General features: G+C 63.3%; 104 protein-coding genes, 2 tRNA genes and 1 other RNA gene (1 of these 107 cut by a window edge). 45 read left to right on the top strand and 62 right to left on the bottom strand.

The annotated features are described in order from the left end of the window. Window positions 1–347: the end of an argininosuccinate lyase gene (argH, locus tag AABB87_RS07750; protein ID WP_341970708.1), read on the top strand. Its footprint begins 1,075 nt before the window's first position; the window shows 347 of its 1,422 coding nt (coding positions 1,076–1,422); its start codon lies off the left edge, out of view; its stop codon occupies window positions 345–347. A gap of 133 nt (window positions 348–480) precedes the next feature. Beyond that, window positions 481–966 carry a hemerythrin domain-containing protein gene (locus AABB87_RS07745; RefSeq protein ID WP_341970707.1) on the top strand — a complete coding sequence of 162 codons (486 nt, stop codon included), beginning with the start codon at window positions 481–483 and terminating at the stop codon, window positions 964–966. A 5-nt stretch (window positions 967–971) separates the two neighbouring features. Here the strand turns inward: AABB87_RS07745 and AABB87_RS07740 are convergent, their stop codons facing one another. Then, complete coding sequence (locus AABB87_RS07740; RefSeq protein ID WP_341970706.1) at window positions 972–1,775, bottom strand: hypothetical protein; 804 nt, start codon at window positions 1,773–1,775, stop codon at window positions 972–974. 508 nt (window positions 1,776–2,283) lie between these two features. Then, a complete protein-coding gene (locus AABB87_RS07735; RefSeq protein WP_341970705.1) occupies window positions 2,284–3,681 on the bottom strand; it encodes a methyl-accepting chemotaxis protein in 1,398 nt (465 codons plus the stop codon). A 206-nt stretch (window positions 3,682–3,887) separates the two neighbouring features. Between AABB87_RS07735 and dinB the strand changes: the two genes are divergently transcribed. Together dinB and AABB87_RS07725 are read left to right on the top strand one after the other, a co-directional pair. Further along, on the top strand, window positions 3,888–5,141 hold the full coding sequence (dinB, locus tag AABB87_RS07730) for a DNA polymerase IV (protein WP_341970704.1): 1,254 nt from the start codon (window positions 3,888–3,890) through the stop codon (window positions 5,139–5,141). A 32-nt stretch (window positions 5,142–5,173) separates the two neighbouring features. After that, complete coding sequence (locus tag AABB87_RS07725) at window positions 5,174–6,325, top strand: alpha-hydroxy acid oxidase (protein WP_341970703.1); 1,152 nt, start codon at window positions 5,174–5,176, stop codon at window positions 6,323–6,325. A gap of 57 nt (window positions 6,326–6,382) precedes the next feature. On the opposite strand, the gene AABB87_RS07720 is transcribed toward AABB87_RS07725, so the two are convergent. The 4 genes from AABB87_RS07720 to AABB87_RS07705 all read right to left on the bottom strand — a co-directional run bounded on the left by AABB87_RS07720 (window position 6,383) and on the right by AABB87_RS07705 (window position 11,214). Beyond that, window positions 6,383–6,955: a GNAT family N-acetyltransferase gene (locus tag AABB87_RS07720; protein ID WP_341970702.1), complete on the bottom strand. Its 573-nt coding sequence runs from the start codon at window positions 6,953–6,955 to the stop codon at window positions 6,383–6,385. Between the two features lie 23 nt (window positions 6,956–6,978). Further along, entirely contained in the window at window positions 6,979–7,356 is a 378-nt protein-coding gene (locus tag AABB87_RS07715) for a VOC family protein (RefSeq protein WP_341970701.1), read from the bottom strand. 138 nt (window positions 7,357–7,494) lie between these two features. Continuing rightward, a complete protein-coding gene (locus AABB87_RS07710) occupies window positions 7,495–9,693 on the bottom strand; it encodes a S46 family peptidase (protein ID WP_341970700.1) in 2,199 nt (732 codons plus the stop codon). A gap of 207 nt (window positions 9,694–9,900) precedes the next feature. Further along, window positions 9,901–11,214 carry a glutamate carboxypeptidase gene (locus AABB87_RS07705; protein WP_341970699.1) on the bottom strand — a complete coding sequence of 438 codons (1,314 nt, stop codon included), beginning with the start codon at window positions 11,212–11,214 and terminating at the stop codon, window positions 9,901–9,903. A 243-nt stretch (window positions 11,215–11,457) separates the two neighbouring features. Here AABB87_RS07705 and AABB87_RS07700 point away from each other — a divergent pair, with 243 nt between their 5' ends. Together AABB87_RS07700 and AABB87_RS07695 are read left to right on the top strand one after the other, a co-directional pair. Beyond that, window positions 11,458–13,014 (top strand): methyl-accepting chemotaxis protein, encoded by a 1,557-nt coding sequence (locus tag AABB87_RS07700; protein ID WP_341970698.1) that lies wholly within the window; start codon window positions 11,458–11,460, stop codon window positions 13,012–13,014. Window positions 13,015–13,207: 193 nt separating this feature from the next. Further along, a complete protein-coding gene (locus AABB87_RS07695) occupies window positions 13,208–13,471 on the top strand; it encodes a hypothetical protein (RefSeq protein ID WP_341970697.1) in 264 nt (87 codons plus the stop codon). A gap of 109 nt (window positions 13,472–13,580) precedes the next feature. Here the strand turns inward: AABB87_RS07695 and AABB87_RS07690 are convergent, their stop codons facing one another. The 7 genes from AABB87_RS07690 to AABB87_RS07660 form a co-directional block, all read right to left on the bottom strand. Continuing rightward, window positions 13,581–13,934, bottom strand: coding sequence for a hypothetical protein (locus AABB87_RS07690; RefSeq protein ID WP_341970696.1), 354 nt, complete (start codon window positions 13,932–13,934; stop codon window positions 13,581–13,583). A 98-nt stretch (window positions 13,935–14,032) separates the two neighbouring features. Continuing rightward, the gene (dcd, locus tag AABB87_RS07685; protein WP_058719162.1) at window positions 14,033–14,602 is read right to left on the bottom strand and encodes a dCTP deaminase; all 570 of its coding nucleotides are present in this window, start codon (window positions 14,600–14,602) and stop codon (window positions 14,033–14,035) included. A gap of 58 nt (window positions 14,603–14,660) precedes the next feature. Beyond that, window positions 14,661–16,229 (bottom strand): ABC transporter substrate-binding protein, encoded by a 1,569-nt coding sequence (locus tag AABB87_RS07680; RefSeq protein ID WP_341970695.1) that lies wholly within the window; start codon window positions 16,227–16,229, stop codon window positions 14,661–14,663. Between the two features lie 128 nt (window positions 16,230–16,357). Beyond that, a complete protein-coding gene (locus tag AABB87_RS07675; protein WP_341970694.1) occupies window positions 16,358–19,423 on the bottom strand; it encodes an efflux RND transporter permease subunit in 3,066 nt (1,021 codons plus the stop codon). 7 nt (window positions 19,424–19,430) lie between these two features. After that, window positions 19,431–20,669: an efflux RND transporter periplasmic adaptor subunit gene (locus AABB87_RS07670; protein WP_341970693.1), complete on the bottom strand. Its 1,239-nt coding sequence runs from the start codon at window positions 20,667–20,669 to the stop codon at window positions 19,431–19,433. Window positions 20,670–20,822: 153 nt separating this feature from the next. Further along, on the bottom strand, window positions 20,823–21,308 hold the full coding sequence (gene rnhA / locus AABB87_RS07665; RefSeq protein ID WP_341970692.1) for a ribonuclease HI: 486 nt from the start codon (window positions 21,306–21,308) through the stop codon (window positions 20,823–20,825). After that, on the bottom strand, window positions 21,305–22,078 hold the full coding sequence (locus AABB87_RS07660) for a class I SAM-dependent methyltransferase (RefSeq protein ID WP_341970691.1): 774 nt from the start codon (window positions 22,076–22,078) through the stop codon (window positions 21,305–21,307). The genes rnhA and AABB87_RS07660 overlap by 4 nt, the downstream gene beginning before the upstream one ends. A gap of 26 nt (window positions 22,079–22,104) precedes the next feature. Here AABB87_RS07660 and gloB point away from each other — a divergent pair, with 26 nt between their 5' ends. Beyond that, window positions 22,105–22,923 (top strand): hydroxyacylglutathione hydrolase, encoded by an 819-nt coding sequence (gene gloB / locus AABB87_RS07655; protein ID WP_341970690.1) that lies wholly within the window; start codon window positions 22,105–22,107, stop codon window positions 22,921–22,923. Continuing rightward, window positions 22,920–24,557, top strand: a complete 1,638-nt coding sequence (locus AABB87_RS07650; protein WP_341970689.1) for a transglycosylase SLT domain-containing protein — start codon at window positions 22,920–22,922, stop codon at window positions 24,555–24,557. The genes gloB and AABB87_RS07650 overlap by 4 nt, the downstream gene beginning before the upstream one ends. A 59-nt stretch (window positions 24,558–24,616) precedes the next feature. On the opposite strand, the gene AABB87_RS07645 is transcribed toward AABB87_RS07650, so the two are convergent. The 4 genes from AABB87_RS07645 to dnaX form a co-directional block, all read right to left on the bottom strand. Next, entirely contained in the window at window positions 24,617–25,009 is a 393-nt protein-coding gene (locus tag AABB87_RS07645; RefSeq protein ID WP_341970688.1) for an MAPEG family protein, read from the bottom strand. A gap of 65 nt (window positions 25,010–25,074) precedes the next feature. Continuing rightward, window positions 25,075–25,656 (bottom strand): recombination mediator RecR, encoded by a 582-nt coding sequence (recR, locus tag AABB87_RS07640; RefSeq protein ID WP_341970687.1) that lies wholly within the window; start codon window positions 25,654–25,656, stop codon window positions 25,075–25,077. A gap of 139 nt (window positions 25,657–25,795) precedes the next feature. After that, entirely contained in the window at window positions 25,796–26,122 is a 327-nt protein-coding gene (locus AABB87_RS07635; protein ID WP_058722097.1) for a YbaB/EbfC family nucleoid-associated protein, read from the bottom strand. Between the two features lie 52 nt (window positions 26,123–26,174). Next, window positions 26,175–28,445, bottom strand: a complete 2,271-nt coding sequence (dnaX, locus tag AABB87_RS07630; protein ID WP_341970686.1) for a DNA polymerase III subunit gamma/tau — start codon at window positions 28,443–28,445, stop codon at window positions 26,175–26,177. A 44-nt stretch (window positions 28,446–28,489) separates the two neighbouring features. Between dnaX and AABB87_RS07625 the strand changes: the two genes are divergently transcribed. Next, a complete protein-coding gene (locus AABB87_RS07625; protein WP_058719153.1) occupies window positions 28,490–29,626 on the top strand; it encodes an AIR synthase-related protein in 1,137 nt (378 codons plus the stop codon). 55 nt (window positions 29,627–29,681) lie between these two features. Then, window positions 29,682–29,778: signal recognition particle sRNA small type (gene ffs, locus AABB87_RS07620), an RNA gene on the top strand. A 259-nt stretch (window positions 29,779–30,037) separates the two neighbouring features. Here the strand turns inward: ffs and AABB87_RS07615 are convergent. The 16 genes from AABB87_RS07615 to AABB87_RS07540 all read right to left on the bottom strand — a co-directional run bounded on the left by AABB87_RS07615 (window position 30,038) and on the right by AABB87_RS07540 (window position 42,511). Further along, entirely contained in the window at window positions 30,038–30,472 is a 435-nt protein-coding gene (locus tag AABB87_RS07615; protein WP_341970685.1) for a rhodanese-like domain-containing protein, read from the bottom strand. Between the two features lie 60 nt (window positions 30,473–30,532). Next, window positions 30,533–30,608, bottom strand: a tRNA-Lys gene (locus tag AABB87_RS07610). 91 nt (window positions 30,609–30,699) lie between these two features. Continuing rightward, window positions 30,700–30,775: transfer RNA gene (locus AABB87_RS07605), tRNA-Lys, on the bottom strand. A gap of 53 nt (window positions 30,776–30,828) precedes the next feature. Next, window positions 30,829–31,650 (bottom strand): tRNA threonylcarbamoyladenosine dehydratase, encoded by an 822-nt coding sequence (locus AABB87_RS07600; RefSeq protein ID WP_341970684.1) that lies wholly within the window; start codon window positions 31,648–31,650, stop codon window positions 30,829–30,831. A gap of 85 nt (window positions 31,651–31,735) precedes the next feature. After that, entirely contained in the window at window positions 31,736–32,518 is a 783-nt protein-coding gene (gene ybgF / locus AABB87_RS07595; RefSeq protein ID WP_341970683.1) for a tol-pal system protein YbgF, read from the bottom strand. A gap of 1 nt (window position 32,519) precedes the next feature. After that, window positions 32,520–33,062, bottom strand: a complete 543-nt coding sequence (gene pal, locus AABB87_RS07590; protein WP_341970682.1) for a peptidoglycan-associated lipoprotein Pal — start codon at window positions 33,060–33,062, stop codon at window positions 32,520–32,522. Between the two features lie 96 nt (window positions 33,063–33,158). Further along, a complete protein-coding gene (tolB, locus tag AABB87_RS07585; RefSeq protein WP_445944844.1) occupies window positions 33,159–34,475 on the bottom strand; it encodes a Tol-Pal system beta propeller repeat protein TolB in 1,317 nt (438 codons plus the stop codon). 361 nt (window positions 34,476–34,836) lie between these two features. Beyond that, window positions 34,837–36,327, bottom strand: coding sequence for a ribonuclease G (gene rng / locus AABB87_RS07580; protein WP_341970680.1), 1,491 nt, complete (start codon window positions 36,325–36,327; stop codon window positions 34,837–34,839). A 75-nt stretch (window positions 36,328–36,402) separates the two neighbouring features. After that, window positions 36,403–37,008, bottom strand: coding sequence for a Maf family protein (locus AABB87_RS07575; RefSeq protein WP_341970679.1), 606 nt, complete (start codon window positions 37,006–37,008; stop codon window positions 36,403–36,405). 19 nt (window positions 37,009–37,027) lie between these two features. After that, the gene (gene rlmH / locus AABB87_RS07570; RefSeq protein WP_341970678.1) at window positions 37,028–37,495 is read right to left on the bottom strand and encodes a 23S rRNA (pseudouridine(1915)-N(3))-methyltransferase RlmH; all 468 of its coding nucleotides are present in this window, start codon (window positions 37,493–37,495) and stop codon (window positions 37,028–37,030) included. A 15-nt stretch (window positions 37,496–37,510) separates the two neighbouring features. Further along, a complete protein-coding gene (gene rsfS / locus AABB87_RS07565) occupies window positions 37,511–38,317 on the bottom strand; it encodes a ribosome silencing factor (protein WP_341970677.1) in 807 nt (268 codons plus the stop codon). A gap of 7 nt (window positions 38,318–38,324) precedes the next feature. Beyond that, window positions 38,325–38,933 (bottom strand): nicotinate-nucleotide adenylyltransferase, encoded by a 609-nt coding sequence (gene nadD / locus AABB87_RS07560; RefSeq protein WP_445944843.1) that lies wholly within the window; start codon window positions 38,931–38,933, stop codon window positions 38,325–38,327. Continuing rightward, the gene (gene hemF / locus AABB87_RS07555; protein ID WP_341970957.1) at window positions 38,930–39,865 is read right to left on the bottom strand and encodes an oxygen-dependent coproporphyrinogen oxidase; all 936 of its coding nucleotides are present in this window, start codon (window positions 39,863–39,865) and stop codon (window positions 38,930–38,932) included. Before hemF ends, nadD begins: the two co-directional genes overlap by 4 nt. 2 nt (window positions 39,866–39,867) lie before the next feature. Then, window positions 39,868–40,512: a 1-acyl-sn-glycerol-3-phosphate acyltransferase gene (locus AABB87_RS07550; RefSeq protein ID WP_341970675.1), complete on the bottom strand. Its 645-nt coding sequence runs from the start codon at window positions 40,510–40,512 to the stop codon at window positions 39,868–39,870. Further along, window positions 40,509–41,789: a phosphoribosylamine--glycine ligase gene (purD, locus tag AABB87_RS07545; protein WP_341970674.1), complete on the bottom strand. Its 1,281-nt coding sequence runs from the start codon at window positions 41,787–41,789 to the stop codon at window positions 40,509–40,511. The genes AABB87_RS07550 and purD overlap by 4 nt, the downstream gene beginning before the upstream one ends. Beyond that, window positions 41,786–42,511: a YebC/PmpR family DNA-binding transcriptional regulator gene (locus AABB87_RS07540; protein ID WP_058719140.1), complete on the bottom strand. Its 726-nt coding sequence runs from the start codon at window positions 42,509–42,511 to the stop codon at window positions 41,786–41,788. Before AABB87_RS07540 ends, purD begins: the two co-directional genes overlap by 4 nt. 87 nt (window positions 42,512–42,598) lie before the next feature. Here AABB87_RS07540 and AABB87_RS07535 point away from each other — a divergent pair, with 87 nt between their 5' ends. From AABB87_RS07535 to AABB87_RS07510, 6 genes are all read left to right on the top strand, one after another. Beyond that, a complete protein-coding gene (locus tag AABB87_RS07535) occupies window positions 42,599–44,137 on the top strand; it encodes a helicase HerA-like domain-containing protein (RefSeq protein ID WP_341970673.1) in 1,539 nt (512 codons plus the stop codon). A gap of 131 nt (window positions 44,138–44,268) precedes the next feature. Continuing rightward, a complete protein-coding gene (locus AABB87_RS07530) occupies window positions 44,269–44,832 on the top strand; it encodes a DUF6622 family protein (RefSeq protein ID WP_341970672.1) in 564 nt (187 codons plus the stop codon). A gap of 118 nt (window positions 44,833–44,950) precedes the next feature. Next, window positions 44,951–46,066, top strand: a complete 1,116-nt coding sequence (locus AABB87_RS07525) for a sensor histidine kinase (protein WP_341970671.1) — start codon at window positions 44,951–44,953, stop codon at window positions 46,064–46,066. 43 nt (window positions 46,067–46,109) lie between these two features. Continuing rightward, the gene (locus AABB87_RS07520) at window positions 46,110–46,952 is read left to right on the top strand and encodes a LytR/AlgR family response regulator transcription factor (protein WP_341970670.1); all 843 of its coding nucleotides are present in this window, start codon (window positions 46,110–46,112) and stop codon (window positions 46,950–46,952) included. A gap of 64 nt (window positions 46,953–47,016) precedes the next feature. Beyond that, complete coding sequence (locus AABB87_RS07515) at window positions 47,017–47,823, top strand: MipA/OmpV family protein (RefSeq protein ID WP_341970669.1); 807 nt, start codon at window positions 47,017–47,019, stop codon at window positions 47,821–47,823. A gap of 152 nt (window positions 47,824–47,975) precedes the next feature. Further along, window positions 47,976–49,778, top strand: coding sequence for a glutamine--tRNA ligase/YqeY domain fusion protein (locus tag AABB87_RS07510; protein WP_341970668.1), 1,803 nt, complete (start codon window positions 47,976–47,978; stop codon window positions 49,776–49,778). 112 nt (window positions 49,779–49,890) lie between these two features. Here AABB87_RS07510 and AABB87_RS07505 read toward each other — a convergent pair whose 3' ends face one another. Both AABB87_RS07505 and dbpA read right to left on the bottom strand, forming a co-directional pair. Then, window positions 49,891–50,109, bottom strand: coding sequence for a hypothetical protein (locus AABB87_RS07505; RefSeq protein ID WP_341970667.1), 219 nt, complete (start codon window positions 50,107–50,109; stop codon window positions 49,891–49,893). 203 nt (window positions 50,110–50,312) lie between these two features. Continuing rightward, window positions 50,313–51,731, bottom strand: a complete 1,419-nt coding sequence (gene dbpA, locus AABB87_RS07500; RefSeq protein WP_341970666.1) for an ATP-dependent RNA helicase DbpA — start codon at window positions 51,729–51,731, stop codon at window positions 50,313–50,315. Between the two features lie 222 nt (window positions 51,732–51,953). Between dbpA and AABB87_RS07495 the strand changes: the two genes are divergently transcribed. Beyond that, complete coding sequence (locus tag AABB87_RS07495; RefSeq protein ID WP_341970665.1) at window positions 51,954–53,720, top strand: sensor histidine kinase; 1,767 nt, start codon at window positions 51,954–51,956, stop codon at window positions 53,718–53,720. A 55-nt stretch (window positions 53,721–53,775) separates the two neighbouring features. On the opposite strand, the gene AABB87_RS07490 is transcribed toward AABB87_RS07495, so the two are convergent. The 5 genes from AABB87_RS07490 to AABB87_RS23055 form a co-directional block, all read right to left on the bottom strand. Next, complete coding sequence (locus AABB87_RS07490) at window positions 53,776–54,162, bottom strand: translation initiation factor Sui1 (protein ID WP_058719130.1); 387 nt, start codon at window positions 54,160–54,162, stop codon at window positions 53,776–53,778. Next, complete coding sequence (locus AABB87_RS07485; protein ID WP_341970664.1) at window positions 54,159–55,172, bottom strand: tRNA dihydrouridine synthase; 1,014 nt, start codon at window positions 55,170–55,172, stop codon at window positions 54,159–54,161. The genes AABB87_RS07490 and AABB87_RS07485 overlap by 4 nt, the downstream gene beginning before the upstream one ends. Next, entirely contained in the window at window positions 55,169–55,675 is a 507-nt protein-coding gene (locus tag AABB87_RS07480) for a M48 family metallopeptidase (protein WP_341970956.1), read from the bottom strand. The genes AABB87_RS07485 and AABB87_RS07480 overlap by 4 nt, the downstream gene beginning before the upstream one ends. Beyond that, the gene (locus AABB87_RS07475) at window positions 55,675–57,597 is read right to left on the bottom strand and encodes a M3 family metallopeptidase (protein WP_341970663.1); all 1,923 of its coding nucleotides are present in this window, start codon (window positions 57,595–57,597) and stop codon (window positions 55,675–55,677) included. Before AABB87_RS07475 ends, AABB87_RS07480 begins: the two co-directional genes overlap by 1 nt. Before the next feature lie 161 nt (window positions 57,598–57,758). Further along, window positions 57,759–59,522: a LuxR C-terminal-related transcriptional regulator gene (locus AABB87_RS23055; protein ID WP_445944842.1), complete on the bottom strand. Its 1,764-nt coding sequence runs from the start codon at window positions 59,520–59,522 to the stop codon at window positions 57,759–57,761. Between the two features lie 366 nt (window positions 59,523–59,888). Between AABB87_RS23055 and AABB87_RS07465 the strand changes: the two genes are divergently transcribed. From AABB87_RS07465 to AABB87_RS07455, 3 genes are all read left to right on the top strand, one after another. Next, window positions 59,889–60,479: a 1-acyl-sn-glycerol-3-phosphate acyltransferase gene (locus AABB87_RS07465; RefSeq protein WP_058719128.1), complete on the top strand. Its 591-nt coding sequence runs from the start codon at window positions 59,889–59,891 to the stop codon at window positions 60,477–60,479. Further along, window positions 60,476–60,772, top strand: a complete 297-nt coding sequence (locus AABB87_RS07460; RefSeq protein ID WP_341970662.1) for a VF530 family protein — start codon at window positions 60,476–60,478, stop codon at window positions 60,770–60,772. Before AABB87_RS07465 ends, AABB87_RS07460 begins: the two co-directional genes overlap by 4 nt. 94 nt (window positions 60,773–60,866) lie before the next feature. After that, entirely contained in the window at window positions 60,867–62,399 is a 1,533-nt protein-coding gene (locus AABB87_RS07455; protein ID WP_341970661.1) for a BCCT family transporter, read from the top strand. A gap of 63 nt (window positions 62,400–62,462) precedes the next feature. Here AABB87_RS07455 and minE read toward each other — a convergent pair whose 3' ends face one another. From minE to minC, 3 genes are all read right to left on the bottom strand, one after another. Then, entirely contained in the window at window positions 62,463–62,723 is a 261-nt protein-coding gene (minE, locus tag AABB87_RS07450; protein WP_058719125.1) for a cell division topological specificity factor MinE, read from the bottom strand. 12 nt (window positions 62,724–62,735) lie between these two features. Continuing rightward, entirely contained in the window at window positions 62,736–63,551 is an 816-nt protein-coding gene (gene minD / locus AABB87_RS07445) for a septum site-determining protein MinD (RefSeq protein WP_295075955.1), read from the bottom strand. Window positions 63,552–63,644: 93 nt separating this feature from the next. Further along, on the bottom strand, window positions 63,645–64,454 hold the full coding sequence (gene minC, locus AABB87_RS07440; RefSeq protein WP_341970955.1) for a septum site-determining protein MinC: 810 nt from the start codon (window positions 64,452–64,454) through the stop codon (window positions 63,645–63,647). 669 nt (window positions 64,455–65,123) lie between these two features. On the opposite strand from minC, the gene AABB87_RS07435 reads away from it, so the two are divergent. From AABB87_RS07435 to AABB87_RS07415, 5 genes are all read left to right on the top strand, one after another. After that, window positions 65,124–65,312 (top strand): hypothetical protein, encoded by a 189-nt coding sequence (locus tag AABB87_RS07435; protein WP_341970660.1) that lies wholly within the window; start codon window positions 65,124–65,126, stop codon window positions 65,310–65,312. A 168-nt stretch (window positions 65,313–65,480) separates the two neighbouring features. Next, a complete protein-coding gene (gene metG / locus AABB87_RS07430) occupies window positions 65,481–67,526 on the top strand; it encodes a methionine--tRNA ligase (protein WP_341970659.1) in 2,046 nt (681 codons plus the stop codon). Between the two features lie 113 nt (window positions 67,527–67,639). After that, window positions 67,640–69,337: a SulP family inorganic anion transporter gene (locus AABB87_RS07425; RefSeq protein ID WP_341970658.1), complete on the top strand. Its 1,698-nt coding sequence runs from the start codon at window positions 67,640–67,642 to the stop codon at window positions 69,335–69,337. Window positions 69,338–69,369: 32 nt separating this feature from the next. Further along, window positions 69,370–69,573, top strand: a complete 204-nt coding sequence (locus tag AABB87_RS07420) for a DUF3460 family protein (protein WP_058719120.1) — start codon at window positions 69,370–69,372, stop codon at window positions 69,571–69,573. Window positions 69,574–69,675: 102 nt separating this feature from the next. Then, entirely contained in the window at window positions 69,676–70,473 is a 798-nt protein-coding gene (locus AABB87_RS07415; RefSeq protein WP_082680294.1) for a segregation and condensation protein A, read from the top strand. Between the two features lie 96 nt (window positions 70,474–70,569). On the opposite strand, the gene AABB87_RS07410 is transcribed toward AABB87_RS07415, so the two are convergent. From AABB87_RS07410 to AABB87_RS07400, 3 genes are all read right to left on the bottom strand, one after another. Then, window positions 70,570–71,322: a response regulator transcription factor gene (locus AABB87_RS07410; RefSeq protein WP_341970657.1), complete on the bottom strand. Its 753-nt coding sequence runs from the start codon at window positions 71,320–71,322 to the stop codon at window positions 70,570–70,572. A 110-nt stretch (window positions 71,323–71,432) separates the two neighbouring features. Further along, a complete protein-coding gene (locus AABB87_RS07405) occupies window positions 71,433–71,888 on the bottom strand; it encodes a MaoC family dehydratase (protein ID WP_341970656.1) in 456 nt (151 codons plus the stop codon). Further along, the gene (locus tag AABB87_RS07400) at window positions 71,881–72,522 is read right to left on the bottom strand and encodes a ParA family protein (protein ID WP_058722091.1); all 642 of its coding nucleotides are present in this window, start codon (window positions 72,520–72,522) and stop codon (window positions 71,881–71,883) included. The genes AABB87_RS07405 and AABB87_RS07400 overlap by 8 nt, the downstream gene beginning before the upstream one ends. 187 nt (window positions 72,523–72,709) lie before the next feature. Between AABB87_RS07400 and kefF the strand changes: the two genes are divergently transcribed. From kefF to AABB87_RS07385, 3 genes are all read left to right on the top strand, one after another. Then, a complete protein-coding gene (gene kefF / locus AABB87_RS07395; RefSeq protein WP_341970655.1) occupies window positions 72,710–73,339 on the top strand; it encodes a glutathione-regulated potassium-efflux system oxidoreductase KefF in 630 nt (209 codons plus the stop codon). Then, complete coding sequence (kefC, locus tag AABB87_RS07390; RefSeq protein WP_341970654.1) at window positions 73,336–75,156, top strand: glutathione-regulated potassium-efflux system protein KefC; 1,821 nt, start codon at window positions 73,336–73,338, stop codon at window positions 75,154–75,156. Before kefF ends, kefC begins: the two co-directional genes overlap by 4 nt. Before the next feature lie 164 nt (window positions 75,157–75,320). Beyond that, a complete protein-coding gene (locus AABB87_RS07385; protein ID WP_341970653.1) occupies window positions 75,321–75,752 on the top strand; it encodes a DUF1841 family protein in 432 nt (143 codons plus the stop codon). A gap of 151 nt (window positions 75,753–75,903) precedes the next feature. Here AABB87_RS07385 and AABB87_RS07380 read toward each other — a convergent pair whose 3' ends face one another. From AABB87_RS07380 to flgA, 3 genes are all read right to left on the bottom strand, one after another. Continuing rightward, window positions 75,904–76,305, bottom strand: a complete 402-nt coding sequence (locus AABB87_RS07380; protein ID WP_058719115.1) for a hypothetical protein — start codon at window positions 76,303–76,305, stop codon at window positions 75,904–75,906. A gap of 120 nt (window positions 76,306–76,425) precedes the next feature. Further along, on the bottom strand, window positions 76,426–76,755 hold the full coding sequence (gene flgM, locus AABB87_RS07375) for a flagellar biosynthesis anti-sigma factor FlgM (protein WP_341970652.1): 330 nt from the start codon (window positions 76,753–76,755) through the stop codon (window positions 76,426–76,428). 124 nt (window positions 76,756–76,879) lie between these two features. Continuing rightward, window positions 76,880–77,614: a flagellar basal body P-ring formation chaperone FlgA gene (flgA, locus tag AABB87_RS07370; RefSeq protein WP_341970651.1), complete on the bottom strand. Its 735-nt coding sequence runs from the start codon at window positions 77,612–77,614 to the stop codon at window positions 76,880–76,882. A 186-nt stretch (window positions 77,615–77,800) separates the two neighbouring features. Here flgA and flgB point away from each other — a divergent pair, with 186 nt between their 5' ends. The 14 genes from flgB (at window position 77,801) to AABB87_RS07300 (ending at window position 94,023) form a co-directional block, all read left to right on the top strand. Then, entirely contained in the window at window positions 77,801–78,214 is a 414-nt protein-coding gene (gene flgB / locus AABB87_RS07365; RefSeq protein ID WP_341970650.1) for a flagellar basal body rod protein FlgB, read from the top strand. Between the two features lie 28 nt (window positions 78,215–78,242). Next, the gene (flgC, locus tag AABB87_RS07360; RefSeq protein WP_341970649.1) at window positions 78,243–78,656 is read left to right on the top strand and encodes a flagellar basal body rod protein FlgC; all 414 of its coding nucleotides are present in this window, start codon (window positions 78,243–78,245) and stop codon (window positions 78,654–78,656) included. Between the two features lie 34 nt (window positions 78,657–78,690). Continuing rightward, window positions 78,691–79,353, top strand: coding sequence for a flagellar hook assembly protein FlgD (locus AABB87_RS07355; RefSeq protein WP_341970648.1), 663 nt, complete (start codon window positions 78,691–78,693; stop codon window positions 79,351–79,353). Window positions 79,354–79,391: 38 nt separating this feature from the next. Next, window positions 79,392–80,702, top strand: a complete 1,311-nt coding sequence (gene flgE / locus AABB87_RS07350) for a flagellar hook protein FlgE (protein WP_341970647.1) — start codon at window positions 79,392–79,394, stop codon at window positions 80,700–80,702. 26 nt (window positions 80,703–80,728) lie between these two features. Then, window positions 80,729–81,454 (top strand): flagellar basal-body rod protein FlgF, encoded by a 726-nt coding sequence (gene flgF, locus AABB87_RS07345; protein WP_341970646.1) that lies wholly within the window; start codon window positions 80,729–80,731, stop codon window positions 81,452–81,454. A gap of 12 nt (window positions 81,455–81,466) precedes the next feature. Continuing rightward, on the top strand, window positions 81,467–82,249 hold the full coding sequence (gene flgG, locus AABB87_RS07340; protein ID WP_058719108.1) for a flagellar basal-body rod protein FlgG: 783 nt from the start codon (window positions 81,467–81,469) through the stop codon (window positions 82,247–82,249). An 8-nt stretch (window positions 82,250–82,257) separates the two neighbouring features. Continuing rightward, on the top strand, window positions 82,258–82,935 hold the full coding sequence (locus AABB87_RS07335; RefSeq protein ID WP_341970645.1) for a flagellar basal body L-ring protein FlgH: 678 nt from the start codon (window positions 82,258–82,260) through the stop codon (window positions 82,933–82,935). A 45-nt stretch (window positions 82,936–82,980) separates the two neighbouring features. Further along, window positions 82,981–84,099: a flagellar basal body P-ring protein FlgI gene (locus tag AABB87_RS07330; RefSeq protein ID WP_341970644.1), complete on the top strand. Its 1,119-nt coding sequence runs from the start codon at window positions 82,981–82,983 to the stop codon at window positions 84,097–84,099. A 1-nt stretch (window position 84,100) separates the two neighbouring features. Beyond that, window positions 84,101–84,970: a flagellar assembly peptidoglycan hydrolase FlgJ gene (gene flgJ / locus AABB87_RS07325; protein ID WP_341970643.1), complete on the top strand. Its 870-nt coding sequence runs from the start codon at window positions 84,101–84,103 to the stop codon at window positions 84,968–84,970. Window positions 84,971–84,992: 22 nt separating this feature from the next. Further along, window positions 84,993–86,984, top strand: coding sequence for a flagellar hook-associated protein FlgK (gene flgK, locus AABB87_RS07320; protein WP_341970642.1), 1,992 nt, complete (start codon window positions 84,993–84,995; stop codon window positions 86,982–86,984). Between the two features lie 84 nt (window positions 86,985–87,068). Further along, window positions 87,069–88,298 (top strand): flagellar hook-associated protein FlgL, encoded by a 1,230-nt coding sequence (gene flgL / locus AABB87_RS07315; protein ID WP_341970641.1) that lies wholly within the window; start codon window positions 87,069–87,071, stop codon window positions 88,296–88,298. A gap of 119 nt (window positions 88,299–88,417) precedes the next feature. Further along, complete coding sequence (locus tag AABB87_RS07310; RefSeq protein WP_058719102.1) at window positions 88,418–89,596, top strand: EAL and HDOD domain-containing protein; 1,179 nt, start codon at window positions 88,418–88,420, stop codon at window positions 89,594–89,596. A gap of 62 nt (window positions 89,597–89,658) precedes the next feature. Then, entirely contained in the window at window positions 89,659–93,210 is a 3,552-nt protein-coding gene (locus tag AABB87_RS07305; protein ID WP_341970640.1) for a PAS domain S-box protein, read from the top strand. Window positions 93,211–93,411: 201 nt separating this feature from the next. Further along, entirely contained in the window at window positions 93,412–94,023 is a 612-nt protein-coding gene (locus AABB87_RS07300; protein WP_341970639.1) for a response regulator, read from the top strand. Window positions 94,024–94,099: 76 nt separating this feature from the next. Here the strand turns inward: AABB87_RS07300 and AABB87_RS07295 are convergent, their stop codons facing one another. Then, window positions 94,100–95,398, bottom strand: coding sequence for a sensor histidine kinase (locus AABB87_RS07295; protein WP_341970638.1), 1,299 nt, complete (start codon window positions 95,396–95,398; stop codon window positions 94,100–94,102). Window positions 95,399–95,832: 434 nt separating this feature from the next. Here AABB87_RS07295 and AABB87_RS07290 point away from each other — a divergent pair, with 434 nt between their 5' ends. The 3 genes from AABB87_RS07290 to AABB87_RS07280 are packed head-to-tail and all read left to right on the top strand — an operon-like array spanning window position 95,833 to window position 100,418. Next, window positions 95,833–96,255, top strand: coding sequence for an Hpt domain-containing protein (locus tag AABB87_RS07290; protein ID WP_341970637.1), 423 nt, complete (start codon window positions 95,833–95,835; stop codon window positions 96,253–96,255). After that, a complete protein-coding gene (locus AABB87_RS07285; protein WP_341970636.1) occupies window positions 96,252–98,507 on the top strand; it encodes a putative bifunctional diguanylate cyclase/phosphodiesterase in 2,256 nt (751 codons plus the stop codon). Before AABB87_RS07290 ends, AABB87_RS07285 begins: the two co-directional genes overlap by 4 nt. Window positions 98,508–98,537: 30 nt before the next feature. Continuing rightward, window positions 98,538–100,418 (top strand): GGDEF domain-containing protein, encoded by a 1,881-nt coding sequence (locus AABB87_RS07280; RefSeq protein WP_341970635.1) that lies wholly within the window; start codon window positions 98,538–98,540, stop codon window positions 100,416–100,418. A 107-nt stretch (window positions 100,419–100,525) separates the two neighbouring features. On the opposite strand, the gene AABB87_RS07275 is transcribed toward AABB87_RS07280, so the two are convergent. The 12 genes from AABB87_RS07275 to AABB87_RS07220 form a co-directional block, all read right to left on the bottom strand. Beyond that, a complete protein-coding gene (locus AABB87_RS07275; protein ID WP_341970634.1) occupies window positions 100,526–101,833 on the bottom strand; it encodes a methyl-accepting chemotaxis protein in 1,308 nt (435 codons plus the stop codon). 168 nt (window positions 101,834–102,001) lie between these two features. Further along, window positions 102,002–102,715, bottom strand: coding sequence for an RNA polymerase sigma factor FliA (locus tag AABB87_RS07270; RefSeq protein WP_058722086.1), 714 nt, complete (start codon window positions 102,713–102,715; stop codon window positions 102,002–102,004). 18 nt (window positions 102,716–102,733) lie between these two features. Next, entirely contained in the window at window positions 102,734–103,573 is an 840-nt protein-coding gene (locus AABB87_RS07265) for a MinD/ParA family ATP-binding protein (protein ID WP_341970633.1), read from the bottom strand. A gap of 36 nt (window positions 103,574–103,609) precedes the next feature. Then, window positions 103,610–105,316, bottom strand: coding sequence for a flagellar biosynthesis protein FlhF (gene flhF, locus AABB87_RS07260; protein ID WP_341970632.1), 1,707 nt, complete (start codon window positions 105,314–105,316; stop codon window positions 103,610–103,612). Window positions 105,317–105,395: 79 nt separating this feature from the next. Further along, window positions 105,396–107,492: a flagellar biosynthesis protein FlhA gene (gene flhA / locus AABB87_RS07255; RefSeq protein ID WP_341970631.1), complete on the bottom strand. Its 2,097-nt coding sequence runs from the start codon at window positions 107,490–107,492 to the stop codon at window positions 105,396–105,398. Then, entirely contained in the window at window positions 107,489–108,679 is a 1,191-nt protein-coding gene (flhB, locus tag AABB87_RS07250) for a flagellar biosynthesis protein FlhB (RefSeq protein WP_341970630.1), read from the bottom strand. Before flhB ends, flhA begins: the two co-directional genes overlap by 4 nt. Before the next feature lie 229 nt (window positions 108,680–108,908). Continuing rightward, window positions 108,909–109,550: a protein phosphatase CheZ gene (locus tag AABB87_RS07245; RefSeq protein WP_445944841.1), complete on the bottom strand. Its 642-nt coding sequence runs from the start codon at window positions 109,548–109,550 to the stop codon at window positions 108,909–108,911. Window positions 109,551–109,564: 14 nt separating this feature from the next. Further along, window positions 109,565–109,945 carry a chemotaxis response regulator CheY gene (gene cheY / locus AABB87_RS07240; RefSeq protein ID WP_442952164.1) on the bottom strand — a complete coding sequence of 127 codons (381 nt, stop codon included), beginning with the start codon at window positions 109,943–109,945 and terminating at the stop codon, window positions 109,565–109,567. A gap of 39 nt (window positions 109,946–109,984) precedes the next feature. Next, the gene (gene motB / locus AABB87_RS07235; protein ID WP_341970629.1) at window positions 109,985–110,950 is read right to left on the bottom strand and encodes a flagellar motor protein MotB; all 966 of its coding nucleotides are present in this window, start codon (window positions 110,948–110,950) and stop codon (window positions 109,985–109,987) included. Between the two features lie 68 nt (window positions 110,951–111,018). After that, entirely contained in the window at window positions 111,019–111,876 is an 858-nt protein-coding gene (motA, locus tag AABB87_RS07230) for a flagellar motor stator protein MotA (RefSeq protein WP_341970628.1), read from the bottom strand. A gap of 111 nt (window positions 111,877–111,987) precedes the next feature. Continuing rightward, window positions 111,988–112,716: a class I SAM-dependent methyltransferase gene (locus AABB87_RS07225; protein ID WP_341970627.1), complete on the bottom strand. Its 729-nt coding sequence runs from the start codon at window positions 112,714–112,716 to the stop codon at window positions 111,988–111,990. Between the two features lie 28 nt (window positions 112,717–112,744). Then, on the bottom strand, window positions 112,745–112,921 hold a 177-nt coding region (locus AABB87_RS07220; protein WP_341970953.1), incomplete at its 5' end, for a FlhC family transcriptional regulator.

The following is a 112,921-nucleotide window of genomic DNA, read 5'->3' as shown; positions in this document are numbered from 1 at the left end:
AAATGGCCGCTGGCATCACCGTCAAGCCCGAAGCGATGGAGCGCGCAGCCTTGAAGGGTTATGCCACCGCCACCGACCTGGCCGACTATTTGGTCAAGAAGGGCCTGGCCTTCCGTGACGCGCATGAGATCGTGGCCCACGCGGTGAAGACCGCCATCGCCCGCGGCCTGGACCTGAGCGCCCTGCCCCTGGACGAACTGCAGAAGTTTGATGCGCGCATTGGCGAGGATGTGTTCGAAGTGCTGAGCCTGCGCGGCTCGCTGAACGCCCGCAACATCCTGGGTGGCACCGCGCCCGCCCAGGTGCGCGCCCAAGTCGCGCGCCACCGCGCCCGCCTGGCCGGCTAAACACGCGACCGTTTCGTTTAGGCTTGAGCCGGGGTACACGCCCAGGCTTGGGCCTAGTCGCCCTCTTGTCCGCCCTCTTGTCTTGATCCAGCGCAAGCGCCAAACCTCGCCGCCTGCGCTAAGCTGCCCGACCATGAGTACCCTCACCTGGACCGACGACCTGGCTCTGCAGCATCCGCAGATTGACCAGACCCATCAAGAATTCGTGGAACTGCTGAACCGCTGGGGTGACGCGGTGAGCACTGGCGATGAGGCAAGGATCTTGCCGCTCTACCAAGAGCTGCTCGCCCATACCGAGGCCCATTTCGGCATGGAAGAAGGCTGGATGGCCGCCACCGGCTTCGCCCCCGACAACTGCCACACCAAGCAACACACGATGGTGCTGGATGTGATGCGCCAAGTGCTGGTGCATGCCCAGGCGCATGGCGACTTCGAGCCCATGGGCAATCTCGTGCCAGAACTGGTCAAGTGGTTCCCTGCCCACGCCGAGATGATGGACGCGGCGCTGATTTTCCACATGAATCAAGTTGGCTTTGACGCGGCCACCGGCCAGCTCGCCAAGCCACTGGCCTCCGAAGCGACAAGCATCAGCTCTTGCGGCAGCAATAGCTGCGGCTGAAGCAATCAAGGCCGGCCGCTGGCCGGGTTTCTGTAGGGGCGCAAGCCCTCGGGATAGGCCAGTGATTCAATCACCGGCCGCCACTCAGGGTCGACGCGCAACTCAAGCACGCAACGCCGCAAAAAGGCATTCAACTCGACTTGAGAGCGGTCGCTCATCAAACGGCGCTCCACCGTGAGGCGCGGCTTGGCGGCGACGTAAAGCCAGCTGTCTAGGTCAGGAATTTGCTCGCGGAAATAGGGCAGCGCTGCGGCCTGCACAAAAGTCACATCGATGCGGCCGAGTTGCAGCTTGCGCAGATTGGCTTCGCCGCCAACCCCGTCCTCGCGGCGGATCCGACCTACGGCGATGGCAGCGTCCATATCCGGCAATTGCCGGCCCCGAATGGCGCCGAACACCAGGCCGTCAAATGAGCTGACATCAACAAAGTCCACCGGCTTGTCGCGCCGGGACACGACCCAGACCGCGTCGCGCAAGAGCGGCTCGCTCCACCAGTACTTCTGCATCGTCGGGTCGAGCATAAAGTCTGGCCCCACCCAGGCCACCACGCCCAACCAGCCCGGGCGTGACAGCACATCCCGGTCCAGGCGCGCGCGCGGGATGTCTTTCGCCACAAACTGGTAGCGGCCACCAGACTTACGGCTCAGCCAGCCGGCCAGCTTGTGGCTCAGATTGCCGGCCAAGGCGGGGCTGTATGGCGGGTCGGTGTAATAGCTGTAGAGCGGCACCAACTGGGCCGCTGCCGCAGCCTGCGCCATCAGCACGCCCGGCCAGAGAGCCGCCAGCGCCATGGTCAATTGAAGGCCCATGCGGCGGCGGCCGCAACATTGAGCGCTACCTGAGCGCAAGCCCCAAGTCTTGGCCATGGTTCTGTCAGTTCCTATCCAGCGGGGTACGACGAGGCAGCATAGCAACTCGAACCTTGCGGCGAGCAATAAAGCCATTTGGCAGCAGCGGGCTCTGATCATGCCCATGGTCGCTACGAACGCGACGCAGCAATGCGCAAAAAAGAAAAGTCGAGCTCACAGCCCATTCAGGCTTGCGACAGCTCGACTTGCCTACCCTTCGCTTGCAGCGGTGATGCCCGATTGATTGGACAAGACCGCCAGCCTCCAAACTAACAAACTCTCCGTCCGCTGGGCGCCAGTCAGTTCAGAGCCGACTGTTGCGCCTCGCTTGCGTGATGCCGCCGGGCTTGAGGCCCAGTCTTGCTACGCAGCCCTCGTTGGCTTGGCACGAGCTTATAGCCACGTCCGCTTTCGCGCCACCTGTCAAACCTGACAGATGACGTAAGGGCAGCTCGCCGGCAGCCTGCCTTCAGTGCCTGGCCATCTTGAAAGCCGACACGGCCTCGCCCAGCACTGCAGCATGGTCGCGCAGGCTTTGCGCGGCGGCGGCAGACTCCTCCACCAGCGCGGCGTTCTGTTGCGTCATCTGATCCAACTCATTGACCGAGGCGGTGACTTGGACGATGCCTTGGCTCTGCTCGGCGGCCGAGGTGGAGATCTCGCCGATGATGTCACTGACCTGCTTCACCGAGGCGACGATATCGCCCATGGTCTGGCCGGCATCGTTGACCAGGCGCGAGCCGTCTTCCACCCGCGCCATGCTGTTACCGATCAAGCCCTTGATTTCACGGGCGGCCTCGGCGCTGCGCTGCGCCAGGCTGCGCACCTCGCCGGCCACCACCGCAAAGCCTCGCCCTTGCTCGCCGGCACGGGCTGCTTCAACGGCGGCATTCAGGGCCAAGATATTGGTCTGGAAGGCAATGCCGTCGATGACGCCAATGATGTCGCCGATCTTGCGCGAGCTGGTATTGATGTCGTCCATGGTGCTGACCACCTGGCTCACCACATCGCCGCCACGTTGCGCCACCGCGGCCGCTGAATGGGCCAACTGACTCGCGGTGCGAGCCGATTCTGCGCTCTGGCTGACCGTGCGTGTCAGCTGCTCCATGGAACTAGCAGCGCGCTGCAGATTGCTGGCGGCTTGCTCCGTTCGGGTGGAAAGGTCCAGGCTGCCGGAGGCGATTTCATCGGCCGCGGTGCGGATCGAATCGGTGCTGCCGCGCACCGAGGCCATGGCATCTTCAACCGCGCCGAGTGCGTCCAACATGCGCAGCGTCGTCGGTGCCTTGCTTTGCGTCTGGATGGCGGCAAAGTCCACCTTGCCGTCTTCGGTGCGCAGGCGCTGGGCAATCGTGTTGAGCTCCTCGCCGACCGCAAAGTCACGCCGCGCACCGGCGGCCAGCACCAGCAGCACGCCAGACTCGGCGACCACAAAGGCGGCGTGCTCCAGCACGATGCCCAAGCCCGGCTTGGTGAAGCAGATCGGGCCCCAAGCCCATTGCTGGAAATAGTTGAAGCTCAGGTGATGCAAGGCGACCGTCACCGCTGCCACCAAAATCGGCACCGGGCTTCGGTAGACGGCCGTGACAGCCAGAAAGGCGAAGACGCTGAAGTGCGCCTCAGTGCGCCCCGCCGCCACCTGTATCATCAAGGCCACCATGGCCATGCCCAGGAAGGGCAAGCCCAGCTGGGAGCCAGTCCCGCCGCCGGACATCCAGGCGATAGCCACCGAAACCGCCATCAGCAGCAAACCTATGCCCAAGGCCAGGCCAAAATTGCCGTAGGCTGCCCCATAGCCCAGGCAACCCAGTAGCAGCAGCAAGATGGCACTCAGCAGGACGCGATCATTGGTTCGTATGGCATTCATTCGTAGGGCTCCAGAAAAGACTGCTCTTTGCACATCAAGAACAGCTGACGCACGCGTGCACGCACGCAAGGGTTACATGCGAGTTTCGGCGGCCAAGCAAGAGCAAGAGCCGTGAAGAAACCCCGGTTTTACCGATTTGTTCGAGGCCACGCGGGTCTGAGGAAGGCTGCGGCCCGCGCGGAATTGCCGCGCGACAATGGATGTCGATGAGCAGCCCGCCCCTCTCAAAACCTGACGGCCCAGCCCCTCTGCCCGAGCGCCTGATCGCGCATCTGGACATGGACGCCTTCTACGCCTCGGTGGAGTTGCTGCGCTACCCCGAGCTCAAAGGCCAGGCGGTGGTGATTGGCGGGCGCCGCGCCCATGCCCCAGTGGATCTGCCCGACGGCACACGCCGCTATGCCCGCTTGCGCGACTACACCGGCCGCGGCGTCGTCACCACCAGCACCTATGCGGCGCGTGACCTGGGCGTTTTCTCCGGCATGGGCTTGATGAAAGCGGCCCTGCGCGCGCCCGACGCCATCCTCTTGCCGACCGACTTTGATGCCTACCGCCACTACTCGCGCCTGTTCAAACAGGCCGTGGCCGAGGTGGCGCCGGTGATTGAAGACAGGGGGATTGACGAGATTTACATCGACCTCAGCGAAGTGGCCGGCGTGCGCGAGGCCGTGGGTCACGACCCGCAAGGCGGCCTGCGCGCGGTGGCGCGTGAAATCAAAAATTCAGTGCTGCGCGCCACCGGGCTGACCTGCTCGATCGGCATCACGCCCAATAAGCTGCTGTCCAAAATCGCGTCCGAGATGGACAAGCCCGATGGCATCACGCTTTTGATGGCGGATGAAATCGAGGCCCGCATCTGGCCGCTGGGCGTGCGCAAGGTCAATGGCATCGGCCCCAAGGCGGGCGCCAAGCTGCTGGCCCTGGGACTGGAGACGGTGGGCGATGTGGCGGCCGCCGCGCCTGCGCTGCTGATCGAGCATTTCGGCAAGAGCTTTGGCGCCTGGCTGCATGAGGCCTCGCACGGGCGCGACCAACGCGCGGTGGTCACCCACAGCGAGCCGGTCAGCATCAGCCGTGAAACCACCTTCGAGCGTGACCTCCACGCCGTGCACGACCGGGCCGAACTGGGCGCCATCTTCACCCGCTTGTGTGAGCAGTTAGCGTCTGACCTGACGCGCAAGAACTACCTCGGCCGCACCGTCGGCATCAAGCTGCGCTTTGAAGGTTTTCACACCGTCACCCGTGACCTCACGCTGGATGCCCCCACCCAGGACGCCCAAGCCATACGCCGTGCCGCCGGTGCCTGCCTCAAGCGCGTGCCGCTGGACAAGCGCATACGCTTGCTCGGCGTGCGCATGGGCAGCTTGAGCCGCCCCGGGGAAGCCCTGAGCCGCAAACGCGGCAAACTGGTCGCTGCGGGGCTTAGCATCCCAGTGGCCGAGAATCTCAGCTTGTTTTAACCGCGGCCCCAACGCTAAAAAACCCACGCCCCATGCCCACCATCACCTGCATCGAAGACCTGCGCGCCTTGGCCGAAAAGCGCGTGCCCCGCATGTTCTACGACTACGCCGATTCCGGCAGCTGGACCGAAGGCACTTACCGCGCCAATAGCTCGGACTTCGCGCCAATCCAGTTCCGCCAGCGGGTCGCCGTGAACATGGAAAACCGCAGCCTGGCCACGCAGATGGTGGGCGTGGACACCAAGATGCCGGTGGCCATTGCGCCCACCGGCTTGACCGGCATGCAGCATGCGGACGGTGAGATGCTGGCGGCGATGGCGGCCAAGAAGTTCGGCATCCCCTTCACGCTCTCGACCATGAGCATCTGCTCGATCGAGGACATTGCCGCCCACACCCAAGCCCCTTTTTGGTTCCAGCTCTACATGATGCGCGACCGTGACGCCATGGTGCGCATGATCGAACGCGCCCGCGCCGCACGTTGCAGCGCCCTGGTGCTGACGCTGGATTTGCAAGTGATCGGCCAGCGCCACAAAGACCTGAAAAACGGCCTCAGCGCGCCGCCGCGCCCGACCCTGCGCAACATCCTCAACCTGCTGACCAAGCCCCGCTGGTGCCTGGGCATGGCGGGCACGCGCCGCCACACTTTTGGCAATCTGGTCGGCCATGTCAAAGGCGTCAGCGATATGAGTTCGCTGGCGGCCTGGACCAATGAGCAGTTCGACCCGCGCCTGAGCTGGGCCGATGTGGAGTGGGTCAAAAAGCAATGGGGCGGCAAGCTCATCCTCAAGGGCATCATGGATGTGGAGGATGCCCGGCTGGCGGCGCAAAGCGGCGCCGATGCCATCATCGTCAGCAACCATGGCGGCCGGCAGCTGGACGGTGCTGAGTCCAGCATCCATGCCCTGCCCCGCATCGTGGCGGCCGTGGGCGATCAGATCGAAGTGCATATGGACAGCGGCATCCGCAGCGGCCAGGACGTGCTCAAGGCCTGGGCCCTGGGTGCCCGCGGCACTTACATCGGCCGCGCTTTTCTCTACGGCCTGGGCGCCATGGGTGAAGCCGGCGTGACCAAGGCGCTGGAGATCATCCACAAGGAATTGGACGTCAGCATGGCGTTTTGCGGCCACACGCAGATTCAATCCGTCGGGCGCGATATCTTGGTGCCGGGCAGCTTCAAGCTCTGAGAGCGGGCGGGCAGCAAAGCTCAGCCCGCCACGGCCGCCTCGGCTGCCACTCCCGATTCAAGGCGCCGGCTGGCTGGGCGCCTCGTAGGCATAAAGCATCAACTCGCGGGCGCCCTCGGCGCTATCGCCCAGCGGGTGGGGCATGGTTTTCTCATAGCGCAGCCCCAGCTTTTCCAGCAGCTTGATCGAGCTTTGATTGCCCGGGCGCACGGTGGCGAGCACGCGCCGCAAGCCTAGCCGCGTGCGCGCCAGGTCCAGCACCGCCGCGGCGGCCTCGAAGGCATAGCCCTGGCCCCAGAACTCGGGCAAAAAGGCAAAGCCGATGTCCACATCCTCCAGATAGGGCCGCTGGGCCAGGCCGCAAATACCGACCGGGGCGACCGGGCCGACCGGTCCCGCCTGGTCATTGAGCTCCACGACGTAAAAGCCAAAGCCCAGGCGGCTCACCATCTCCACTGGGCCGTTCAAGATATAGCGCTGCGCATCGGCCAAGGTCTTGACGCCACGGTCGCCGATGAAGCGCAGCCATGAGGGCTCATTCAGCAGGCGCAGCATGAAGGCGGCGTCGTCCACCGTCATGTGGCGCAAGCGCAGGCGCTCGGTCGTCAGAACGATCACGGCCTCAGTCATCAGCGGGGGAACTTGCGGGCCGCTCATTCGGTCGGCAAATGACAGACAGCCTCGACGTTATGCCCGTCCGGCCCGATCACGAAGGCGCCGTAATAGTGCGGGTGATAAATCTCCCGGATGCCGGGCGCGCCATTGTCTTTGGCGCCGGCTTGCAAGGCGGCCTCGTAAAAAGCCCGCACCTGGGCGCGGTTCTCCGCTGCAAAAGCGATGTGCTGGGGCGCGGCCACCGCGCCGCTCTCTCCATGGCCAAACCAGAACTGCGGCCGGCCAGCGCGGCCAAATCCCGCCCAGCCCTTCACTTCCAGCACCAGGCTGATGTTCAGCGGCGCCAAGGCTTGGGCAAAGAACTGCTTGGCGGCGGCATAGTCGCTGACGGGAATACCAATGTGGTCAAGAATCATGTGCGGCGGTCCTGACGCAGGAAAAAAGGACAAAGAAAAAAGGGCTGCCTGCATTGTGCAAACAGCCCACTCTTGAGCAAACCCCTACAAGCTGGGGTCAGGCAGTTCGCGAAGCTTGATCCGCGCTGCCTTGCTGGCTTACTTCACACCCATTTCGCCCAGCAGGCGCTGGGCCTTGTCGACCACCTTCATCTGCCACAGCATGTAGCGGGCATCCAGGCAGATGCTGCGCGACTTCTTGGCGTCGAAGTCCCAGCTGTCGATGACGCTGTCCAGCGTGCCGTCGAACAGCAGGCCAACCAGCTCGGCGCGGTCATTCAAGACCGGCGAGCCGGAGTTGCCACCGGTGGTGTCCAGCGTGGCCAGGAAGTTGACCGGCACTGAGTCCAGCGCCGCGACGCCGTAGTTGTCAAACTTGCGTGCTTGAATAGCGGCCAGCTGTTCGGCCGGCGCATTGAACTCGCCCTCGCCCTTGTGCTTGGCGGGAATGCCGCGCAAGGTGGTGAAGGCATGCCAATCGCCACCGTCCACCGCGCCCTTGCGGCCCTCGACCTTGCCGAAAGCCACGCGCAGCGTGCTGTTGGCGTCGGGGTAAACGGCTTCGCCCTTGCTGGCCTTGAAGGCGATCAGGGCCTTCATGGTGCTGCCGTAAGCTTGGTTGATCTGGCCAGCGATTTCCTTGTCGCGGTTTTCGCGCGCTTCGTCATCGGCATGCAGGGCCACGGCGGCCTTGATGAAGGCGTCGTCGCTGGCTTTGAAGCCGGCCACATCGCTCTTCAACCAAGCCATGCGCTCGGCCTTGTTGGCCAGCTTGCTACCGGCGTAAACCACAGCCAGGCGGGCCTTGACGGCGGCCTCATCCATGCCGGCTTGCAGGCCCAGGGCGGCCAGCATCGGCGCGTTCAATTGCGCAGCGGGCTGGGCCAGGTACTTGGCCAGGAAGTGGGCGGTCAAACGCTTGTCGACTTGCTCGTCGTAACGCTTGTCCAGCGCCTCCATGCCTTGGCTCAGGCGGCGCTGGTCGCGGGCTTGGAAACCGGGCTTGCGCTCAGCATCGGCCTTGGCTTGCTGGTGGGCGTTTTCCAGCAGGGTGCGGGCGGTGCCCAGCAGACGCGGGGCGCTCAGGTCCAGCAAGATCTCAGCACGGGCAATGGCTTGGCGTTGGGCCAGCAGGCTTTCCACCTTGGCGATATCGGCGCCGTAGAGCTTGTTGCGGCCGGCGTCGGCGCTGATCCACTGCTTCAACTCGGCAAAAGCCTGGCTCTTGCGGGCCAGGATGTCGCTGCCCTCGTAGCTGGCTTGCTGGCCTTGCAGGTTCTTGAAGTAATTGCCCAGGCCGGCCACGCGGTCGGCCATGGCGATTTCGGCTTCGCGGCGACCGGCGGTTTCCTGCTTGATCAGGGCCAGCTGCTCACCCATCAGCTTGATGCGAGTGGGCTGCTCCCAGCCGAAGGCGAAGTCCACCTCGGCAGGCAGGCGGTGGCGGTTGGTGCGGCCGGGGTAGCCGGTGACCATGACGAAGTCGCCTTCATTCAGCGGCTTGGAGGCCAGCTTAAGGAAATGCTTGGACTCGTAGGGCTTGTTGGCGGCGTTGAAATCAGCCGGCTTGCCGTCCGGGCCCACATAGGCACGGTAGAAGCTGTAGTCGCCGGTGTGGCGTGGCCACATCCAGTTGTCGGTGTCGCCACCGAACAGGCCCACGCCCAGTGCAGGCGCATGCACCAGGCGCACGTCGCGGATTTCCATCTGCTTGATCAGCTGGTACTGCAGGCCGCCGTAGAAGCTGGCGACTTGGCAGCGATGGCCGGCGTCTTGCTCGCAAGCCGCGGTCAAGGACTTCTGCTTGGCTTCGATGGCATCAACGCGGGCCTTGCCGCTCAAACCTTGCGTCTTGGCGTCCAGCACCTTGTCGCTGACATCGCTGACGGCCACGGTCACATAGACACGGCTGCCAGGCGCGGCCGGCAGCTCATCGCTCAGGGACGCGGCCAGGAAACCGTTCTTCAGCAGGTCTCGCTGGGGCGTTGAGTTGTACTGGATGCTGCCGTAGGCGCAGTGGTGGTTCGTCACCACCAGGCCTTGCGGCGACACAAAGGAAGCGGTGCAGCCACCCAGGCTGATCACGGCGCCCATGGGGAACTCGGTCAGCTGGGTCAGCTTGGCCGGGTCCAGTTGCAGGCCGGCGGCCTTCAGATCTTTAGAGATTTGGGGCAATTGCTGGGGCATCCACATGCCCTCACCCGCTTGTGCGGAGGCCACCAGACCCAAGCTCAGGGCCAGGCTCTGGGCTAGCACAGCGCCGCCAGGCAAACCGTAGGAATTCTTCTTTTGTTTCATGCGCGTTGTGTTTCTCAGGCTAGGTTCAACAACAAAAACCGCGAAGCCTACAGGCTTGCCACGGCATTGCCGAAAGACATGGGGGAAAAATATTTGCAGCGCCGGGCGGCAACGCTGCGTGTCACAGGCTGGGCTGTAGGTTCAGTGGATCAAAAGCTGGCTCCGCCCACATGGACCCGGAAGGGTCTCCTGGGGCCGAACAAGCATTCAGGGCTGCGCTGGTACCTCGCCGCGCGAGAAGGCCATCACCATGCCCGCGGCCAGGTACAGGCGGGGCACGATGGAGCTGATCAGCACATACTCCGCGTCGCTGGTGTGGGCGCCGGCGCCGCGCAAACCAAAGCGCTCCACCACCGGGCCACGGGCGCGTAACCCAGCGAATGCAGCGTCCGTGCCGCCGCCGGCTGCAACAGCATCGACGCGCAGCTGCAAGCCAAGTTCGGCATAGACGCGCCGGGCATGTTCGGCGAAGGCCTGCGACACGGGTGTGACCTCCAGGGGCGGACGGCGGCGCTCAAACTTCAGTTCAACCCGCGCCTCGGGCAACAGCCGGTTCTGGATGCGCTGCTGCAGCTTTTGCTCCAGCGCGTCGTAGTCCTGCACCCGCAGCACCCGCACATCGGCCTCGGCCGTGGCCAGGGGCGGGATCATATTGCGCACGATGCCGGCCTTGGCCATGGTCCAGTTGAGCTTGACACCCGTCAGCGGGTCGGACAAATCACGCATCTGCAGCACTTGATGCGACAACTCGTACAAGGCATTGACACCAAAATGCGGCGCACCGCCCGCATGGGTGGCGCGGCCATGCACCGTCAGGTTCACCGAGGCAATGCCGGCAGTGGCCAGCGACAGATGATCGGCGGTGGCGCCCGAGCCTTCGAAAGACATCACCGCATCATGCTCGGCGCCCAAACGGGTCAAGATGGCGCGAGAGCCGGGCGAGGAGATTTCTTCATCCGCATTGAAGAGCACGGTGATCTGGCCGTAGTCCTCAAACTTCAGCGACTTGAGCACCGCCAGCAAATGAAGAATAGTGGCTAGGCCTTGCTTGTCGTCGGCAATGCCCAGGCCGTAAGCCCGGTCTTCGCGAATACCGAAAGGCTGGCGCGCCAACATGCCGGCCGGGTAGACGGTGTCCATATGCGCGATCAGCAAGATCTTCTTGCTGCCCTTGCCGCGGAATACGGCTTTGACATGCTGACCCAGCTCTTCCGGCGTGTCTTCCATGCGGTAGACCTCGCTGGGGGCCAGCAGTTCTACCTCGCCGCCGAGGGCGCGCAAGCGCTCCGCCAACACAGCCGCCAATTGCTTGAGCCCCGCGAGCTCACGGCTGCCGGTCTCGATATTGACGAACTGCTCCAAGCTTTTGAGTAAAGGCGCTTGCTCCCGCTGGGCCGCGGCCAGCAGCTGCGCCTGGGGTGCCGTACCGGCGGCCCAGGCCGAACCCAGCAGCATCGGAGCGCAAAGCGCAAGAGCGGACAAGACAGACGTAAAACGCGGGGTCCGCTGGGCAGTGGGCATGGCTAGGCTTTCGCTTGAAGGCTATGGGAGCGGGCGATTTTAGGTGGGCAGCACGGCAACGCTGGCCGCGAGAAATCCAGAAATGATCCAGAAAAGACGAAGGACAAGCCGGCTTCGCACTGGCCGTGAAATACCAAGCAAAGCAAGGACTTATGACCGTATATTTTTCGCGTTACGCGGCATACTCATTGACAGAAAGTTGGCGCCGGGCCACCGGCAGCACTCAGCTCAAGGAGACACCGCATGACGATCCGTCGACAACTGCTCCTGGCCTTTGGCGCGCTCGCCGGGCTCTGCCTTCTGGTCGCACTGCTGGCTGTCACCGCCCTGGGGCAGTCCAACGAGGCCTTCGTCAGCTTTGCAGAGGGCAGCAATCAGCGCTCTCAGCTGCTGAGCCGGCTGGGCGGGGCGATGAAAGACCGCGCCATTGCCACCCAAAACCTCTTGCTGGCCAATAGCCCGGCCGAACGCGAACAGCAGGCCGCTGCGGCCAGCGCCGCGCACAAGGAAGTACAGGAGTTACTGGGCCGCTTTAACAGCGCCGTTGCCGCCGCCAGCGATATGGATGAGGCCGCCAAGCAAGCCGCCAGCGAAGCCAAGCAGCTCGAGCAAAGCTATGCCCCGATCGCGCTGAACATCATCAATATGGGTCTCACCGGTGACCGTGACGAGGCTACTACCCGCATGAATGCCGAGGGCATTCCCTTGCTGGTCAAGATGAACAAGCTGCTGCGCCATGACACCGAGCTGGCCGAGCAAGATGCCCAGCACAAAGCCCAGGCGGCGCAGGCCAGCATGTGGCGCTGGCGCTTAGGCCTGATGCTGGTCTCGGCCCTGGCCTTGTTCGCCTCGCTGGCTGTGGCGGGCATGATCATCCGCAACCTGCACCGCGCTCTGGGCGCCGAGCCGGTGGCACTGCGGCGCGCCGTGGGCCGGGTGGCGAATGGCGACCTCAGCGATATTGAGGGCGGCGAGACTGCCCGCCCAGGCAGCGTGCTGGCCTCGGTGGTCACCATGCAGGCCAGCCTGGTGGCGCTGATCTCGCATGTGCGTGATGCCGCCAACCAGATCGCCACCGCCTCCTCCGAGATCGCCGTGGGCAGCTTGGATTTATCCAACCGCACCGAGAGCCAGGCCGCTTCGCTGGAAGAAACCTCGGCCACCATGGCCACGCTGAGCGACACGGTGCGGCTGAACGCCCAGAGCGCCGAGCAGGCCAATCACCTGGCCCGCGGCGCCTCCGAGATTGCCGTCGAAGGCGGCAAGATCTTCGGCCAGGTGGTGGACACCATGAAGGCCATCAATAGCAGCTCGCACCGCATCGAAGACATCATCTCGGTGATCGACGGCATCGCCTTCCAGACCAATATCCTGGCGCTGAATGCCGCCGTCGAAGCAGCCCGGGCGGGCGAGCAAGGCAAGGGCTTTGCGGTGGTGGCCTCCGAGGTGCGTAGCCTGGCCCAGCGCGCCGCCAATGCCGCCAAGGAAATCCATGCCCAGATCGCCACCAGCGTGCAGCAGGTGGAAGACGGCACCAGCCTGGTGGACCAGGCCGGCGTCACCATGGGTCGGGTGCTGGGGGCGATTCAGCAGGTGAGCGAAATCGTCAACACCATCAGCTCAGCCAGCAAGGAGCAAAGCCAGGGCGTCTCGCAGATCGGCGAGACGGTGACCCAACTGGACCAAGCCACCCAGCAAAACGCCGCCCTGGTGGAAGAAAGCGCCGCCGCCGCCGAAAGCCTGCAGCAGCAAGCCCGCGCCATGATTGAAGTGGTGGCCACCTTCAAGCTCCAGCACTGAAATCAAGCCCATGGGCCATGATTGAAGTCGCGGCCACCGTCAAGCTCCAGCGCTGAAGTCAAGCCCAAGCACCCAAAATAAATATCCCAAAAAGGGCTAGCAACTCACCCTCAAATGGCGGATAAAGAGGCTGACGCGAAACTGACAAGAATCAGCTTCACGCCGCCTTCCAAACTGGCTGTGCGAGGTGGGTATGACTCTGCTGCAACTGACCCAAATCAAGCGCTGGCTGCTGCTGCATCAAGCCCGCCACCCGGTAGAGCTTTACGCCTGGGACTTGGTGCTGACGGCCTGGCTGATGGGATGGATGGCGCTGCCGGTGCTGCTGCTTCTGGACGACTGGCCCCTGCTCCCCTTGTGCCTGATCGGCTATGTGCTGCCAAACGGCTACGCCAGTTGGCGCCGCGGCCTGCATCGCAGAGGTCGCCTGCGCTGCGATTGGCTGACAGCGCTCTGAGGGCAGCTTGGCTCGCCGCCAAGTCCAGAAACGACAAAGCCCTCGAAGATCGAGGGCTCAGTTGCGAAAGCGCAAGCTTGAGCTTGCCGGCGCGCAAGGGTTCAGCGCCTCAATGCACCAAGCCAATCCAGGCACCAGCCTGCTGATAGCTATTGAACAAGTGCATCGCCAAATCACGCAAAACCGGGTTGGCGCTGCCGTGGCCTTGGGCCAAGCGCTCGCAGGCGTACAGGCGGTCGTACATCATGCGAGTGGCTTGCGCGTTCATACCGTCGGCAGCCATCAGGGCCTGGAAGCGCTGCAAATCGGCCGGGTCGGCAGGGCCGACGACGGGCATGCACAAATCGAGCATCTGATGCTGCGGGCGCAGGGACGGATCCACCGCCACGGCCACGCCGTCCAAGGCATACAGCGGCAAAGCGTTGTGCTGTTGTTCAGGGATGAGGTGCAGCGGAATGATCATGAGGCGGCCTCGGCAGAGAAGCGTGGAATGGCCTCATGATGCCGGGCTCGCGCCAAACTTAAATCGCAAAAAGCCGGTGATTCACCGGCTGATTCCATTCAAGTTTTCGGCAAGGTCACGCCGGTCTGGCCCTGGTACTTGCCGCCGCGGTCTTTGTAGCTGGTCTCGCAGACCTCGTCGCTCTCGAAGAACAGCACTTGCGCGCAGCCTTCGCCAGCGTAAATCTTGGCCGGCAGCGGCGTGGTGTTGCTGAACTCCAGCGTCACATAGCCTTCCCACTCGGGCTCGAAGGGGGTGACGTTGACGATGATGCCGCAGCGCGCATAGGTGCTCTTGCCCAAGCAAATGGTCAGCACATTGCGTGGGATGCGGAAGTACTCCATCGTGCGCGCCAAGGCAAAGCTATTGGGCGGGATGATGCAGTGGTCGCCCTCCATATCGACAAAGCTTTTTTCGTCGAAGTTCTTGGGGTCGACCACGCTGCTGTAGACATTGGTGAAGACCTTGAACTCGGGCGCGCAGCGGATGTCATAGCCATAGCTGGAGGTGCCGTAGCTGACGATCTTCTCGCCGGCGGCGTTGGCGCGGATCTGGCCGGGCTCGAAGGGCTCGATCATGCCGTGCTGCTCGGCCATGCGGCGTATCCATTTGTCGCTCTTGATGCTCATCGGGGGCTTCTCTCTGGTCTGCTGTGCTGGCGCGGATTTTACGGGCAGGCCGCGGGCCTCAGCGAAGGGTCACGCCATCAAAGCGGATGGTGCCGTCCACACCGAGTTTGAAGCCCACCACGTTCTTGCGCAGAGCCACACTCATGGCCCCATTGGCAATCGGACTCCAGGGCAGCTGCTTCATCGCGATCTGCTGGCCCTTGGCGTAGAGCTTTTTGCGCTCAGTCACATCCAGGGTCTGCTTGGCCGCAGCAATGGTGGCGTCGTAATCTTTGTCGCAGAAGAAGCTGGCGCTCGCCGCGCCGCAACTCAGTTGTCCAGCCGTGCCGGCGGGTTCGGCCTCGCCGTTCCAACCCAGCAAGGCGGTGTCATGCTCGCCGGCATCGATGCGTTTGAGGTATTCGCCCCACTCGTAGGTGACGATCTTGGCCTGCACGCCCACCTTGGCCCAGTCGCTTTGAATCATCTGCGCCATCAGCTGGGCATTGGGGTTGTAAAAGCGTTGCACCGGCATGGCCCAGAGCGTGATGCTCAGTTCTTTGACCCCGGCTTTTTGCAGCAGCGCCCGCGCCTGCTCCGGCGCATAGGGCTGCGCCTTGAGCGAGCCGTCATGCGCCCAATTGATCATGGGCAACACTGAATCGGCCACCACCCCACCCTTGCCGAACACCGTTTTGATGATGGCCGGCTTGTCGATGGCCATGTCCAGGGCCTGGCGCACGGCCAGTTTGTCGAGCGGTGGCTTCTTCAGATTGAAAGCCAGAAAGCCAATATTCATGCCAGGGGCGGACTGAATGGTGACGCCGGGGTCTTGCTGCAACTCGGCCAGATCCACCGAGCCGGTGATGGGCGCGATATCGCACTCATTGCGCTTGAGCCGCTGGGTTCTGACGTTACGGTCCACGGTGATGGCGTAGACCAGGTTGTCGCTCAGCGGCACATCCTTCAGAAAGTAGCTGGGATTGCGGCTGTAGCGAATCACGCTATCAGGCTGAAAGCTCTTGAACACAAAGGGGCCGGTGCCCACCGGCTGGGTGGCGATCTGGCCGGGCTTGCCGCTGCGCAGCAGCTGGGCCGCATATTCGGCCGACTGGATGCTGGCAAAGGGATAGGTCAAGCTCCCCAGAAAGGAGGCATCCACGCCGCTGAGCTTGATCTGCACCTCGTCCTCGGCCAGCTTGTCGACGCTGAGGATCAGCTTGTCCCAGCCCAGCGAGGGCACATAGGGCGAGATGGTGGGATAGGCCTTCTGGTAACTGCTCTTGGGGTCCAGCAAGCGCGCGAAGGTGAACAGCACATCGTCGGCATTGAAGTCACGCGTCGGCTTGAACCAGGCCGTGGAGTGGAACTTCACGCCCTGGCGCAGCTTGAAGCGGTAGGTCTTGCCGTCCGGGCTGATGCTCCAGCTCTCGGCCAGCGAGGGCAGGATCTTGTCGCTGGCCAAATCGCTATCCACCAGGCCCGAGTAGATGGGCAAGGTGGCGATGTGATCGACGCCTGAGTCCGTGTTGGCCGGGTCAAAAGTCTTGGGGCTGCCTTGCGCGCAAAAGCGCAAGGTGCCAGGCGCGGCCTGGGCCGTCTTGGCTGACATCACCGTGCCCGCCAGCCCAGCCAGCACAACAGCCATGGCAAGAAGCAAAGGGGACGAGCGGCGGCAAGCGAGTTTCACGGCAGATTCCCGAAGTGGCAGGCGCTGCATATTCGCATGCGCCGCCAGCGCTGGCCCCGCCGTGAATACCCTTGATTCAGCGGCGCTTAGTCCACGCCCTCCACCGCCGGCGTCATGATGGCGCCGGGTGTGCTCTTGCGCGCAAACAAGCTGTACATGGTGGGCACAACAAACAGCGTGAGCAAGGTGCCCAAACTCATGCCGCCCACAATGACCCAGCCGATTTGCTGGCGGCTCTCAGCCCCCGCACCGCTGGCCAGCGCCAAAGGCAAGGCACCCAGCACCATGGCGCCGGTAGTCATCAAAATGGGGCGCAGGCGCAGGGCCGAGGCTTCCACCACCGCCTCCATCACCGAGCGGCCTTGCTGGCGCAGCTGATTGCTGAACTCGACGATCAAGATGCCATGCTTGGTGATCAGGCCCACCAGCGTGATCAAGCCGATTTGCGAATAGACATTGAGCGTGCCGCCCGACCACTTCAGCGCCAGCAGCGCGCCCACCATGGACAGCGGCACCGACAGCATGATGACGAAGGGATCGATGAAGCTCTCAAACTGCGCCGCCAGCACCAGAAAGATGAAGAGCAGCGCCAGCACAAACACCAGGCCCAGCGCGCCGCTGCTGCTCTTGAACTCGCGCGACACGCCGTTCAACTCGGTGGCATAGCCCAAGGGCAAGAGCTTCTTGGCCGTGGCATCCATGAAAGCCAGGCCCTCGCCGAGCGAATAGCCCGGTGCCAGATTGGCGGTGAAGGCGACCGAGCGGCGTTGGTTGAAGTGGTTCAACTCGCGCGGGCTGACCGCCTCGCGCACCTTGACCAGGCTGCTCAGCGGCACCATCACATCGCCACGGCCGCGCACAAACAAGCGCTCAATCTGCTCGGGCGTGGCGCGGCCGGCGGCCTCGGTTTGCACCATCACATCGTATTGATCGGCGCCGCGCTTGTAGCGCGTGACCGCGCGGCTGCCCAACATGGTCTCGACCGTGCGCGCAATCGCGTCCACCGACACGCCCAGATCGGCCGCACGCTCGCGATCCACATCCATGAACAGCTCGGGCTTATTCAGGCGCAGGTCGTTGTCGGGCTGGATCAAGCCCGGGTTCTTGGCCATCTCGGCCATGAAACTTTGCGTCAGCGTGGCCAGGTTCGCATAGCTGTCGCTCGTGACCACCACAAAGTTGATCGGCCGCTCACGGAAGCCCTGGCCCAAGCTGGCAGGCGTGATGGGGAAGGCTTGCACGCCCGGCAGCATGCTCACTTGCGGCAGCATGCTGCGAGCAATCTCTTGCGTGCTGCGCGTGCGGTCGCCCCAATCCACGGTGCGCAGAATGGCCGTGCCTGAGTTCACCGTGGCGCCGCCCGCAAAGAGAAACACGCGGTCGAATTCAGGATAGCTGGCGGCGATGCGGTCCACCGCGTCCAGATAGCGGGCGGTGAATTCCATGGTCGCGCCATCCGGCCCGGTGACAGGCATGAAGACCACGCCACGGTCTTCCACCGGGGCCAGCTCGGACTTGGCTGTGCTGAACAAATACCAGCTGCCCGCGCCCGACACCAACATCAAAGCCACCACCGCCCTGCGCACGCCTAAGGCCCGGCGCAAAGCCCGGGCATAGCTATCGCTGATGGCCACCAGCACACGCTCCATGCCCTGGTCAAACCGTGTTGGTTTGGGGTTATGGCGCAGCAGCTTGCTGCACATCATGGGCGTGAGCGTCAGCGCCACAAAGCCCGACACCACCACGGCACCGGCCAAGGTCAGCGCGAACTCGACGAACAGCCGCCCGGTGCGGCCGGGCGTGAAAGCCAGGGGCGCGAACACCGCGGCCAGGGTCATGGTCATGGCCAGCACGGCGAAGGCGATCTCTTTCGCGCCTTTGAGTGCAGCCTGAAAAGGCTCCAAGCCCTCTTCGATGTGACGGAAGATGTTTTCCAGCACCACGATGGCATCGTCCACCACCAGGCCGATGGCCAGCACCAAGGCCAACAAGGTCAGGGTGTTGACGGTGAAACCGGCGGCGGCCATCAGCGCAAAGCTGCCGATCAAGCTGATCGGAATCGTCACCAAGGGGATGATGGAGGCGCGCAAGGTGCGCAGGAATACAAACACCACCAAGGCCACCAGCACCACCGCTTCGGCGATGGTGTGATAGACCGACTTGATCGAACGGTCGATGAAGATGGAGTTGTCATTGGCCAGTTGCACCTTGATGCTGTCCGGCAAATCGAGCTGCAATTTGGGCAGCATCTCGCGCACCCCGGCCGAGACCTCCAGCGGGTTCGCTGTCGCCTGGCGCACCACGCCCAGGCTGACCGCTGGTACACCGTTCAGGCGCACCCGCGAGCGCTCGCTGGCCGCAGCCTCCTCGATCCGCGCCACATCCTTCAAGCGCACCGGCGCACCGCTGCTTTGCTTGACGATGACTTCGGCGAACTCGGCCACCGTGTTGATGTCGGTGCGCGCCGTCACACTGAATTCGCGCTGCTGGCTCTCGATGCGGCCGGCCGGCACTTCCAGGTTCTGGCGGCGCAGAGCGTCTTCCACATCCTGCACGGTCAGCTTGTAGGCGGCCAGGCGGTCGGCATCGAGCCAGATGCGCATGGCGTATTTGCGGTCGCCGCCGGTCTGCACATCGGCCACGCCGGTGATGGTTTGCAAGCGCGGCTTGACAACGCGCTCCACCAAATCGGTGATCTGCAGCGGGTTCAGCGTTTCGCTGGAAAACGCAATCCAGATGGTGGGCTGCGCATCGGCTTCCACCTTGGCCACCACCGGCTCATCGGCCGCATCAGGCAAGCGCCCGCGCACCCGGGCAACCCGGTCGCGCACATCGGCGGCGGCCACATCGGGGTTCTTCTCGAGCTTGAAGCGCGCGGTGATCTGGCTGTTTTCGGTGCGCGAGCTGGAGGTGAGGATCTCCACCCCGTCGATGCCGGCGATGGAGTCTTCCAGCGGCTTGGTGATCTGCCCTTCGATTACCTCACTCGATGCGCCCACCAAGCGGGTGCTGACCGTCACCACCGGCTCGTCGATGCGCGGGTACTCGCGCAGCGACAAGCGGCCAAAGGACACCAGCCCCACCAGCAAGAGCAGCAGCGACATCACCGTCGCGAAGACGGGGCGGCGGATGGAGAGTTCAGAGATCTTCATGCGCGGCTCACTTGCTGGCTGCGCTGGCGGGTGGCTTGGCAGCAGCGCTGCCCGAGGCTGCCGCAGCAGAAGCTTGGCTCGCCCCGCGGGCCTTGCCCTGCTTGTCCACATCCACCACGGTCAAGGCCTGACCCTCACCCTTGAGCAATTTGCTCTGCCCGGCCGTCACCACCCGGTCGCCGGCTTGCACGCCTTCAAGCAATTCCACCTTGCCGGGCATACGCAGGCCCAGCTTGGCTTCGATGCGCTGGGCCTTGAAGCCACCTGCGCCATCGGACACCAGCTTGATGATGTACTGCTTGCCGCCCTGAGGCACCAAGGCCTCTTCCGGCACCAGCAAGGCGTTTTGATGTTTGGAGAACTCCACCCGCACGCGTGCAAACAGGCCGCTGCGCAATTCGGCATGGGCGCCGGCCAGCTTGGCGCGCACCAGCAGGCTGCGGCCATTGGCCTCCAGCGTGGTGTCCAGCGCTTCGACCAAGGCGGTAAACGTGCGGCCCGGCAAGGCATCCAGGCTCAAGCCCACGGCTTGGCCGAGTTTGAGTTGCGGCACAAAACGCTCGGGCAGGCGGAAGTCCACCCACATGGTGGAGGCGTCTTCCACCGCGATCAAATCGCTGCCATCTTTGACGTAATCGCCCAGATTGACGGCACGAATGCCCGCCACGCCATCAAAAGGCGCGCGCACCTGCATGCGGCCCAGTTGGGCGCGGCTCAGGGCGACTTGCGCCTCGGCCACTTGCAAGGTCGCCAAGGCCTGATCCACCACGCTGGCACTGACAAAGCTTTGCGCCAGCAACTCGCGGTTACGGGCCAGATTGGTTCGCGCGATGCTGGCTTGCGCCTCGGCTTGCTGCAGCTGCGCGGCTTGCAGGCTGTCGTCCAACTGCACCAGCACCTGGCCCTGGCGCACCCGCTGACCATCCACAAAGCCCAGCTTGGTGATGCGACCACTGACCTCAGGCTTGAGCGTCACCGACTGGCGCGCCCGCAGCGTACCCACGGCTTGCGCGTCCACCGACAAGTCCAGCGCCTCGACCCGGCCAGCTTCGACCGCGATGGCGCTAGCGGCACCCTTTTTCTGCGCGGCCCCGCCATTGGCGTCCGGCTTGCCATTGGCACCGCCCAGCGCGCTTGGCGCCCCGTTCTGCCAAAAATAGGCGCCACCCGCCAAAAGCACCAGCGCGAGCACGGCAACGGGTTTGACCCAGGACTTTGGCTTCATATTCTTTTCGTTCAGCGTCATGCGTGAGGTTCTCCGAGCGCGGACTCTACGGGCTTTGGCAGGGAATGGCAGCCAACAGGGGCATGAAAGACCGGATGCTGGCCATGAATGGCGGTGATGGCACAGTCTCAGCCAGGCGCGGCTGAGATCAATCAGCCAGCATCGACGATTGAATTAACGCCCAGCGAGGCTCACACCCCGATTGGCCAGACCGTCGGCGCGTTCATTGCCCGGGTCGCCGGCATGACCTTTGACCCAGCGCCACTCGACTTGATGCAGCTTGCGCAAGGCGTCCAGGCGCTGCCAGAGGTCGGCGTTCTTGACCGGCTTGTTGTCGGCCGTCTTCCAGCCACGGCGCTGCCAGCCCGAGATCCATTCGGTCATGCCTTTGCGCACATATTCGCTGTCGGTGAACACGGTGACCTGGCAGGTCCGCTTGAGCGAGGCGAGCGCCTCGATCACGGCCGTCAACTCCATGCGGTTATTGGTGGTGTTGGCTTCGCCGCCGAACAGCTCTTTCTCATGCCCACCGGCACTCAGCCAAGCGCCCCAGCCGCCAGGGCCGGGGTTGCCTTTGCAAGCACCGTCGGTGTAGATCACAACCACGGGCTTGGGCATGGCGGGCGCTGCGGCGCCGGGGGTACTAGGAGCTTGATTCATGGATTCTCGAAAATGGACTTCTTGTGATGCTGCCTGGCCACCACCGGCGCGGCCGCGACCCGGTGCTGCTTTTTGCGTTGACGCTCCAGCCCGACCAAGCGCATGCCGCGCACCCGCTTGACCGCCACCAGAAAATAAACCGCGCCCAACACCGGCCACCAGCGTGAGCCTATGCCCTCCACCCAGGACCAGCGTTGCAGCCAGCGCGTGCTGCGCAAAGGCGGCGCGTAAGCACCAAACTGCGCGGCATCAACCTCAAAATTCAGCAAGCGCAACCAGTCGCGCAAGCGCCAGTAGCCGATGAACTCACCCTCCTGGGGCAAGAACATGGGGCCTTGGCCCGGCAGCACGGAGCCGAGATTCTGCCTCAGCCCCCACAAGCTGGCCGGATTCAAACCCGAAATCAAGAGCCGCCCTTCGGGCCGCAAGACCCGCTCGGCCTCACGCAGCGCCTGGTGCGGGTCATGCGCAAGCTCAAGCGCGTGCGGCAGCAATAGCAAGTCCAGGCTATTGCTGTCAAAAGGCAGTGCATCGAAGTCGCAAAGCAGCGTCGCTTGTGCGCACTGCGGGCCGTCGCTGGCCAACCAGCGGTGCGGCATGCGGTTGCTGCGCAGACCGGCCAATTCGGGCAGGCCCAGCTGCAGCGCGTGAAAGCCAAAAATATCGGCCACAGCCTCATCGAAGCGCGACTGCTCCCAGCTCAGCAGATACTGGCCGGGAGGGGTCTGTAACCAGTCGGTCAACTCTATAATCGAATCTTCGCGTGTCATGGATCTCGCCGCATGAACAAGGCAGTATGGAATTAGTTGCAGGCCGCCCATTCACTGGCACGGTTGTGGCGATCAAAGCCTTCAGCGACAACTACATCTGGATGCTTCACGACGGCCAACAAGCCATCGTCGTCGATCCGGGTGACGCGAGCCCGGTTCTGCAAGCCTTGTCGGCCCTTTCCCTGCGTCTGGCAGGCATTCTAGTGACGCACCACCACGGCGATCATGTGGGCGGGATTGAAGCTTTGCGCCCGCATCTGCACGGCCCCGTTTACGGCCCCGCCAGCGAAGTGATTCCTCAGCCTTGCATTGGCCTGCACGGTGGCGATACCGTGGACTTGCTGGGTTTGCGCTTTCAGGTCATCGACGTGCCCGGCCACACCGCCGGCCACATCGCCTACTTCCTGGAACACGCCGCCGATGCGGACGCCCCCGCGCTGTTCTGCGGCGACACCTTGTTCTCGGCCGGCTGCGGCCGCCTGTTCGAAGGCACGGCGGCGCAGATGCACGCCTCTTTGCAATCGCTGGCCGCCCTGCCCGCCGCCACCCGGGTGTTCTGCACCCACGAATACACCTTGTCGAATCTGCGCTTCGCCCGCGCGGTGGAACCCGCCAATCAGGCCCTGGCCGAGCATGAAGCCTGGGCCATCGCCCAGCGCGAGCAAGACTTATCCACCCTGCCCTCCAGCTTGGCGCTGGAGCTGCAGATCAACCCATTCCTGCGCTGCAGCGAGCCCGCCGTGATTGCCGCGGCCGCCAGCATCCATCCATCGGTGACGCCCGCTGAACTCAGGCCCGACACCACTTTCGCCCGTTTGCGGGCATGGAAGAACGAATTCCGATGACCAAAAACAGCCACCCAAGCTCTGCCACCCTGCCCCTAGTGGCGCTGATCAGCCTGCTCTTGAGCGCCTGCGCCAGCACCAGCACCGACACAGCGGGCAATGGCGCCACCACCCCCAGTGATCGCCATCTGCAAGCGCGTACCTGGAGCCCCTCCAGCAGCACCAGCGCCAAGACCGGCCTGCCGGCAGCCGCCAACAGCGAGGCCGCTGGCGCTTTGCTGGAAGACAGCCTGAACCCCGGCATGGTGATCGATCTGGACGCCCTGCAGGCCCGCGAAGACTTGTGGGTGCGGGTGCGCAGCGGTTTCGCCATGCCTGAGCTGGACAACGATCTCGTGCGCAAGGCCGAGAACTACTACAGCAGCCGGCCCGACTACGTGGCCCGCATGACCGAGCGCGGCAGCCGCTATATGTTCCACATCATCGAAGAAGTGGAAAAGCGCGGCATGCCCACCGAGTTGGCCCTGCTGCCCTTCATCGAGAGCGCCTTCAACCCGCAAGCCATGTCCACCGCCAAGGCCTCGGGCATGTGGCAGTTCGTGCCGGCCACCGGCCGTGACTTCGACCTCAAGCAAAACATCTTCCGCGATGACCGCCGCGATGTGCTGGCCAGCACCCGCGCCGCGCTGGACTACTTAAGCCGCCTGAACAAGAAGTTCGGCGGCGACTGGCAACTCGCGCTGGCCGCCTACAACTGGGGCCAGGGCAATGTGCAGCGCGCCATCGAGCGCAATCAAAAAGCCGGCCTGCCGACCGACTACGACAACCTGCGCATGCCCGATGAAACGCGCTACTACATCCCCAAGCTGCAGGCGGTCAAGAACATCGTCTTGAACCCGCAGAAGTTCGCCCTGACCCTGCCGCCCATGGCCAACCACCCCTATTTCCTGAGCGTCAATATTGACCGCGATATGGACTTGGCCGTGGCTGCCCGCCTGGCCGGCATGAGCGTGGATGAGTTCAAACAATTCAACCCGCAGATGAACAAGCCGGTGATGCTGGCGGCCAAGACCACGCAAGTGCTCTTGCCCTACGACAACGCGAGCGCCTTCGCGGTCAATCTGGCCGCCCACCGCGGCCCGCTGGCCAGTTGGACGGCCTGGGTCGTGCCGCGCACGATGAAGTCGGCCGAGGCCGCGCGCCAGGTCGGCATGGCCGAGTCGGAACTGCTGGACGTCAACAAGATCCCGCCTCGCATGCTGGTCAAACAGGGTTCCACCTTGCTGGTGCCGCGCTCCGCGCAGCGCCAAGAGGATGTGTCTGAACACCTGGCCGATAACGCCAGCCTGGCCCTGGCCCCCGATGTGCCGCCGCTGCAAAAGCGCAGCCTCAAGGCCGGCAAAGCCGACACCGTGGCCTCGCTGGCGGCCCGCTACAACATCAGCGCCTCGCAGGTCGCGCAGTGGAATAAGGTGGATGCCAAAGCGCGCTTCAAGCCCGGCCAGACCGTGGTGATCTACACCGCCACAGGTCGCAGCAGCGAGAAGCTCGCGCAGCAAAAACCGGCCAAGAGCCGCAATGTGCAAACCGCCAGCAAGGCCAGCAGCAAGCCCGCTCGCAGCAACGCCAAGCCCAACGGCCGCTCCATCACCGCCTCGGCCGACACCGGCTTTCGCCAAGTCTCACATCGCTGAACTTGCCGGCCCGGCGATTGCGCTGCAGTCCCGGGCCGCCGCTTGTTTCAGGCTTTGATTCAGGCGATGAAGAACAGGGCAACGCTGCATGCCAGGCCTGCGCCCCACACCAGCGAGCGCAGCGTGGCCAGATTGGCAACGTAAAGGCCGATATAGACCACACGCGCTGCCACAAAGCCCAGCGCCAGGTTGTTCACCAACTCTTGCGGTGCATGCATTTGCTGGGCCACCAGCACGCCAGCAATGAATAGAGGCAAGGCCTCAAAGCTATTGGCCTGGGCGGCATTGGCGCGCGCCTGCCAACCGCTTTGCTTGGCCAACCAGGCACGCGGGTTGTTGTTGTCGTAGCCGTCACTGCGGCCCATGCGCGAAAAGCCCTTGGCCTTGGCCAGCAAGGCGCAAACGATGGGCAGCAAACAGGCGATCAGGATGGCGGTGTTGGCGAGGGTCATGTCGGCTCTTCAGATGGAGGGAAGGAATGACGCCTTGAAATGGCGCCCGGATTGAAGGCGGCGCCCTAACGGCGATCCACCAGGGCATGGGCGATGGTGCCCAGGTCCACATATTCCAGCTCGCTGCCCACCGGCACACCGCGCGCCAGGCGCGTGGCACGAATGCCGCGTGAACGCAGCGCCTCGGCCAACACATGGGCCGTGGCTTCGCCCTCAGCCGTGAAGCTGGTGGCCAAAATGACTTCGGTAACGCCGGCCTCCGCCGCACGCGCCAGCAACTCCGCCGCGCCGATCTGGCGCACGCCCACGCCGTCCAGCGGGCTGACACGGCCCAGCAAGACGAAGTAATAGCCTTTGTAGGAATTGCTGCGCTCCAGCGCTGCCTGATCGGCCGGCGATTCGACCACGCACAGCAAGCTGGCGTCGCGACCGGTATCGGCGCAGATATTGCACAGCGCCGTTTCACTGAAGGTGTGGCAGCGCTGGCAGTGGCCGATTTGCTCGGCCGCCGCCTGCAAGGCCAAAGCCATGCTGCGCGCACCATCGCGGTCATGCTGCAGCAGGTGGTAAGCCATGCGCTGGGCCGACTTCTGGCCCACGCCGGGCAGGCGCTTGAGCGCCTCGATCAGCTGATCAAGAACCGTCATGCGCGCCGCAACACCGCAGCGCGCTCGCAAGCACTTGCGAAGAGCCCGGTGCAACCGAAACTAGCGTCGTGGCGGCGTGGCCACGCAAGCAAGTACGCCCCATTGGCGGGGCGGCGCAGAGCGCATGAAGGCAAGGTCATCAGAAGGGGAACTTCATGCCCGGAGGCATAGGCATGCCGGCGGTCAGCTTGCCCATCTTTTGGGCGCTGACTTCTTCGGCACGGCGCACCGCATCGTTGAAAGCGGCGGCCACCAAGTCTTCCAGCATGTCTTTGTCGTCCGCCAGCAGGCTGGGGTCGATGGTGACGCGCTTGACGTCATTCTTGCAAGTCATCAAGACCTTGACCAAGCCGGCGCCGGACTGACCTTCCACCTCAACAAAAGCCAGCTCCTCCTGCGCCTTCTTAAGGTTGTCTTGCATGGCCTGGGCTTGTTTCATCAAGCCGGCGAGTTGACCCTTCATCATTTTCAATACTCCTCTAAATTCAAAAAATATGGCTCAGCAACACCCGAGGGTGTCAGTGCGCCTTGATTGAGCCCGGCACGATGCGTGCGGTCTTGAACTGAGCTAGCAACTGCTGGGCCAGCGGGTCTTTGATGACGATTTGCTCCACCGCACGCTGCTTGGCCTGGGCGGCAGCCGCATCGCGCAAGGCGGGCGAATCATGGGCCTGACCGGCCTCCATCTCGATTTGCACGCTTTGCTGCAGGCCGGCTTCCAGCGCGGCTTGCAATTTGTCGCGCAGCGCGGGTTGGCGCAGCGATTCTCGCTCGACCCGCAGGCGCCAGATCTGCATTTCACCCTGCTGCTCGAAACCCACGCACTCCGAGCGCACGGCCAGTTCACGCGTGAGGGCGGTCAAGCCCAGCGGGCGGATCAGCTCAGCCCAGCGCTCGCCCAGCGCCGTGGGCCGCAAGGGCACGTCCGCGCCTGCGGTTGACAGATAAGCATTGCGCTCGGCCGAAGAAGGCCGGACACGATCGCTGGGCGACCAGTCTTCGCCTGCAGCCTGAGCTTCGCCGTCATCATTCAAGTCCGAAGGGCCGTAGGGCCGGCTTCCGCCGCCTTCATCGTCAGCCGCCGGCGCGGCATCCAACCAGGGCGGCACATCATCCTCGGGCTCAGGCTCGGGTTTGTGCACCACCGGACGCGGACGCAGGCGTGCGCTGTGGCTGGCGTCCGCCTCGGGCGCTCGGGCGCGAAAGGCGGGCGCAGCTGGGGCTGAGGCTGAGGGCTGCTCGGGCGCCGAGACCGCAGCAGGAGCTACAGGCGCAGTAGAAGCAATAGGCGCTGCCGAGGCAATGAACGGCGGCGCAGCCGGCTCAGCCGCTTGCAAGCCGGCCGCCATCGCAACCGGCGGCAGTGCCGCTGCGGATGAGAGCGCAGTCGAAGGTGTTGGTGCCGGTTCTGAAGCAGGCTCTGGTTCGGGTTCTGGCTCAGCCTCTGGCGACGCGGCGGCAGGGGCGGTCGCGGACGTCGCGGCTGCTTGCAGCGGTGCCGCCTGCACGGACTGTGCCGACGCGTCAGCGCGTGGCGCCGGGGCATGGGCAGCGGCCGCTGAATTGCCTGCAAACGAAGCTGCGGGCGCAGCCGTTGTCGCGGCAGCTGATGCCGCAATCGGCCGAGCCACCGGACGCGCCACTGGCTTCACAAGCGACTGACCACCTGCACCAGAAGCACCCGAACCTCCCGCAGGGCGGAAGCTGAGCATGCGCAGCAAGACCATCAGCATGCCGGCATATTCGTCCGGTGCGAGGGCCAGCTCTTGTCGGCCATGCAAGGCCATGCTGTACATCAGCTGAATTTCATCGGCCGGCAGCATGGCCGACAGTCGCATGGCTTCGGCGGTATCAGGGTCGGATTCGATCAAGGCACCAGGTGCGGCCTGAGCCACAGCCATTTGCTGCAACAAGCCCGCCAAGTCCTCCAGCGTGCCGGCCGCAGACAAACCCAGGCTGCGCAGACCATCGGCCTGCGCCACCACGGCGGCGCCGTCAGCCGCAATCAAGGCGTCCAGAATCGCCACCACATGGCCGCGATCCACCGTGCCCAACATCTGGCGCACGCCCTCTTCCACCAAGCTGCCTGCACCAAAGGCAATCGCCTGATCGGTCAGCGACAGTGCATCGCGCATCGAACCGCGCGCGGCGCGGGAAATCAAGCGCAAAGAGCCCGCATCGGCCGCCACATTCTCGGCCTGCAAGACTTGCGTGAGATGACTCAGCACCGTCTGCGGCGCCATCGGCCGCAGATTGAACTGCAAGCAGCGCGACAGCACGGTGACCGGCACTTTTTGCGGGTCGGTGGTGGCGAGCACAAATTTCAAATAGTCCGGCGGCTCCTCCAGCGTCTTCAACATCGCATTGAAGGCGGTGTTCGAGAGCATGTGAACTTCGTCGATCATGTAGACCTTGAAGCGACCCATCACCGGCTTGTAGACCGACTGATCGAGCAGCTGCGAGATCTCCTCGACACCGCGATTGGAGGCCGCATCCAGCTCAACATAATCCACAAAGCGGCCGGCATCGATGTCACGGCAAGCGTCGCAAACGCCGCAAGGCGTGGCGGTGATGCCGCCCTGACCATCCGGCCCGGTGCAATTGAGGCTCTTGGCAAGGATGCGCGAGACCGTGGTCTTGCCCACGCCCCGCGTGCCGGTGAACAGATAGGCGTGATGCAGACGCTGCTGCGTCAATGCATTGGCCAAGGCCTGCACCACATGCTCCTGACCCACCAACTCTTCAAAGCTGTGGGGACGGTACTTTCGCGCGAGAACCTGGTAACTCATGCGCTGGATTCTAAAGGCTCGGACCTGACCGATAATCCAACCCCATGAGCACGCACGCCCCCTCCTCCCCCTCCTCCGCGAATGACACCCTCAGCTACGAACAAGCCGGTGTCAATTACGACCTGATCGACCCGCTGAAGATCAGCGCCCAACGCGCCGCTGCGGCCACCGGAGCCCATCTGGCCGGCCATGGTTTCAGCGAGGTGCTGGCCTCGCGCGGTGAGTCGGCCTATGTGGTTGACGTCGGCCCCTTCTACATCGCCTCTATCGTCGAGTGCCTGGGCACCAAGACCTTGGTGGCTGACGAAATGCGTCAGCTGACCGGCAAGAGCTATTACGACGGCATCGCCCAAGACACCATCGCCATGGCCGTCAACGACCTGATCACGGTCGGCGCCACACCTCTGGTTGTGCAAGCCTACTGGGCCGCCGGCGGCTCCGACTGGTTCGGCGACAAGCAGCGCGCCCAAAGCCTGGTGGAAGGCTGGAAGCGCGCCTGCGACGTTTGCCAAGTGGCTTGGGGCGGCGGCGAAACGCCCGCTCTAGCAGGCATCGTCGAAGCCGGTCGCATCGACCTGGCAGCCTCGTGCACCGGCTTGATCAACCCCAAGGAGCGCCTGTCGGTGGGTGACAAGCTGGGCGCCGGCGACGCCATCGTGCTGCTTGCCTCCAGCGGCATCCACGCCAACGGCCTGAGCTTGGCTCGCAAGCTGGTGGAGCGCCTGCCCCAAGGCTATCTGACCGAAATCGAACCCGGCCTGAGCTATGGCGATGCCCTGCTGGCGCCCACAACGCTTTACTCGCCGGTCACTGAGGCCCTGTTCAAGGCTGGCATCCAGCCCCATTACTGCGCCAACATCACCGGCCACGGCTGGCGCAAGCTGCTGCGCCACCAAGGCAAGTTCACCTACCGCATTCACACCGTGCCGCCCGTCACGCCGGTGCTGAAGTTCATGCAAGAACACGCCAAGCAGGACGACCGCGAGGCCTATTCCACGCTGAATATGGGTGCGGGCTTCGCCATCTTCGTGCCCGCAGCGGACGCTGCTCGCACGGTTGAAATTTCCAAGGCCTGTGGCATTGATGCCTGGGTGGCGGGCCAGCTGGAAGAAGGCGAAAAACAGCTGCTGATCGAGCCGCTGAACATTCGCTTCAGCGACGACGATTTGCAACTTCGCTGAAATGAACTAAGGCAATTGGCCGAGGCCGCCCTGCGCCTCGGCTACAATGTTCCTTGACGGGCCTCCTCGCATGGAAGCGCGGCCAACCGGGTCAGATGGGGAACCAAGCAGCCCTAACCGTTGTGACCAGTGCCGGGGCAAGGCTCGTCAACCCCACTTTCCCATACCCTCCCGATGGGACCAGCAGCGACTCAGCTGCTGCAACTTGGCGACATCTTTTGCGATGAATCGCCGGTGGACATTGATCTACCCCATCCAAATAGCCCCACATTACTTGCGATGCGCCAACACGGCACAGCCAGCAAGCATTCGCCAATCGGCCGCTTGGCAATTTTCCTGCCAGCCCGCACCTCGCCATCAAGCGAACCATCAAGCCCGGCACCTCAACAAAGGGGCAGGCACGGCACCGCGCTAGTTTCGGGGGCTTTCTGATGCCGCAGCCGGCTTCAATCGCTCGCGCGCCTCCCCCAAGCCGCCGTAATTCTCAAGCCTCGAATAACCGAGTTGCTTGAGTGATTCCAGAGCAATGGCAGAACGCCGCCCGGATCGGCAATACAAGACAATCTTGTCGTCCTTGGCAATATTGGACTTTGAAATCTCTTTGGCGATTTCACCGTGCTCGATATTGAGCGCACCGCTGACATGGCCCTCGGCATACTCCGCTGGGCTTCGCACATCAATAACAACATCCTTCGCCTGCGCGACAAGCGCACTGAATACAAGCGAAGCCAGCAGGACGATCTTTTTCTTAGGGCCAAGCCTCAGGCAGGACAAAGAACCAGAGCCGAACTTTAAGAGTAGAACGGCAGTAAGAGAAGAAGATGCGAAACCCAGACTCAAAATCAAATGCGCAATGAAAAAAGCACCGAGTGCTTACGCATTCGGTGCTTTGTCCATTCTTAATTTTGGTGGGCCCTGAGTGACTCGAACACTCGACCTACGGATTAAGAGTCCGCTGCTCTACCAACTGAGCTAAGAGCCCTACATTCGAATTCGTTAATTCCTTAACGTTTTCGAGCTTCACATTCTAGCATGAATTTTTTAGTATTACATACTAATTTCACACTAAATTCTGGTGGGTCGTGCGGGACTCGAACCTGCGACCTACGGATTAAAAGTCCGCTGCTCTACCAACTGAGCTAACGACCCGAACCTTGCGAAGCCTATGATTCTAATACCGAATTCATGTCGAGTGCAAGAACTTATTCAAAATTTCTTTCAAGAATCTTTTTGACCAGCTCAGCGGCCGCCGCCATGCCGAAGCTGGCGGTCACCATCACGCTGGAACCGTAGCCATGGCAGTTGAGGCTGCCGTCCACATCGCAGGCCTCGCCCTCCTCTTGCTGCGGCAGATGCACGGCCTCACGCGAGAACACGCAGGACACGCCAAGCTTGCCCTTGCGGGGCGCGGCGTATTGCTGACGCAAGCGCTGGCGCAGTGATGCAGACAAGGGGCAATGCGTCACATCCGCTAGGTCAGCCACGCTCAACAAGCTCGGCTCACGCTTACCACCAGCCGCGCCAACAGTCACATAGGGCAAGCCTTGGCTTCGCGCCCAGGCAGCCATCACCGCTTTGGCGCGCACTTGGTCACAAGCGTCGATGACGCCATCCAAACCAGCCGCCTCACCCAAGAGCCCGGGCCAGTTCGCTTCATCAACAAACTCCTCGATCACCCGCACTTGGCAGCCGGGATGAATATCGGCCACACGCAGGCGCAAGGCCTCGGCCTTGGCCATGCCAACGGTGCTTCCCAGCGCTTGCACCTGGCGATTGATATTGGACTCAGCCACCTGATCCAAGTCGATCAGCGTCAGCGAGGCAACACCGGAGCGCGCCAAGGCCTCCACCGCCCATGAACCCACGCCACCCAAGCCCACCACGACCACGTTCGCATTGCGAAGCCGGGTATAGGCCGAAGCGCCATAGAGCCGGCGCAAGCCGCCGAAGCGGCGTTCCGCGTCGGCGGCATCAAGAGGATCCTGGTCCAGGCTGGCGGCGGTCATCACATGAGATTCAAGCATGGCTGGATTTTAGTGGCGCACAAAAGAAAGGGCCCTGCATGCAGGGCCCTTGAAAGCATTTTTGACGCTGGCGAGCAGCGCTTGATCAACGCAGAGAAGCCATGCGCTCCTTGGCAGCCTTGGCAGCCTCGCTACCGGGATAGGCCTTGATCAGGTCCTCCAGGCTGCGGCGGGCTGCCTTGGCGTCCTTCAGCTCGATCTGGCAGTTCGCCAGAGCCAACAAGGCTTCAGCGGCACGCGGATGCTCGGGGTTACCGGAGATGAAGGCCTTGAAGGTGGCAATCGCCTCTTTGTAGTCGCGCTTGCCATACAGGGCATTGCCCAGCCAGAAACGCACCGAATCGCTGTAGCCGCTGGCCGGGAAGCGCTTGCCGAAGCTGGCGAAGGCGTTGGCAGCCTCGGCGAAATCGCCGCGTCGCACCAAGCCCATGGCCGCGTCGTACTGGCGGCGCTCTTCCGGATCGACCTGAAACTCGCGGCCATCCAGGCTGACCTTTTGCGGCTCCAGCGGTTTCAAGCGCGAGTCCAGGGCCTGCGCCTGGTCGTTCAGCTTGCGCTGCGTTTCCGACAGGTCACGCGCCAGCTGTTCGTTCTGGCCGCGCAGCTTGGCAATCTCGCTGCGCAAGACATCGATCTGCGCATTCAGATCCAGCACGCTGCGCCGCAGAGGCTCCACCTGGTTTTGCAACTGGGTGTTCATCTGACGCTGCGCATCCTCGCTCTGCTGAGCACGGGTACGCAACTCGATGATGGCCTTGCGAGCATCCTCGTCTTCAAACAAGCCGGCATTGGCCGGCAAGCTCAGCGAGCAAGCCGCCGCCAGCGCCAGCATCAATGCCAATGACCCGCGCGAACGCAGCAAGCTCATTTCACTTGTCCTTCAGCTCAACGCGGCGATTCTTCGCCCATGCGGCTTCGTCGTGGCCGGCGTCAGCAGCACGCTCTTTGCCGAAGCTGACGGCTTCAACCTGGTTGGCATTCACGCCCAGCAGAGTCAGCGACTTGGCCACGGCCTCGGCGCGCTTCTGGCCCAGGGCCAGGTTGTACTCACGGCCGCCGCGCTCGTCGGTGTGACCTTCCAGGTTCAAAGCCAGCTTGCGGTCGTTGTTCAGGCGCTTGGCGTGCGCGTCGATCAGGCCGCGGTTGTCTTCCTTGACGGTGTAGCTGTCAAAGTCGAAATACACCACACGTTGATTGGCCACGGCAGCGGTCAGCTGGGCGCCCAGGTCCACGGTCTTCACGGTGGACTCAGCCATGGGCTGGGTGTTGGCTGTATTGCTAGTGGCAGCCGTAACGGGGCGGGTCTCGACGGGTGCCGGCTCATCCAGCTTGACGGCGGAACCGCAGCCAACCAGCGCAGCGGCGGCCAGCAGAGACAGGGCATAGCGACTCAGATTCGCGTTCAGTTTCATTGAAAACACTCCTTTTTATATTCGCAAGCAATTGCGGTCAGTGATTAAGCGCCCCAAACAGGGCTGAAAAAAATGGAACAGGTGATGGATGCACCATCAACGCGTGAACGGACCCCACACAGGCTCGCGCACATCGGCCAAGCTGGAAATCAGCTTGGCCTTGATTTTGCCGTCGAGCGTGCTGGTCATCAGCACATCGCGACCGGCCGCGCGGGTCGCGTAAACCAGCAAGCGGCCGTTGGGTGAGAAGCTGGGGCTCTCATCATCATTGCTGTCGCTGATCTGCTGCACCACGCCGCTAGCCAGATCCATCACGCAAAGGCGGAACGCACCGCCACCCAAACGAGTGATATAGGCCATACTGCGGCCGTCCGGGCTGATGGCGGGGCTGATGTTATAGGCACCGCTGAAGGTCACGCGCTCGGCGCCACCACCGGCCAAGGCCATGCGGTAGATCTGCGGGCTGCCACCACGGTCACTGACGAAGTAGAGCGAGCGGCCATCGGGCGAGAACGCTGCCTCGGTGTCGATGGCCGAGCTTTGCGTCAGGCGACGCAAACCACCGCCGTCGCGATTCATGATGAAGAGTTGTGAGCCGCCCTCGCGCGACAGCGTCAGCACCACCTGCTGACCATCGGGCGAAAAAGTCGGCGCGCTATTGCTGCCACGGAAGTCGGCCAGGACGCGGCGCTTGCCGGTGGACAAGTCTTGAATCCAGACCACGGCCTTGCGAGCCTCGAAGGACACATAAGCCAACTCGCGGCCTGACGGTGACCAGGCCGGTGAGATGATGGGGTCAGGGCTTGCCAAGGCCACTTGGCCACCCTCGCCGTCCGAATCGGTGATGCGCAAGGCGTAGCGGCCGCCGGCCTTGGTGACATAAGCCATGCGGGTGGCGAAGACGCCGCGCTCACCGGTCAGCTTTTGGTAAATGGTGTCGGCAATGCGGTGCGCAGCTAGGCGCACGTCTTCGGGCGTCACCGCATGGGCTTCGCTAGCTATATCCTGGCCCTTGACCACATCCCACAACTTAAAACGCAGGTCGATGCGGCCATCCGCCAAACGGTTGGCCGAGCCGGCCGCCAAGGCGTCCGCATTGCGGCCACGCCATTCGCTCCAGGCGGGCGAGGATGTCTCCGACAGGCCTGCAGGCGCATCAATGATGCGGAACTGGCCACTGCGCTCTAGGTCGGCGCGAATGATGGCCGCCACGGCTTGGCCGCTGCGAGACTCATCGCGGAATTCAGGCAGGGCAATCGGGATTTGGCTGCCGCCAACGCCGGAAATATCGACGCGGAACTGAGCTTGCGCAGGCCGGGCAAAGGTCGCCAATGAAAGCGCTGCGGTACTCGCCAAGCCGCCCAAAGCGGCGCGCCGTGACAAGAAGAAATTTTGAGGAGAACGGAATGTCATGCAGGGATGTTTGCGGGGCCAGGTGAACAATCCGGTTCAAACCACCGGCGGCGACAACACTCGCTATTCTGCACCAGCATGGCAAACACACAGCTTTCGCTTGTATCAGCCTGTGGCCGAGTCGTGTGGCCAGCCCCAGCCCATGCGGCCAGCCTCAACGCTCACCATTATCGCCCCCGTGCGGAAACCAAAGTTACGGGCTTGGTGCCGAATATGTAGGCGCTTTGTACCTAAGCCCAAAAGATGCCGACCAGCGGCAGAGTTTGGAGGACTCGGTTTGTCACCTCGACCGCATCCAGCAACGGCCTGCCTGCCCGGGAAGCGCGGACGGACGGACGGACGCGCGGACGCGCGGCCAACACTACATCAGCACGATGTCGTAATGCTCGGTCTGGTTCGAGGGCTCGGCCGTCAGAGAGATCGGCTTGCCGATGAAGTCCGACAAACCCGCCAGATGCTGGCTCTCTTCATCCAGCAGCATCTCCACCACGTTCGCCGCTGCCACGATGCGGAACTCCTTGGGCGAGAACTGGCGTGCCTCGCGCAGGATCTCGCGCATGATGTCGTAGCAGACGGTGCGGGCTGTTTTGACCTGTCCTCGACCTTCGCAAGTCGGGCAAGGCTCACACAGCATGCGTGACAGCGATTCCCGCGTGCGCTTACGCGTCATCTCTACCAAGCCCAGCTGGGTGAAGCCGCCCAAGGTGACCTTGGTGCGGTCCTTGGCCAACTGCTTGCGGAATTCACTCAGCACGGCTGATTTGTGCTCGTCCCGCGTCATGTCGATGAAGTCGACAATGATGATGCCGCCCAGATTGCGCAGGCGCAGTTGACGCGCGATGGTGCCGGCAGCTTCCAAATTGGTCTTGAAAATGGTGTCGTCAAAATTGCGCGCACCGACGAAGCCACCGGTATTGACGTCAATGGTGGTCATGGCCTCGGTCTGATCAAAGATCAGATAGCCGCCCGACTTCAAGTCCACCCGCCGCGCCATCGCCCGGCCAATCTCGGCATCGATATTGTTGAGGTCGAAGATCGGCCGCTCGCCGCGGTAATGCTCCAGCTTGGCGGTGGCCGCCGGCATGAAGGTTTCGCCAAAACCATGCAAGACATCGAACTGCAGCTTGGAGTCGATGCGGATGGAACCGGTGTGCTCGTTGACCAAATCGCGCAGTACCCGCTCCACCAAGCTCAGGTCTTGATGCAGCAAGCTGGCCGGGGGCGAATTGAAGGCCTTTTCACGGATGCGGCTCCAGGCCCGGCGCAGATAGGCAATGTCGGCACCCAGCTCTTCGTCACTGGCGTCTTCGGCATTGGTGCGCAGAATGAAGCCACCGCCGCCGCCGTCTTCGGGCTTGCCCACCAAGGCCTGCACCCGGCTGCGCAAGGCTTCACGCGCCTCGGGCGAGCCAATCTTTTGCGAGATGCCGATGTGATCGTCCTGCGGCAAAAACACCAGCATGCGACCGGCGATGCTGATTTGCGACGACAGGCGCGCGCCCTTGGTGCCGATGGGGTCCTTGATGACCTGCACGGTCAAGGTCTGACCCTCGAACAAGAGCCGCTCAATCGGCGTGGCCACACCCGCTTCGGCATGGTGATTGCTGCGGTGCTGGCCGGTGGCGCCGGCCACGTAGAGATCGGCCACGTGCAAAAACGCGGCTCGCTCCAGGCCGATGTCAATGAAGGCGGACTGCATGCCGGGCAAAACCCGCGCCACTTTGCCGAGGTAGACATTGCCCACCAGGCCGCGCTCCAGGGTGCGCTCGACATGAAGCTCCTGCACCGCGCCGTTTTCGACCACGGCAACGCGGGTCTCCTGGGGCGTCCAGTTGATCAGAATATCTTCCATGGGCTCTCGAACCTTGAATGCTGTCGTTTGCCCGGCGTCCATGCGATGCGCGGGCAGACGACAAAATTCACTTCATCAAAAATGCAAACAGAATTGCTTGAGCAACTGTGCCGTCTCGAACAGCGGCAAGCCCATGATGCCTGAATAGCTGCCCTCGATGCGAGAAATCCAGGCTGCGGCCTGACTTTGAATCGCGTAAGCACCGGCTTTGCCAAAAGGCTCACCGCTGGCCACATAGCGGCGCAATTGCTCGGAGCCGACCTCGGCAAAGTCCACCGTCGACACGCTCAGGCCAGCCGCCTGCTGCGTCGGCAAGCCCACGGCCACGGCAGTGATGACGCGGTGACGCCGCCCAGCCAGCAGCTCCAGGGTTTGCAAGGCCTCATCGGCGTCCAGCGGCTTGCCCAGGATTTGCCTATCCAGCGCCACCGTCGTGTCCGAGCACAACACCGGCGCCAGCGGCAAGCCGCGTGCTTCCCGGCGCGCCAGCGCCGCCGCCAGCTTGGCCTGCGTCACCCGGGCCACATAGGCCTCGGGGTCTTCGTCAGGCAGCACCAATTCCAGCGCTTCGGCGTCTTCCTCGGGGCCGGGCAGCAGCAGCTCGTAGCGCACACCCAGCTGCTCAAGCAACTGGCGGCGGCGCGGGCTTTGCGATGCCAGGTAGATGAATTCAAACGACATGGCGTGCGCTGACCTTTTCTTATTCGCGGTGATAGGGGTGGCCGGTCATCACCGTCCAGGCCCGGTACAAGCCTTCGGCCAGCAAGACGCGGGCAAAGGCATGGGGCAAGGTCAGGTCAGACAGGCGCAGGGTTTCATCGGCCGAGGCTTTGAGGGCGGGCGCCAGCCCGTCCGGGCCGCCGATGATCAAGGCCACATCGCGGCCATCACCCATCCACAGCTTCATGCGCTCGGCCAGCTGCATGCTGGTGCGGCGCTCGCCGCGTTCATCCAGGATGACGCGGCGCACGCCCTTGGGCAGGGCGGCCTCAATGCGGGCAGCTTCGGCAGTCATCAACTGCTCCGCCGTTTTGCTGCCACGCGTCTCGGCTTTCACCGCTTTCAACTCCAGGCGCATCTCGGGTGGGAAGCGCTTGGCGAAGTCCTCATACGCACTATCGGCCCAGGCCGGCTGACGCTGGCCCACGGCCACCAAATACAAACGCATGAGCTAGACCGTCGATCAGCCGCGCGGCGCTGCCTTCTTGGCTGCCGGCTTCTTGACTGCAGCAGCCTTGGTGGCGGCGGGCTTCTTGGCGGCAGCGGCCTTCACGGCGGGCTTGGCGGCTGCCTTCACAGCCGTTTTGGCTGCAGGCTTGGCGGTCGACTTCGCGGCAGGACGCTTCACCGCTGCCGTTTTGGCGGAAGCGGACTTGACGGCAGCCTTCTTGGTAGCGGGCTTGGGCGCGCCGACCTTGATGACCTTGTCCACCGGGGTCTTGACGCCCACGGTGCGAGTCACACCCTTCTTGGCCACGACCTTCTTGGCCGCAGGCTTGGCTTCAGACGCCGCCGTCTTCTTGGCAGCAGGCTTCTTGACCGGCAATTTCACCGGGCCCTTGAGTGCTTCTTCCTTGGCGCTGGCGCGGACCTTCTTCTTAGGCGCGGCTTCGTCGTCGGAGGCCTTGACCAGCTTGGTCTCGCCATCGTTCAACTTCATGCTGACCAGCTTGCCGCCCCAGATTTCTTCCAGGTGGTAGTAGTCACGGATGGCCGGCTGCATCACGTGCACAACGGCAGCGCCGCAGTCCACGATGATCCATTCGCCATTCTCTTCGCCCTCGCAGCGCAGCACTTGCATGCCGCGTTCCTTGACGGTCACGCGCACGCTGGAGGCCAAGGCCTTGGTCTGGCGATTGCTGGTGCCCGAGGCGATGATGACGCGCTCGAACAGCGGCGACAGGTGCTCGGTGTTGAAGACCAGAATGTTCTGGGCCTTCACATCTTCCAAACCATCGACGATGGCGCGTTGCAACTTACGAATGTCCATTCAGGTATTACTCACTGTAGAGACGGTGCTGGGCAATATACCCCGCGACCGCATTGCCCACCAAGGGGCGGATGTCCTCAGCGCGGGCAGCCATCTCGCGCACTTGGGTTGATGAAATGCACAACTCTGGCATCGCCAGCTTGTGAACTTTTTGCAGCAATGCTGGCTCCTCTGCCAGCATCTCGGCCGAAGCCTGAATTTCTTGACCCGCACGTGCAGCCACCGCCACCGTCACCAGGCCCACCAAGGCGCGCCATTCGCGCCAGGTGTGCAAGCGCGCGAACTGGTCCTGGCCAATCACCAGGAACAACTCATCACCCGGATGCGCCGCCAGCCGCCCGCGCACGGTGTCGATGGTGAAGCTGGCGCCGTCACGCACCAACTCACTGTCGTCCACCGCAAAACGCGGCTCGCCCGCTACCATCAGCTCCACCATGGCTCGCCGGTGTTCGGGCGAGGCCAGGCCGCGCCCGGTTTTCTGCCAGGGCCGCCCGGCGGGCAGCCACAGCAGCTGGTCAAGCTGCAACTGATCCAGCGCGCAATGCGCCAGGCTCAGATGCGCGAGATGAACAGGATCAAAACTGCCACCGAACAAGCCCGTCCGTGTGGCACTCACAACCATAAATGGGTGGCCGGTTCATGCGCCCAGTCGCGCGGCCGCAGGAAGTCGCTATACAGCTTGGACTCTTGCGTGCCGTCTTCGGGCGCCCACTGATAACGCCATTTCACCACGGGTGGCATGGACATCAGAATCGACTCGGTGCGCCCGCCCGATTGCAGGCCGAACAAAGTGCCGCGGTCAAACACCAGATTGAACTCGACATAGCGGCCCCGGCGGTAGGCCTGGAAGTCGCGCTCGCGCTCGGTGTAGGCCAAGCCCTGGCGGCGCTCAACGATGGGCAGATAGGCCGGCACAAAGGCATCACCCACATCGCGCAGCATGGCAAAGGCGGCGTCAAAACCGCCCTCTGCGTAGTCATCAAAAAAGATGCCGCCAATGCCGCGCGGCTCATTGCGATGCTTCAAGAAGAAGTACTCATCACACCAGGTCTTGAAGCGCGGATAGAGCTCCTCGCCATGGGGCTTGAGTGCTTGCTCGCACACGCGGTGGAAGTGTTGGGCATCGCGCTCGAAGCCGTAATACGGCGTCAAGTCCATGCCGCCGCCGAACCACACCACCGGCGGCGCATCCGCCGGCAAGGCCGCAAACATGCGCACATTCATATGCACCGTAGGCACAAAAGGATTGTGCGGATGGATCACCAGCGACACACCCATGGCCTCAAACGGTGCACCCGCCAGCTCCGGCCGATGCTGGGTGGCCGAAGGCGGCAAGACCCGACCCCGCACATGCGAGAAATTGACGCCACCGCGCTCAATCACCGCGCCACCTTCGATCAGGCGCGACAAGCCATCGCCTTCCAGGCGGCCGCCGGGCTCGCGTGTCCAGCCGTCACTGATGAAGTCGCCGCCATCGGCTTTTTGCAAGGCCGCGACGATGTTCGCCTGCAGATCAAGCAGGTACTCGCGCACGAGTTGGGTGTTCATCGTCATGATTTCATCCTTATCGGACTGGCCAGCGCCGGATTAAAGCCGTGCTGGGCGCTGAAAGTCTGCGCCATCAGCGCGAGGTCGGTGGCCGGATCGCCACCCGGCAGCATGAACTGCCGCAGGCAAATGGTTTTGCTGGCGTAGTCGAAATAAGCCAAGCCTGCCGGCACCTGGGCCTGTAGCGCCACCTGATAGGCGCCGGAGCGCCAGCCCTTGGCCAGCGAGCGCGTGCCCTCGGGCGCCATCGCCAGCCAGTACATCTCGCCGCGAGCCTGCGCCGCCAGCATGTCTTGCACGGTGTCGCTCACCAGGCCTTGCGGGCTGTCGCGCCGCACCGCCACACCACCCAGCCAGCGCACCCAGGCGCCGAACAGGGGCAGGCGGAACAAACTGTCCTTGGCCCAGAAACGCAGCTGCAATCCCAAGGCCCATTTGGCCAGAATACCGACCACGAAATCCCAGTTCGAGGTGTGCGGATAGACCAGAATCACGCCCTGTTTGCTCGGCAAGCCGTCAAATTCCAGGCGCCAGCCGGCCAGGCGCAGCAGGCACTGCGCCCAGAGGCTGCCCTGCAAACGCAGTTGCTGGGGGCTGTCGGCCGCCGCGAACAAGCGCGGCTGGGGCAGAGCGTCGCGTCCGCTCAACGTTTCACCGCGCGGTGTCCGATGTCCTGGCGGTACTGCTTGCCTTCGAACTGGATATTGACCAGCGACTCATAAGCCAAGGCCTGCGCCTTGCGCACCGACTCGCCCAGGGCGGTCACGCACAAGACCCGCCCGCCCGAGGTGCGCAGTTGACCGTCCACCTCAGCGGTACCGGCGTGGAAGACCATATGGTCTTCGGCATCGGCCGGCAGGCCGGTGATGGCATCACCCTTGCGCGGTGACAGCGGATAGCCGCCGGCCGCCATCACCACGCCCAAGGCGACGCGGCGATCCCATTGCAGCTCGACTTGATCCAGCGTTCCATCCGTGGCGTGCAGCAGCACTTCCAGCAGATCACTCTTGAGCCGCATCATGATGGGCTGCGTCTCGGGGTCGCCCATGCGGGTATTGAACTCCACCGTGCGCGGCTGACCTTGCGCATCGATCATCAGGCCGGCGTAGAGGAAGCCGGTGAAGGGAATACCGTCACGCGCCATGCCTTGGATGGTGGGCATGATGATTTCATGCATGGCCTTGGCGTGCACATTGGGCGTGACCACCGCGGCGGGCGAGTAAGCGCCCATGCCGCCGGTGTTCGGGCCTTCGTCGCCGTCCAGCAAGCGCTTGTGATCCTGGCTGGTGGCCAGGGACACCACATTCTTGCCGTCGCACAAGACGATGAAGCTGGCTTCCTCGCCTTGCAGGAATTGCTCGATCACAACCCGCGCACCACCTTCGTTGTGCACCACGCCCAGCTTGTTGTCGGCCAGGATCCAGTCGATCGCCTCATGCGCCTCGGCCAGGGTCATGGCCACAACCACGCCCTTGCCGGCTGCCAGGCCGTCGGCCTTGATGACGATGGGCGCGCCCTTGGCGTCAACATAAGCATGGGCCGCGGCCACATCGCTGAAGACCTCGTACTCGGCCGTCGGGATGGCGTGGCGCTTCATAAAGTCTTTGGCGAAGGCCTTGGACGACTCCAGCTGCGCGGCCGCCTTGGTGGGGCCAAAAATGCGCAAGCCACGGGCGCGGAACTCGTCCACCACGCCGGCTGCCAGATAGGCCTCGGGGCCGACCACGGTCAGCGCGATCTTGTTCTCAGTCGCGAAATCGGCCAGCGCCTTCACATCGGTGATGGGCACGTTCTTGAGACGCGGGTCACGCGCCGTGCCGCCGTTGCCGGGGGCCACAAACACCTGGCTGACCCGTTCGGCTTGCGCCAGCTTCCATGCCAGCGCATGTTCGCGCCCGCCATTACCCAGAACCAGAACCTTCATTCGTTGATGCTCGCATTGTGGAAAACGTCTTGCACGTCATCCAGGTCTTCCAGCACGTCGAGCAGCTTTTGCATGCGCGTCGCGTCCTCACCCGTCAGCTCGATGGTGTTCTCGGCTCGCATGGTGACACCGGCGATTTCCGCCGTCAGCCCTGCTGCCTCGAGCGCGTCCTTGACCGCTTCGAATTCAAACGGGGCGGTCAGCACCTCGATGGCGCCGTCGTCGTCGGTGATCACATCCTCGGCGCCGGCTTCCAGCGCCACTTCCATGATCTTGTCCTCATCGCTGCCGGGCGCAAACACCAGTTGGCCGCAATGCTTGAACTGGAAGGACACCGAACCGTCGGTGCCCAGATTGCCACCATGCTTGCTGAAGGCATGACGCACTTCGGCCACGGTGCGAACCTTGTTGTCCGTCATCGTGTCGATGATGATGGCTGCACCACCGATGCCATAGCCTTCGTAGCGGTTTTCTTCGTAGTTCACGCCATCGAGATTGCCGGAGGCCTTGTCGATGTTGTACTTGATGCGATCGGCGGGCATATTGGCGCCCTTGGCCTTGTCCACTGCCAAACGCAGACGCGGGTTGTCCTTGATATCAGGTCCACCGTGGCGTGCCGCCACCGTGATTTCGCGAATGATGCGAGTCCAGATCTTGCCGCGCTTCTCGTCTTGCCGGCCCTTGCGATGCTGAATATTGGCCCATTTGGAATGACCCGCCATATGGCTCCTGCTCCTGCTGCAGAGGCACAAAGGCCCTGCACTTTAGTTGGTTAGACTGCGATTTTAGCTTTGCGCGACGCACCCACCATGTCCGACCCGATTCTGCTGGCCCGCCACGCCACCGTTGAGTGCTTTTTGCTGCCCGCCCTGGCCAACCGCCACGGCCTGATCACCGGCGCCACCGGCACCGGCAAAACCATCAGCCTGCAGACCCTGGCGGAGAGCTTCAGCCGCCTGGGCGTGCCGGTTTTCATGGCCGACGTGAAGGGCGACCTGACCGGCATCTCGCAGACCGGCGCGCCCTCCGCCAAGCTCTTGGCCACGCTGAAAGAGCGCGGCATCGAGCCCCCGACACCGTTGGCCTGTCCCACCACCTTGTGGGATGTGTTTGGCGAGCAGGGCCATCCGGTGCGCGCCACTGTGTCCGACATGGGCCCGCTGCTGCTGGCCCGAATGCTGGACCTGAACGAGACCCAGCAAGGCGTCTTGCAAATGGTGTTCAAGATCGCCGACGACAACGGCTTGCTGCTGCTGGACCTCAAAGACCTGCGCGCCATGCTGCAGTATGTGGGCGACAACGCCAGCCAGTTCACCACCCAGTACGGCAATGTCTCGGCCGCCAGCGTTGGCGCCATTCAGCGCGGCCTGCTGCAGATCGAAACCCAGGGTGGCGACAAATTCTTCGGCGAGCCCATGCTCAATATTGCCGACTTCATGCAGACCGAGCGCAGTGCGGGTGTGATCAACATCCTTGCCGCCGACAAGTTGATGAACGCGCCGCGCCTCTACGCCACCTTTTTGCTGTGGATGCTGAGCGAGCTGTTCGAGCAATTGCCCGAGGTGGGCGACCTGGACAAGCCCAAGCTGGTGTTCTTCTTCGACGAAGCCCATCTGCTGTTCAAGGATGCACCCGCCGCCCTGGTCGAGCGCATTGAGCTGGTCGTGCGCCTGGTCCGCTCCAAGGGCGTGGGCGTCTATTTCGTGACCCAAAACCCGCTGGACATTCCCGACACCGTGCTGGGCCAGCTGGGCAACCGCGTCCAGCACACCCTGCGCGCCTTCACCCCGCGTGACCAAAAAGCCGTCAAGGCGGCGGCCGAAACCATGCGACCCAACCCGGGTCTGGATGTAGCAGCCGCCATCACCGAGCTGGGCGTGGGCGAAGCCCTGGTCAGCCTGCTGGATGAGAAAGGCCGGCCCAGCGTGACCGAGCGGGTGTTTGTGCTGCCACCGGGCAGCCAGATCGGCCCGATCAGCGCCGAGCAGCGCCTGCAGCTGATTCAAGGCTCGCTGGTAGCCGGGGTCTACGAAAAGATGGTGGACCGGGAATCGGCCTTCGAAAAGCTCAAGGGCCGGGTGGATGGCAAGGGCGGCGCGGCCGGCCAAGCAACAGCGCCCGGCGCCCCCGGCACCGCGGCACCCGGCGCCGCAGAAGACGAGGGCTGGCTGGGTGGCTTGAAAGACGTCCTATTCGGCAGCACCGGCCCGCGCGGCGGCAGGCATGAGGGCTTGGCCCAGGCGGCCGCCAAATCGGCCATCCGCTCGATGAGTTCCACGGCGGGGCGCGAGATCATTCGCGGTGTGCTGGGCAGCATTCTGGGTGGTGGCGGTAGCCGTCGCCGCTGAAGGTTGGCGCCCGCTCGCAGCACTTCGCGCCCGCTGAGCGCGCACTGTCGCAAGCGCCTGGTCGGGTGAGCCTCGCTTTCGCATGATGGCGGCACTCACCACTACACAAGCCAACACCAGGCCACGCCATCATGCAAGCATTCAGCACCATCGCCAGTCACGTCCCCGTCTGGGTTTGGACCCTCCTGGCCCTCTTGCTGGCCCTGGGCCTGCGCCAGAGCCGCGACCAGTACCTGCCGCGCGGCCGACTGGTGCTGCTGCCCCTGATCTGGCTGGCTTATGGCCTTTGGGGCGTGCGCAGCAGTTTCGGCCATGAGTTTGCGCTGATGCTGGCCTGGGCCTTAGGCCTGGTGCTGGGCATGCAGCTGATGCGACTGTCTGGCCTTGCTAGCCTTGTAGCAGGCAGCCATTTCGACGCCCAGCGTGGCCACTACTTTGTGCCTGGCAGCTGGCTGCCGATGGTCTTGATGCTGGCCCTGTTCGGTGCCAAGTTCGCCTTGGGCATGAGCCTGGCCATGCACCCGGAGCTGGCGCAAGAAGCCAACGTGGCACTGAGCTTCAGCGCCTTGTTCGGCGCCTTGTCGGGGGCCTTGCTCGGGCGCTCACGTACCATCCTGCGCTCATCCTCCACCGCATCCACAGCCACAAACTCAGCAATCGCAGCAAGCCCACAGGGTCAGGTCTTGCCGGCATAAATTGCCATCAGTTGCCATCACTTGCCATGCCCTTTCACACGCCCTTTCACACGCCACATCTCCTGAGTGCACTGACCCAACTTTCCGGCCACGGTGCCCAGCGCCAGCCCACGCCGCTATGAGCTGGGCCGGCATCGCCATCCCCGCCGACCTGCTCGGCCGCGCCTTGCGCCAGGCCAGGCTGGTGCTGATCATTGCCCTGGTCGCGGCTGGCCTCGTCAGCATGATGTGGCGCCAGCCCTTTTTGCTGTCCTTCATCTTTTGCCTGTGCATCTCAATTTCTTGCTCGGCGCTGATTCAGTCCTTGAGCGCCGGCGCCACTTACCTCATCAACCGCTTGCGGCCAGAGCACCTGCCCCGTGCGACCTGGCCGGGCTGGCCTTTGATGATCATCTGCCTGGTGCTGGGCACCAGCCTGGGCTTCAGCCTGGGCAATCTCATCGGCGAGGCCCTGACCGGCCTACACACCACCGGCCTGTACAGCGGCAACTGGCGACAGGGCCTGATCATGCTGGCGGTGTCGCTGCTGCCCGGCGTGCTGGCCACCAATTTCTTCGTCAACCGCAGCCGCTTGCAAGCGGCCCAGGTGCAGGCGCAAACCGCCCAGCGCTTGGCGGCAGAGAACCAGCTGCGGCTGCTGGAGTCGCAGCTGGAGCCACATATGCTGTTCAACACCCTGGCTACTTTGCGGGTGCTGATTGGCAGCGAGCCGCAGCGTGCCCAAGCCATGTTGGACCAGCTGATTGCTTTTTTGCGCGCCACCCTAACGGCCTCCCGCAGCGGCAGCCATCCCCTGCGTGATGAGTTCGCACGGCTGCAAGACTATCTAGCCCTGATGCAGATCCGCATGGGTGCACGCCTGCAGCCCAGGCTGGAGCTGCCGGCCGAGTTAGCCGATTTGCCCGTACCGCCGCTGCTGCTGCAGCCCCTGGTGGAAAACGCCATCAAACACGGCCTGGAACCCAGCCTGGACGGTGGCGAGTTGCGCATCAGCGCCAGCCTCAGCGGTACCCCAGAAGCCCGGGAATTGCTGCTGCAGGTACAAGACGGTGGCCTGGGCTATCAGCCCAGCGCGTTTCCGCGCCCGAGCGGCAGCGGCTTCGGCCTGCATCAGGTGCGTGAACGCCTGCTCACCCAATTCGGCCCCCAGGCCAGCCTGACCATTGCCGCCCTGCCCGCCCCGGCCAGCGGCACTCTGGCCAGCATCCGCCTGCCTCTGCCAGCAAAAGTTTGATCACCGAACATCACCCGTTAGCACCACCCCTTAGCACCACCCGATGAATCCGCCCACCGCCCTGATCGCCGAAGACGAAACCCTGTTGGCCGAGAATCTGCGCCAGGAGTTGGCCAAGCTCTGGCCCGAACTGAGCATTTGCGCCATGGCCCCGCATGGTCAGGCGGCAGTCGATGCCGCCCTGCGCCTGCGGCCGGACATCTGCTTCCTCGACATCCGCATGCCGGGCATGAGCGGGCTGGAAGCGGCCGCCGCGCTGGCCGATGCTTGGCCGGACGATGAGCAGCCCTTCCCCCTGCTGGTCTTCGTCACCGCCTACGACCAATACGCCTTGCAGGCTTTCGACCTGGCTGCGGTGGACTATGTGCTCAAGCCGGTGCTGCCGGAGCGGCTGGCGCAGACCTGCGGGCGTCTGCAGCAAGCACTGGCGCAGCGGCGCCTGCAAGACAACTCAAGCGAGAACGCCAACGCGCCCAGCATGCAGGCTGCTATGGATCAACTGCGGCAATTGCTGCAGACGCCCGGCCTGGGCGGCAGCCCACCGCTCACGCCCGCCCAGCCGCCCTTGCGATTGCTGCAAGTCGCGGTCGGCAACACGGTGCTGATGGTGCCGGTGGACGAAGTGATCTATTTCGAGGCGGCGGACAAATATGTGCGCGTGCTGACGGCGCAAAAAGAGCATCTGATCCGCATCTCGCTGCGCGAACTGCTGCCGCAACTCGACGGCCAGCGCTTCTGGCAAGTGCATCGCAGCGTGGTGGTTCGCAGCGACGCGATTGCCCGCGCCGTGCGGGACGAAGCCGGCAAGCTGACGCTGCATTTGCACGGCTCGCCGGACAAGCTCGCGGTCAGCCGCATGTATGCCCATCTTTTCAAAGGCCTCTGAGCCTATCGGGTCACCCAAAGCGTAGACAATGCTCGTCATTCCAAACCCACTGAGTCCAACCCTCATGCGCAAGAACAATCGCCCGCTTTTCGCTGCCCTCGCCCTGCTCGCCGGCCTCAGCCTGGGTGGCGCGGCCCAAGCGCAGTCATTCGATGCCTTCCGCAGCTACGGCGCCAAGATCAATGAAGACGGCGGCACCATCGGCCTGGGCGCCATCTACGCCAACAAGTATCGCGGCGCCAAAGATCACAAAGGTCTGGTCGCCCCCATCCTGGACTACCGCTGGGCCAACGGCTTTTTCGCCGGCACGCGCAATGGCCTGGGCTACGATTTCTCGCGCAGCGAAGGCACGGCCTACGGCATCCGCCTGACCGCCGACACCGGCCGTGACCAGGACGATGACGCGCATCTGCGCGGCCTGGGCGACATCAAAATTCGCCCCGAAATCGGCGCCTTCTACAACCTGGCGCTGAGCCACAGCATCTCGTTCACCAGCTCGCTGCGCTACGGCTCGGGCAATAAGCAAAAAGGCTTGGTGGCCGATCTGGGCCTGAGCTACAACATGCCGCTGGCACCGCAATGGGTGCTGGGCTTTGGCGCTGGCCTGAGCATTGTCAACAGCGACTATATGCAGGACTACTTCGGCGTCTCGGCCGAACAAGCCAAGAACAGCGGCCTGGCCGCGTATGAAGCCAAGGCCGGGGTGCGCGATGTGCGGGCCAATGTGCTGCTGAACCATTACCTGAGCAAGAAGGCCGGCGTGTCCGTCGGTATCTCGGCCGGTCAGTTGCAGGGCGACGCCAAAAACAGCCCAGTGACGCAGAAGTCCAGCAGCTACACCGCCATCCTGGGCTATAGCTACCTGTTCTGATCCGCCGGCTTGCAAGCCTGTTTGCAAGCCGCATTGCAAGTCTCTTTGCACGCCGCTGTGCAAGCGCCGGGGCTGATGCCCCGGCCGCACCGATAAAATCCTCCCCCACTCCAATTTTTCTGAGGGCCGCCTGCGCGGCCTCAAGACAGCCGATGTCCCATCCCAACGAAGAAGCAGCCGCCGTCAAGCCCAGCAATTTCCTGCGCGCCATCATTGAACGCGACCTGGAACAAGGCGGGCTGCAGGGGCGCCACTTCGCCGGCACACCGGGCGACGCCGCTCACCACGCGGCAGGCCCCCTGGACGCCGCCAAGATTCGCACCCGTTTCCCGCCCGAGCCCAATGGCTATCTGCACATCGGCCACGCCAAAAGCATCTGCCTGAACTTCGGCCTGGCGCGCGACTACGGCGGCATCTGCCATCTGCGCTTTGACGACACCAATCCCGAAAAAGAAGAGCAGGAATACGTCGACGCGATCAAGGAAATGGTCGCCTGGCTGGGCTGGAAATGGGACGTGACGGACGCTGCGGGCCAGAGCCACTCGCACCTCTTCTACGCCAGCAACTACTTCGACTTCATGTACAGCGCGGCCGAGTATTTGGTCAGCGCAGGCCTGGCCTATGTGGACGAGCAAACGCCCGAAGAAATGCGCGCCAACCGCGGCGACTTCAGCAAGCCCGGCGTCAACAGCCCTTTCCGCGACCGCACGCCCGAGGCCAATTTGCTGCGATTGCAGGAAATGAAAGACGGCCTGCATGCCGACGGCTCGATGATTTTGCGCGCCAAGATCGATATGGCCTCGCCGAACATCAATATGCGGGACCCGGCGCTCTACCGCATCCGCCGCGCCACCCACCACAACACCGGCGACCAGTGGTGCATCTACCCGATGTACACCTTCGCGCACCCGATCGAAGACGCGCTGGAGCGCATCACCCACAGCATCTGCACGCTGGAGTTTGAAGACCAGCGCCCGTTCTACGACTGGTTGCTGGGCAAGCTGGCCGACGGCGGCCTGCTGGCCCACCCGCTGCCCAAGCAGTACGAGTTTGGCCGCCTAAACCTGAGCTATGTGGTCACCAGCAAGCGCAAGCTGCGCCAGTTGGTGGACGAAGGCCATGTCACAGGCTGGGACGACCCGCGCCTGCCGACCCTGGTGGGCATGCGCCGCCGCGGCTACACGCCCGAAAGCATCCGCAATATGGTCGAAGCCACCGGCGTGACCAAGAGCAATGCCTGGCTGGACTACTCGGTGCTGGACGGCTGCTTGCGTACCGACCTCGAAGGCAAGGCCGCTCGCGCCAGTGCGGTGCTGGACCCGCTCAAGCTCAAGCTCAGCAACTGGGCCGAGCTGTTCGGCAGCAAAGAGCACCGTGAGCCCTGCAGCGCCCCCGCCCACCCGCATCACCCGGAGATGGGCACGCGCCAGTTCACCCTGGGCCCTGAGGTCTGGGTTGAGCAAGAAGACTTCATGGAAGTGCCCAGCAAGGGCTACCACCGCCTCTTCCCAGGCAACAAGACCCGCCTGAAGTACGGCTATGTGATTGAGTGCACCGGCTGCGAGAAGGATGCCGATGGCAAGGTCACGGCCGTGCTGGCCAATGTGGTGCCCGACACCAAGAGCGGCACACCGGGCGCGGACAGCGTCAAGGTCAAGGGCGTGATCACCTGGGTCGGCGCGCATGAAGCCGTGGCGGCCGAGCTGCGCCTCTACGACCGCTTGTTCACCGAGGCCCAGCCGGATGCTGGCGAAGGCGACTTCATCGCCGCGCTCAACCCCAATAGCTGCCGCGTGGTGACGGGTTATCTGGAACCTTCACTGGCCGCCTGGCCGGCTGCCCAGCAAGTGCAGTTTGAGCGCCACGGCTACTTCGTCAGCGACCGTGTTGACCACCGCGCCGACAAGCCGGTGTTCAACAAGATCACCGGCCTGCGCGACGGCTGGGGCAAATAAGCCCTGAGGCTGCAAAACAAAAATGCCGAAGCTGAAACTTCGGCATTTTTTTCGTCCGTACTTTGGCGCCGCCTTTTGGCTAGCCCTTTTTACGCGCCCTCTTTGCTCGGCTTCAGCCCACGCAGGCCTGAACCTCGGGCGACGCGTATTCACGCCCCACCACCGCCCGGGCGAAGAGATAGTTCTCCAAAGCCTTGGCGCTGAGGGCATCAAGCTGCACATCGCCGCGTGCATTGCAAGGGAAGGCCAAGGCCTTGCCGGTGTGAAACAGCGACTGAAAACGCAGCTCAAACTGGCTCGCTTGCTGCTCCGGTACGTCTAAAGAATTCATATCCATCATTTACTCCCACGCTGCCGAGATACTCTCCGGCACCGTGATGCAAGACTAGGCCCCAGATAAGGGGGGCACCATGTGCATACGTCTCGAAATAACGTCGGCGAACGCCTACGCGTGCACTAGGAATCGCACCGACACGAATTTGTCACGAATGTCGGTGGTTGGCAGCCGGCCCTATTTGGGCCGGCGCGCTCAGATCAGCTCAGCTCGACCAGATCGGCCATGCGCCGCACCTTGACCTTGCGGCCCTTGAGCTTGCCGTCTGACAGGCGCTTGACCGCCTCGCGGGCAATGCTGCGCTCCACCGCTACATAGCTGTGGAATTCGGTGATATTGATCTTGCCGACCTGCTCGAACTTGAAGCCGGCCTCACCGGTCAGCGCACCCAGGATGTCGCCAGGGCGGATCTTTTCCTTGCGGCCACCGAGGATCTGCAAGGTGTCCATCGGCGGCTGCAAGGCACCACCGGCACTCGGCGTGAGCGTCTCAAGCCCTTGCCAGACAAAGGGATAGCCCTGCATCTGCTCGATGCGGCCGATGCGGCCCATCTCATCCAGGCTGGCCAGGCTGAGCGCCAGGCCTTCAGCACCAGCCCGGCCGGTACGGCCGATGCGGTGGGTGTGCACTTCCATATCGGGCGTCACTTCGACATTGATCACGCACTCCAGCTGGGCGATGTCCAGGCCACGCGCCGCCACATCGGTCGCTACCAGCACCGAGCAGCTACGGTTGGCAAACTGGATCAGCACTTGGTCGCGATCGCGCTGCTCCAAGTCGCCATGCAAGGCCATGGCCACAAAGCCCTGGCCGCTCAGCACCTCGACCAGATCACGGCACTGCGCCTTGGTATTGCAAAACGCAATCGTGCTGGCCGGGCGGAAATGGTTCAGCAGCAAAGACACTGCATGCAGACGCTCGGCCTCGGTGACCTCAAAAGCCAGTTGGCGAATGCTGGTCGGTGCCTGCACGGCGGCCGTGTTCAGCTTGACCTCTTTGGGCTCGCGCATGAACTGCGCGCTCAGCTTGGCAATGCCTTCCGGGTAGGTGGCAGAGAACAGCAAGGTCTGGCGCTTCTTGGGTGCTTGCTTGGCAACGGTGACGATGTCGTCAAAGAAACCCATATCCAACATGCGGTCCGCTTCGTCCAGCACCAAAGTGTTCAGGGCCGACAGGTTCAGGCTGCCGCGCTCCAGATGGTCCATCACCCGGCCGGGTGTGCCCACGGCGATGTGGCAGCCAAAGCCCAGGCTGTCCATCTGCGGCTTCATCGGCGAGCCGCCGCACAGGGTCAGCACCTTGATATTGTCGGCAGCACGCGCCAGGCGACGGATCTCCTGAGTGACCTGGTCCGCCAGCTCGCGGGTCGGGCACAGCACCAGGGCTTGCACATCAAAGCGGGCGGCGTCCAGCTTGTGCAGCAGCGCCAGCGAGAAGGCGGCGGTCTTGCCGCTGCCGGTTTGCGCCTGGGCGATCAAATCCTGGCCGGCCAAGGCCAAGGGCAGGCTAGCGGCCTGGATCGGCGTCATCTGGGTATAGCCCAGCTGCGCTAGGTTGGCCTGCATGGCCGCGCTCAAGGGAAGTTGAGCGAAAGAGAGTTTGTCGGTGGAGGCGTTCATCGACCGATTATCCCTGCTTGGCTGCAGTGGACGCTTTTTTGCGCGTCTTTCCGTTCTTTTGACAGCAAGAACCTTGGCAATAAACGCCAATTTGGCGGCCATTGTCTAGCTATCATCAAGACTCGACGGCATACGGCGCGGATCGACGTGGCGCGCGGTCGTCTTGCCCCAAGCCAGCGCGTCCAGGGTTCAAGCCCAAGGTCGCAGCCACCCAGGGATGCCATGACAGATGCCGATGTCGCCCCGCCGACGCCCTCCACCCTCGAGCTCGATAACCGGGCCGAAGTCCAGGCGCTGCGCCTGCAGCGCCGGGTGATGCTGATTGCCGGGCTGGTCATCTTGCTGGCCTGGATCTCGATCAGCAGCCTGCTCTGGCTGCGCCGCCAAGACGCCATCGACAACCAGTTCCAGCAAAACGCCAATCTGGCCCGTGCTTTTGAGGAGCAGACCGAGCGCGTGCTTGAAGCCAGCAACCAAGCCACCCTACGCGCCCGCGACGTGATCGCCAGCGGCCGGGCAGCACCTGACGATCTGGTGCGCTTTGCCAATGAGACGGGGCTAGCACCCAAGATCTTGGCCCAACTGGCTTGGCTGGATGTAAGCGGGCGCCTGGTGGCCACCAATCTGGACCCCGAAGGCAAGAAGTCGGCCGGCATCGATCTCTCCGGCCGTGATCACGTCAGGATCCACCTGGCCCCGCAATCGACGCCACTACTGGCGCCGCTGGCGCAGCCAGATGAGCTCTACATCAGCCAGCCGGTGCTGGGCAAGGTGTCGAACAAATGGACCATCCAGCTGTCCCGGCGCATCACCGACCCCAGGGGCCGCTTGCTGGGCGTGGTCGTGGCCTCGGTGGACCCCAGCTATTTTGAAGAAGTATTCCGGCGCGTGGACCTGGGGCGCGAGGGCGGCGTGACCTTGATCGGCCACGACTTGGCCATCCGGGCCAGGGTAATCGGCGGCAAGGCGGCCAATCAGAGCGCCGCCTTGCCGCCCACTTCGGCCTTTGCCCGGCAAGCCTTGGGCAAGGAGGAAGCCAGCTTGATTGGCATCGGTTCGGTCGACGGCGTTAAACGGCTGGTCACCTCTCGCCATATCAACCAGTACCCGCTCTATCTGCTGATTTCGGTGGGCCAAGATGAGGCGCTGGCGCACTGGCGCAACGCCGCCATTGCGACCGTGGTGCTGACCTTGCTGCTAAGCCTTCTGATCACGGCAGCCGCCGCCGGCCTGGTGAGCAGCCTGCGGCGGCAAGAACGCAGCACCGCCGCCTTGCGCCGCAGCGAGGCCCAAGCCCACGCGGCCAACCAGGCCAAGAGCGAGTTCCTTGCTGCCATGTCACACGAGTTGCGCACGCCCCTGACCAGTATTCGCGGTTTTGCCGAGTTGATGGAGCAGCGACTGGAGGACCCCAAATTCCGCAAACAGGCCGGCTTGATCCGCAAAGGTGCCGAACACCTCAGCACCCTGCTGACCGAGATTCTTGACCTCGCCAAGGTTGAGGCTGGCGGTATGCGGCTGAATCAGGAAGTGGTGAACCCTCGCGCCCTATTGCAGGGCTGCGCCGATTTCTTTGCCATCTCGGCCGGTAACAAGGGCCTGGACCTGCAGGTTCGCATCGACGAGACGCTGCCGGCCTCCTTGAATTGCGACAGCTTGCGGCTCAAGCAGATCCTCAACAACCTGCTCTCCAACGCGATCAAATTCACCACCGAAGGCAGCGTGACGCTGTCGGCGGAAATGCAGCCCGGCTGCATCGTCTTTCATGTGGACGACACCGGGCCCGGCATTCCTGCGAGCGTGCAGCAGACCATCTTTGAAAAGTTCCGCCAGGCCCATGCGCTGATCAGCACCGAACATGGCGGCACCGGCCTAGGCCTGGCTTTGTCGCGCGGCCTGGCCGAGTTGATGAAGGGTCAGCTGAGCGTGCACTCCAAGCTGGGGCATGGCGCGCGTTTCACATTGAGCCTGCCGATTCAGCCCCGCTGATCGGCGCCGGCTCGAGGCCGGCCTGTGGCCATCAGCCGAGCATGGGCCCAAGGCCTCAGCCGCCGGCTTGCTTGACCGTCCAAGTGCCTTTTTTCTTCAGCAGCTCAATCACCCGCTCGCGGTGGTCGCCCTGCACCTCGATCACGCCGTCTTTGACGGTGCCGCCGGAGCCGCAAGCGGCCTTCAGCTCCTTGCCCAGGGCGATCAATTCGGGCTCGGCCAGCAGCACGCCTTTGACCAGGGTGACGCCCTTACCGGCGCGGCCCTTGGTTTCGCGCGAGACGCGCACGATGCCGTCGCCCTTGGGCAGCACCGGGCGGCCGCAGCGGCAGTCGGCCTTGGCCTGGCGGCATTCCGGGCAGGTGCGACCGGTTTCGGTGGAATAGACCAGGCCGCTGAGCGCGCCCAGGCCAGAGAGAGATTTATTGTTTGACTTGCTCATGCGATGCAGCTTTCTTCCTGTTCCAACTCGCCGGTCGGCTCGCTCACTTCCACCCGCGCTGGCGCCACCGGCTGCAAGGGCGCCGGGCCGAACATCTGCAGCGCCAGCTCCTCGGGTGAATTGAGGGTGCGCAGGCGCAGATAGGCCTCTTCGGCCTCGGGGTAATGGCGGCGCAAATAGTGCAGCCATTGCTTGAGCCGGCCGGCCTGATGGCGATGCGCCACATGGCGCTGCACCTGGGCGAAAAAGACCTGCATCAAGGGCAGCAGCTGCGCCCAGGTCAGCGGCGCCGCGTCGGGGCTGCGAATCGCCAAGGCCAGGCCCGGGTTGGCCACCATGCCGCGGCCCAGCATCAAATCGTCGCAGCCGCTTTGTGCACGGCAATTGGCGGCGTCGGCCGGGGTCCAAATCTCGCCATTGGCGACCACCGGCACACCCACCGCCGCGCGCACCTCGGCGATGCGGTCCCAGTAAGCGGGCGGCTTGTAGCCATCGGCCTTGCTGCGGGCGTGGATCACCAACTCTTCGGCGCCGGCCTCCACCATCGCCAGCGCGCAGTCCAGGGTGCGGGAATAGTCCATATAGCCCAGGCGCATCTTGGCGGACAAGGGCATTTCGGCCGGCATGGCGCGGCGCACGGCGGCAACGATCTGGCCGATCAACTCGGGCTCGTCCAGCAGCACCGCCCCGCCCCGATGCAAATTGACGCATTTGGCCGGGCAGCCGAAATTCAAATCAATGCCGGCCGGCCCCAGGGCCGCCAGCTTGGCCGCGTTCTCGGCCATGCAATTCACGTCCGAGCCCAGCAGCTGCGCCCGAACCGGCACCCCGGCCGCCGTCATGCCGCCGTTGAGCAGCTCCGGCACGATGCGGGTGAAGACGCGGTTAGGCATCAGCATATCGGTGATGCGGATGAACTCGGAGACACAACGGTCCACCCCGCCCACCTGCGTCAGCGCGTCGCGCAGCATGTGGTCGAGCAGGCCTTCCATCGGCGCCAGCAAAATCATGCAGCCCCCCCGGCCTGCAGCTCCAGATGGGTCAGATACAGGCGCAGATGAAACTCCAGCTGGCCGTAATTGGGCTCCATATGCTGACAGAGTTGATAAAAGGCCTTGTTGTGATCCAACTCCTTCAGGTGCGCCAACTCATGCACCACGATCATTTTCAAAAACTCCGCCGGCGCCTCACGGAATAGCGTGGCCACGCGAATCTCGCGCTTGGCTTTGAGCTTGCTGCCCTGCACCCGCGAGGCGCGGGTGTGGGTGCCCAAGGCATGCTGGATGACTTTCAATTTGGCATCAAAGCAAACCTTGGCCAGCGGCTCCGAGCTGCGCAAATAGCGCTGCTTGAGCGCTTGGGTGTAGTCGAACAGCGCCGTGTCGCTGCGCACCTCGTTGACTTCGGGGTAGCGCCGCGCCAGGGTGGCGCCCAGGCGGTCGCTGGCAATCAGCTGATGGACCTGGGCTTGCAGTTCGGGCGAATAGCCACTGAGATATTTGAGAGGCGGGATCACGGCAGGGCTGGAGAGGCGGGAAAGTGCCGCGCCACCCAGCCCTCAAAGGCCGCACACATGGCGTCGTCACCCTGCGTATTGTCGGCGATCAGCTCAGCCCCGTGGATCACGCGGATCTGCGCGTCCAGGGAGGAATGCGCAAGTGCTGCCTGTAGAGGCGATTGAACACGGGCCTCGGCGGCGGCCAAACTGCGCTGTTCGCGCGCCCAAGCGTCGGCCACCGACTCATTGCAGGCCTCGGCCAGATAGCGGGCAGAGAAGCCCTCGCCGGTCAGGCTGCGCAGAGTGGCGTCGTGGTCGATGCTGTTACCGGGCACCCAGAAATGCTCGCGCAAAGCCGGGCCGATGGCCGGGTTGTCGCACAGATAGCCGTGCTGCTTCAAGAAATGCGCGCGGGTCTGATAGACCGCCATATGGGCCAACAAATAGCCCTGGTAAGAGGCCGCCGACTCCTGATTGAGCAGATGCGGTATCGCCAGCATGGGCCGTGGGCTGACCACGCCCAGCACCCGCAACTCGGTGGCGCGGGCCAGGGCCAGCACGGCGTCGGCCGTCAACTCCTCATCCGCCATGGCGTAGAGCGCAGCCTCGAAGTAAGGCACGATGGCAATCGAGCGCTCTTCAAAAGCGCGCATCGGCTGGCTGCTGGCGATGCGGGCGTGGATCAACTCGTCCGGCATGGCCTCGCCGGCCGCATTCTTGGCGTAACGCTTAAGCCAATCGGCATCGTTCAAGAGGCTGTCGCAGAACATCGACTGCGTCTCGGCATAGGCCATCGAGGTCGGCGCGAATTCCTGGGCGAAGCAAGGCGAGTTTTGCGCCACATTCGACATATGCGCCGCATGCCCGCCCTCGTGGAACAAGGTGTTGATGCCGCGCAGGCCGCTGCCCAACTGATCGGGTTTGGCGGTGGCGGTGAAGTTGACGGCGGCAGGCACCCAGCGCCCCTGCGCGTCCAGGTAGCAAGGCACGGGGCTGTGGCAAAAACCGTTTTGGTATTTGCCCGGCCGCTCCAGCAAGTCAAGCTGCAAGGTAGCGCCGCGATAGGCAATGCCCAGGCGCCTGAAGCTCTCCACCCAGCGCCGCAGCGCCGGGCCAAAGGGCATGTAGGCGTCCATGCGGCGGATCACATCGCCGCTACTGTGAAAGCGCAGATTCCAGGGCTGCAAGGCCTGCTCACCAAAGCGAGCGCGCAAGTCGGCCAGGCAGCGCTCATGGGCGGCCTGGGTGCGTTGCACAAAATCATCCAGGATGGCCATCAACGCGGCCGGCGTCATGCGCTCGTTCTTGCGCAGCTTGAGTTCGAAATAATTGCTGAACCCCAGCGCCCGGGCCAGGCGGTTGCGCAGCTTGATGATGTCCAGCAAGCCATTAGCCAGCACCCAGGCCTCGATCTGCTCAAAGCCCTCGAAGGAGCTGCGCCGATAGGCTTCCACCGGGTTGGTGGCGGCATTGGTGGCCAGCATGGACAGCGAAGCCACTTCTGCCTCCCCGCGCTCGTTCAAATGCTTGATTTGCAGCTCGCGCTTGTTGGCGAACAAGGCCGCCTCGGCCTCGATCAAGGCCTGCATCAAGACTCGCCCCTGCTCCTTGTCCACGATATTGGCCTCGAACAAGGCCAGCCAGCCGCGCAAGCCATGCTGCAGGGCGGCAAGCTCGTCGGCTTGCTGCGGTTGCGGCGCTGCTTGTTCTTGCGCCAACCGCTCCAGCTGCGCCAGATGGCTGCGCGTCAGCGCCAGCTGTTCCGGGTCGGAAATGAAGGCCTTGAAGGCCTGCTCTGCCGCGGCGAAGCCGGCTTGATCCGCGGAGGTGGCCATATAGGTGGCCCAGAACAGCTCTTCCTTGGTCTTGTGAACCAAGTTGTAACGCTCGTTCAGCTGATTGAAGTAGTCGCGGGCGGCTTGCAGCATGGTGGGCATGGGCGGAGAGTCGGCAAAGCCGGCAGCTTAGCGCCTGCTGAGCGGTCGGTGGGCAGCAGATGGGCGGAAGGTGGCGCGCTCCAACACACAAATCAACGCCTGGGCAAGAAAGACTCAGCCCGGCTTTCGAATCCGCGCCCTAGCAAGCGGCCTGAGTCGCCTCAGTCCGGATACTGCAACATGCCCAGCGTACGCGCCCGCGTCACCGCATGTTTGCGAGAACAGGCTTCGAGCTTGCTGAACATGCCTTTGAGGTGCCATTTCACCGTTTCAGCCCCGACGCCCATGGCCTGCGCAATCTCCTTGTTCGAGTAATTGCGCGCCAGCAATTGCAAGACTGCTTGCTCCTTGCGGGTCAGCAAGTCCATTTGTTGCGATGGCGCTGACGGAAGCAGCGGCACCGGCGGAGCAGCGCGAGCAGCAGCCACGGCCTGAGCCGCAGGCGGCACCGTGTCCTGCGGCTTGCTGGCCATCTGCACGCCCAGCACGTGCAAGAGCGCCCGCGGGTTTCTGAGTCGCCCGCCCCCGTCCTGCACATGCGCCAGCCGGGCCTGGCGCGAATAGGCATAAGCCTGGCGCATTTGGTCGGCCTCCGCGCACGCGTCCGCCAGATAGTCCAGCAAGGCCGCCGGCGGCCGCCAGCCCCGGATCAACCGGCCCCTGTCCAGCGCCGACTCCGCGTAGTGAATGGTGGCGGTAGGTGCGGTCATGCCTGCGGGCGCCGGCAGGTTCTGCGCGCCGCGGCGGTGCAGCTCCGCCAGGGCGCCGCTGATTTCCACATCCACCAGCGGGCAGCCAAAACGCTCACTCAGCGCCTGCGCTTCTTGCAGCGCCACCATGGTTGCATCGATTTGCCCCAGCTGCGCCAGGGCATGGGCCTGCCGGGCCAAAGACATGGCCAGATTGGCCATCGCGCAGCCGGCACGGAAGAGCTGGATGGCCTCCCACATCACATCGACCGATTCCCGTACCTGACCCAGGGCATGCAAGGTGAAAGCCAGCTCACTGCAGGCAAAAGCTTTACCCAGCCCCTGCGGCAAGCCACGCATTTGCAGCAGCGCCTCGTTCAGCGCCGCCAGGCTTTCCTGGTGCCGACCCAGATGGCGCAAAACCCGGCCGACCTGGGTCTGCGTCATGCCCATCAGCAGCGGCCAGCCGGTCTGACGGGCGCGGTGCGCCGGTGCCTCAAAGCACTGGGCGGACGCCTCCATATCGCCCAGCGCCAGGCAGGCATTGCTGGCGTTCATGCTCATGATGCAATGAAAGCGCAGCAAGCCCATGTCCAGCGCCAGGGCCGCGGAGCGATTGAACAGCTGCGCCGCTTCGGCAGGTTGACGCAAGCACAAAGGGAAGGCCTGGGCGGCCAGCGCAAAGGCCTGCTCGGCCGCGTTGCACGAGTCCACTTCTTCTTGAGGAACCGGCCCAGGACTCGCGTGCGAGGTGCCACGATCGCAAGCCAGCATGCCCGCGGCAATGCCCCAGCGCTGGCGATCCGATAACTTGGCAAAACAAGTCAAAGCCGACTCCAGCGCATGCAATTCGCGCTCACGATCCCCGCTGAGCTTGGCCAGCAAGGCCTCGGCCAAAAAAGCATCGCCCGCCGCATGCCCGTCAACACTGGGCCGCAGATGATTGCGGGCCTGATCCAACTCGGCTTGAGCATCGGCCATGCGCCCAAAAAGGCAGGCGGTTTCGCAGGCCACCAAGGCCGCACGCGCCATCACGGCATTGGCCTCAGCAAGCGGCAGCCGATGGCGTGGCAGCCAGCGCCTGAACTCTGCCAACAAGGTCTCGGCACGCCGGCTATCGCGTTGCCGCAAATGCCAGGCCAAGCTCAACAAGGCATGCAGGCGCGACACGCCTGCCGCCGCCTCGAGCCCCTGCTCCAGACCTTCCAGAACTTGCTGCCTAACGACGTATTCCATGCAAACAGTCTAGGCCGCACGATTCCCCGCTCACCCCGTCGAATTCCCTAGCCCCCCGCTTTCAAGGGGGTGCGCAGAGCGCGCACCGCCGCTGTGCACACCTGCGCGACGAAGCGCACTAAGCCAAGACACCGGAGCGCGCACAAGCCGCTACCCACCGTCCACAGTGGCTGTGGACAAGTCCGTGCATAGCCTGCGCACGCCGTTGCTAAGTGATTGACACCAAAGCGCAAACCCTGGAATGCCTCATATTGAGGCATTCCATTTTGAGCGCCGACGCGGGCGCGAGATAATCCTCCCCTTCCTAGGGCATACAAGCGCCCTTCTTCGGCCCTTGCGCCTGTTTCGCCCGCTCCGCGGCTCACCATGCACAGAACCATTTTCACCACACCTATCGTCAACACCGTGCTGCGCACCTTGTCGATTGGCTTTCTCAAACTCACCGGCTGGAAGATCGAAGGCGCGCTGACACCCGAGCAACACAAAAGCGTGTTGATCGCCGCCCCCCACACCAGCAACTGGGATCTGCCATACACCTTGATGGTGGCCTTTGCGCTGCGCCTGAACATCTACTGGATGGGCAAGCGGCAAATCTTCCGCTTCCCCTTCGGCGGCGTGATGCGCTGGCTGGGCGGCATCGAGGTCAACCGTGAGCAGTCCAGCAACTTGGTCGCCGCTTCGGCCGCGGCCCTGCGCGCAGCCGATGGCCCGGTGCAACTGATCGTGCCACCCGAGGGCACGCGCAGCAAGACGCGCTACTGGAAGACCGGCTTTTACTGGATTGCGCACGAGGCGCAGGTGCCCATCGTGATGGCTTATATGGACTACGAGCGCAAGCTCAGCGGCCTGGGGCCACAGTTCAAGCCCAGCGGCGACATCGAAGCCGATATGCTGGCCATCAAGGCCTTCTACGCGCAATACAAGGGCAAGAACTGGCAGCAGTTCGATCACAAATGACCTCACCTAACTCGCCAGCATCACCGGCATCACCGGCATCATCCGCCGCCAACAAGCCCAAAGACCCGCTGCACGGCCTGACTCTGGAGGCCATCGTCACCGCGCTGGCCGACTACTTTGGTTGGGATGAGCTGGGCCAGCGCATCGAGATCCGCTGCTTTCAGTTGGACCCCAGCGTGGCATCGAGCCTGAAGTTCCTGCGCAAGACGCCATGGGCCCGCGCCAAGGTGGAAAGCCTGTATCTCTTCATGCTCCGCGAACAGGCCCGGCAGAGTCCTTCAGCAAATCGTTAACCCGCAAGTCGCTGACCCACCGGGCGACTTTCACCCGAACGCCAGCCGCGCGCTTGAGCTGAAGAAAGAACGATCTAGAAAAAGAGGGATTGCCATGCAGAAGTGGATTTCCGCCGGCGTGATTGCCTGCGTCGTGCTGTGGGGCTTGCTGGCACCGCAGGACATGCAGGCCTTCTTCAACGGCGCCTTGGCGCAAGTCACGCGCAACTTCGGCTGGCTGTATTTGTGGATCGTGCTGGGCCTGGTGCTGCTGTGCCTGGTCTTGGCCTTCAGCCGCTATGGCGAGCTCAAGCTGGGCAAGGAAGACGATGAACCGGAGTTCTCCTCCGGCAGCTGGTTCGCCATGCTTTTCTCGGCCGGCATGGGCATAGGCCTGGTGTTCTGGGGGGTGGCCGAGCCGATCTCGCACTTCCTCAACCCACCGCCCGGCGTCGAGGCCGGCACTCCCGAGGCCGCGAATGCGGCCATGCGCTACAGCTTTTTCCACTGGGGCCTGCATCCCTGGGCGGTCTACAGCCTGGTCGGTCTGGCCATTGCCTTCTTCCAGTTTCGTCGCGACAAGCCGGCGCTGATCAGCTCGGCCACCGATGCCCTGCCCTGGCGCCATGCGCGCCGCATCGGGCCCTTGGTCAATATCCTCGCCATCGTGGCCACGGCCTTTGGCGTGGCGGCTTCGCTGGGCGTGGGCGCCTTGCAGATCAATGCCGGGCTGCAGCGCATGCTGGGCCTGCCTATCAGCATCAATTCGCAGTTAGTCATCATTGCCGTCACCACCGCACTCTTCCTCTTATCGGCGCTCAGCGGTGTGGGTCGAGGCGTCAAGTGGTTGTCCAGCGCCAATCTGATTCTGGCGGCCTGCCTGGCCCTGGCGATTTTGCTGCTGGGGCCTACGGTGGCCATCATCGACACCTTCACCAATACCCTGGGCGCCTATTTGTCTGACTTCGTGCGCATGAGCTTGCGCATGACGCCCTTCCGCGCCAGCGAATGGGTGGGCAGCTGGACGGTGTTTTACTGGGCCTGGTGGATTTCATGGTCGCCCTTTGTAGGCGTATTCATCGCCCGCGTCTCGCGCGGCCGCACCATCCGCGAGTTCATTCTGGGCACCGTGTTGGCGCCGACCTTGGCCGCGGCGCTGTGGTTCTCGATCTTCGGCGGCACCGCCTTGCACCTAGAAATCTTCAAGGCCGTGCCCATCGCAACGGCCGTCAAGCTCGATGTCGCCACGGCCATGTTCGCGATGTTTGACGCGTTGCCGCTGGGCGGCTTGATGAGCGCGGTGGCGACCTTGCTGGTAGTGGTGTTCTTTGTCACCTCGGGCGACTCCGCCACCCTGGTGCTGAGCATGATGAGCAGCGGCGGCAAGTCTGAGCCCGACAACAAGACCAAGCTGCTCTGGGGCCTGCTGGTGGCCTTGATCGCGGCCAGCTTGCTCATGGTTGGCGGTGTCAATGCGGTGCAAACCGCCACCATCGTATTCGCCCTACCCTTCTCGGTCGTTCTGGTGCTGATTGCCGCCTCGCTGTGGCGAGCGGTGCGCGAAGACCAACATGAGCAGGACAAGCTGGAAAAGGCCATGCGCAAGCGGCTGCGCCAGGGCTTGACCGAGGCCGATCAAGGCCGCTGACAAACATCAGCACTGCAAAGCAGAACGGGGCCCCAAGGACCCCGTTTTTTTGTGCAGCGTAAATCAGCGCGCCGACTCGGGCAGCTCGATCTTCACTTCCAACACTTCCAGATCACCTTCGTGCTCGACGGTGACCTTGAGGTCATTGGGATTGATATTGACGTACTTCGAAATCACCGCCACCAGCTCGCGCTGCAGCTGCGGCAGGTAATCCGGCTTGGCGTTACGGCCATTGCGCTCGTGCGCAAGAATCAGCTGCAGGCGCTCCTTGGCGACATTGGCCGTGGTCTTCTTCTCGCCGAGAAAGAAACTCAGAAATCCCATCGCAGCGACTCCTTATTTGCCGCCGAACAGGCGCTTGAACAGGCTGGGCTTGACGGCCTCGATGAAGCGCATGGGCTTGTCTTCACCCAGGAAGCGGCTGACCACATCCTTGTAGGCCTCCGACACGTCCGTGCCCTGCATATGAATCGCGGGCGAGCCTTGGTTGGAGGCTTGCAGCACCACTTCCGACTCAGGAATCACACCGATCAGCGGCGTGCGCAGGATCTCATGAATGTCTTCCAGCGACAGCATATGGCCGCCTTCGACCCGGTTCGGGTTGTAGCGGGTGATCAGCAAATGCTCTTTGATGGGCTCTTTGCCGTCGATGGCGCGCTTGGTCTTGCTATTGAGCATGCCCAGGATGCGGTCCGAGTCGCGCACCGAAGACACCTCGGGATTGGTGACCACCAAGGCCTCGTCAGCGAAGTGCATGGCCATCAGGGCACCGGTTTCGATGCCGGCCGGCGAGTCGCAGACGATGAAGTCGAAGTCCATGGCCTTGAGCTCTTCGAGCACACGCTCCACGCCTTCGACCGACAAGGCATCCTTGTCGCGCGTTTGCGAGGCGGCCAGGATGAAGAGCTTGTCCAGCTGCTTGTCCTTGATCAGGGCTTGGCTGAGCTTGATCTCGTCGTTGATGACATTGATCAGGTCATAGACCACGCGACGCTCGCAACCCATGATCAGGTCGAGGTTACGCAGGCCGACGTCAAAGTCGATCACGCAGGTCTTGTGGCCGCGCAGAGCCAGGCCGGTGGCAAAGCTCGCGCTGGTGGTGGTTTTGCCCACGCCGCCTTTGCCGGAAGTCACTACGACTATCTTGGTCATCGAATTCAATCCTTTCAAAATCTCTTGGCAGGACCGGTTCAGCGCCGACCCATCTGGTTCAAATCTGCAATCTCAAAACAAGTTCGGCCGGCCTCAGAGCTTCAGCGGCTCCATCACCAATTTCTCGCCTTCCAGCCGAATCTGCGCAGCCTTGCCCAAGACGGTGTCGGGCAAGGGGTTTTCGGTGGTGCGATAGGTGCCGGCGATGGCGATCAACTCCGCTTCCATGCTCATGGCGAAAATGCGCGCCTCGGTATTGCCCTTGGCGCCGGCAATGGCCTTGCCGCGCAGCGGGGCGTAGACGTGGATGCTGCCATCGGCAATCACCTCGGCTCCGTGGTTGACCAGGGCCAGCACCACCAGATCGCCGCCCTTGGCATAGACCTGCTGACCGCTGCGCAAGGGCTTGTCGATGATCAGGGTCTTGGCGCTGCTGCCTTCGGCTGGCACGGGCACCTCGACGATCACCTCACGAACGACTTCGCGCACCACTTCTCGAATTTGGACCGGGGCCTCGTCGACGCGGGGGCGTGCGGCTTGCACCTCGTCGGCAGGCGCCTCTGCCAAACCCAGGCTCAGCGCCTGAGCCAGCTCATCCGGGCGTGCGCCCATGATGGCCACCGGCTGCAGGCGGTACTGGCGCAGCAAGGCCAGCAAGGCCGCCACGTCGAGCAAAGCGGCCGCATCGGCATCAGCGGGCAATTGGCTCAAGTCCAGCAAGAGCGGGTCTTGGCTGAACAGCTCGGGCGTATCGCCCCATTTGCTGGCCAAGGCGGCGGCCAGTTCGGCCAGATCCGCGGACTTCAGCACCAGCGCCAGCAAACTCAGGCTGGCGCTCTTCAACTCGAAACATTCAGCGTTTCTGGAACCCGTCCGAGCCGCCGCTCCTCCCGTCTGTGCCATCTGTGCCTGAGTCATCGAGTTATTGTGTAAATCGTGTGATTTTAGCTGGACGAATGTGGCAATCCCTCAGGCATTGCCCGCAGGATTCACCTGAGCCCTGCCCAAATTTGAGGCAAGCCAGCAAAGTCTCAAGCCCATCAAGCACTTAGCGAAACTACCGCCAAGCCACCCACAAAGATATCCACAGCGGATGGGGATAGCCCCGGGCATTTCGAGTGACTCGCCCCCAAAAAATCGATCATTTCTGTGTTAGCGCGCTTGACTTATCCCCATTTTTGGCCTGAGTCAAGCCTTTCCAAGCACCAGCCGGGCAAGTCCCTAGCCCTCTCGGCCAGCGACGCTAAGTTGTTGATTCATATTGAATGCCGTCGACTGCTTCGAAATGAGGCAAGCTAAGCTGATGCACGGTGGGACAAGGGTTTGGCGGCCGCTCAGGGGCCTTGTCCACAAAGTTATCCACAGCAGCGGTGGATAGTCTTGCTGCGCTATAAAAATCAGTCACTTAGCTGTCATGTTTGAAGTATTTCTGAGCTTCCTGCGCTAAGTCGCCTAGCGTGATTCCGGGACGCCGAATGGCCTGTTTGATCGCCCATCTTGGCGACTAAGGCCTCGCTGCGGTTACATTGAAGGCAAACCCGCGCATCGCGGACCTCTTGCAGGAGCACGGCATTGGCCACACCCAACTACTCATACGAAAAACGCCAACGCGAGCTGGCCAAGAAACGCAAGACCGAAGAAAAGCGCATGCGCAAGGCCAACAAGCCTGAAGGCGAAGCCGATGCGCCGGCCGATGGCAGCGAGCCGGCCGAAGGGGCTGAGCCCGCAGCCAGCAACGAAACACCTGGCAGCACCGCCTAAGCGGACTCAGCGGGCCGCACAGCGGCCCGAAACTCTGCATCGAGCGCCAGCCCAAGTCCTCAGCGACAGGGCTGCGCCGAGCGAGGCTTGGAGCCCCGAGGCGCACCTTCGGGCTGTGGCCCTAAAATGGTGGACTTCCCGGCGTTGCCCGGGGCAAAAAAAGCCATCATGACCCGCAAGCTCTTCGTCACCACCGCCCTTCCCTACGCCAACGCCAACTTCCACATTGGCCACATCATGGAATACACCCAGGCCGATGTCTGGGTGCGCTTCCAGCGCATGATGGGTCAGGAGGTGCACTTTGTTTGCGCCGACGACGCGCACGGCGCACCCATCATGATTGCGGCCGAAAAGGCCGGCAAAACGCCGCAGCAATTCGTGGCTGACATCGCCTCGGGCCGCAAGCCCTATCTCGACGGCTTCCACATCAGCTTTGACAACTGGCACTCCACCGACGGCGCGGAGAACCACGAGTTGTCCAAAGACGTCTACCGCGCCCTGCGCCGCCAGGAGCTGATCGATGTGAAGGCGATAGAGCAATTCTTCGACCCCGAGAAGTCGATGTTCCTGCCGGACCGCTTCATCAAGGGCGAATGCCCCAAGTGCGGCGCCAAGGATCAGTACGGCGACTCCTGCGAAGTTTGCGGCGCCGTCTACGCGCCGACCGAAGTCAAGAACCCCTACTCGGTGCTGACCGGCGCCACGCCCATCCTCAAGAGCTCGGAGCATTACTTCTTCAAGCTCAGCGACCCACGCTGCATCGCTTTCCTCGAAGAATGGACGCAATCGCCGGGCCGCTTGCAGCCCGAGGTCTTCAACAAGATCAAGGAATGGTTCACCAAGGATGAAGAGGGCAAGGGCGGCCTGGGCGACTGGGACATCAGCCGCGACGCGCCCTACTTCGGCATCGAAATTCCCGACGCGCCGGGCAAGTATTTCTACGTTTGGCTAGACGCGCCGATTGGCTACCTGGCCTCGCTGAAGAACTATTTCGGCAAGATCGGTCGCGACTTCGACGCCTTCCTGGCCGACCCCGAGGTGGAGCAGATCCACTTCATCGGCAAAGACATCACCTATTTCCACACCTTGTTCTGGCCCGCCATGCTGCACTTCAGCGGCCGCAAGACGCCTGACCACGTGTTCGTGCACGGCTTCATGACCGTCAACAACGGCGAAAAGATGAGCAAGAGCCGCGGCACCGGCTTGGACCCGATGAAGTACCTCAGCCTGGGCCTGAACGCCGAGTGCCTGCGCTACTACATCGCCGCCAAGCTCAACGGCCGGGTCGAGGACATCGACTTCAACCCGGAAGACTTTGTCGCCCGCATCAATAGCGACCTGGTTGGCAAGTACATCAACATCGCCTCGCGCGCTGCCGGCTTCCTGAGCAAGCGTTTCGGCGGCCATTTGTCCGGCGATGTCGGCGTGGAAGGCCGAACCTTGCTGGACGGCCTGCGCGCCCATGCCGCAACGATTGCCGAGCTGTACGAAGAACGCGAATTCGGCAAAGCCCTGCGCGAGACCATGCTGCTGGCCGACCGCGTCAACGAGTACGTGGACCAGAACAAGCCCTGGGAGCTGGCCAAGCAAGAAGGCAAGGACGCCGTGCTGCAAGACGTTTGCAGCGTCTGCATCGAAGCCTTCCGCCTGCTGACGATCTACTTGAAGCCGGTGCTGCCCGCGCTGGCCGCCAAGGTGGAAGCCTTCTTGCGCGTTGAGCCGCTGCAGTTCAGCGATGCCGCTCGCGCACTGGGCGCCCATCAGATCGGCAGCTACGAGCATTTGATGCAGCGCATCGACATCAAGGTGGTCGAGGCCTTGTTCGAAGCGCCTCCTGCGCCGAAAGTAATTCCCGGCGGCGAAGACATCGCGCCCGAGATCAAGATCGATGATTTCAGCAAGGTCGATCTGCGCATTGCCAAGATCGTCAAGGCCGAGCATGTGGAAGGCTCTGACAAATTGCTGCGCCTGACCCTGGACGCCGGCGAAGGCCGCTTGCGCAATGTGTTCAGCGGCATCAAGAGCGCCTATCAGCCTGAACAGCTCGAAGGCAAGCTGACCGTGATGGTGGCCAATCTGGCGCCGCGCAAAATGAAGTTCGGCATCAGCGAAGGCATGGTGCTGGCCGCCAGCCATGCGGACGAAAAAGCCAACCCCGGCATCTTCGTGCTGGAGCCCTTCCCCGGTGCGCAGCCGGGCATGCGGGTGCGCTAAGCCACTTCTCTGCTAACGCGCAAGCCTGTCGCAAGCTTGCCTCGCCAGACTCGGGCCGTCCTAGCGACGGCCCGAATTGTTTGTGCCCTCGTCAGGCGCACAATGGCTCAGACATGTTTGACAAGCTGCACCGCTTCCACCCGCGCTCCCTCGACCTGCTCAAGGACTATTCCCGGGCACGCTTTATTGCCGACCTGGGCGCCGGCTTCACCGTCGGCGTGGTGGCCCTGCCACTGGCCTTGGCCTTCGCAATTGCCTCCGGCGTCAAGCCCGAACAAGGCGTTTTCACGGCCATCATCGCGGGCTTTTTGATCTCGGCACTGGGTGGCTCCAGTGTGCAGATCGGCGGGCCGGCGGGCGCCTTCATCGTCATCATTTACGGCATCCAGCAGCGCTACGGCCTAGGCAATCTGCTCATCGCCACCATCCTGGCCGGCGGCCTGCTGCTGGCGATGGGGGCGTTGAAGCTGGGCGTGCTGGTACGCTACATCCCGGTCAGCATCGTCATCGGCTTCACCAATGGCATTGCCATCCTGATCGGCCTGTCGCAGCTCAAAGACTTTCTGGGCCTGCACATCGACAAGATGCCGGCCGACTTTTTCAGCCAGCTGGCCGTGCTGAGCGAGCACTGGCGTGAGGTGCAGCCCTGGGCGCCGCTGGTTGGCAGCGCCTGTGTCTTGATCGTTGTGCTCTGGCCCAAAACCTATGCCATGGACCGCGCCGCGCAAGGCTTCAAGCCCAAACTGCGGCGCTGGATGTCGCAACTGCCCGGCACGGTGATTGCGCTGGCTGCGGCCACCGCCGCGACCTACTTTCTGCATCTGCCGCTGGACACCATCGGCAGCCGCTTCGGCGGTATTCCGCAGGGTTTGCCCAGCTTCGCCCTGCCGGACTTCAGCTGGAGCAGCGCAAAGATGCTGCTCATCCCCACCATCACCATCGCCTTGCTGGGCGCCATCGAATCGCTCTTGTGCGCGCGGGTGGCCGATAACCTGACCGAGCTGAAACGCCACGACCCCAACCAGGAGCTGATGGCCCAAGGCATCGCCAATATCGTCACGCCCTTTTTCGGCGGCATTCCGGCCACCGGCACCATTGCCCGCACCGTCACCAATGTGCGGGCCGGCGCCAGCAGCCCGGTGGCGGGCATCGTGCACGCGCTGTGCTTGCTGATCATCATCCTGGTGGCGGCACCGCTGGCGGCGCATATTCCGCTGGCGGCGCTGGCCGGCATCTTGTTGGTGGTGGCCTGGAATATGGGCGACTGGCATGAGTTCGCCCGCCTGCGCAATTTCAGCCTGCCCTACCGGACGATTCTGCTGGGCACTTTTGTGCTGACCGTGGTGTTCGACCTGACGGTCGCGGTGGAAGTGGGCCTGGTGCTGGCTTGCGTGTTTTTCATCTACCGCATGAGTACCTTGTTCAAGGTCGAGCCGATGGAGCTGCCCTATGTAGCCCCAGCCATCGCCAGCAACAGCAAGATCTACCAGCTCTACGGCTCCCTCTTTTTCGGCGCTGTGGGCAAGGTCGAGAACCTGGCCACCGCGCTGGGTGCCGAAGGGCACACCTTGGTGCTGGACGCACAGATGCTGATCTCCATGGACACCTCCGGCCTGGACGCATTGCAACAGCTGCAACGCACGCTTGAGCGCCAGGGTCAGAAGCTGGTGCTGTGCGGGCTCAACGAGCAGCCCGCCAGCCTGATCCGGCGCGGCGGCCTAGCCGAAGCGCTGGGCCCTAAAGGCATCTACCCCGATCTGTCGGACTGGCTGCTGAGCCAGATGCAGATCGCAACGCCAAAGCCCCTGTAAAATCCACGTTTTTCCCTCACACACTCATCAAAATGCCATTGTTCTGGAAAGCCTACAAGTCCGAAGCCAGCACCTTCATCGATGAGCTGAAGGCCAAGCGCCCGACCCTGGAGCAAGAACAACGCGCCGGCCGTGCCCTGCTGTGGGACAAGAACGTGGATCGCGCCGCCCAGGCCGATTACCGCGCCGCCCGCGTTGAGCAGCAGCCCTACGTCTACCAGACCAAATCCAATTAAGCAGCGCTGCCACGCCGGCCTGTGAGCCAGAACACCGAGCTCAGCCTGCCGCCACTGCCCGAGGCGGATGATGCGCAGGCGCTGCCTACGGCTGCCGCGCTGATGCCGGAGGTGGTGGACAACGTCGCCGTGGCGCGGCTCTATGGTGAGCCGCTGTTCCAGATGCCGCTGGACCTCTACATCCCACCGGATGCGTTGGAGGTTTTTCTCGAAGCCTTTCAAGGCCCGCTGGACCTACTGCTCTATCTGATCCGGCGGCAGAACTTCAATATTCTCGACATCCCGCTGGCGGATGTGACCCGGCAATACCTCAGCTATGTGGACCAGCTGCGCAAGCACAATCTAGAGCTGGCCAGCGAGTACTTGCTGATGGCGGCGATGCTGATCGAGATCAAATCTCGCATGCTCTTGCCGCCCAAGAAAACCGATGACGGCAGCGAGCCCGAAGACCCCCGCGCTGAGCTGGTGCGGCGCTTGCTGGAGTACGAACAAATCAAGCTGGCAGCCGCCAAGCTCGATGCCCTGCCCGTCGTCGGCCGCGATTTTCTGCGAGCCCAGGTGCATATCGAGCAGTCGCTGGAAGTGCGCTTCCCCGACGTCGAAGCGGTCGATCTGCGCGACGCCTGGCTGGACATCCTGCGTCGCGCCCGGCTGGTTCAACACCACCGCATCAGCCGCGAGCATTTGTCGGTGCGCGAGCACATGAGCATCGTGCTGCGCCGCCTGCAGGGCAAGCGCTTTGTCGAGTTTGAGAACTTGTTCGATGTCTCACGCGGCCAGGCCGTGCTGGTGGTGACCTTCATCGCCATGCTGGAGCTGGCCCGCGAGCGCCTGCTCGAAGTCACCCAGGCCGAGGCCTTTGCGCCGATCTACGTGCGCCTGACTTATCAGCCCAGCTGACTAGAACCTGGCCGGCCGAGCCCGAACAATGCCGCTTCGCTAGGCCGCTGAGGCCGATCACACCGAGCAGACCGAGCCCTCAGGGCTGCAATCCGTTCAAGGCTGGCCGTTGCGCCAAGTCGAGAAATGCGCATCGGGCTGCTTTTGCACCAGCTGCCCCACCGCCAGCACGGCTTGCGTGCGCGAACCCACACCCAAGGCCTTGAGCACGGCGGCCACATGGTCCTTGATGGTTTCGACCGACACGCCCAGTTCGCGGGCGATGATTTTGTTGGGCTTGCCTTGCAGCAGCAAGGCCAAGACATCGGTTTGGCGCGGCGTCAGCGACAGGCTTTCCAGCCCGGTGGCGCCCTGGAAGTTAGAGGCCATGGCCTCTTGCTGAATTTGCTGCAGACGGCTGTGCTGGTTTTGCGCCGCCGATGAGGCGCCACTATTGACGGGCGGCGCCGCTTCCGCCCCTAAGCTCATGGGCGGCACATAAATGCCGCCAGCCATCACCAGCTTGAGTGCTTGCGACAGCAGCTCCGTGCTATTGCGCTTGGGCACGAAACCCATCGCGCCCTGGTCGATGGAGCGGATCACATCGCTGGATCGGTCGGAGGCGGAAATCACCACCACTGGCAAGGCCGGATAGTTCTCGCGGAACTCGTCCAGCACATCGAAGCCGCTGGCGTCACCCAACTGCAAGTCCAGCAAGACCAGATTGAAGTCATCGCTGGCCTGCAGCGCCGCGCGCGCTGCCGCCGCGCTGTCGGCACCCACCACATGCACATTGCTGCCCAGACCTTCAATCACCGTTTTCAAGGCCGACAAAATCAATGGATGATCATCGATCAGCAATACCTTCATCTGCCCACTCCCCACGTCCACGCCTCGATCTTCATTTGGAGGCGAATGATAGGTCAGAGGCTGCCCGCTTGGGCATACCCCCTATGGGTGGGTTTCGTCGTGAAGCTGGCCTATTCGAACTGGCGGGTCAGAGATTCGGCCACGCAGACGGGCTTGTCTGATCCTTCGCGCTCCACGCTCACCTCGATGCTGATCTGGGCGCCGCCGCCGGCCAGCGGCTCGCAGCTCTTGAGCGTGAAGCGGCCGCGCAGCCGGCTGCCCACCGGCACAGGCGCGGGGAAGCGTGCCCGCCCCAGGCCATAGTTCAAGCCCATGCGCACCGAGCGGATGCGGAAGGCGGTCTCAAAGAATCGCGGGATCAGGCTGAGGGTCAAAAAGCCATGCGCAATCGTGCAACCAAAGGGGCCGGCAGCGGCGCGCACCGGGTCGGTATGGATCCACTGCTGATCATCGGTGGCATCGGCGAACTGCTGGATGCGCGCTTGATCGATCAAGATCCACTCGCTGACGCCAATCTCTTGCCCTTGCAGGGCGGCCACTTCGGCCAGGTTTGCAAACTCACGCATCGCGATGCTCCAACCAAGTCAACACAGGCTGCCACTGCTGCAGGTCACGCTCGACCCGGCTGGGCGCCACATCCCACAGCGTCAGGCCACGGGCCGCCAGCTGCACATAGTTCTGGGTATCGCGCAAGAAACCCAGAAAGGGCAGCTTCAACTCCGGCACGAACTGCTGCAGCTGCTCGAGCGACAAGGTGCCATCCTTGGCGCGCATGCCCAGCAGAGCGATGTCGGGAGGCTGCTTTTTGTGCGCCAGCTCGCCCAGCAAATCCTGCAGATGCTGAACGAAGTCGAAGGTGGCTTGAATATCAAACAGACTCGGCTGCATCGGAATCAAGATCTTGTCCGCCAGCTTGTACAAGGCCTTGAGCCGTTTGCCCCCCAGACCGGCCGGGGTGTCGATCACCACATGGCTGACGCCCTTGGGCGGCTTGACGGTCAGCTCGCCGTCAAAGTCCCAACCCTGAATGGCCGGCAGCTGCGGCGGACGCAGGCTGAGCCAGCGGCGCGAGGACTGCTGCTTGTCCGCGTCCCCCAGCATCACCTGGTGGCCGCGCCAGGCCAGCGCGCCCGCCACATTGGTGGACAGCGTGCTTTTGCCGACACCCCCCTTGGGGTTGGCAATGAGGATCACGGGCATATTGACTTCCTTGATTTGAGGCGGCGCACCGGGCTCTGGCGGCAAGCAGACTGGGTGCTCGACGCGCCAATGACTGGCGCTCACTTTCCGAGGCATCGATCTGTGACGAATGAAACCTCGTGCGGATTGGCTGCGCGCAATGGTAGCGCCAGAATTTTTCGGGCGAACTGCGGTTAGGCTGTGCGCCATGTGCCCTGTTTCCATCCTTCTGGCCCACCCGGACCTGGCCCAGTCGCGCGTCACGCGCGCCCTGGCGCAGGCCGTTGAGGCCGCTGCCAGCCCCTTGCTGGATTTGCGCGACCTCTACCGCCTCTATCCCGATTACGCCATCGACCTCGCGCAAGAGCGCCACATGCTGGCGCAAAGCCAGATGGTGGTGCTGCTGCACCCCTTTCACTGGTACGGCATGCCCGCCTTGCTCAAGCTCTGGGTCGACGAGGTGCTGAAGTTCGGCTGGGCCTATGGGCCTGGCGGCGAGGCGCTGCGTGGCAAGACGCTTTGGCTGGTCAGCTCCACCGGCGGCCAGGCCGAGTCCTACAGCGCGGATGGCCATCACGGCCACGCCATCGACGCCTTCTTGCTGCCCTACCAACAAATTGCCCGCCTGTGCGGCATGCAATACCGGCCGCCGCTGCTGCTGCACGGCGCGCATCGCGTTGACGAGGCCGAGCTGCACCAACATGCCTTGGGCTTTGTGCAGGCCTTGCTGAATTTTTCCAATCCATCGGCCGCCCAGCCGCCCAGCCTTCCGGAGATCGAGTTGGATGCTCGCCCTGCCCTGTTCAGCCCCCTGGCACAGCCAGGCAGCCGCCGATGATCACGCATTCCTGGCTCGACCTGCCGCTGGTCTTTCTTGCCGCCGCCGTGCTGGCCGTGCCCTTGGCGCGCTGGCTGCGCCTGGGCGCCATCCTGGGCTATCTGGTCGCCGGGGTGCTGATCGGGCCCGCCGTGCTGGGCCTGGTGAGTGCGCCGGAGACGATCCTCGAAGTGGCCGAATTCGGCGTCGTCTTGATGATGTTTCTGGTCGGGCTGGAGCTGGAGCCCAAGCGCTTGTGGGCGCTGCGCCGGCCCATCTTCGGCTGGGGCACGCTGCAGCTGCTGGGTTGCACGGCGCTGCTGTTTGGCCTGGCGCTGCTGCTGGGCCAGCCTTGGCGTTTGAGTCTGGTGGTGAGCCTGGGGCTGGCCATGTCGTCTACAGCAGTGGCCATGGCCGTGCTGGCCGAGCGCAATGTGGGCCGCACCACGGCGGGCGAAGCCATTCTCAGCGTCGCCTTGCTGCAAGACATTGCCGCCATCCCCATCCTGGCCCTGGTGCCGATTCTGGCCGCCAGCGGCGCCAGTGATGGCGGCCACGGCGGCTGGCAGGCGCTCAAGGCCGTCGCGGTGGTGCTGAGCATCATCTTCGGCGGGCGTTTGCTGCTGCGCCCCGCGCTTCGCTGGATCGCCCGCAGCCGCACGCCCGAGATCTTTACCGCCGCCGCCCTGCTGTTGGTGTTGGGCACGGCGGCCTTGATGCATGCAGTGGGCCTGTCGATGGCGCTGGGGGCTTTTCTAGCCGGCGTACTGCTGGCCGACAGCGAATACCGGCGCGAGCTGGAAACCGATCTGGAGCCTTTCAAAGGCCTGCTGCTGGGCCTCTTCTTCATCGCCGTGGGCATGGGGCTGGACTTGCGCGTGTTGCTCACCCAGCCGGGGCTGGTGCTGGTCTTGCTGACGGCCTTGCTGCTGCTCAAAACCCTGCTGCTGGCGGGCATGGCGGCGTGGATGAAGATTCCGCTGCTGGAGCGGCCCTTGTTCGTGATCTTGCTAGCCCAGGGTGGTGAGTTCGGCTTCGTGGTGTTTCAGCTGGCGCAGAGTTCCGGGCTGATCGATGCCTCGCAGAACTCGGCCCTGGTGGCGGCGGTGGCCTTATCACTCGCCTGCACGCCGCTGCTCTTGCTGCTGGCTGACCGCCTGCTGCTGCCCCGTTTGCTGAGCCGCGCCCAACCGAACCAAGCCGAGCAAGAGCCGCTCAAACCCACGCCCATCATCATCGCGGGCTTTGGCCGCTACGGGCAGATCGTGGGGCGCCTGCTCTACGCCAACGGCTTCGAAGCCACGGTGCTGGACCAGGACGCCGAGATGATCGAGCTGATGCGCGAATTCGGCTGGCGGGTGTTTTTCGGCGACGCCACCCGGCTTGATCTGCTACGAACAGCGGGGGCAGCCGAGGCCAAGATTTTGGTCTTGGCGGTGGACGATGTGGCGCAAAGCATCGCCATTGCCGAGTTGGCGCACAGCCATTTCCCGCAGCTCAAAGTGGTGGCCCGGGCGCGCAATGTGCAGCACTACTTCCGTCTGCGCGAGTTGGGCGTGACGCTGATCGAGCGTGAGACTTTCGACGCCGCGTTGATGAGCGGCCGCAGCGCGCTGGAGTTGCTGGGCCTGCAGCCGCACGCGGCGCGCAAGCTGGCCTGGCGCTTCCGGCAGCTCAACCTAGATCAGTTGGAAAAGTCAGTTCCTATTGCCAAGGACCGGGCAGCCTTGATTGCCGTGGCCAAACAGGGACGCGAGCAGTTAGAGCAGCTCTTCGCCGAGGAAAGAGCGGCAGGACGCAGGCCGGGCTCGGATCAGCTGCCCCAGGATTGGACTTAAAACTCAGTCAGCGCATGGCGCCGTCAAAGGCAATGACGGCGCGGGATCAATCCCGCCCGGTTGACCTCCGCAAAATGGAAAAGCACGCAAAGAATGGCCTTGCCTTTCAACTTGGCGCCGGGGCTCGCAGACACGCCGCGCGCCTGCGGCGACAATAGCGCTCTATGTTTGCTCCGTCCCAACTCGAAGTCCGTCGTTTTTTCTGTGCCACCTACCGCAAGCTGCGCGCTGGCGCGCCGCTGATTCCCATGGAGGTGATTGCTGCCGACTGGATCAGCGAGCATCCCGAGTACCACGCCGAGCTTGCCGATGAAGAGGCTGCTTTGGCGGCGGTGTACAGCGTAGAAGAAGGCCGCACCAACCCCTTCTTGCACCTGTCCATGCATCTGACGATCACCGAGCAACATGCCATCGATCAGCCGCATGGCATCCGCCAAGCAGTGGAATTGCTGGCTTCGCGCCGCAACTCGCTGCATGAGGCCCACCACGCGGCGATGGACTGCCTAGGCGAAATGATCTGGGCCTCGCAGCGCAGCGGTCTGCCACCCGATGGCCACGCCTACCTGGACTGTGTCAGCCGAAAAGCAACTAGCTGAAACTCAAGCGCTCAGCCGCAATGCAGCGCTAAGTGGGGTTTTCTTCCAAAAACCCAAGGCTTGACCCTCGGACTGAGGCAGCCACAAACAAGAAAAAAGGCCACGCATGCGTGGCCTTTTGCTGTAGCCCAAAGGGGCTTGGAAGTCGGGTTCAGGCCTGGATAGATCCGCCCAGCGTCTTGCGCTCGTTCTTACCCATGGCCGAGTACAGACCCGTGGCCTCACCAGGCATCAGCACATCGATGGCGCGATCCAGTGCGGCGGTTGCCCGTGCCAGCGACTCACGCTGGGCGGCGACCCGACCACCGGCTTGCACCAAGCGGTTACGCAGATGGGGCGGTACGCTGCCACTGCGGGCGGCTTCACTGAATGAGCTGATGGCCAGCGCCAGCGCTTGATGCAGCTTGGCGGCGTTTTGCTCGATGGCTTGGGTGTCGCGGCGCAGCAGGGCCTCGCCCAGCAGGTTCAGGCAGGACTCAACCTCCATCAAAGGCTGCTCCAACTGCTCACTCAGAGCGGCGTTGTTCGTGTCAGTAGGCGGCAAAACTTGCATGACTATCCCCGCCATTAGGCGTTGAGAAGCGTTCAGTCCGCGCCTTGCTTAAAAAGGCGCGTGGAAGTCGTCTGTCTATCCCTCGCTGGCGGTCTGCGCGTCAAGCGCAGACCACAAGCGTCAATGAGATGACATGCGACCCATCAATTCCTGTGCATTGGCAATCAACTTATCGGCCACCGCCTCGGCGTTGACCGTGAACTTGCCGTCGGTAATGGCTTGCGAGATCCGGCCGACCTTGGCGGTGTCAAAGCTGCCATCGTCCGCCACACCTTGCAAGAGCTTGGTGGCCGTGCTCGACAGCTGAATGGTGGCGCTGGCCTGTGGTGCTTTGCCTGCCGGCGCGCTGCTGCCGGAGGCCGGCGCACGCGCTGGCTGGCTGGCGGCGGAGGACTTCTTCTCCGTGCCAACCGCAGTCGCGGCGATGTCAGGGCTGTTAGCGATCTTCATGATGTTCTCCATAGGTCTGAGCGAACCCAAACCTCGACTACGTTGTCCGGGGTATCGACAGGGGACATGAAACCTTTAGAACTTTCGACAACAAATTTGGGCGAATAGCGGCCTGCGGATGCTTTCACAACAGCACCTCAACGCGTCGTTCTGCAATGGCGCGACCGGTCACAACCCGGCCGTTCTCAAACTTGATCTTGACGTTCTGGCCCTCCAGCCCGACACCCAGCGCCTGCCCTTCGCCGGCCACAGAATAACCCGGCCCCGAGGCCAGCACCGTTACCCTATCACCGGCCGCAAAAACCTGCCGCTGTTTCAACACATTGTTACGCACCGCCTCACCCGCGGCCAAAGGTCGCAGCAAGGTCCTTCCCACCAGCGCTGCGCCATCGATGAAAACGGCGCCAGGCTCGGCAGCTATATCTATTTCGGCCGTTGCCAGCTGAGCTTGAGTCAGCACCACCCCGGAAGCCAGGGGGTCGGCGGCCACAATGGCGCGGGCGTAGACCTTGATCCGCACCGGCAAACTGACATTCCAACGCGACGCGCCCTCCACACAGCGTAGGCCGATGCGGGTGGCGCCCCACATTTGCAAGCCGGCGGGCAGATAGGGTTGAACCTGCGCACATGGCGCCAAGCGCAAGCGCGGATCCAATTTGCCCACGTCTACTTCTACCCGTGCTTGGGCGGGCAAACCGGCCGCAACGCCTTGCGTGGCGATCTGCTGCACACGCTGCAAGACATCGCTGCCCAGGCCGGCCCCCGCTTGCGCGGCCGCAGCCGTCGCAATCAAGGCGAACAAGCCTCCGAGCGCCAGATGGCGGACGGTGCTTGTGGACTGAGGGCGAATTTGGAACATGGCTGAACTTTAGGCCTGAGACCGTCCCGACCTTGGGCCGAAATGCACAGCAAAGGCGCTGCTTATCCCGCTAATGTTTTGCTGCGTCGCCAAACACAATCCGGTCACATCGTCATATGCCCTCTTTGCGCCCCGGACTCTCATGGCCCGGCCCCAGCAAGAAGGGCGACGGGAAGGATGACCATCATGTTGAATCGATTGACCGATAACTTGAACTTCCAGACCCAGGCACTTGCCCTGCGGTCGGAACGCCAGCGCATGCTGGCCAGCAATATCGCCAATGCCGACACACCCGGTTACCAGGCCCGCGACATGAACTTCGCCAAAGCCTTGCGTGACGCCACCGCCGGCGCTCAAGGCCCCGGCAGCTTGGTCAAAACGCAATCGGGCCATATCCCTGCCGCCACCGGCACCCGCAGCGATTCCGAAATGCTCTATTCCACCGCCGCCCAGACCAATCTGGACAGCAACTCGGTCGATATGGATCGCGAGCGCGCCAACTTCGCCGACAACGCCGTCAAGTACGAGGCCACCCTACGCTTCATCAACGGCACGGTGCGCACCACGCTCGACGCGATGAAGTCGCCGAACGCCGGCTAAGCGGACTAGTCCCTGGGAGCAGCTCATCATGTCCATGTTTCAAATCTTCAATGTCTCTGGCAGCGCGGTCAGCGCGCAAAGCCAGCGCCTCAATGTGGTGGCCAGCAATCTGGCCAACGCCGACACGGTGGCTGGACCCGACGGCCAAGCCTACAAGGCCCGGCAAGTGGTGTTCCAGACGGCCTTGGTCGGCGCCGGCAATGACATGGGCGCTGCCGGCGTGCGGGTCAGCAATATCAGCGAAGACCAGACGCCAGGACGCAAGGTGCACGACCCCAAGCATCCGCAAGCCGATGCCGAAGGCTATGTGACCTATAGCAACGTCAACACGGTCGAGGAGATGGTCAACATGATCTCGGCCTCGCGCTCCTATCAAAACAATATTGAAGTCATGAGCACGGCCAAAAGCCTGCTGCTCAAGACCCTGCAGCTCGGCCAGTAACGAGCACTAGCCCGACCCAACCGGAGAGTCTTCCATGGACTTCAGCACCCTCAACACCACCACGAAGGCCGCGGGCAGCAGCGCCAGCACCGTGGCCAGCGCCACCAGCCCCAAGAGTGTGCAGGACACGCAGGACCGTTTCCTCAAGCTGCTGGTCGCGCAGATGCAGAACCAGGACCCGATGAACCCGATGGACAACGCCCAGGTGACCAGCCAGATGGCGCAGATCCAGACGGTCAGCGGCATCAGCACCTTGGACAACACCGTCAAGTCACTCGGCAATCAGTTCAACCAGATGCAGGCACTGCAAAGCGTGTCGCTAGTCGGCCGTTCGGTCAGCTTCGAAGGCAATCAACTCAATATCAGCGGCGGCAAAGGCATTGGCAGCTATCAGCTTCAGTCACCAGCCACCGCAGTCAAGTTGGAAGTGCTCAATAGCGCCGGTGTCGTGATAGACACCCAGCAGCTCGGCGCCCAGGGCACGGCCAAACAGGACATCAGCTGGGCGGCCGACAAGGTCGACCCGAATGGCAAATACACCTTCCGCATCACCGCCACCAAGGGCACGGCCACGGTGGGTAGCACGACTTATGCAGAAGACAAGGTGATGGCCGTCAACACCAGCGGCACTAGCCTCAAGCTGGAATTGCAAAGGCTGGGCCTGGTCGACTACAGCAGCGTCAAAGCAATTGACTGACTGAGTTTTCACAAAATCCTCTCACCGGACGAAACATCATGAGCTTCCAACAAGGCCTCTCTGGTCTCAACGCCTCTAGCAAGAACTTGGACGTGATTGGCAACAACATCGCCAACTCCGCCACCTACGGCGCCAAATCGTCGCGGGCCGAGTTCCAAGACGTCTACGCCGGCGCCCTGAACGGTGCGGGGGCCAACTTGGTGGGCATCGGCACCTCCCTGGCAACCGTGGCCCAGCAATTCACCCAGGGCAATATCACAACCACCGAAAGCCCGATGGATCTGGCCATCAATGGCGGCGGCTTCTTCCAACTCAGCGATGGCCTCAACCCGGTGGAATACAGCCGCAACGGCCAATTCAAGGTCAGCCGCGATGGCTATATCGTCAACAACAACAATCTCAAACTGCTGGGCTATCCGGCCGATGGATCCGGCATCGTTCAACCTGGCTTGGCCCAGCCGCTGAAGCTCCCCACTTCGGGCATTGCGCCTAAGACCACTTCAGAGATCACCACCGAGTTCAACCTCGACTCGCGCGCCAAGGTCACCGCACCCGATGGCGGCGGCATCGACATGAAGAGCCCGAAGACCTATAACAACGCCACCTCGCTGACGGCCTATGACGCCAAGGGCCAGGACGTGGCGGTGACCCTGTATTTCCAAAAGGGCCCCACCGACCCCACCGATGGCAGCACCACCTGGAACGTCTTCGCCACCGCCAATGGCACGCCGTTCGAGACCGACTCGGAAGGCGCCGCTATTGCCCTGGATGACAGCGGCAACCCGACCACGCCCTACACCACGATCACCTTCCCGGCCAACGGTGGCTCGCCGATTGCGCCGACGACCAAGATCAATATGGACATCCCCCCCGGCAAGAATGCGCAAGGGGCCGACACCTTGGGCATCGCCGGCGTGCAATTCGACATGCTGGGCGCCACCGAAAACGGCTCCGGCTTCGCCGTCACCAACCTGACTCAAAACGGCTATGCGCCGGGTCAACTGGCCGGCATCTTGATCGAGAACAGCGGCATCGTGATGGCACGCTACTCCAACGGTCAATCCAAGCCCGCCGGCCAGGTGGAGCTAGCCTCCTTTCGCAATCCGCAAGGCTTGCAGCCCATGGGCGGCAACGTCTGGGCCCGCACCTTTGCCTCCGGTGAGGCCGTGGTCGGCGTGCCGGGTGACGGCAATATGGGCAAGCTGCAATCCGGCGCGCTGGAAGAGAGCAATGTCGACCTGACGGCCGAGCTGGTGAATATGGTGACCGCGCAACGCGCCTACCAAGCCAACGCGCAGACCGTCAAGACACAAGACCAGGTGCTGCAGACCATCGTCAACCTGCGTTGATGAAGTTCGCCTGAGCAGGAGCCGCCATGGACCGGATGATTTACCTCTCGATGGCAGGCGCCAAGGCCTCCATGCAACGGCAAGACACGTTAGCCAACAATCTGGCCAATGTGTCCACCAACGGCTTTCGGGCCGAGTTGCAAGCCTTCCGTGCCGTGCCAGTGCAAGGCAGCGGCGCCAGCACCCGGGCCTACGCCCTGGAAACCACCACCGGCTACAACCCGGAACCGGGTGCCATCATGGGCACCGGGCGCAATCTCGATGTAGCGATGAAGGACAAGGCCTGGTTGGCCGTTCAAAGCCTGGACGGCACCGAGGCCTATACCCGCGCCGGCGCCCTGGATGTCAATTCAGAAGGCCTGCTGGTGATGCGCAACGGCCTACCGGTCGTGGGCGACGGCGGTCCCATCAGCATCCCCCCCGACACCACGGTGGCGATCGGCAGTGACGGCACCATCACCGCCAAGACCGACACCGGCAGGCCGACCACAGTCGGCAAGCTCAAGCTGGTCAGCTCCGAAGCGCCGCTGACACGTGGGCCAGACGGTTTATTCCGCGCCGCCGATGGCGACCTACCCGCCGACGAAACCGCCCGCGTGCAAGACGGCGCACTGGAAGGTTCCAACGTCAGCCCGGTCGAAACCATGGTCAGCATGATTGCCGCGGCACGCCAGTTCGAACAGCAAATGAAACTGCTGCAAATCGCCCAGACCCAGGGCCAGCAATCCGCCAAGCTGCTCGGCACCATTTAAAGGACACCTACCATGATCCGCTCACTCTGGATTGCCAAGACCGGCATGGAGGCCCAGCAGACCCAGCTGGACACCATCTCGAACAACCTCGCCAACGTCGCCACCAATGGCTTCAAACGTTCGCATGCGGTGTTCGAGGATTTGATTTATCAAAACCTGCGTCAAAGCGGCGCCAACACCACCGAGCAAACGCAGCTACCCACCGGCCTGCAACTCGGCCTGGGTGTGCGCCCCGTGGCCACCTCGCGCATCTACAGCCAGGGCAATCTGCAGCAGACCACCAACAACCTGGACCTGGCGATCAAGGGCAATGGCTTCTTCCAGATTCAGCAGCCCGACGGCACCACGGCCTACACCCGTGACGGCTCCTTCCAGCTCGACGCCAACGGCCAGATGGTCACCAATAACGGCTACACCCTGCTGCCGGGCGTCACCATTCCTAACAACGCGCTGAGCGTGTCGATTGGCAATGACGGCACCGTCAGCATCACCGTGCCGGGCACGCCGAACCCGCAAACGGTCGGGCAGATTCAGTTGGCCAACTTCGTCAATCCGGCCGGCCTGGACCCCAAGGGCCAGAACCTGTTCACCGAGACCGCCTCCTCCGGCACGCCCAGCACCGGCGCGCCCAATGCCAACGGCTTGGGCGCCTTGCAGCAGGGCTATGTGGAAACCTCCAACGTCAATGTGGTGGAGGAATTGGTGGCCATGATCCAGACCCAGCGCGCTTACGAGTTGAACTCCAAGGCCGTGCAGACCTCGGATCAGATGCTGCAAAAACTCGCACAAATTTGAGCCAAGCCATGAATAGCCTGTCCAAACTCAGCCTGGCCTTGCTGGCCGCATCCCTGAGCGCCTGCGGCACCATCTACCCCGAGCCCCGCGTGGAGCTGCAGCACATGCCGGTGGTCAATCTGCCGCCATTGCCGGTGGCCGCGCCCAGCAATGGCTCGATCTATCAGGCGGTGAGCTACCGGCCGCTGTTTGAAGACCATCGCGCCCGCCTGGTCGGCGACACCTTGACTGTGCAGATCGTCGAGAAAATCAGCGCCAGCCAAAGCTCCACCAGTGCCATCGACAAGACGGGCAGCATCGCGGGCAATGTGACGGCCATCCCCTTCGTGAGCCCGAGTGCCTTCGCCCGCGCCTCCGCCGCCGGCACCTCGGCCACCAAGTCCGCGGGCAAGGGTAGCAATGAAAACACCAACGATTTTTCCGGCAGCATCACGGCCATCGTGACCGCCGTGCTGCCCAACGGGCACTTGATGATTTCCGGCGAGAAGCAGATTGGAGTGAACCATAACGTCGATGTTTTGCGGTTTTCCGGCCAGGTTGATCCGCGCGCCATCGTGCAAGGCAATACCGTGCCCTCGGCGTCTATCGCCAATGTGCGCATTGAGCAGCGCGGCCGCGGCGCCACGTCGGACGCGCACGGAATAGGCTGGTTGTCGCGCTTCTTTTTGAACCTTTCACCGACTTAAGTTTGCGCAGAATCGGTCGTAGGAGTCCCTCACTTCACGACCATCATGCAAACCACCACAACACGTCTTTTCGGGGTCTTGGCCCTGAGCCTCAGCCTGCTGGGCTGGAGCCCAGCCGCCAGCGCCGCCCGCATCAAGGAAGTGGCGGCCGTGCAAGGCGTGCGCAGCAACTCCCTGACCGGCTACGGCTTGGTCGTGGGCCTTGACGGCACCGGCGACCAAACCACCCAAGCGCCCTACACCGGCCAAAGTTTGACCGCCATGCTGCAGCAGTTTGGCGTCATCCTGCCGCCGGGCGTGACCATGCAGCCCAAGAACGTGGCCGCCGTGATGGTCACCGCCTCCCTGCCCGCCTTCGCCCAGCCTGGCCAGCAGCTGGACATCAACGTATCCTCCGTCGGCAACTCCAAGAGCTTGCGTGGCGGCACCCTGGTGACCACCCCGCTGCGTGGCGCCGATGGTCAGGTTTACGCCATGGCCCAGGGCAATCTGATCGTTGGCGGCGCAGGCGCCTCGGCCGGCGGCTCCAAAGTGCAGATCAATCACCTCTCGGCCGGGCGCATCCCGGCCGGTGCGACGGTGGAGCGCTCGGTCGCGACCCCGCTGCAAAACGGCGAATACATCCAACTCGACCTCAACGCGGCCGACTACAACACCGCCCGCGCCGTGGCCCGCGCCATCAACAAGGCCAAGGGGCCAGGTCTTGCCCAGGCGGTGGACGGCCGCGTGGTGCGCGTGCGCGCACCCAGCAATCCGGATGAGCGGGTCAACTTCCTGGCCGATCTGGAAGTCTTGCCGCTGGAGCTCAGCGAGCCCGCCGCGCGCATCGTCATCAACGCCCGCACCGGCTCAGTGGTGATGAACCAGGCCGTGACGCTGGCCGCTTGCGCGGTGGCACACGGCAGCCTCTCGGTCACCATCAGCTCAACCCCGGTGGTCAGCCAGCCCAATGCGCTGTCTGGCGGGCAAACGGTGGTGAGCGAGAAGACCGATATCTCCATCAAACAAGAGCCCGGCTCGCTGATTCAGCTGCCTGCCGGGGTCAAGCTGGCCGAAGTGGTGAAGGCGCTCAATTCCTTGGGCGCCACACCGCAGGATCTGCTGGCAATCCTGCAAGCGATGAAGAGCGCCGGCGCGCTGAACGCCGAGCTTGAGGTAATTTGACATGGCTCTCTCGGCAAGCAATTTGGCCGGCAGTCTGGGCAGCAGCACCGGCACCGACACCCGCAGCATCGAAGCCCTGCGCTCGGCCGCCGCGCGCGACCCCAAGAACAGCATCCGCGAAACGGCCAAGCAGTTCGAGTCGCTGTTCATGCAAGAGGTGATGAAAAGCATGCGCGCCTCCACCATGGCGACGGGCATGCTGGACAACCCCGGCACGCAGATGGGCACCGAGATGCTGGACACCCAATTCGCCGGCAAGCTGACCGGCCTGCCCGGCGGCCTCTCGGACGCGATTGCACGCCAGTTGCAGCGCCAGATGGGCGTCAGCGACAAGGCCGAGGCCGCCAAGACCTTGCAGCCCTTGCCGGCCATGGCCAAGAAGGGCATCGCCCCGCATGTGCAGAGCTTTATCCAACAGCACGATGGCGCGGCCAAAGCGGCCGAGGCCAGCACCGGCATCCCCGCCAGCTTCATGCTGGCCCAGGCCGCCCATGAGTCGGGCTGGGGCAAGCGCGAAATCAAGGGTGTGGACGGCAGCAACTCCTTCAACGTCTTCGGCATCAAGGCCACACCGGGCTGGACCGGCAAGGTGGCCGAGGTTCAAACCACCGAATACATCGACGGCAAGGCCCAAAAAGTAACGGCCAAGTTCCGCGCCTACGGCAGCTATGACGAAGCCTTCAAGGACTACGCCAAGCTGATCGGCAGCAACGACCGCTACCGCAATGTGGTGGCCCAAGCCCAGGGCGGCAGCGCCGAGGGCTTTGCCCGCGGCTTGCAAAAGGCCGGCTATGCCACCGACCCCGAGTACGCCAGCAAGTTGGCCAGGGTCATCAACACCACGGTGCGCGTGCAGCGCGCCCTGGCCTGATCGATAACAAGGACACAGCCATATGGGCGCACTTCTGGGCATAGGCATACGCGCGATGTTCGCCAACCAGGCGGCCTTGCAGGCCATCGGGCAGAACATTGCAAACGCCAACACGCCCGGCTACTCACGCCAGTCGGTGGTGCTGACGACACCCGAGGGCCAGTTCACCGGTGCGGGCTATTTCGGCAAGGGTGTGTCGGTGCTGACGGTGGAGCGTTCGCACAATGAATTCCTGACCAAGGAGGCGGCCAGCAGCAAGGCGACGGCCTTCATGGATCAAACTCGCGCCGCCTCTTTGGGCCAGCTGGAGAAGCTTTTCCCGCCAGGTGAAAGCGGCATCGGCTACGCAGCCGGCCAGTTTCTCAATGCCATGGTGGATGTGGCGAGCCGCCCATCTGACCCCTCTTCGCGCCAGGTGGTGCTGGGCCGGGCCACCGAGCTGGCCTCGCGCTTTTCTGCCGCCGGCCAGCAATTGGTGGATTTGCAAGCAGGTGTAGTTAGCGACTTGAAGGCCAATGTGGCCGTGGTCAACCAGATCACCAAGCAGATTGCCGTCGCCAATGACCAAGTGGCGCGTGCCAATGGCAACGGCCACGCGCCTAACGACTTGCTCGATCAACGTGATCAGCTTATCTCGCAACTCAGCCAATACATCCAAGTCACCACCCTGCCCGCCTCCGACGGCACCGTGGGCGTCTTCATGGGCGGCGGCCAGCGCTTGGTGTTGGGCGCCAACTCACAAGAGCTCAAGATCACGCCCGACCCCTACGACGGCAAACGCGCCCAGGTCAGCATCGATGAGTCCAACGGACCACGCGCGCTTGATGCCAGCGTGCTGACCGGCGGCTCCATCTCGGCCTTGGTGCAGTACCAAGACATTGATCTGCAAGACGCCCGCAATCTGCTGGGCCAAATGGCCGCCGCCATGGCCACACGGGTCAACGACCAGCAGGCCTTGGGTCTGGATCTCTCCACAACTCCAAGCAAGGGTGGCCCCATCTTCGGCATCGGCAGCCCCCGCAGCCTGCCGGCGGCCACCAATGCACGCAATGCCGACGGCAGCTTCGCCGCCAGCGTCAATCTGAGCATCACGGACGCCAGCCAGTTGCAGGCCAGCTCTTACAAGCTGAGCGTGGATCCCGCTGGCACCGGCGCTTTGCAACTGGTGCGCCTGAGCGACGGGCTGACTCGCACGGTCGCCAACGGCGACACGGTGGACGGCTTCAAGATCGACCTGGCCGGCGCCGAACCCAGCGCGGGCGACTCCTTTTTGCTCGAACCGGTAGCGCAGGCCGCTGTGGACATGAAGCGGGTGCTGGACCGAACCACCGGCATTGCCGCAGCCTCACCGCTAACCGCCAACGCCAGCGTCAACAACAAGGGCACGGCCACGGTGGACTCGATGTACGCCGTCAATAGCAAGGTCGACCCGAGCAAGGCGCCGATGTCCATCGCCTTCGGCACGCCCGCCGCCGGCAGCAGCCAGGTGCCGTACACCCTGACCCTGAGCGATGGCAGCGTCTACACGGGCGATTGGACCTCCGGCCAGCCTATCGGCAACCAGCCAGGTGCCACGCCGCCCATTGACCTGGGCTTTGAGCTCAAACTCAACGGCGTACCCAAGGCTGGCGACACCATCACGGTGGACGCCACCAAGTTCACCACCGCCAACAACGGCAATGCCAAGGCCTTCCTGAACATTCAGACGGAGACCTTTGTCGGCCGCCGCACCCTGCCCGACGGCAGCGTTGCCCTGGGCAGCACCATCAACGATGCCTACTCCACCGCCATGAGTGAGATCGGCTCGCGGGTACAGGGCAGCAACTATTTGGCCACCGTGTCCACCTCGGTGGCCGCCAATGCCGAGGCCACCCGAGCCGGCCAGGCCGGCGTCAATCTTGATGAGGAAGCCTCACGGCTGATGCAGTTCCAGCAAGGCTACCAAGCCGCGGCCAAGGTCTTGCAGGCCGCCCAAACCATTTTTGACGAGCTGCTCAAGCTGGCTGCACGTTGATGGCGATGAATAGCTTCAAAGCCGCTCACACCACGCCGTTTCGCTCAGGCTGTTTGTCACGCAATCCCTAAGGAGCCATGAATCATGCGCCTCGCTACTTCCAATATGTTCGACGCCAGTATTGCCAATTTGCAGCGTCGCCAGCAAAAGCTCCAGGAAACACAGGGCCAACTCACCTCCGGCAAGCGCATCGCACAGGCCAGCGATGACCCGACCGGCGCGGCGCGCGCCGAGCGCGCCTTGGTCAGCATCGGCCGGGTCGATGCCAACCAGCGCGCCTTGGAAGCCAGCCGCAACAGCATGATCCTGAGCGAGTCGGCATTGGGCGATGCCAGCGAGTTGATGCAGCAAATGCGTGAAGCCATGATGGCCGCTGGCAATGCCAGCTACAGCGATTCCGAACGCGCCGGCCTGGCCAACAAGATCGCCGGCCTGCGCGACCAATTGCTCACCATCGCCAACCGCAGCGACGGCGCCGGCGGCTTTCTGTTCGGCGGCCAAGGCTCGGGCACGCCGCCATTTCTGGACCAGAACGGCGGCGTCACCTTCACCGGTGTTGGCGGCAGCATTCAGACTGGCAATATGGACAACTTCGCCCTGACCATCGACGGCGATCAGGCCTGGCAACAAGCCCGCTCGGGCAATGGCAGCTTCGTCACCGGCCCAAATGGCAATACCGCTGGCGCGAGCACGCCACCGAAGGGCTGGATCGACAGCGGCCGGGTCACCAACCCCGGCCTGCTGACCGGCAATAACTACAACATCGTGATCAGCGGCACTGCGCCTGCGCAGACCATCGCGGTCACCAATACCGACACCGGCGCCGCCGTGCCGCTGGACGGCAACCCCACAGGCACGTTCACCCCCGGCAAGGGCATCAGCTTTGATGGCATGGCCATGACCATCTCGGGCAAGCCGGTGGACGGCGACCAGTTCAGCATCAAGCCCTCCAGCAACGACCTCAAGGTCTTCGACGTGCTGGACAAGGCGGTGGCCGAGTTGCGCGCGCCTTTGCGCGGGCAGGCGGAGATCTCGCAGTCAAACTCCAACCGCATCCGCGACCTCGACGCGGTGATGAGCAATCTGCAAAATGTGCGCAGCCAGGTGGGCGAGCGCATGAATAATCTGGACGGCACCGAAACCCGTATGGCCGCCCTCAAGCAATACAACAAGTCCGAGCAATCGGCCGCCGAAGACCTGGACATGACTCAGGGCATCTCCGACTTCCAGAACCAGCAAACCGGTTATGACACCGCACTCAAAACCTATGCGATGGTGCAGCGCATGACCCTCTTCCAATACATCAACGTCTGATCGCAGGCGCGCCGCCCTATGCTGCGGCATGGCTGAGCCACTGCTTGGCCCTTGACCCTAGCCCCGACACCGAATTCGACCCAGGCCACGGCCACTTTTTCTCTTCGAGCACAGGACTCATGAACTACTCACATTTGGGTGCAGTCGCACTCGCTTACGCCCCTCTGATCGACGCCCAGCGCATGGTCACCGCCACCCGCCTGACGGTGGTACCGGTTCGGCCTGATGCCAAGCTCGATGGCGCCGAAGTTCTGGCCTGCCTGAACGAAGTCTGGCCCGCCGGCGGCGGCCAAGTCATCCTGCATGTGCTGAGCGAAAGCCTGCTGCTCGAGTTGCTGGGCACCGAACTTCCGGCCCATGTGCAGCTGGAAGTGCCGGCCTTTATGTGCAGCGACGCGGCAGTGGCCGAGCAATTGCAAACGCTGAAGAAAAAGGGCAATGTCCTGCTGCTCAAGGGCGTGCCATCGCAAGGCCTGGCACCCGAGCTGAATGCTTGTTTCAAGCAGGTGGTCCTAGGCCCGGACGACGAGGCCCGTGGCAGCGCGGAGCTGAAGCTGCCGCGCTTGATCAGCGGCCTGCGCAGCGCTGCCGACATTGATGCCGCCTTCAAGCGCGGCGCACAAGGCGTCATGGGCTGGCCCATGCAAGGCGCGTTCGAGCCCGCCCCCGGCGCGCCACGCAGCGATATTCAGGCCGACCTGCAAGTCATCGTCGAGCTGATGTCGCGGGTCGACCAGGACGAAGACATCGAGCGCCTGGAACAAACCCTCAAGCGTGACCCCAGCCTGGCCTTCAAGCTCTTGCGCTATCTGAACTCGGCCGCCTTCGGCCTGCCGGTTGAGGTGTCATCCTTCCGCCACGCCATCATGCTGCTGGGCTACCCGCGCCTGAAGCGCTGGCTGGCCCTGCTGCTGACGACCGCCAGCAAAGACCACAGCATGCGCCCCATCATGTACGGCGCCCTGCGCCGTGGCCTCTTGATGGAAGAGCTGGCCAAGAGCATGAGCGACAGCGAGCTGCGCGATGAGATGTTCATCTGCGGCCTGTTCTCCCTGCTCGACCATATGCTCAAGCAGCCCTTCGACAAGCTGCTGCAATCGATCCCGATGCCGGAGCGCGTGCGCCAGGCCCTGGTGGACGGCAGCGGCCCCTACCAGCCCTATCTGGCGCTGGTGCAAGCGATCGAGAACGAATCCATCTTCGACATTCGCAGCGCGGCCGAGGGCCTGATGCTGGGTCTGGAAGAAGTCAACCAATGCGTCTTGCGCGCCCTGGCCAAGGCCGCCCAGTTGGAGTGAGCGGCCGACTCCTGCAGCCGCGCGCTCCGGGAGTCGGAGCCGGGGCCGTAAACTCCTCGGCAATGCCTGCCTCCTCTGCCACGCCATCGCCGCTGACCCAGCTCTCGCTGCTGCCCCAGGACTTAGCCGCCCTGCAGGGCTTGCTGGGCTTGGTCAGCGACCCCGTGCTCTTGCTGGGCGAGGCACTCGATGTGCTGGAGGCCAACTCCGCCGCCCAACAGCTGCTGGGCCAAGGCCCAGGACAACAGGCCAAGCCCCTGCACAGCTTGCAAACCAGCCACGGTGGCCGCTTGGGCGACTGGCTGCGCCTGGCCAGCCGCGCCATGCAGGACGGCCGCCGCGGCCCGCCAACGCCGGGCTTGAAGCTGGACCACGGTCAACGTGCCTCGCTCACCTTGGTGCCCCTGCAAGCGCAGGAGGAACATGCGGCGCGCTGGCTGCTGCATGTGCGGGCCGAAGAGAAAAACAAACCAGGTCTGAGCAAACGCCCCGGCCAGCCGGGAAGCGAGAGCCCGCCAAGCGCCGCCGCTGAAAGGAGTGCCGACGGCGCGCCCGAAGCCTTCAACCCTGCAGCCCCCGACGTTCAAGCCGAGCCGCAAGCCCATCAAGCCGCCGCCCCGCTGCAAGGCCGTGAGCAAGTGCTGCGCGAGCAAGCCGAACGCACCCAGGCCGAGCTGGCCCAATGGCTGGCGCTCAGCCCCCTGCCCATGGTTTTGTTCGACGCCACCGGCCTGCTGCTGAAAAGCAACCGCGCTTTTGCCGAGCTTTGCCTGCAAGTCCCGGTGACCTTGCAGCAGGCCGAGCCAGCCATGCAGCAATTGCTGGGCTGGGAAAACAAGCAGGCCAGCGAACTGCTGAGCCAGGCCAGCGAGCGCGTGCAGACGCAGGCCAGCCTGATCGACCCCGCCGGCCGCACCCGCTGGTTCGCCGGCCGCATCCAGCCGCTGGACAGCTCGGCCGCCAGCAGCAGCCTGCCGCGCCGCTATATGGCGGTGCTGGAGGACCGCAGCGCCGATCAAGAACGCGATCTGGCCTATCAACAAATGGACGCGCTGATGGACACCGCCAGCGTTGGCCTGGCCACCTTCGCCCAAGACGCTGGCTGGCTGCGGCCGCGCAGCTCAAGCCGTGGCGCCAAGCAACAAGGGGAAGCCCGCCGCAACACCCTGACCGGCCTGCAAGGCGTGGGGCGCGACATCGTCGAGCCCGGCTCACTGGCCGAGTTCGAGCGCCTGCAACGCGCGCTCAAAAAGGGCGACCGCATCGAGGTGCGTTACGCCGTGCGCCACCCCGAGCTGGGGCGGCGCTGGCTCTTGACCCGTGTGGAGCCGGGCCAGCTCAGCTCCGGCCAACGCACCACTTCGGTCGTGACCTTGGACGTCACCGCCCAAGCCCAGGCCGAGAACCGCAGCGAGCAGTTGCTGCACGAGCTGCGCACCATCATGGATGGCGCCGGCCTGGGCCTGGCCTATTTCCGCGGCGACAAGCTGCAGCGCTGCAATCACGGCTTCGAACACATGCTGGGCCTGCACGAGCCCATGCCCATCGGCACGCCGGTGACGCAGATGTTCGCCGCCTTGCCCGAGTTGTCCGCCCAATTGCAAGAAGCCTTGGCGCAAGCGAGCGACGGGCAAGATTTTGAAGCCGAGTTTTTGCAAGTTGGCAGCGAAGCCTCGCAGCCGCGCTGGCTGTCCCTGACCCTGCGCCGGGTCGCGCCGGACGACGAGGAGGCTGAAGGCACCCAACGCCTCGGCAGCAAGAGCAGCGAAACCATTGCCGTCATCAGCGACATCAGCCGCCTGAAGGCCCAGCAGGCCGAACTCGAAGCTTTGGTGCAAGACCGGGAGATGATGTTCAGCCTCTCGGACGTGGGCATCGCCATTCAGCGCAATGGCCGCATCACTCGCGCCAACGACGCCCTGGCAGCGCTGACCGGCTACCGCATCCACGAACTCAGCGGCCTGGCTCACCGGGACTTGTTCGAAGATCCGCAGGAGGTCGAGCATTACAGCGAGGTGGTGCAGGAAGACCTGCACAAGCATGGCCTGTGGCGCGGCGAGCGACGCGTGCGCCGGCGCGACGGGACTACCTTGTGGATGCAGATCAGCAAACGCGTGATGCGCCCCGGCGCGCCCGACGAAGGCCTGATCGTCACCTTTGTGAACGTGGACGACCGCTGGCGCGCCCAGCAATCGCTGATGCTGCAGACCGAACGGGAACGCGCCGTGCTGGACTCGGTGCTGGTGGGCATCGTCACCGTGGGGCGCGGCGGCATCGAGTGGATGAACCGCTCGGCCCGGCGCATGTTCGGCGGCGACCTGAGCGAGTTCGCGGGCCAGAGCATGAGCATGGTGGCCACGCCGGACGCCAATCACCCCTTCCGCCACACCCACTATCTGGATGAGTTGACGGAAGGCGAAACCGAAGCCTTCGAATGCCGCCTGAAAGCACTGGACGGACGCGAATTCTGGGTCGTGGGCAATGCGGTCGTGACCGGCTCACGCCATAGCGGGCGCCAGCTCACCTACGCCTTGCTCGACATCGACCGACGCCGCCAGGCCGAGGCACAAACTCAGCAGGCACAGGCTTCACTCAGCCGAATCATCGAGGCCGCGCCACTGGCCATCACTTTGCACGATGCCAAGACCCTGGCCGTGGCCCAGATCAACCATGCCGCCGCCACCCTGGCCGGGCGCAGCGAGCAGGACTTGCTCGGCGCCAGCCCCGAGGAATTATTTGGCCGCGAACAAGGCGAGATCATTCGCCGCGACATGCAAGAGGCCTTGGCCGCTGGTGCCGTTACCCAGCGCGAGTACCGCCTCGGCGAAGGCGAGAACATGCGCGTCTGGGACGCCCGCTTCATGCATCTGGCCGGCACCACCGATGGTTCGGAAGCCAACGCGGACGGCTCGCCCGAACAATTGCTGCTGGTGGCCAGCGATGTGACCGAGCACCGTGCGGCCGAAGAGGCCCGCCTGCACGCCGCAATCTCTCAACGCGAATTGCTGGTGCGCGAGGTGCATCACCGCATCAAGAACAATCTGCAAGGTGTGGCCGGACTGCTGCAGCAGATCGCCCAGCGCCGCCCCGAGGTGGCGCCGGTGATCAGCGAGGCCGTCGGCCAGGTGCACGCGATTGCGCAGGTCTACGGCTTGCAAGTGGGCAGCTCCGGCCCGCTGATGGTGCGCCGGGTGATGGAAGCCATCATCGGTTCGGTCCAGCGCATGTCGGGCCGTACCATCAACACTGTGATTGAGGGCGAAACGGCTGACCAGTCCTACGCCTGGGCCTTGCCGGAAGCCGAATCGATTCCGATTGCGCTGACGCTCAACGAATTGCTCACCAACGCTATCAAGCACAGTCCTAACAGCGATGTGCAGTGCACCCTGATCTGTGGCGTCGACCAAGTGGCGGTGGAAATCGTCAACCCCGGCCAGCTGCCGCCCGAGTTCAACCTCACGCAAGTGCCCGGTGGCGTCTCGGGCCTGGGCCTGGTGCGCGCCCTGCTGCCACGCCGCAGCGCGGTGCTGAGCCTGAGCCAACGCGGCGACCACGTGGTCTGCCGCGTCGAGTTGCTGCCCCCGAGCGTGAGCTTAGGCGTGGCAGCACCCTGAGTGCGCGCACCGCTTGTGGTGCCAGGTTTTGCCTCCAGTCTGCAGTGATTGGCACGATTCACCGCCTGCCCGGCCCCAGCGCCACTCAGACGCGGGGGCAAGAGCGCCGCAGCCATCAACGCAAGCTCGGTGTTTCAGCGACAATGGACGCCGTGAGGTCAGCATTTGCTCGACCCGTTTTTCGCACAGGAACACCCGCAGGTGAGTAGCAAGGGCAAGATTCTGGTGGTTGACGATGACCGGCTGGTGCTGGCGACCTTGACCTATGGTCTGGCCCAGGCCGGCTTCGAGATCATCGATGCCGACAACGGTGACGACGCTATTTTGCTGGCGCGCGAACATCGGCCGGAACTGGCCCTGCTGGATATCCGCATGGAAGGCATGAGCGGCTTTGATGTCGCCGCCTATCTTCGCGAGTACCTACAAATCCCCTTCATGTTCTTGTCGGCCTTTGCCGACGAAGAGACGGTGGCCAAGGTGAAAGAGCTGGGCGCCGTGGCCTATCTGGTCAAGCCGCTGGACATTCACCAAATCGTGCCTGCGGTGGAAGCCGCCTTTGCCAAGCGCAGCGCCACGCCTGCCCCGCAGCCGCCCCGCGGTCCGCTGGGCAAGGCCGCAGCGAATGTCGTGCTGGAACAGACGGCGGCGCTGGCGGTGGGCATTTTGATGCACCGCTATTCGCTATCGCGGCAGCAAGCACTGGCGCGGCTGCAAGCCCTCAGCGATGCCGAAGGCCGCAGCCTGGAAGAACAATCGCTGCGCTTGGTCGAAGCCACCGAAATGCTGTCCATGCCCGGGCAAATCAACCCCTAAATCTCCGCTTAGGCACTCCTAGGCAGAGGCCAAGCCCAAGTTTTCAGGGCGCTCCGGGTCAGCGGAGCTTGGCCGTTCAGGCAGGCAATGTGAAGTAAAACTTGGCGCCGGCGCCGACTTCAGATTCCGCCCACACTTCCCCGCCATGGCGGCGCACAATCCGCCGCACCGAGGCCAGGCCCACGCCGGTGCCCTGGAAGTCACTGGCGCTGTGCAGGCGCTGGAACACGCCGAACAAGCGGTCGGCATAGCGCATATCAAAGCCCGCACCGTTGTCGCTGATGCGGAAGATCCACGGGCCCGGGCCATCCCGCTGCGCCTCGAAGCGGATCTCGGCCTGCTCGCATTTGCTGCTGTACTTCCAGGCATTGCCGAGCAAGTTCTCCAGCACCATGCGCAACAAGACAGGGTCGCCCTGCGTCGTCATCAGCGGCTGGATATGAACCGTAACCTTGCGCTGCGGTGCGCTGCGCTGCAACTCATCCAGCACCAAATCCGCCAATTGCGACAGATTGACCGGCTGACGCGCCAAGGGCTGCGAGGACAACTGGCTCAGCGACAGCAACGAATCAATCATGCTGTTCATGCGTGAGGCCGCGCCCATCACCCGGTCGAGATGGTCGTTACCAATACGGTCCAGCAAGCGGCCGTAGTCCTCTTTCAAAATGCGGGCAAAGCCCTCCACCACACGCAGCGGCGCACGCAAATCATGCGAGACGGTGTAGCTGAACGAAGCCTGTTCCTGCGCCTCAAAAGCCTGCGCTTGTAGCTGAGACTGCAGCTGCGATTGCAATAGATTCGCCTGTGCCTGCTCACTCACCTGCTTTTGGGTCTGAGCTTGGGCCAACATCACGGCGGCACCGGCTGCCATGGCCTGCTCATCGATCACCGCCAGCTTCTTGGCCACACCTTGGTAGCCCTGAAACTGCCCTTGCTCGTCCCAACAAGCTAGGCCCAGCAAGTCCCAGTTGCCGCCGTCACCAGCAAGCGCCTGCACCCGGCAGTCGATCTCGGCAGGCTGCTGCTTCAGCAGGACTTGCAGCGCCGCAGCGTCGGCCGAGCCCTCGAGGTTCAGCAAGCCAAAGCGCTCCCAGCATGGCTGGCCGCTAGCCGGCAAGGGTTCGGCGCCATTGACATGCCAGCTCAGCAAACGGTGTTGTGGGTCACTGTGCCAGCGGCCATCGGCCTGCTTGGCCAGCAACTGTTCCCAGCGCTGGTTCTGCGCCCGCAGCACACTCAGGCTGTGGCCGAGGGCCTGCCGCGTTAGCTGCCGGCTCAGGTAAAACGCGGCGCCCGCCACCAGGGCCAAGATCAGCAAGCCGAACCATGCCAGCAACATCACATGCCCGAAACCCACACCCGGCCCTTGGCTCATCGCCAAGCCCAAAGCTAGCGGTCCCGGCAAGAGGCTTGCCAGCGCGAGCAATAGAAAGGAGATTTTGGGCCTCCAGGCCCTGGAGTGCGCGGTGTGGTGAGCATCACGGACACTGTTCATGAGCGGCATTGTAAGGATCATGTGCAGCCCGAAACCAAGCTCAAGCGCGACCCGCGCCGCCCCGTGAGGCCGGTTGGCACAAGAGCTTGGCGTCAAAGCGCAAAGAAAGGCACGGAAACACCCCAAATTCCCTGGGCTGACAGGCCGATATCGCTATGACTATCAAGCTACATTGCAGCTTGCAGTTCTGTTTTCAAAAAATAACTCGCATGGCTTGTGGCTGCGCGCAACTCCCCGGTGTTTTTGGCACCGGACCTCAAGAGCCCAGCCCCAGCCCATGCAAACCTCACTAACGCTCAGCACGCCTTTTGAACATGCAGCCGCGTCCCTTGCCAGAATCTTCGTCACCTGACCGTAGCAGCGAATGGACCGTTCCCGAAGGTCTCGACGCGCAAGCGCTTGAGCGCCTGTTTGAACTCGACCCGGATGGCAGCAACAAACTGGTGGAGCGGGTGATCGAAGCCTATGTGAAGTCCCTGGATCGGCTGCTGCCGGACCTGCAGCAGGCCCGCGCGCCCGAAATTGACCTCAATGTGGTGCGCCACGTCAGCCATACCCTTAAGTCTTCCTCAGCCAGTTTGGGCGCGCTGAAGGCCTCCGCGATTTGCGCCGAGGTGGAATTGATGGCTCGTAATGGTGAAACTGGCGGCCTAGCAGCGAAACTAGACGATATGCTTGCAGAGCTTGCTCAGGTGAAGCAGGCCTTGTCGACGATGCGCATGCCGGGGCCCCAATGAATTCAGTTGGCACATTGCACGATGACGGTGATCCGAAGCAACCCAAGGTGCTCTTGGTTGATGACGATGAAGTCAATCTGCTGCTGACCGCCTCGGCCCTGCGCAGCCGCGACTTTGAAGTCAGCGTGGCTCACGGTGGCCAGCAAGCCCTGGACATGATGGCGCAGAGCGCGCCGGACATCATCGTGCTGGACGCCATGATGCCGGAGATGGACGGTTTCGAAACTTGCCGCCGCCTGCGCGAGTTACCCGGTTTCGAATCCACCCCGGTGCTGATGTTGACCGGCCTGGACGATGAGGCCTCCATCAATCTGGCCTACCAAGTTGGCGCCACCGATTTCTTCGTCAAGTCGCCGCAATGGAGTCTGCTCTCAGGGCGGCTGCGTTACTTGTTGCGCTCTTCGCGCACCCGCATCGAGTTGGAGCGCAGCAAGGCCAAGCTGGCGCGCGCTCAAGACCTGGCCCGCATGGGCAGCTTCGAGTGGCAACAGCGACGGGGCTTCCATCTGGCGGCCGAGGCTTTGCGCGTGTTTGGCCGCGGCCCGGCTGAGCGACTAGATTTCATCGGCGTGATGCGCATGGTGCCGCATGAGGAGCGGGTCTTGTTCCTGCGCCTGCTGCGCGATGTGCTGGCGCATAACTCGGTGTTGGTCACCGACTTGGCCGTGACCTTGCAGGACGGCCGCCAGCGCGTTGTGCACATCGAAGCCGAGCCCGAGTTCAACGAGCAAGGCAATGCCTTCGGCTACACCGGCGTGATGCAGGATGTGACCGACCGCCGCCAGGCCGAGGACCGCATCCGCCAGTTGGCGCATTTCGACGCCCTCACCGGCCTGCCGAACCGGCGCCAGCTGATCTGGCGGGTAGAACGCGCCATCGAGCAGGCCCGCCGCGGCAGCCACGAAGTGGGCTTGCTGCTGATTGACCTGGACCGTTTCAAGATCATCAACGATACCCTGGGCCACCAAGCCGGTGACGAGCTACTGGTGGAAGTGGGTCGCCGCCTGCGCGCCTGCGTGCGCCACTCCGATCAGGTCATGGAGGGCATGCTGGAAACCGTCGGCGGGCGCTCGCATCGCACGCTCGAAGCCGTCGGCCGTCTGGGTGGCGATGAGTTCGTCGCCCTGCTGCCCGAGATCGCTGACGAACGCGATGCCGAGCGGGTTGCGGGACGGGTGCTCGAAGCCCTGCGTGAGCCCATCTTCATCTCCGGCCAAGAATGTTTTGTCACCGCCAGCGTCGGCATTGCGATCTACCCGCGTGACGGCCTGACCATGGCGGACCTGCTGCGCAACTCCGACGTGGCCATGTACGCAGTGAAGTCGCAGGGGCGCAATGCGGCGGCGCTATACACGCCGCAGTTGGCCGGCCAGGGGCGCGAGAAGCTGGAGCTGGAAAGCGCCCTGCACAAGGCGCTGGAACGTGGCGAGATCGTGCTGCATTACCAGCCCAAGGTCGATGTGCGCGCCGGTTGCATGGTGGGCGTTGAGGCCTTGATGCGATGGAAACGCGGCGACAAGCTCGTCTCCCCCGCCGACTTCATTCCGCTGGCCGAAGAAACCGGCCTGATCGTGCCGCTGTCGGAATGGGCAATCAAAGAGGCCGCCCGCCAGGCCAAGATCTGGCAGCTCAACTTCGGCTTTGCTGACTCCATCGCGGTCAATCTGCCCAGCCGCATGTTCGAACGCTCCGACCTGGTCGAGCACATCCACCAATGCGTCAGTGCCTACGGTGTGCCGCACCGCTCGATCCAGCTGGAGATCACCGAAAACAATCTGATGAAGGATTTGCAGAAGGTCATTCCGGCCCTGCACCGCCTCAATGAAGTCGGGGTCGAGATTTCCATCGATGACTTCGGCACCGGCTATTCCTCGCTGGCCTATCTGACCACCCTGCCGATCTCGGAGGTCAAGATCGACCGCACCTTTGTGCGCGATTTGGGCATCACGCCGCAGAGCTCGGCCGTTGTCACCGCCATCATCGCCCTGGCCCGCGCCATGGGCCTGCGGGTGATCGCCGAAGGCGTGGAGACCCTGCGCCAGATGGATGTCCTGCACCGCCTGGGCTGCAGCCTGATGCAGGGCTTTTTGTTCAGCAAGCCGCTGCCCCCAGAGGAGCTGGAGCTATGGCGGGACCAAATCGTACTGCCGCGCAAAGCACCCTGGATCGGGCGCGCCGACGCTGAGGCGCAAGAACTGCGAGACACTGAACCTGGCAATGGCACGCAGCGCCCGCACGGCGGCCGCCGTTGAACAAAGAAGTTAGATTAAAAGGTCCTAGTCATGGATGAGCGACGCAGCCCCCGCGCGCCCGCCGGCGCCACCAGCGCCCAGATCGCCAAGGCCGCTTTCTTGCGCCTGGCCCAAGCGCAATTGGAGCCCACGCCGGAGAATTACGCCCGCGCCTATGCCGTGGAGTCTGGCACCGAGGCCGCACCAGCCGCTTTGCCTGAGCGCGCCCAGACCCTGCTGACCAAGCTGCTCGCACTGGGTGTGAGCGGCAGCCAGGCCCGCCTTGACCTGCAGGTGTGCGTGCGCGAATCGCGCTGGGACGAGGCGCTGCGCCAAGTCGAGCGCCTGCAGCAAACGGTCGGCCCCATCGCGCAAGCCGAGGCCCTGGCCCAGGTGCTGGAGCGCCTGATCCGCGGGCTGGAGCGCGGCGGCCGCCAGTGGACCGTGGCACGCAAGAAAGACGGCTTGCAGCGCGTGCTGGAAGGCAATCGCAGCGACAGCCAGCGCCTGATCAAGCGCCTGCAACAGCTGGTCGCCAGCTGGGACTCGGACGTGGCCGACAGCAGCATCGCCACCTCGGACGATGCCGGCGGCACGCCAAGCCAGTTCTTCATGGACGAAGATGCCGGCCTGTCCAATTTCGGCGCCGAGGCCGATGAGCCCTTTGAGCCAGCCTCTCCGTCCAGCGCGACCAACCCGGCGGCAGACGCCGCCCAGTGGCCGCAAATTGAATCCAGCTTGCACGCCACCGTGCAGCACGCCCTACAAAGCCCCGAGGGCTATGCCGACGAGTTGATGGGCGAGCTCAGGGCCGCGCAGCTGCAATTGCAGGTGCAAGGCGTCAGCCCGCAAGCCGCAGCCCAGATGGAGCAGCTGTGTCAACGCGCCCGCCATCTGCTAGATCACCGCCAGCATATGTTCACCGAGCTGGGCCAGCTGTGCCGCGAATTGAGCGCCAGCTTGGTTGATTTGGCAGAAGACGACTCCTGGGCGCGCGGCCAATGCGAGGCCATGAACAACACGCTGGAGCAAGGCCTGAGCGGCCGCGGCGTGCGCTCCGTCACCGAGATGCTGGGCGGCACGCGCGAGCGCCAGCGCGCCCTGCGGGAGGATCGCAAGAAGGCGCGCGAATCGCTCAAGTCCATGATTCACCAGATGCTGGCCGAACTGGGTGAGTTGGGCCAGCACACCGACCGCTTTCAGAGCAGCGTGGGCCGTTACGCCGAGGTGATCGAAAAGGCGGACAGCCTGGAAAGCCTGGCCGGCGTGGTGCGCGAGATGGTGGAAGAAAGCCGCAGCGTGCAGTCCCTGGTGCAGCAAACCCAGGCCCGCTTGAGCAGCGAACATGACAAGGCCAATAGCCTGAGCCAGCGGGTCGAAGCGCTGGAAGGCGAGTTGCAACGCCTCTCCAACGAGGTTCAGACCGATCAACTGACCCAGATCGCCAACCGCCGCGGCCTGCTCGCCGCCTTCGCGACCGAGCAAGCCAAGCTCGAACGCGACAGTGGTGACGCCACCAGCGAAGGCGATACCCAGCGCATCGCCCTGGCCTTGCTGGACATCGACAACTTCAAAAAGCTCAATGACAGCTTGGGCCATGGCGCCGGCGATGTGGCGCTGAAGTCTTTGGCCGAGCGGGTGCAGGCTTCCCTGCGCCCCGGTGACTTGGTGGCGCGTTACGGCGGCGAAGAGTTCGTATTGATGCTGCCGCGCACCCCCATCGAGGAAGCCCAGGCCGTGCTGCAACGCCTGCAGCGCGCGCTCTCGGCCAGCTTATTCATGCACGAGGGTCGGGATGTATTCGTCACCTTTTCGGCCGGCGTGACGCTGTACCGAGCCGGGGAAACGCTGGAGGCCGCCCTGGACCGCGCCGATGTGGCGCTGTACGAGGCAAAGCACACGGGCAAGAACAGAGCTTGCGTGGCGCCTTAAGGGGCTGCCCGAGCGGCAGCTCATTGACGCGAGGCCGCTGCAACAGCGGCGTCGGCCATTAGCGCATCAGCGCATCAGCGCCTTGGTACAACAGCGGCGCGCCGACCTTAGAAGTTGAACGCCAGGCGCAGCCCGCCCCAGTGCCTTCCGCCCACCACGATGGGGGCCGACACTTCCTTCAAGAGCACGAACTTGCCCCCGCCCATATCGCGGCGATAGGTCTGCAAAAGGAATGGCCGCTGGTTGCGGGCCGAAGCCAGGCCGGTGCGGTCATTGAAGATGCGCCGGTAGCGGCTGTTTGCAGTGTTCCACACCACATCGCCGGCGCGCTGCGGCTGGCAATACCTCTTGTTGTGGGCCGCCACATAACCGTTTCGGTCCACGGCAATGCAGTACACCACCTTGTCGCTGAAATCGAGCATGCGCTCTTGAACCGCCGGAAACAGCCGGTCGGCCAGCGCAACGAACTGGGTCAGATGCTGAGCCGGATTGCTGCCCGGTATGGCTTGATAGCGCTCATCAAACAGCTGGGCCTGCTGAATGTCGCCGCGCTGCAGGGCCTGGGCCAACAAGCTGGCGATTTCTGCCGCGGCTTGCTGTGCGGCCTGGATAAAGGGCGCGTCCTCGACCTCCACGCCGGAGTCGGCAATCTGCTCGATCACCTGCTCCGAGAGCCTCAAGAAACGGTCGCTGCATGAAAACGCGGCATCCAGCTTGACCATGGCCTGCTGAATCTCGCGCTCCAAGTCCGCCACCCGGCCACCCAGGGCGCCGATGGTCCGCTCACTTTGCTCGGCCGAAGTATTGATCTGCCCCACATCCGCCTGAACTTGTGCAAACGCTTGATGAATGGCACTGCGGCTGGCGTGGCCGGGGTCATTGCGCAACTCGCGGCTGAAAGCCTCGATGCGCGTGTCCAATGCGGACACCGTGCCCATGATGGCCTTGGATGAGTTTTCCACTTGCCCGGCCAAAGCCTTGACGGCATCGGCCACGACACCAAAACCACGCCCGGCCTCGCCGGCACGCCGCGCCTCAACCGAGGCATTGAAGGCCACTAGTCGCGTCTGCAAGGCAATTTTTGTGATCTCGGATGCCGCGTCCGAGACCTGGTGCAAGGTTTGAACAATGCCGCCAACCTCGTTGCCAACACCGTCCAGCGCCTGGCTGGCTCGCACCACAGCGGCGCCGGATTGGGCGGTTGAGCGACTGATGGCAGATTGCGCCTCGCGCACTGAAGCCAAATCCTGCGACAAGGCGCCCATGGCCTCGGCTTGGGCAAGCACGACTTTTTGGGTGTCTTCCAACAGCCCGCGCACCTCGGCGGCGTCTTTACCAACATTGGAAATGGCGCGGGAGATTTGCTGAACCACCTGCTTCATGGCCGCAGCCGTGCTGTTCGCAGAGGCGTTCAATTCAGAGGGGGCTTGTGCGGCCGACTGGGCTGCGGCTGGGCCATTCGGCCGGGGTGTCCACCAGAACCGCATCAATCTGCCCTCTCTTGATTGCTTGCTTGCACAAACCGCTGGCGGTGGCTCTCGGGCGACGCTGCCAGCCTTAGTTTCAGACCTTGTTCGCCGAACTCACCAATCGCGCAACTTCACCCGCAGGCGGGCAATGGCTTGGCTATGCAGCTGGCAGACCCGCGATTCAGTGACCTTCAAGACTACCGCAATCTCTTTCAGATTCATATCGTGCTCGTAGTACATGCTCATCATGAACTGCTCGCGTTCGGGCAGGTTCTTGATGGCCGCCACCAGGGCCTCGCGCATGCGATGGTCCTGCAGCTTGAGCATCGGGTTGTTGCTGTGATCGGCCACGTGGCGATCCAAGAAGTCTTCATCACCCTCGTCACCGGACATATCTTCCAGGTAGACCAGCTGGGTGCCACGCACCTTGCCGAGCAACTCCTGATAGTCGGCCAGGCTGACACCCATCTCGGCGGCGATCTCGCTTTCGGCCGGGGCGCGGCCGAGCTTTTGCTCCAGCTTGCGCACGGCGCCTTCGATATCGCGTTGCTGGCGGCGGGTGCCTCGGCTCATCCAGTCACCACCGCGCAGCTCATCGAGCATGGCGCCGCGAATGCGCTGAGTGGCGAAGGTTTCGAACTGCACGCCCTGGCCCACGTCGAAGCGCGAGAGCGCATCGGTCAGGCCGATCAGGCCGACCTGGATCAGGTCATCGATTTCGATATTGGCGGGCAGCTTGGCAATCATCTGGTGGGCCAGGCGGCGCACCAGCGGGCTGTACTGTTTGATGAGGGAGGAGTTATCGAGGCGGCCTTTGGCGGTATACATCTTCAGCTCCAGCTGCAATCAGTAAATGGCGGCGACGGCCGGGCGAGCGACAGTGCGGGCAGGCTGCGGCGCCGAGGGGCGCATCAGCGAGCGGGCCACGGGCCGCAAGGGGCTGGCATCGACCGAAGCCTCCAGCGCCGCTCCCGGAGGGGCGGCCATCAACAACTCACGCGCCAGATGGCGCACTTCGGTCGAAATCGGGGCACTGCTCGGTGTGCGTGGGTCCAGGCAAGCCCAGTCACGCAGCACCGCGCCAAGGAAACCATCGGCACAACTGCTCAGTTGTTCGGCAATCCGCTCCGACATGCGCAGCTGCGGCGAGCAAGCCATCAGTAGGCTGTAAACCATCAGCCCGGCGCGGCCCGCCAACCATTTCATGCCAGCATAAGCGTGGGTGACGCTATTGGCATCGGTATCGGCCAGCAAAACCGGGCGCACTTCACGCAGCGCGACCACACGGGCCAACTCCGCCGCACTGGCGTGCAGCAGCACCACATCGGCTTGCGGCGCGGCTTCGGTCACCACTTCAAGAAACTGTGCGGCCGAGCCCTTGGCATTGATGTAGCGCATCGGCAGGCCACGGGCGGCCAGGTAGGAGACGTCTTTGGACAAGCTCTCCACACAAGCGCCCAGATCCACCGAGGCCAGCTCGGACGGCGTAGGCGCGGACTCGGCGGCATCCACCACCAGGGTATGCAAACCCAGTTCGGCAAAAGCCGCGCAAAGACCTTCCAACAGCACGCCTGCACCCATGACATGCGGATTGCTGACCACTGGAATGAAGCGCACCCGCGAGCTGGCGAACAGCCGGCGCAGGCCATGGGCCTGGTCTTGCGGGGCAAGGGTATGAGGATTCACGTCGCGCATCATGATGGCTGGGGTCCCAGGTTTGGTCTAGTGCGTGCCCATAGCGGCGGCACTGCGGGGGCTGAGCGCTGGCCCACCGGCAAAAATCAGATTCACATCGGCACTGTCCATGCGCCAGGCACCGGCGGCTTGGCTGCGCAAGGCGCGCTGCACCAGAGCCTGAGCCGACAGGCGATGCCAGTCTTCCGGCACGCGCTGGCCATTGGTCACGCCCAGCACGCGCAGCTTGTGGCGGATCAGGGTGTCCAGGGCGGGCGCGAGCTTGACGGCTTCGTCGATCTTGGAGAGCACCACGCCTTGGCACTCATGCGCGCGCCAAGCGGTCACCACATCTTCAATCGTCTCGCCCTGCTGTGCGGCGTTGACGACCAGGATCTTGGTGATGCTGCGGTGCGCCAGCATGTCAAGCAATTCATTGGTGCGGCTGTCGCGCTGGGCCATGCCGGCGGTGTCGATCAAGACCATCTTCTTGGCCGACAGCAGGTCGAGCAAATCTTCCAGCGAGCTGCGGTCGTGGGCGGTATGCACCGGCACGCCGAGGATGCGGCCGTAGGCGCGCAGTTGCTCGTGGGCGCCGACCCGGTAGGCGTCCAGCGTGATCAGGCCCAGCTGAGCCGCACCGTGGCGGGTGGCAAAGGCGGCAGCCAGCTTGGCGGTGGTGGTGGTCTTGCCCACGCCGGTAGAGCCGATCAGGGCGAACACACCGCCCTGCTCTTCCAGTGCCGGCATGGCCTCACCGGTGAGCAAATTGCGTGACAACACGTTGGCGGCCCAGCTGGTTTCATCGGCGGTTTCGCCGTGGGCACCGGGCTTGAATTCGTTCGGGCAACCTTCCACCAGCTTGCGCACCAGGGCGGGCGAGAAACCCACTTCCAGCATCTTCTGGGTCAGACGAGCCTGGGTCGGTTGGCGTTGCAGCTTTTCCATGAAGGCCAGGGCGCCGAAGCGCTCTTCGATCAAGCCCTTCATGCTGCGCAGCTCGTTCATCATGTCTTGCTGGTCGCGGCGGCCACGGCCGGGCAGATCAGGCAGCTCGGTGCCCATGGCGGCCAAACCGCTGAGTTCTTGCGCGGCGGCCGGCATGCGGATTTCATCGCGCAGCACCGGCGGTGTGCGGCGGGCGGCGGGCGCGGCAGCGGCCGGGGCGGTTTCCACCGGACGGCGCGGCTGCATGGCTTGTAAAGCTGCCTGAGCGCGCTGCTGACGCGCGGCGGCCAGATTGCTGACGCCGGGCTGCTCGACGGCCGGCTCGGGCTGCAGGGCCAAGGGGTCGGGCAGGCCATCAATCTCGGCCTGGCGGCGCTTGAGTACGCGCTCGCGCACATAGTCCTGGAAGGACAAGGTGCTCATCGCCAGGGTTTCAACATCCTGGCCCACTTCATCGGCAGGGTCGTTGTAGCCAAAGCTGGGTTCGCTGCGCTGCTGCAGCTGGCTGCCTTGCTGACCGGCACGCGCTGCAAAGCTCTTGCCAGCGGGGGCCGAAGACATAGGCGCCGGCTGGGCGGTATTGGGCGCACCGGCCGGGCGGGCTTGCACGCGGCCGGGCGAGCTGATGCGGGGCGCTGTGGCGGCCACACGCTCGATCTGCGACATACCTTCGGGCGCCATGGCCAGCACTTCCACGCCTTCGGCGCAGGGCTTGTTGGACAGCACCACCGCATCATCGCCAAAAGCCTTGCGCACCAGGGCCATGGCTTCGCGGGAATTGCGGGCAGTAAAGCGTTTCACGTTCATAAGGCCTCCTGCCGAGCCACCTCAGCGGCGGCACGCGCCACCTCGAGGGGCAGCGAACGGATGTGAGTGTGGAAGCCGCTCATGCGGTGCCTCCGATGATCGATCCGATACGGATGGAATGAGTTTCAGGAATCTCGCTATGGCCCAGCACCTTCAGGCGCGGGGCGGCACGCTTCAGCAAACGGGCCATGGGGGCGCGGATCAGGTCGGGCACCAGCAAGCAGGCCGGCACACCGCGATCTTCTTGCGACTGGGCGGTTTCGGCAGCACTGCGGGCCAAGGTGTCGGCGACACCGGGGTCCAGGGCAGCGCCATGGGGGGAATTCAGGGCTTGGGTGACCAGGCGTTCCAGCTCGGGCTCCAGGGCGATCACGTCCAGCTCTTTCACCGGGCCGTAGATCTGCTGAACGATGGCCGGCGCGATGTGCACACGAATGCGGCGGGCCAGCTCGGCCGGATCGGTGATGTTTGCGTTCTCGGCCACGCTCTCGACGATGGAGCGCATGTCGCGGATGTGCACGCCCTCTTCCAGCAAGAGCTGTAAAACTTTTTGCAGTGAAGCGATGCCGAGCATTTTGGGTATCACGTCTTCGATCAGTTGAGGCGCTTGTTTGGTCAGGTGTTCCACTAGCGCCTGGGTCTCCACACGGCCCAGCAACTTAGCTGCGTGGACTTGCATCAAGTGTGAAAGATGGGTGGCAATCACGGTCGAGCAATCAACAACGGTAAATCCGGCCATTTGCGCCATATCACGCTGCCGGTCTTCGATCCACACCGCCGGAAGCCCAAAAGCGGGATCGGTGGTGGCCTGACCGATCAGTTTCTGGGTCGCGTGTCCCGGATTGATGGCCAGCCACATGCCGGGGAAGGCCTCCGCCTCGCCAATCACCGCGCCGCGCAGGGACAAGCGGTATTGGCTGGGCCGCAGTTCCAGGTTGTCGCGGATGTGGACCGAGGGTGGCAAAAAGCCCACTTCTTGCGCGAACTTGCGCCGCACGCCCTTGATGCGGCTGAGCAGATCGCCTTCGCGAGATTTGTCCACCAAGGCAATCAGGCGGTAGCCCACTTCCAACCCCAGGGTGTCCACCGGCACCAGGTCATCCCAGCTGGCTTCAGCATTGGGCTCGGGCGTGGTGGCGGCGGAGGTGGCTTGGCCAAGCAGCGCCTCGGCATCCGTCGCCTGTTGCTTGGTGCGCAGCCACCAAGCCAGATAGCCCGTACCCCCGGCGACCAGCAGGAACACCACATGCGGCATGCCAGGAATCAGGCCCAGCAGGGCGATCACACCGGCCGTGATGGCCAGGGACTTGGCCGAGCCGAAGACCTGCTTGCCGATCTGGCTACCGATGTCTTTGTCGGTGCCCACACGGGACACCACCATGGCCGCAGCGACCGAGATCAGCAGCGCCGGCACCTGGGCGACCAGGGCATCGCCCACCGCCAACAAGATGTAGGAATTGGCCGCCTGGCTGGCCGACAAGTCATGCTGCGCCACGCCGATGATGAAGCCACCAACGATATTGATCACCAGAATCAAAATGCCAGCCACCGCGTCGCCGCGCACGAACTTGCTGGCACCGTCCATGGAGCCGAAGAAGTCAGCCTCGTCGCCCAGCTCGGCACGGCGGCGTTTGGCCTCTTTCTCGTCAATCAGGCCGGCATTCAGGTCGGCGTCCACCGCCATCTGTTTGCCAGGCATGGCATCCAAGGTGAAGCGCGCGCCGACCTCGGCGATACGCTCCGCACCCTTGGTGACCACGATGAAGTTGATCACCACCAGAATGGCAAACACGATCAAACCGACCGCGAAGTTGCCGCCGATCAGGAAATGCCCGAAGGCCTCGATCACCTTGCCCGCGGCACCTGTGCCGGTATGGCCCTCGAGCAGCACCACGCGGGTGGAGGCGACGTTGAGCGACAAGCGCAGCAAAGTGGTCAGCAGCAGCACGGTCGGGAAGGCCGCAAAGTCCAGCGGCCGCACCATGCTCGAGGCCACCATCATCACCATCACCGCCATGGCGATATTGAAGGTGAACATCAGGTCCAAGGCGAAGGGCGGCAAAGGCAGCACCATCATGCCCAGCACCAGAATCACGGCCACGGGCGCGCCCAGCGCGCTCAACACGGCGGCACGCGGGCCCAGCAAGGCTTGCAGCTTGGCAATCAGCGGGTTCATGTGGCCTCAGCTCCAAAATCGTCGTCATTCGCCGGGTCTTCAGGGCGGAAGCCCGGCTTGTTGTGCGGATCCAGCTCCGGCGGCACTTGCGGGTCGGGCTGATCGGGGGCAGCCGTGCGCGTCGCCATGGCTTGCTTGAGCTGATACACATAGGCCAGCACCTGCGCCACGGCGCCGAACAGCACGGCCGGAATTTCACGGTCCACCTGCGCGTGGGCATAGAGCGCACGCGCCAGTACCGGCGACTGCAGCACCGGCACCTTGTTGTCCTTGGCCAGATCACGGATCTTCATGGCCAGCAAATCAGCACCCTTGGCCACCACTTTGGGCGCGGCCATGCTTTTGTCGTCGTACTTCAAGGCCACGGCATAGTGGGTGGGGTTCATCACCACCAGGTCCGCGCTGGGCACAGCGGCCAACATGCGACGCTTGGCCATCTCGCGCATCTTTGCGCGCATGCGACCCTTCATCTCCATATTGCCTTCGTTTTCCTTCATCTCCTGCTTGACCTCTTCACGGGTCATGCGCATGCGGCGCATGTAGAGCTGGCGCTGCATCGGCACGTCGATGACGGCAAACAAGGCCAGCGCGATGCCCAGCAGAATCAGCCCACCCATCAGCTGCTGGCCGGCATAGGCCAACGCGGCTGGCAGCGGCACGGACATGATGCCCACATAGGCCGCCAGGCGGTCTTTCAGCACCATCGCGCCGATGATGCCCAGCACCAGGGCCAGTGCCACCGCCTTGGCCGCTTGGCCCAGACCATGGCCGCTGAACATGCGGCCCAGGCCAGCCAGCGGATTGAGGTGGGAGAACTTGGGCGCCAGCGGCTTCATGGTCCAGTTCCAGCCACCTGAAGCGATATTGCTGGCGATTCCAACCACCACCAAAATGGCCGCGATAGGACCCACAACGGCAATGAAATAGAGCGTCAACTCACCCAGGCGCTCAGCCATCAAGGCAGGCCGCGCGAGCATCTGCGCATCAAAATGCAAGGCGCGGGTGAGCATTTTTTGCAGGCTGTCGACCACGCTCGGCCCACCGACGCTGAGAATGGCGCCGCCCGCCACCATCATGGCGAAGTGAGGCAGATCACGCGAACGCGGCAGCTGACCCTCGGCCCGAGATCTTTCGATCTTCTTGGGCGAGGCCGGTAAATTTCTGTCTTGTGCGTCTTGGTCGGCCATGGCAATTGGGGGTGGGCGAGCTTAGATAAGCTCGCCCTGCCATTGTTTGCCGGGCGACGAAAAACTTAAGCCGAAAAAGGCCGGGGAAAGCGGCGGTGATCCGGCGTCAGTTTGCTGACACTTGAGCCCCTAGGGCTACACCGCCACGCAGGCTAGGCAGGCGGCCAGCTACAGGCGCAAAAAAACCCGCCTCAGCGGGTTTCATCCAATCAAAGGCCTGGCTCGCGCTTCAGAAGCCCAAGCTGGCCAGCAAATCATCCACTTCACCCTGATTGGCCACCACATCGGTGCGACCTTCGGGGTTCACCACGGGGCCTTGCAGAATGCTGGGGTCCACCTTCTCACGCTGCTCGGGCGGCACCACGGACACCAGCAGCTTGACCAAGCTGTCTTCCAGGTCGTTCGCCAGAGTCACCACCTTGGCCACCACTTGGCCGGTCAGGTCATGGAAGTCTTGCGACATCATGATGTCGGTCAGATGGCCGTCGATATTGGCCGTGCGGGCCTCGACTTCTTTGACGAAGTTCAAAATAGCGCCGCTAGCCACGGCCTTGACCGGGTCAGCCACGATGGCCGCGGCCATCGCATTGGTGGCGGCCGTGATGTAGGCGTGATCGGCCTTGGCCTGATCCACCGAGTTCAGCACCTTGTTGGCAGCCTCGGCCGTCTTGGTGGCGATATAGCTCAGGCGGCTGCGCGCGTCGGGCAAGCCGTCGGTTGCAATTTGCAACTTGGGCATCACGCCCAGTTGCTGCATGGTGTCGTGCAGAACGCGGGTGATGGAACCGATCTGCTGAAACACCTCAGGCGAGACGGTCAGCGGATCGGTGCCCTGATGCAGTTTGCTCAATTCATCTAATTGAATTTGCATGGCCAACTCCCGGTTCAGGCCGCAGCGGCCAGTTTTTGCATGATCTTCATGACCTTCTCTTCCAAGGTGGCCTTGGTGAAGGGCTTGACGATGTAACCGGCAGCGCCTGACTGGGCGGCCAAGACGATGTCTTCCTTGCGGGCTTCGGCCGTCACCATCAGCACCGGCAGATGCTTCAGATTGGCGTCGGCCTTGATGGCGTTGAGCAATTCGAAGCCCGTCATATTGGGCATATTGATGTCGCTGACCACGAAGTCAAACTTGGTCTGCTTGAGCATATTCAGGGCTTCTACCCCGTCTTCGGCTTCTTCGCAGTTGTTGTAGCCGATCTCCTTCAACAGGCCGCGCACAATGCGCCGCATGGTGGAAAAGTCATCGACGACCAAAAATTTCATGTCTGCACTCATGGCATTCCTCGCTGGGGCTAAGTGGTTTTATCGGGGCGTGGCTTTGGAACTTGAGGAAATATTTTTCCCGACTTCAGGCTCGGCGGCTTTGGCTTCTGCTTCAGGCTCAGCGTCTTCATCTGGCACATTCTTCAATACTGCATCTTCAGCGTCGCGGTTCATCACAATGATGCTGATGCGGCGGTTGATCGCACTCTGCGGCTGCTTGCTATCGAGCAGCTTGCTGGACGCCAAACCTTGCACGCGCAAGGTACGGGCCTCCGGCAAGCCACCCAAAATCAATTCGCGTCGGGAGGCATTGGCGCGGTCCGCCGATAACTCCCAGTTACTGTAGCCGCGGTCGCCTCCCGGAAAGGGCTGAGCGTCAGTATGCCCTTCCAAGGTCAGCCGGTTTGGCACTTCAGACAAGACACTGCCGAGTTCCTGCAGCAACTCACGCATATAGGGTTTCACAACTGCACTGCCGCTGTCAAACATCGGCCGGTTGCCTTCGTCAACAATTTGTATGCGCAGGCCTTCTTTGGTCATGTCCAAGCGGATTTGACCACCCAGATTGGCGAGCTTGGCATTGCTGGCCAGCACATCTTCCACCTTGGTCTTGAGTTGCTCCAGCCTGGCCTTCTCAGCCTTGCGCTGCTCTTCCTTGAGGGCGCGCAGATTGAAAGTGCGCTTGGGCGCCTCGACATCGCCTGACTTGACTTGGCCGGTTTCGCGGCTAAGGTCTTTGCCGCCGCCCTTGACTACGCTGGAGGAGTCACCTGCACCCGAGCCCCCCGCCATGGCAATCTTTAGCGGCGACCCGAAGTAATCGGCAATGCCCTTCTTATCGCCCTCGGTGGTGGAACCCAGCAGCCACATCAACAAGAAGAAAGCCATCATGGCCGTCACGAAGTCGGCATAAGCGATCTTCCAGGCCCCGCCATGCGCTGCATGACCGCCCTTCTTGACCTTTTTGATGATGATGGGCTGGAGCTTTTTGGCGTCACCAGCCATAGCGCAACTCCGATCGTGTTGAATTCAGGAGCAGGCGAATGAAATGTTTGCGCATCACCCTCCCCCTTCTATTTCTTCTTCACGTGGGCTTCCAACTCGGTGAAGGTTGGCCGGTCACCCGAAAAGAGCACCTTGCGACCAAACTCAATCGCGACTTGCGGCGCGTAGCCTTGCATGCTTGCCAGCAAAGTGGTCTTGATGCACTGCAATTCCTTGCCCGCATCTTCAACCTTTTGCTCCAGCAGGCCGCCCAGCGGCTCAACAAAGCCGTAGGCCAACAAAATCCCCAGGAATGTACCGACCAGGGCGGAACCGATCATGCCGCCCAGCACAGCTGGCGGCTGGCCCACCGAGCCCATGGTGTTCACCACACCCAGCACGGCCGCAACGATACCGAAGGCCGGCAAGCCACCGGCCAAACGAGCAATCGCGGCAACAGCAGCATGTTCTTCAGCGTGGTGAGTGTCGATCTCGGCGTCCATCAAAGACTCGATCTCGTGGGCATTCAAATTACCCGAGACCATCATGCGCAGATAGTCGGTGATGAACTCGGTGACATGGTGGTCATTGCCCACCGTCGGGTATTTCTGGAACAAGGCCGAAGAGTGCGGATCTTCCACGTCCTTTTCGATCGACATCAGGCCCTCTTTACGGGCCTTTTGCAAGATGTCGTACATCAGGGCCAGCAGCTCCATATAGCGTGCTTTGCTGAACTTGCTGCCTTTGAAACAGGCGCCCAAGCCCTTCATTGAGGCCTTGACCACCTTCATCTGGTTGTTCGCCAAAAAGGCGCCCGCAGCTGCGCCGAAGATGGTGATCATCTCGAAGGGCAAGGCTTTCAAAATGACGCCAATATTGCCGCCGTGGACAATATAGACACCGAAGATGCAGCCCAGCGCGATTAGCCAACCGATGATGACAAACATGTTGATTTCTGTATGAACTAGCCAGCGATATCGGCAAAAACCTGTTGCGCTTGAGTGTGCCCGAGCGCCGGGCGGGGCAATCCGCGCAAGTGGCGGGTCTTGCCCCTGTAATCAAATTGGCCTTCGATACAACCACAGGCAATGCCCGCGCGGCAAATCCACCTGAGCCAAGGGCGCCTCACCCGCTACCGCGAAATCCAGGCTGACCAAATAAGCGCCGGGAGCCAGTTCCGCAACGGCCTTAGCCCAGACTCGTGGCATGGACTCGGGCCGCTGAAAAACGTAAATCATCTGGAAGCCTTGCCAGCTCTGGCTCCACATATCACCACGCTGGATCTCAGCCCAGGGGCAAAGCAAGCGAGCCAGCAGCGCCAGCAAGCCGCTCCACTCCACTCCGGAAAGGTGTGCCTGCGGGTAGCAGCGCCGCAGTTCACGCAAGCCATGACCCAGGCCGCAGCCGGCATCAAGCACTCGCGCACCTGCAGACAAGGGCGCCAAAGTGGCCAAGTCTTGCAAGGCATTGCGCGGCGTCGGGAAAAGCGGAGCATCGCCCCAGCTGCGGCGCGGGTAGGCCAGCGCCAGCAGCGCAAACGGCAGCAGCCAGGCCCAGCCGGGCAGATCACGCGCGCCGGCCGTGATCAACAAGGACAGCGGAAAGCCCCCCGCAACCATCAGGCGGCGCCAGCGCGGCACCTGCAGCATGGCCGAGGCCAGACCCAACAGCGCGGCAGCCAGCATGGCCACCACCGCCTGCAACTCGGCCTGACGCAGCAGGACAAATAGTGCCCAGGCCAGCGCCCAAGTCAACAAGGCCGGCAGGGGCCAGGGCAGCACGAACATCGTCAGGCAGACTTGGTTTTATCTGGGTTCAGTGCATCTGAATCGCGCCCTGCGCGCGGCCCTTGCCGGCGCGGGCCGGCGGGTTGCACATGCCGCAAACATAGTGGCGGGCAATCTCGTGCGGATGGGTCACGAATTGACCGCCGCAGGTGCTGCACTTGGTCATCGTCAACATGCCGTTGTCGATGAACTTCACCAGGCGCCA

The sequence above is a fragment of the Roseateles sp. PN1 genome (assembly GCF_038419725.1).
GTDB lineage: Bacteria > Pseudomonadota > Gammaproteobacteria > Burkholderiales > Burkholderiaceae_C > Paucibacter_A.
Note: the sequence above shows the minus strand (reverse complement) of the source record. Positions and strands in the feature narration are given on the sequence as shown.

What these genes read in the sequence shown, in the direction of transcription:
- AABB87_RS07525 (WP_341970671.1), top strand. Translation starts at nt 44,951, where the DNA reads ATGAGCTGGGCCGGCATCGCCATCCCCGCCGACCTGCTCGGCCGCGCC.
- cheY (WP_442952164.1), bottom strand. Translation starts at nt 109,945, where the DNA reads ATGAAATTTTTGGTCGTCGATGACTTTTCCACCATGCGGCGCATTGTG.
- AABB87_RS07455 (WP_341970661.1), top strand. Translation starts at nt 60,867, where the DNA reads ATGCAGAAGTGGATTTCCGCCGGCGTGATTGCCTGCGTCGTGCTGTGG.
- AABB87_RS07460 (WP_341970662.1), top strand. Translation starts at nt 60,476, where the DNA reads ATGACCTCACCTAACTCGCCAGCATCACCGGCATCACCGGCATCATCC.
- AABB87_RS07720 (WP_341970702.1), bottom strand. Translation starts at nt 6,955, where the DNA reads ATGACTGAGGCCGTGATCGTTCTGACGACCGAGCGCCTGCGCTTGCGC.
- AABB87_RS07695 (WP_341970697.1), top strand. Translation starts at nt 13,208, where the DNA reads ATGACTCTGCTGCAACTGACCCAAATCAAGCGCTGGCTGCTGCTGCAT.
- flgJ (WP_341970643.1), top strand. Translation starts at nt 84,101, where the DNA reads ATGGCTCTCTCGGCAAGCAATTTGGCCGGCAGTCTGGGCAGCAGCACC.
- AABB87_RS07465 (WP_058719128.1), top strand. Translation starts at nt 59,889, where the DNA reads ATGCACAGAACCATTTTCACCACACCTATCGTCAACACCGTGCTGCGC.
- AABB87_RS07505 (WP_341970667.1), bottom strand. Translation starts at nt 50,109, where the DNA reads ATGAATTCTTTAGACGTACCGGAGCAGCAAGCGAGCCAGTTTGAGCTG.
- AABB87_RS07710 (WP_341970700.1), bottom strand. Translation starts at nt 9,693, where the DNA reads ATGAAACAAAAGAAGAATTCCTACGGTTTGCCTGGCGGCGCTGTGCTA.
- kefF (WP_341970655.1), top strand. Translation starts at nt 72,710, where the DNA reads ATGTGCCCTGTTTCCATCCTTCTGGCCCACCCGGACCTGGCCCAGTCG.
- AABB87_RS07285 (WP_341970636.1), top strand. Translation starts at nt 96,252, where the DNA reads ATGAATTCAGTTGGCACATTGCACGATGACGGTGATCCGAAGCAACCC.
- flgG (WP_058719108.1), top strand. Translation starts at nt 81,467, where the DNA reads ATGATCCGCTCACTCTGGATTGCCAAGACCGGCATGGAGGCCCAGCAG.
- AABB87_RS07680 (WP_341970695.1), bottom strand. Translation starts at nt 16,229, where the DNA reads ATGGCTGTTGTGCTGGCTGGGCTGGCGGGCACGGTGATGTCAGCCAAG.
- purD (WP_341970674.1), bottom strand. Translation starts at nt 41,789, where the DNA reads ATGAAGGTTCTGGTTCTGGGTAATGGCGGGCGCGAACATGCGCTGGCA.
- ybgF (WP_341970683.1), bottom strand. Translation starts at nt 32,518, where the DNA reads ATGAGCTTGCTGCGTTCGCGCGGGTCATTGGCATTGATGCTGGCGCTG.
- AABB87_RS07745 (WP_341970707.1), top strand. Translation starts at nt 481, where the DNA reads ATGAGTACCCTCACCTGGACCGACGACCTGGCTCTGCAGCATCCGCAG.
- AABB87_RS07705 (WP_341970699.1), bottom strand. Translation starts at nt 11,214, where the DNA reads ATGCCCACTGCCCAGCGGACCCCGCGTTTTACGTCTGTCTTGTCCGCT.
- flgL (WP_341970641.1), top strand. Translation starts at nt 87,069, where the DNA reads ATGCGCCTCGCTACTTCCAATATGTTCGACGCCAGTATTGCCAATTTG.
- hemF (WP_341970957.1), bottom strand. Translation starts at nt 39,865, where the DNA reads ATGAACACCCAACTCGTGCGCGAGTACCTGCTTGATCTGCAGGCGAAC.
- rlmH (WP_341970678.1), bottom strand. Translation starts at nt 37,495, where the DNA reads ATGCGTTTGTATTTGGTGGCCGTGGGCCAGCGTCAGCCGGCCTGGGCC.
- AABB87_RS07420 (WP_058719120.1), top strand. Translation starts at nt 69,370, where the DNA reads ATGCCATTGTTCTGGAAAGCCTACAAGTCCGAAGCCAGCACCTTCATC.
- motB (WP_341970629.1), bottom strand. Translation starts at nt 110,950, where the DNA reads ATGGCTGGTGACGCCAAAAAGCTCCAGCCCATCATCATCAAAAAGGTC.
- flgE (WP_341970647.1), top strand. Translation starts at nt 79,392, where the DNA reads ATGAGCTTCCAACAAGGCCTCTCTGGTCTCAACGCCTCTAGCAAGAAC.
- AABB87_RS07535 (WP_341970673.1), top strand. Translation starts at nt 42,599, where the DNA reads ATGTCCGACCCGATTCTGCTGGCCCGCCACGCCACCGTTGAGTGCTTT.
- flgB (WP_341970650.1), top strand. Translation starts at nt 77,801, where the DNA reads ATGTTGAATCGATTGACCGATAACTTGAACTTCCAGACCCAGGCACTT.
- AABB87_RS07415 (WP_082680294.1), top strand. Translation starts at nt 69,676, where the DNA reads ATGCCGGAGGTGGTGGACAACGTCGCCGTGGCGCGGCTCTATGGTGAG.
- AABB87_RS07600 (WP_341970684.1), bottom strand. Translation starts at nt 31,650, where the DNA reads ATGCTTGAATCTCATGTGATGACCGCCGCCAGCCTGGACCAGGATCCT.
- AABB87_RS07650 (WP_341970689.1), top strand. Translation starts at nt 22,920, where the DNA reads ATGACCAAAAACAGCCACCCAAGCTCTGCCACCCTGCCCCTAGTGGCG.
- AABB87_RS07335 (WP_341970645.1), top strand. Translation starts at nt 82,258, where the DNA reads ATGAATAGCCTGTCCAAACTCAGCCTGGCCTTGCTGGCCGCATCCCTG.
- AABB87_RS07530 (WP_341970672.1), top strand. Translation starts at nt 44,269, where the DNA reads ATGCAAGCATTCAGCACCATCGCCAGTCACGTCCCCGTCTGGGTTTGG.
- minC (WP_341970955.1), bottom strand. Translation starts at nt 64,454, where the DNA reads ATGGCACAGACGGGAGGAGCGGCGGCTCGGACGGGTTCCAGAAACGCT.
- AABB87_RS07540 (WP_058719140.1), bottom strand. Translation starts at nt 42,511, where the DNA reads ATGGCGGGTCATTCCAAATGGGCCAATATTCAGCATCGCAAGGGCCGG.
- motA (WP_341970628.1), bottom strand. Translation starts at nt 111,876, where the DNA reads ATGTTTGTCATCATCGGTTGGCTAATCGCGCTGGGCTGCATCTTCGGT.
- AABB87_RS07290 (WP_341970637.1), top strand. Translation starts at nt 95,833, where the DNA reads ATGCAGCCGCGTCCCTTGCCAGAATCTTCGTCACCTGACCGTAGCAGC.
- flgA (WP_341970651.1), bottom strand. Translation starts at nt 77,614, where the DNA reads ATGTTCCAAATTCGCCCTCAGTCCACAAGCACCGTCCGCCATCTGGCG.
- recR (WP_341970687.1), bottom strand. Translation starts at nt 25,656, where the DNA reads ATGACGGTTCTTGATCAGCTGATCGAGGCGCTCAAGCGCCTGCCCGGC.
- AABB87_RS07330 (WP_341970644.1), top strand. Translation starts at nt 82,981, where the DNA reads ATGCAAACCACCACAACACGTCTTTTCGGGGTCTTGGCCCTGAGCCTC.
- flgK (WP_341970642.1), top strand. Translation starts at nt 84,993, where the DNA reads ATGGGCGCACTTCTGGGCATAGGCATACGCGCGATGTTCGCCAACCAG.
- dinB (WP_341970704.1), top strand. Translation starts at nt 3,888, where the DNA reads ATGAGCAGCCCGCCCCTCTCAAAACCTGACGGCCCAGCCCCTCTGCCC.
- AABB87_RS07225 (WP_341970627.1), bottom strand. Translation starts at nt 112,716, where the DNA reads ATGTTCGTGCTGCCCTGGCCCCTGCCGGCCTTGTTGACTTGGGCGCTG.
- rsfS (WP_341970677.1), bottom strand. Translation starts at nt 38,317, where the DNA reads ATGGACATTCGTAAGTTGCAACGCGCCATCGTCGATGGTTTGGAAGAT.
- AABB87_RS07715 (WP_341970701.1), bottom strand. Translation starts at nt 7,356, where the DNA reads ATGATTCTTGACCACATTGGTATTCCCGTCAGCGACTATGCCGCCGCC.
- AABB87_RS07425 (WP_341970658.1), top strand. Translation starts at nt 67,640, where the DNA reads ATGTTTGACAAGCTGCACCGCTTCCACCCGCGCTCCCTCGACCTGCTC.
- AABB87_RS07625 (WP_058719153.1), top strand. Translation starts at nt 28,490, where the DNA reads ATGAGCACGCACGCCCCCTCCTCCCCCTCCTCCGCGAATGACACCCTC.
- AABB87_RS07660 (WP_341970691.1), bottom strand. Translation starts at nt 22,078, where the DNA reads ATGACACGCGAAGATTCGATTATAGAGTTGACCGACTGGTTACAGACC.
- flhA (WP_341970631.1), bottom strand. Translation starts at nt 107,492, where the DNA reads ATGAACCCGCTGATTGCCAAGCTGCAAGCCTTGCTGGGCCCGCGTGCC.
- gloB (WP_341970690.1), top strand. Translation starts at nt 22,105, where the DNA reads ATGGAATTAGTTGCAGGCCGCCCATTCACTGGCACGGTTGTGGCGATC.
- AABB87_RS07635 (WP_058722097.1), bottom strand. Translation starts at nt 26,122, where the DNA reads ATGATGAAGGGTCAACTCGCCGGCTTGATGAAACAAGCCCAGGCCATG.
- flgM (WP_341970652.1), bottom strand. Translation starts at nt 76,755, where the DNA reads ATGAAGATCGCTAACAGCCCTGACATCGCCGCGACTGCGGTTGGCACG.
- AABB87_RS07355 (WP_341970648.1), top strand. Translation starts at nt 78,691, where the DNA reads ATGGACTTCAGCACCCTCAACACCACCACGAAGGCCGCGGGCAGCAGC.
- AABB87_RS07495 (WP_341970665.1), top strand. Translation starts at nt 51,954, where the DNA reads ATGACAGATGCCGATGTCGCCCCGCCGACGCCCTCCACCCTCGAGCTC.
- AABB87_RS07270 (WP_058722086.1), bottom strand. Translation starts at nt 102,715, where the DNA reads ATGTATACCGCCAAAGGCCGCCTCGATAACTCCTCCCTCATCAAACAG.
- flgC (WP_341970649.1), top strand. Translation starts at nt 78,243, where the DNA reads ATGTCCATGTTTCAAATCTTCAATGTCTCTGGCAGCGCGGTCAGCGCG.
- AABB87_RS07740 (WP_341970706.1), bottom strand. Translation starts at nt 1,775, where the DNA reads ATGGGCCTTCAATTGACCATGGCGCTGGCGGCTCTCTGGCCGGGCGTG.
- minD (WP_295075955.1), bottom strand. Translation starts at nt 63,551, where the DNA reads ATGACCAAGATAGTCGTAGTGACTTCCGGCAAAGGCGGCGTGGGCAAA.
- dcd (WP_058719162.1), bottom strand. Translation starts at nt 14,602, where the DNA reads ATGAGCATCAAGAGCGACAAATGGATACGCCGCATGGCCGAGCAGCAC.
- AABB87_RS07385 (WP_341970653.1), top strand. Translation starts at nt 75,321, where the DNA reads ATGTTTGCTCCGTCCCAACTCGAAGTCCGTCGTTTTTTCTGTGCCACC.
- AABB87_RS07305 (WP_341970640.1), top strand. Translation starts at nt 89,659, where the DNA reads ATGCCTGCCTCCTCTGCCACGCCATCGCCGCTGACCCAGCTCTCGCTG.
- AABB87_RS07380 (WP_058719115.1), bottom strand. Translation starts at nt 76,305, where the DNA reads ATGCAAGTTTTGCCGCCTACTGACACGAACAACGCCGCTCTGAGTGAG.
- AABB87_RS07690 (WP_341970696.1), bottom strand. Translation starts at nt 13,934, where the DNA reads ATGATCATTCCGCTGCACCTCATCCCTGAACAACAGCACAACGCTTTG.
- minE (WP_058719125.1), bottom strand. Translation starts at nt 62,723, where the DNA reads ATGGGATTTCTGAGTTTCTTTCTCGGCGAGAAGAAGACCACGGCCAAT.
- metG (WP_341970659.1), top strand. Translation starts at nt 65,481, where the DNA reads ATGACCCGCAAGCTCTTCGTCACCACCGCCCTTCCCTACGCCAACGCC.
- AABB87_RS07410 (WP_341970657.1), bottom strand. Translation starts at nt 71,322, where the DNA reads ATGAAGGTATTGCTGATCGATGATCATCCATTGATTTTGTCGGCCTTG.
- AABB87_RS07245 (WP_445944841.1), bottom strand. Translation starts at nt 109,550, where the DNA reads ATGCAAATTCAATTAGATGAATTGAGCAAACTGCATCAGGGCACCGAT.
- pal (WP_341970682.1), bottom strand. Translation starts at nt 33,062, where the DNA reads ATGAAACTGAACGCGAATCTGAGTCGCTATGCCCTGTCTCTGCTGGCC.
- AABB87_RS07700 (WP_341970698.1), top strand. Translation starts at nt 11,458, where the DNA reads ATGACGATCCGTCGACAACTGCTCCTGGCCTTTGGCGCGCTCGCCGGG.
- AABB87_RS07475 (WP_341970663.1), bottom strand. Translation starts at nt 57,597, where the DNA reads ATGCCCACCATGCTGCAAGCCGCCCGCGACTACTTCAATCAGCTGAAC.
- AABB87_RS07310 (WP_058719102.1), top strand. Translation starts at nt 88,418, where the DNA reads ATGAACTACTCACATTTGGGTGCAGTCGCACTCGCTTACGCCCCTCTG.
- AABB87_RS07645 (WP_341970688.1), bottom strand. Translation starts at nt 25,009, where the DNA reads ATGACCCTCGCCAACACCGCCATCCTGATCGCCTGTTTGCTGCCCATC.
- AABB87_RS07675 (WP_341970694.1), bottom strand. Translation starts at nt 19,423, where the DNA reads ATGAAGATCTCTGAACTCTCCATCCGCCGCCCCGTCTTCGCGACGGTG.
- AABB87_RS07575 (WP_341970679.1), bottom strand. Translation starts at nt 37,008, where the DNA reads ATGTCGTTTGAATTCATCTACCTGGCATCGCAAAGCCCGCGCCGCCGC.
- AABB87_RS07520 (WP_341970670.1), top strand. Translation starts at nt 46,110, where the DNA reads ATGAATCCGCCCACCGCCCTGATCGCCGAAGACGAAACCCTGTTGGCC.
- AABB87_RS23055 (WP_445944842.1), bottom strand. Translation starts at nt 59,522, where the DNA reads ATGGAATACGTCGTTAGGCAGCAAGTTCTGGAAGGTCTGGAGCAGGGG.
- AABB87_RS07405 (WP_341970656.1), bottom strand. Translation starts at nt 71,888, where the DNA reads ATGCGTGAGTTTGCAAACCTGGCCGAAGTGGCCGCCCTGCAAGGGCAA.
- AABB87_RS07725 (WP_341970703.1), top strand. Translation starts at nt 5,174, where the DNA reads ATGCCCACCATCACCTGCATCGAAGACCTGCGCGCCTTGGCCGAAAAG.
- AABB87_RS07490 (WP_058719130.1), bottom strand. Translation starts at nt 54,162, where the DNA reads ATGAGCAAGTCAAACAATAAATCTCTCTCTGGCCTGGGCGCGCTCAGC.
- AABB87_RS07735 (WP_341970705.1), bottom strand. Translation starts at nt 3,681, where the DNA reads ATGAATGCCATACGAACCAATGATCGCGTCCTGCTGAGTGCCATCTTG.
- AABB87_RS07515 (WP_341970669.1), top strand. Translation starts at nt 47,017, where the DNA reads ATGCGCAAGAACAATCGCCCGCTTTTCGCTGCCCTCGCCCTGCTCGCC.
- AABB87_RS07400 (WP_058722091.1), bottom strand. Translation starts at nt 72,522, where the DNA reads ATGCCCGTGATCCTCATTGCCAACCCCAAGGGGGGTGTCGGCAAAAGC.
- flhB (WP_341970630.1), bottom strand. Translation starts at nt 108,679, where the DNA reads ATGGCCGACCAAGACGCACAAGACAGAAATTTACCGGCCTCGCCCAAG.
- dbpA (WP_341970666.1), bottom strand. Translation starts at nt 51,731, where the DNA reads ATGAACGCCTCCACCGACAAACTCTCTTTCGCTCAACTTCCCTTGAGC.
- flhF (WP_341970632.1), bottom strand. Translation starts at nt 105,316, where the DNA reads ATGAACGTGAAACGCTTTACTGCCCGCAATTCCCGCGAAGCCATGGCC.
- rnhA (WP_341970692.1), bottom strand. Translation starts at nt 21,308, where the DNA reads ATGAATCAAGCTCCTAGTACCCCCGGCGCCGCAGCGCCCGCCATGCCC.
- flgF (WP_341970646.1), top strand. Translation starts at nt 80,729, where the DNA reads ATGGACCGGATGATTTACCTCTCGATGGCAGGCGCCAAGGCCTCCATG.
- AABB87_RS07510 (WP_341970668.1), top strand. Translation starts at nt 47,976, where the DNA reads ATGTCCCATCCCAACGAAGAAGCAGCCGCCGTCAAGCCCAGCAATTTC.
- rng (WP_341970680.1), bottom strand. Translation starts at nt 36,327, where the DNA reads ATGGAAGATATTCTGATCAACTGGACGCCCCAGGAGACCCGCGTTGCC.
- AABB87_RS07485 (WP_341970664.1), bottom strand. Translation starts at nt 55,172, where the DNA reads ATGATTTTGCTGGCGCCGATGGAAGGCCTGCTCGACCACATGCTGCGC.
- AABB87_RS07670 (WP_341970693.1), bottom strand. Translation starts at nt 20,669, where the DNA reads ATGACGCTGAACGAAAAGAATATGAAGCCAAAGTCCTGGGTCAAACCC.
- kefC (WP_341970654.1), top strand. Translation starts at nt 73,336, where the DNA reads ATGATCACGCATTCCTGGCTCGACCTGCCGCTGGTCTTTCTTGCCGCC.
- AABB87_RS07280 (WP_341970635.1), top strand. Translation starts at nt 98,538, where the DNA reads ATGGATGAGCGACGCAGCCCCCGCGCGCCCGCCGGCGCCACCAGCGCC.
- AABB87_RS07295 (WP_341970638.1), bottom strand. Translation starts at nt 95,398, where the DNA reads ATGAGCCAAGGGCCGGGTGTGGGTTTCGGGCATGTGATGTTGCTGGCA.
- tolB (WP_445944844.1), bottom strand. Translation starts at nt 34,475, where the DNA reads ATGACATTCCGTTCTCCTCAAAATTTCTTCTTGTCACGGCGCGCCGCT.
- dnaX (WP_341970686.1), bottom strand. Translation starts at nt 28,445, where the DNA reads ATGAGTTACCAGGTTCTCGCGCGAAAGTACCGTCCCCACAGCTTTGAA.